The sequence below is a fragment of the Citrobacter sp. LJND-P06 genome, assembly GCF_058188415.1.
In genome coordinates this window covers 4,142,523-4,257,865 of record NZ_CP187317.1, presented here as the reverse complement: position 1 = coordinate 4,257,865, position 115,343 = coordinate 4,142,523, and the positions used below count along the sequence as shown (strand labels likewise).

The following is a 115,343-nucleotide window of genomic DNA, read 5'->3' as shown; positions in this document are numbered from 1 at the left end:
GCCGGAAGGTCATACCTTGAGTGCAAAAGAGTGGCGGCAGCTTTCATCGCAGTGGCGTGAGGAACTGGACAGGCGTATTCACACGCTGGAGGCGTTGCGTGATGAACTGGACGGGTGTATTGGCTGCGGTTGTCTTTCTCGTAGCGACTGCCCATTACGTAACCCTGGCGATCAGTTAGGCGAGCAGGGGACGGGCGCGCGATTGCTGGAAGATGATTAAACGGTTTGCGTTGACCCGCTGGCGCGATGTTGACCAGGGTTGCCATTTACGCGTTTTTGCAGGACGGAAAACGCGCGCTCCAGTCATAACAGGACAAAACTAAAGCGCCACAGGAGGGCGCTTTAGTTTGTTTCCGGTCTTTGTCTTTCACTCTATCCCGCTGGTTCACGGGAGGGTTTCCCCCGACATCAACACCCCTCAGTCGAGCACGTGGTGGAGGTTCCGGTCTGTGTTGATACTGTAATTGTATGCCACGACCGCAGGTTTGCCACTGTTATGGCGATTATTTAGCCGAAATTTTTACGCCATCTTCGACAATTTTCTATAGTTAATTGGAATGAAAAACAGGAGGCAAACATGCTGACAGTACATCACTTGAATCAGTCCCGATCCCAGCGCGTACTGTGGGCATTAGAGGAGTTATCGCTGCCGTACCAGATTATTCGTTATCAGCGTGAAAAGACGATGCTGGCGCCGCCGGCGCTGAAAAAAATCCACCCTCTTGGTAAATCCCCGGTGATTGAAGACAACGGCGCCATCCTCGCCGAGTCTGGGGCAATACTTGAGTATTTGCAGGAAACCTATGACAGCGCAGGGCACTTTAAACCGGCTGATAGCGAACAGAAACGGCAGTACCGGTTCTGGCTTCATTATGCCGAAGGTTCGCTGATGCCTCTGCTCCTGCTGAAACTGGTTTTCGTGAGCCTTGGTAAACCTCCCGTTCCTTTTGGGTTGCGTACGCTGGGCGGCGTGCTGGGACAAGGGGTGCAAAAAGCCTGGCTCAATCCGCAACTGGAAACGCACGCCCGCTATATTGATGCGCATCTGGCGGAACGCCCCTGGTTTGCCGGAGAGCATATCAGCATGGCGGATATTCAAATGAGCTTCCCGCTGTTTGCGCTGCTTGCCAGAAGCGGAATTGATGACCTGACGCACATCAGCGCCTGGAAAAAACGGGTGGAGACGCGACCCGCCTGGCAACGCGCGATTCATCAGGGAGGCGCATTTGAGATCCCCGGCGGATAAAATGTTTTCTGGTTGATTTATGAACAGCTCAGGAGAAAATTGTTATCAGATTGCGCATTGACGATAACGTTTGCGCATCGATTGTCTGTTTCTTCGCCATTCTAAAAAGAAATGCGTAAAAAGGGACAAAGTTCAGTTGAAAACCCCCGTAGAATCGCTGGATAATCGTTTGCTTTTTTTTACTACCCGTTTTGTATGCGCGGAGCTAAACGTTTGCTTTTTTGCGACACCCCTATTGTTGCAAACGTAGCACATGGAGATGACGTTTCGCTGGCAGTGGATTGTCCACCACGCATATCGACGAAAAAATAAACTCTCAGGGGATGTTTTCTATGTCTACGCCTTCAGCGCGTACCGGCGGTTCACTTGACGCCTGGTTTAAAATTTCACACCGTGGAAGTACCGTCCGTCAGGAAGTGGTTGCCGGATTAACGACGTTTCTGGCGATGGTCTACTCTGTGATCGTCGTTCCGGGGATGCTGGGTAAAGCAGGATTCCCGCCAGCCGCTGTATTTGTGGCGACCTGTCTGGTGGCGGGTGTGGGTTCGATTGTAATGGGTCTGTGGGCGAACCTGCCTCTGGCCATTGGTTGTGCGATTTCTCTGACCGCGTTCACCGCGTTTAGTCTGGTATTGGGTCAGCACATCAGCGTACCGGTCGCGCTTGGCGCGGTGTTCCTGATGGGTGTCCTGTTTACGGTCATCTCCGCAACGGGTATCCGTAGTTGGATCCTGCGAAACCTGCCGCAGGGTGTGGCGCACGGTACAGGGATTGGTATCGGCTTGTTCCTGCTGTTGATTGCCGCGAACGGCGTGGGTCTGGTGATTAAGAACCCGCTGGACGGCCTGCCGGTCGCGCTGGGTCATTTTGGCTCCTTCCCGGTGATCATGTCGCTGATTGGTCTGGCGGTGATTGTCGGCCTGGAAAAACTGAAAGTGCCAGGCGGTATCCTGCTCACCATCATCGGTATTTCCGTTGTGGGTCTGATCTTCGACCCGAACGTGCATTTCTCCGGTGTTTTTGCCATGCCTTCTCTGAGCGATGAGAACGGTAACTCGCTGATTGGCAGCCTGGACATTATGGGCGCGCTGAACCCTGTTGTACTGCCGAGCGTACTGGCGTTGGTGATGACGGCGGTGTTTGATGCCACAGGCACAATCCGTGCGGTCGCCGGTCAGGCGAACCTGCTGGATAAAGACGGGCAGATTATCGACGGCGGTAAAGCGCTGACCACGGACTCCCTGAGCAGCGTCTTCTCCGGGCTGGTCGGTGCGGCTCCGGCTGCGGTGTACATCGAATCAGCAGCCGGTACGGCAGCAGGCGGAAAAACTGGCCTGACGGCGATTACCGTTGGCGTGTTGTTCCTGTTTATCCTGTTCCTTTCCCCGCTCTCCTACCTGGTGCCGGTCTATGCAACAGCGCCAGCGCTGATGTATGTCGGTCTGCTGATGCTGAGCAACGTGGGCAAAATCGACTTTACTGATTTTGTTGATGCGATGGCCGGTTTGGTCACGGCGGTATTTATCGTCCTGACCTGCAACATCGTGACCGGCATTATGATCGGTTTTGCGACGCTGGTGATCGGTCGTCTGGTCTCTGGCGAATGGCGTAAGCTGAACATCGGTACGGTGGTGATCTCGGTGGCGCTGGTTGCATTCTATGCGGGCGGCTGGGCTATTTAATCCTGTCGACCCCTCTAAAAACGGGTGGCTTTTGCCGCCCGTTTTTATTTTCGGAGCACATCCCGTTGTCTTTTGCGTTACTCTGAGGAAGATAGAATTGAGGCACGACGCCTCTCAGTACTTATCATAAGAAACATCGCAATCAGGGATCGCATGGAAATTTTCTTCACGATACTCATCATGACCTTCGTGGTCTCGCTGTCCGGGGTAGTGACTCGCGTATTACCCTTTCAACTCCCTCTCCCCCTCATGCAGATCGCCGTTGGCGCGTTGCTGGCGTGGCCGACGTTTGGTTTGCATGTGGAATTTGACCCTGAACTGTTCCTGGTTCTCTTTATACCGCCGCTGCTGTTTGCGGATGGCTGGAAGACGCCGACCCGCGAATTCCTTGAGCATGGGCGAGAGATTTTGGGGCTGGCGCTGGCGTTAGTGATCGTCACGGTGGTTGGGATCGGTTTTATGATTTACTGGCTGGTGCCGGGCATTCCGCTGATACCCGCTTTCGCGCTGGCGGCGGTACTGTCGCCGACCGATGCGGTGGCGCTCTCCGGGATTGTCGGTGAAGGGCGTATACCGAAAAAAATTATGGGCATCCTGCAAGGTGAAGCGTTGATGAATGACGCCTCCGGCCTGGTGTCGTTGAAGTTTGCTGTGGCCGTGGCGATGGGCACGATGGTGTTTACCATCGGCGGCGCAACGGTAGAGTTCTTTAAGGTGGCGACTGGCGGGGTGCTGGCGGGGTTTGTGGTCAGTTGGCTCTATGGTCGCTCTCTGCGCTTCCTGAGCCGCTGGGGTGGCGATGAACCGGCAACCCAAATTGTTCTGCTGTTCCTGCTGCCGTTTGCCTCCTACCTGATTGCGGAACATATTGGCGTGTCCGGCATTCTGGCGGCGGTGGCGGCCGGGATGACCATTACCCGTTCCGGCGTTATGCGCCGTGCGCCACTGGCGATGCGTCTGCGTGCTAACAGCACCTGGGCGATGCTGGAGTTTGTGTTTAACGGCATGGTCTTCCTGCTGTTGGGGCTGCAATTGCCTGGCATCCTGGAATCGTCGCTGGTAGCGGCAGAAGCCGATCCGAACGTGGAAATGTGGATGCTGTTTACCGATATTGTGCTGATTTACGTGGCGCTGATGTTGGTACGATTTGGCTGGTTGTGGACGATGAAAAATTTCAGCCAGCGGTTCCTGAAGAAAAAACCGATGGAGTTTGGCTCCTGGACGACGCGCGAAATTCTGATTGCCTCTTTTGCCGGGGTGCGCGGGGCCATCACGCTGGCGGGTGTGCTTTCCATCCCGCTGCTGCTGCCGGATGGCGGTGTCTTTCCTGCGCGCTACGAACTCGTCTTTTTGGCCGCAGGGGTGATTTTATTCTCGCTGTTTGTTGGTGTGGTGATGCTGCCGATTCTGCTGCAACATCTGGAAGTGGCCGACCACTCTCAGCAGCAGAAAGAGATACGGATTGCACGGGCGGCGACGGCAGAGGTGGCGATTGTCGCCATCCAGAAAATGGAAGAACGTCTGGCGGCGAATAGCGAAGAGAACATCGATAACCAGTTGCTGACGGAGGTCAGTTCCCGCGTGATTGGTAATCTGCGCCGTCGTGCTGATGGGCGTAATGATGTCGAAAGTTCAATGCAGGAAGAAAACCTTGAGCGGCGATTCCGTCTGGCGGCATTACGCTCCGAACGCGCCGAGTTGTATCACCTGCGCGCCACGCGCGAAATCAGCAATGAAACGTTGCAGAAACTGCTGCACGACCTCGATTTGCTGGAAGCGCTGCTGATCGAAAATCAATAAGTCTCGTGGTTGCCTGATGGCGCTTCGCTTATCAGGCCTACAAATCCAGCCTGTGCGCCCGGTGGTGTCTCGCTTACCGGGCAATGCGCATACACATTCGGCAACGATGCGCCGGTGAACGTGCCTGATGGTGCTTCGCTTATCAGGCCTACAATACCTGTAGGGTTCTACGTAGGCCGGATAAGGCGCGAGCGCCGCCATCCGGCAACCCACTTTGCGAGCCGCATTCCTGAATTAATCTGGCTATATTGCTGCTTCCCTCTGATCCTTCTAAGGTGCGAAAAAAGGGGGGAGTATGTCTGACTATCGGCGCAACTATATTAACGGTGGGACATGGTTTTTTACGGTTAACCTGCGCAATCGCAGAAGTCATCTTTTAACAACGCAAATCACTGCGCTTCGCGATGCCATTCGGGTGGTTAAACGAAATAAGCCATTTCACATTAATGCCTGGGTCGTCTTGCCCGAGCATATGCACTGTATCTGGACGCTGCCGGACAACGAATATGACTTTTCCTGCCGCTGGCGGGAGATTAAAAAGCGATTCAGTAAGACACTGCGCTTAAACCAGGTCTGGCAACCGCGATTCTGGGAACACACCCTCCGGGATGAACGTGATTACCATCACCACATTGATTATATTTATCTCAATCCCATTAAGCATGGCTGGGTTAAGCAGGTGAACGAATGGCCTTTTTCCTCGTTTCATCGTGATGTGAGGCTTGGTTTGTATCCAGAAAACTGGGGCGGTGAAATGGCCGATTTATGTGCAGGTGAACGTGCCTGATGGCGGCTTCGCTTATCAGGCCTACAAATCCAGTCTGTGCGTCCGGTGGTGTCTCGCTTACCGGGCAATGCGCCGTTCTTGTGTTAACCAAAACCCTTCGCAACATTTCAACCATGCCTGGGCGCTGTGTGACAGGTAAACGCCTTCGCGCCAAATCATTCCCAACTGCCAGTGTAAGTCGCTCTCCAGCGGGAGCCAGCGCAGCGTGTTCTTATCCAGACGCTGGCAAATCGGTTCCGGCAAAATGGCAATGCCAACGCCCGCCTGCACCATCGCCGCCAGAAAATCCCACTGCCCGCTGCGTACGGCAATGCGCGGCTTCACGCCATGTTGGTGAAAAAGCTGCATTAACTGGCGGCTCAACGCAAAATCTTCGTTGTAGATAAGCAATGGGTGTTCCGCCAACGCTTCTGGGGAAATTGACTCGCACTTCGTCCACTGGCCGGAGCGTGGCACCAGCACGCACAGGGGATGGCTAAAGAGCGGCAACGTTGCCAGCCCGCTTTCCTCTTCGACAGGCAGCGCGGTCATGGCAACATCCAGTTCACCATTGACCACTGCCTGCTGCACCGTCAGGCCGCCAAATTCTGAAATCTTCAGCTCCACGCCGGGGTAGCGCTGGCGAAACAGGCTGATCGGCCCCGCCATTAACATGCCTACCATCGGGGGAATGCCGAGGCGCAACACGCCTTTGTTGAGATGGTTAATATCCCCCAACTCGGCTTCCAGTTGACGGAATTCGGCGAGAATCGCCAGTCCGCGCTCAAAGACCACGCGCCCCGTATCGGTCAGCAAAAGCCGCCGTCCGTCGCGGATAAGCAGCGTACAGTTGAGTTCATCTTCAAGGTTCTTCAGCATTTTGCTGATGGTAGGCTGGGTGACAAATAACTTCTCCGCTGCGCGGGTGAAACTTTGCTGGCGCACCACCTCGACAAAATAACGCAGCGTTCTGATATCCATGATTATTCCTTAAGACTATGCCTGCAATGAGTTTAATTCATTTCAGTCCAGGGCGGAGGCTCTCTATACTGGCGCTTCGTATTATTTTTCAGGACATTTCCTCATGGCTGTGGCGATAAGCCGCGTTACGCCTGCCGTTGTGCAACGACTCCAGGTACCGGTTCAGGTACTGCTGTATGCAGGTTTATTTGTTTTTGCCCAATATCTCGTCGCCTGGCTGCATCTGCCGTTACCCGCCAATCTGGTCGGGATGGTGTTGATGTTGGCGTTGATTGTCTGTCGGGTCGTGCCGCTCAAATGGGTTCGGGCGGGCGCACACTGGTTGCTGGCAGAAATGCTGCTGTTCTTTATTCCGGCGGTGGTCGCTGTCGTCAACTACACGCAACTGCTGCTGGTGGACGGATGGCGAATCTTTGCGGTGATCGCCATCAGCACCCTGATGGTGCTGGGTACCACCGCGTGGGTGGTGGATAAAGTGTATCGCTACGAGTTAAACAGGTTAAACCGTGAGTAATTTCCAGTTAAGCATACTGTGCCTGGCTGTCACGCTGGTTATCTATTTCGCCAACAAACGTCTGTATCGCCGTTTTCGTAAGCTGCCGTTAATGCCGTTGGTTCTCACTCCCGCGCTGCTGGTGTTGATGCTGGTATTTGGGCATATCTCCTGGCAAAACTACATTGGCGAATCGCACTGGCTGTTGTGGCTGCTCGGCCCGGCGACCATTGCGTTTGCCGTACCGGTTTACGATAACATTGCGATTATCAAACGCCACTGGATGTCGCTGACCGCGGGCGTGGTCACCGCGACGGTGGTGGCCGTCACCAGTTCTGTGTGGCTGGCGCGCTTATTTACGTTGCCGGATGAGATCCAGCGTAGTCTGGCGGTGCGCTCTATCACTACGCCTTTTGCGCTGGCGGCGGCAGAGCCGTTGGGTGGACAACCGGATTTAGTCGCGCTGTTTGTGGTGGTCACCGGGGTATTTGGTATGGCGGTTGGCGACGCGCTGTTTTTGCGTCTTTCCATTCGCGAAGGGATGGCAAAAGGGGCAGGGTTTGGCGCCGCGTCCCACGGTGCGGGCACCGCGCGATCCTATGAACTGGGTCAGCAGGAAGGGGTTGTGGCGAGCCTGGTGATGATGCTTTCAGGGGTAGTGACCGTGCTGGCGGCGCCGCTGGTTGCCAGATTTATGTTCTGATTTTGCGGTCGGCAATGTTCATTACACTACGTACTCATTACACTGACGGGTAACTCTACTCGCCAGTGTAAGGATACAAAGTGTGAAGTATTTATGGCTGTCTGCCCTCTTATTTAGCCAGTTTGTTTTGGCCTGGTGTCCTGATGAAAATCAACACATCTCCTTGCAGGGTAAGCTGGTGCAGCACACTTACCCTGGCCCGCCGAATTTCGAAAGCATCGAGGAGGGTGACGAAGCGCTGACTTACGATTTTTTGCAGCTTAACGAGCCACTTGAATGCAATATTACCCGCGCAGACGAACAGGTTCCTGAAGTGCAGCTTATTTTCATCGATAAGACGAAAGTCACTTACGCCGACATCGCGCCCAGCCTGGATAAAGAGGTCATCGTAACCGGTGAAACCCAGTATTTGCAGTCTGGTTGGCACTTCACGTCCGTTTTACTCCTGCTGGATGATGTAAAAGAGGTCACCGGGGCGACCACGCCAGAGCAGAAAAAGAGTATGTTGGCTCAGTTGCAACAGTTCCAGCAGGCGCTGCGAGAAAAGGATGTTGCCGCGCTGAAAGCGTATTTTGTGTTTCCGGTTGAGGGCGATACATGGGGCTTTTTCCCTCATATTGACTCTCAGGAGCTGGAAAAACTCACCGAAGTCGTTTTTGACAAAAATGCGACAAAAGTGATTGATAGCTTGCAGATGCTCAGTGAAATCACGGTGAATCCTGATGCGCAGACCCTCGGCGAGCGCAGGGTAGACGCGTTGTCTGAAGAAGAACAAAAACGCCACTACTTTCCAGCAGAAGATGATGGGGTGTTCTATTACGAGGAAAATGGGCAAAAGCATACCGTTGAAGGGACGTGCGATACCGTTGCTGGCGGCGAGTTCGAAGAGGGGAGTTTGCGTCTTTATCTGGGGACCAGCGCCAATAAACAGCTCCCCGGCCTTTCAGAGTACTGCGATGGCGCATCGACTTACATTTTTAAGCTTATTGACGGAAAACTCAGACTGGTGAGCGGTATTACCGTAGGGTAAAGGAAAGCGCCACGCGGCTTGTCACCGCGTGGCGCTCGCGATTTATTTCAATCGCGAAACCAGTTCAAATTCTTTAAAGTTCACCGGACGCTGTTGCTGCATAGAGATATTTCCGGCGATGCCGGTGAGAATCGACATCGCCCCGGCGCGGTGGTCGGCGGCGCGCTGGAGGGGGTCATGTTTTGGCTCGCCGAACAGGTCTGCCAGCATGGCGTTATCGCCCCCCCCATGTCCGCCTTCTCCCAGTGTGAAATCCGCCTTCCACGGTGCGGCAAACATCGGATAAACGGTGATATCGCAAGCCTCAAGACTGCCCTCATTCTCACGTTCGCCCCCGGCGTTCACGTAAGATTTCTCAACAATCTTCATCTCCAGGCGTCCTTCACTGCCGTTAAAGACCACGTTTAACCCTTCCCATGGCAAATACGTATTCAGTGAGTAGGTAAGCTGCACCTGATTCTGGTATTTCACCAGCACCGACAGGGTGTCTTCAATGGTAATACCGTCGCTGAACACACTTTGATCGCGAAAGTAATTGTCCTCATGTTCCGCATCCAGATAGAGCGCTTTAAGCTGTGGATTTTCTGCCATCTGTAGCGCAAACGGATCATCTTTGGCGTGTGAGTAACCGTGGGCGCGCGGGTAAAATTGCGTCACGCCACGGCGTTCGGCGTTCTCTTTACCGTAAAAACGCAGGCCGCCTTCGGCATAAACGCGCTCCGGGTAGCTCGCCAGCCAGAAGTTCATCAGATCAAAATGGTGGGTGGATTTATGCACCAGCAGGCCGCCGCTGTTGCGTTTTTCGCGGTGCCAGCGACGGAAATAATCGGCCCCATGCTCCGTATTCAGCAGCCATTCAAAATGAACCGAGTAAACCTCGCCAATGGCGCCATTCATCAACAGTTCACGCACTTTGCTGTGGTGTGGGGCGTAGCGATAGTTAAAGGCGACCCGTACCTGCTTGCCGGTTTCTTCAATGGCATCCAGAATGCGCAGCGCGCGCTTTTCATCGATGGTCATCGGCTTTTCTGTGATCACATCGCAGCCCGCGTGCAGCGCCCGGACGATGTAATCGTCATGTGTGCGATCCATCGTTGTGACAATAATGATATCCGGACGGGTTTCGCGGATCATTTCTTCAAACTGCCGGGCTTTCCAGGTGGAGGCGGGGACTGCGCCTTCTTTCTCCAGCAGTTGATTGGCGTAGTTCATACGGGTTTGGTTGGTATCGCAAAAGGCGACCAGTCGGGCGTTCTCTTTCCATTGTCCGCCAATAGCCGAGATATACAGTCCCGCACGCCCACCGGTTCCCACCAGGGCATATTTTTTCATAGCATCCTCTTTTCACTAAATGAATTAATGTATTGATGTAGTAAAAACGGCGTTTCAATTTTCTTTGGGTACTGTAGCGCTATTGCAGGAGAGGGGGAGAACGCAATTCTAAAAATGTGATCCCCGGCCAAAATGGCCGGGGAGGAGGAGAGATTAATGCGCGCGACCCTGCTCTACGCCAAGGCCGGTCTGGGAACGGATAAACTGGGCGCGGAACTGCTCACGCTCGCGATTACCTTCTTCGGAGTTATCGGTTGCTGAGAAGAACCAGATCCCGAGGAACGCGGCGGAGATAGAGAACAACGCCGGGTATTCATACGGGAAGACCGCTTTTTCGTGACCGAGGATTTGCACCCATACGGTTGGGCCAAGCACCATCAGCACCACTGCGGTTAACAGGCCTAACCAACCGCCTAACATCGCACCCCGGGTGGTCAGTTTTGACCAGTACATCGACAGCAGGATGATCGGGAAGTTGCAGCTTGCCGCAATGGCAAACGCCAGGCCCACCATGAAGGCGATGTTCTGGTTTTCAAACAGCACGCCCAACACGATAGCAATCACGCCCAGCACCAGTACTGTTATCTTCGACACCCGCAGCTCTTCACGTTCGGTTGCGCCTTTACGGAATACGTTGGCGTACAGATCGTGAGAGACAGCCGATGCCCCGGCCAGCGTCAGACCCGCTACCACCGCCAGAATGGTGGCGAAGGCGACCGCAGAGATAAAGCCGAGGAACAGGTTGCCGCCCACTGCGTTCGCCAGGTGGACTGCCGCCATGTTATTGCCGCCAATCAACTTGCCCGCAGCGTCTTTGTACTCAGGGTTAGCACCGACCAGCATGATCGCGCCAAAACCGATGATAAAGGTCAGGATGTAGAAGTAACCCATAAAGCCGGTGGCGTAGAACACGCTTTTACGCGCTTCGCGGGCATCGCTGACCGTGAAGAAACGCATCAAAATGTGCGGTAAGCCCGCAGTACCGAACATCAGACCCAGCCCCAGCGAAAGTGCGGAAATCGGATCTTTCACCAGCCCACCAGGACTCATGATGGCAGAACCTTTAGGGTGTACCGCCATGGCTTCGGTGAACAGATTGTTGAAGCTAAAGCCGACGTGCTTCATCACCATAAAGGCCATAAAGCTGGCGCCGAACAGCAACAGCACCGCTTTGATAATCTGTACCCAGGTGGTTGCCAGCATACCGCCGAACAGCACGTACATCATCATCAGTACGCCGACCAGCACCACCGCAATGTGGTAGTTCAGACCGAACAGCAGCTCGATCAATTTACCGGCGCCGACCATCTGAGCGATCAGATACAGCGCCACGACGACCAGTGAGCCGCAGGCAGAAAGAATACGGATCGGCCCTTGTTTCAGGCGGTAAGAGGCCACATCCGCAAAGGTATAACGCCCCAGGTTACGCAGGCGTTCTGCGATCAGGAACAGAATGATCGGCCAGCCGACCAAAAAGCCCAGCGAGTAGATAAGCCCATCGTAGCCGGAGGTAAAGACCAGCGCGGAGATCCCAAGGAAGGAGGCCGCGGACATATAATCGCCCGCAATCGCCAGCCCGTTCTGGAAGCCGGTAATGTTGCCGCCTGCGGTGTAATAGTCGTTACGCGAGCGCACGCGTTTAGAGGCCCAGTAAGTAATACCGAGCGTAAACACGACGAAAATCAGGAACATGATGATCGCTTGCCAGTTGGTTGGCTGGCGTTGAACAGCACCGCTAATCGCATCTGCTGCGTTGGCAGCATAAGGTAGTGTGGCGGCAAGCGCCGTCAGGACTCTCTTCATGATGCTTTTACCTCGTGCAGTACCGCGTTGTTCAGGCGGTCGAATTCGTTGTTCGCTCGCCAGATATAAATACCGGTCAGAATGAAGGAGATAAGAATTACCCCAACCCCAATAGGGATCCCCCGGGTGACGCTGGTACCGGCGTGTAACGGGGTACCCAGCCAGCCAGGTGCGAAAGCAATCAGAAGGATAAAGCTGATATAAACCACCAGCATGATAATTGACAGAATGGTGGCAAACCGTTGCCGTTTTTCAACTAACTCCCTGAAACGCGCGCTGTCTTCTATCCGCTGATAAATAGTGTCATTCATCACAGAGTCTCCAGAGGTATTCCCTTTGTCTTTCGCGCCACAGGTTCGTTGGCCGCACTCGCCCACCCCAGTCACATAGTGATCTATGCTGTCGGGGATGTGCTCGCTTGCCGCCTTCCTGTAACACGAAATCCTTTGGGGGAGGTTTTTATAATTCCCTCCCGGTGAAGGGAGGGTAGGGGCAGATTTGTAGGCCGGATAAGACGCTGATGCGTCGCCATCCGGAATATTTTTCTTATGAAGGCATTGCGATGGCCTGCTTCTCTTCGAGCAGTTTCTCTACCACGCCCGGATCGGCGAGGGTCGAGGTATCGCCCAGATTGCTGGTATCGCCTGCCGCTATCTTGCGCAGAATGCGGCGCATAATCTTGCCTGAACGGGTTTTGGGCAGAGAGTCAGTCCAGTGCAGGACATCTGGCGTCGCCAGCGGGCCAATCTCTTTACGCACCCAGTTGCGCACTTCGGTATACAGCTCCGGTGACGGTTCTTCGCCGTGATTCAGCGTCACGTAGGCATAAATCGCCTGTCCCTTGATGCTGTGCGGGATACCGACCACCGCCGCTTCGGCTATTTTTGGATGTGACACCAGCGCTGACTCGATCTCCGCCGTCCCCAGACGGTGACCGGAAACGTTCAGCACGTCATCGACGCGTCCGGTTATCCAGTAATAGCCGTCTTCGTCACGACGCGCGCCATCACCGCTGAAATACATGTTTTTGAAGGTAGAGAAGTAGGTTTGCTCAAAGCGTTCGTGATCGCCAAACAGCGTACGTGCCTGTCCTGGCCAGGAGTCTGTGATCACCAGATTGCCTTCGGTTGCGCCTTCCTGCGGATTGCCTTCGTTATCCACCAGCGCAGGTTGTACGCCGAAGAAGGGGTGTGTCGCGGAGCCTGCTTTCAGTTCGGTCGCGCCCGGCATTGGCGTTATCATAAAACCACCGGTTTCCGTCTGCCACCAGGTGTCTACCACCGGGCATTTCTCGTTACCGATCTTCTTCCAGTACCATTCCCAGGCTTCCGGGTTGATAGGCTCGCCAACCGAACCGAGGATGCGCAGGGAAGAGCGGTCAGTCCCTTCAATGGCCTTATCGCCTTCTGCCATCAGGGCGCGAATCGCGGTAGGTGCGGTGTAGAGAATATTGACCTGGTGTTTGTCCACCACTTGCGACATCCGCGCAGGGGTTGGCCAGTTCGGTACACCTTCAAACATCAGAGTGGTTGCGCCGCAAGCCAGTGGGCCATACAGCAGGTAGCTGTGTCCGGTGACCCAACCCACATCGGCGGTACACCAGTAGATATCGCCCGGGTGATAGTCAAAGACATATTTGAACGTGGTGGCGGCATACACCAGATAACCCCCGGTGGTATGCAGCACACCTTTAGGTTTACCGGTGGAGCCGGATGTATAAAGGATGAACAGCGGGTCTTCGGCGTTCACTTCGACAGGCTGATGATCGGCGCTGGCCTGCTCAATCAGATCGCCCCACCACAGGTCACGACCTTCCTGCCAGTCAATTTTTCCGCCCGTGCGCTCTAACACCACCACATGCTCAACGCTCTTCACGTTGGGATTTTTCAGCGCGTCATCGACGTTCTTTTTCAGTGGGATGCTACGCCCGGCGCGGACGCCTTCATCGGCGGTAATCACCAGACGTGAGCTGGAGTCAATAATACGCCCGGCAACGGCTTCCGGTGAGAAGCCGCCAAAGATAACGGAATGCACGGCGCCGATACGGGCACAAGCCAGCATCGCGACCGCCGCTTCCGGCACCATTGGCATATAGATGGCCACAACGTCGCCTTTTTTAATGCCCAGCTCAAGCAGAGTGTTGGCGAAACGGCAGACGTCGCGATGCAGTTCGCGATAGGTAATGTGTTTGCTCTGTGAGGCGTCGTCGCCTTCCCAGATGATGGCGGTGCGATCGCCGTTTTCTTGCAGGTGACGGTCAAGGCAGTTTGCCGCCAGATTCAGCGTGCCGTCCTCGTACCATTTAATTGAGACATTACCTGGAGCAAAGGAGGTGTTTTTCACCTTCTGATACGGTTTGATCCAGTCGAGAATTTTGCCCTGTTCGCCCCAAAACGTATTGGGATCGTTAATTGACTGTAGATATTTGGCTTCGTACTGCTCCGGATTGATCAGGCAACGATCCGCAATGTTTGCGGGAATAGCGTGTTTATGGATTTGGCTCATGGCTTTTGTTCTCCTTGTAAGATGTTAATAATATGTCTCATAAACGTTAAATGTAGGGGCTTTGACAGTTTTGTTTGGTATTTGCGCGGCAGATCACGCAATAACGGAATTGTGCAAATTAGCGGCAAACTGATTTTTGAAGGGAACTCGCAAAAATGAGTTAATTCTTTCTATAACATGGCGTTATAAGTTATTTCTTGAAAGTGTGCGTTGTGTCGAAAGTTGATAAAAGAAGTGGGCGACAAAGGAGGTTAATAACTCTAAAGTGGTATTTAACATGCACTTACAATTGATTAAAAACAACATTTTAAGTGTGGTTATTTGTTACACATAGAGGGGAGTAATGTCATAACAGTGTTCGTGCGGTTGCTGTTATGGGAGAACAATAAAAGAACCGCCATTGCAGACAATGGCGCAATCTGGATGAGACCTCTATGGCAAGGATTACACAACGCGCACGCCGTTTCTTCAGCCTGATATTGCCTTTTTTATTTATTTCTACCGTTTACGCTGAGCAAACGTCCGTACCCGCAAAAACCGTTACCGTTGAAGCGAAGAATGAAACGTTCGCGCCTCAACATCCCGATCAATACCTCTCCTGGAAAGCCACCTCAGAGCAGTCAGCCCGTGATGATGCGCTGGCTGAAGACCCGCGACTGGTGATCCTGTGGGCGGGATATCCCTTCTCCCGCGATTACAACAAACCGCGTGGCCACGCGTATGCGGTCACCGATGTTCGCGAAACCCTGCGTACCGGCGCCCCGAAAAACGCCGAGGACGGCCCGTTGCCGATGGCCTGCTGGAGCTGTAAAAGCCCGGACGTGGCGCGTCTGATCCAGAAAGACGGTGAAGACGGTTACTTCCACGGTAAATGGGCGCGTGGCGGGCCGGAAATCGTGAATAATTTAGGCTGCGCCGATTGCCATAACACCGCCTCGCCAGATTTCGCCAAAGGCAAACCGGAGCTCACGCTGTCGCGCCCCTATGCCGAACGTGCGATGGAAACCATTGGGAAACCGTTTGATAAGGCCAGCCGTTTAGACCAGCAATCAATGGTTTGCGGACAATGCCATGTGGAATACTACTTTGACGGTAAAAATAAAGCCGTCAAATTCCCGTGGGATGAAGGCGTGAAAGTTGAAAATATGGAGAAATATTACGACACGATCGCCTTCTCCGACTGGACTAACTCGCTGTCGAAAACGCCAATGCTGAAAGCGCAACACCCGGAGTATGAAACCTGGAGTGTGGGCATTCACGGTAAAAACAACGTGACCTGTATCGACTGTCACATGCCGAAAGTGCAGAACGCCGAAGGCAAACTCTACACCGACCATAAGATTGGCAACCCGTTCGACAACTTCGCCCAGACCTGCGCCAACTGCCATACGCAAGACAAAGCCGCGCTGCAAAAAGTCGTCGCCGAGCGTAAACAGGCGATTCATGACCTGAAAATCAAGGTTGAGGATCAACTGGTTCGTGCCCATTTTGAAGCCAAAGCCGCGTGGGATGCTGGTGCGACAGAGGCGGAAATGAAGCCGATTCTGGAAGATATCCGCCATGCGCAATGGCGCTGGGATCTGGCGATTGCTTCGCACGGTATTCATATGCACGCTCCGGATGAAGGCCTGCGGATGCTGGGTAGCGCGATGGACAAAGCCGCGGATGCGCGAACCAAACTGGTGCGTCTGTTGGCGACCAAAGGCATCACGCATGAAATCCCTCTGCCGGACATCTCCACCAAAGAGAAAGCCCAGCAGGCGATTGGTCTGGACGTGCAGAAAATCAACGCCGAGAAACAGGACTTCATTAAAACGGTGATTCCGCAATGGGAAGATCAGGCGCGTAAAAACGGTCTGTTAAGCCAATAACCTCAATTTGCCGGATGACAGCGCAAGCGCCTTATCCGGCCTACGGAAGTCTTGTAGGCCGGATAAGCGTAGCGCCATCAGGCATTATGCAACGGAGTGAATATGAGCGTATTACGTTCGTTATTAACTGCTGGGGTGCTGGCGTCAGGTCTGTTCTGGAGCCTGAGTGGAATGACCGCCACGCCAACGCCCCAGGAGTCTGAACAACGCTGGACGGTGACTCAGCAGCGCAGCCCAGATGCCGCTTGCCTGGACTGCCACAAGCCGGACACCGAAGGTATGCATGGTAAACATGCCTCTGCCATTAACCCGAACAATAAACTGCCGGTCACCTGCACTAACTGTCATGGTCAGCCGTCACCCCAGCACCGCGAAGGGGTGAAGGATGTGATGCGCTTTAACGAGCCGATGTACAACGTCGAGCAGCAGAACAGCGTCTGTATGTCCTGCCACCTGCCTGAGCAGTTGCAAAAAGCGTTCTGGCCTCACGATGTTCATGTAACGAAAGTGACGTGCGCCAGTTGCCACACGTTGCATCCAAAGCAAGACACGATGCAGACGTTAAATGATAAAGAACGGATCAAAATTTGCGTCGATTGCCACAGCGATCAGCGTAACAATCCGAACTTTAATCCGGCGTCCGTTCCCTTGCTTAAGGAGCATCCATGAGTTGCTCCCGTCGCCAGTTTATCACCCGCGTCGGCGCGCTGGTGGCGGTGAGCGCAACGGCAGGACGCGTGGTAGCGAAAACGTTGAACATCAACGGAATACGTTACGGTATGGTGCATGATGAAACATTATGCATCGGCTGTACCGCCTGTATGGATGCCTGTCGGGAAGTCAATAAAGTGCCGGAAGGGGTATCGCGTCTGACGATTATTCGTAGCGAGCCGCAGGGCACATTCCCGGATGTGAAATATCGCTTCTTCCGTCATTCGTGTCAGCACTGCGACCATGCGCCCTGTGTGGACGTCTGTCCGACGGGGGCCTCATTCCGCGATGCCGCCAGCGGCATTGTGGATGTGAATCCGGATCTCTGCGTCGGCTGTCAGTACTGTATCGCTGCCTGTCCGTACCGCGTGCGCTTTATTCACCCGGTGACGAAGACGGCGGACAAGTGCGATTTCTGCCGGAAGACCAATCTGAAAGCGGGCAAACTGCCAGCCTGCGTCGAGTCCTGCCCGACGAAGGCGCTGACGTTTGGCAATCTCGACGATCCCAACAGCGATATTTCTCGCTTGTTGCAGCAGAAAACGACCTACCGCTACAAGCTGGCGTTGGGAACCAAACCGAAGGTCTACCGCGTTCCCTTTAAATTTGGGGAGGTGAGCCAATGACACACGCTTCTGCTTTCCATTTTGAATCGCTGGTGTGGGACTGGCCCATTGCCATCTACCTGTTTTTGATTGGGATCTCCGCCGGGCTGGTCACACTGGCCATTTTGTTGCGTCGTTTCCATCCCGAGGCGGGCGGGGCGGACAGCACGCTGCTGCGCACCACGCTGGTGGTGGGGCCGGGCGCGATTATTCTCGGCTTGTTAATCCTTGTCTTCCACCTGACGCGTCCGTGGACTTTCTGGAAGCTGATGTTCCACTACAGTTTCACCTCGGTGATGTCGATGGGGGTCATGCTGTTCCAGCTTTATATGGTGGTGCTTGCTCTGTGGCTGGCAAAAATCTTTGAAAAAGAGGTGATTGCCCTGCAACAGCGCTGGTTGCCACGCCTGGGAGGGGTACAGAAGGTTCTCACGCTGCTGACGCCGTTCCATCGCTTGCTTGAAACGGTGATGCTGGTACTGGCGGTGCTGCTCGGCGCGTATACCGGTTTTCTGCTCTCGGCGCTGAAGTCCTATCCGTTCCTGAATAACCCGATTTTGCCCGTCCTGTTCCTGTTCTCGGGGATCTCTTCCGGGGCGGCGGTGGCGCTGATCGCCATGGCGTTGCGCCATCGCGGCAATCCACACAGCACCGAAGCGCACTTTGTACACCGCATGGAAACCCCGGTGGTGTGGCTGGAAATCTTCCTGCTGGCGGCGTTTTTCGTCGGACTGGCGCTGGGGGATGACGGCAAAATGCGCGCCCTTTCGGCGGCCCTGGGCGGCGGATTCTGGAGCTGGTGGTTCTGGCTGGGCGTGGCGGGATTAGGATTGATTGTGCCGATGCTGCTGAAGCCCTGGGCAAATCGCGGTTCGACGTTCCATGGCGTGCTGGCGGTGTGCGGCGCCAGTCTGACCGGTGTGTTGTTACTGCGCTTCTTTATTCTTTATGCAGGGCAACTGACGGTGGCATAGCTTTTTGGATCTCTTCCTTCCTGAAGCCGGGTTTCTGGCGCTGCTATTAAGTCTCGGGGTCAACGTGTTGACCCCGCTTGTTACGTTTTCGGGCGTACGCCTGCGCTGGCAGCGGGTTATGTGTCTGGCGACGGTGGGCGTGCTGGCGCAGTTTGCCCTGCTACTGCTCGCGTTTTCCATTCTGGTCATCTGCTTTCTCACCAGCGACTTCTCGGTCGTTTATGTTGCCCAGCACAGCTACCGTTTGTTGCCGTGGGGATTAAAACTGGCGGCGGTGTGGGGCGGTCACGAAGGATCGCTGCTGCTGTGGGTGCTGCTGCTTTCCGGCTGGGGAGCGCTGTTTGCCTGGCGTTATCGCAGGGCGTCTGATCCTCTGTTTCCTCTGACGCTCAGCATTTTGTCAGTCATCACGGCCTTACTGCTGCTGTTCGTGGTGGTATGGTCTGATCCGTTTGTGCGCCTGTTTCCGCCTGCCATCGAAGGGCGCGATCTCAATCCGATGCTGCAACATCTCGGGTTAATTCTTCATCCTCCGCTGCTCTATCTTGGCTACGGCGGTTTGATTGTGGCGGCGGGCGTGGCGTTAGCGTCACTGTTGCGCGGCGGTTTTAGCGCGGCAACGGCCTGGGTCTGCTGGCGTTGGGCGTTGTCCGGCTGGTGCGCGCTGACGCTCGGTATCATTCTTGGTTCATGGTGGGCGTATTGCGAGCTGGGCTGGGGCGGCTGGTGGTTCTGGGACCCGGTGGAAAACGCCTCCTTATTGCCCTGGCTTTCCGCCAGCGCGCTGCTGCACAGCCTGTATGTCTCACGTCAGCGTGGCATCTTCCGCCACTGGTCGCTGCTGCTGGCTATTCTGACCCTGATCCTCTCGCTGTTGGGCACGCTGATTGTGCGCTCCGGCATTTTGGTTTCCGTACACGCCTTTGCGCTGGATAACGTGCGTGCTGTACCGCTGTTTGGACTTTTCTGCGCCCTGAGTCTGGCCTCACTGGGACTGTACGGCTGGCGGGCGCGGGTCACGCAGCAGGCGGCGCGGTTCACCCTCTGGTCGCGTGAAATGCTGATTCTGGCGGCGCTGCTGTTTTTTAGCGCGGTACTGCTGATTGTGCTCATCGGTACGCTCTACCCCATGCTCTACGGCCTGTTGGGGTGGGGGAGGCTCTCTGTTGGCGCCCCCTATTTTAACCGCGCCACGTTGCCTTTTGGTCTGCTGATGCTGGTGGTGATAGGACTCTCGGCGGGCGGATTCTGGAAACGTTCGCCGTCCATCTCCCTGCGCCGTCGGGTATGGCCCTTTGCGATTGGGCTACTGGCGGTCGCGCTATGCTGGTCGCTCGGTGCGACAGAAGCGTTAGCGTGTGGCCTGGTGGCGGCGGTGATGCTGCGACTCTGGTTTCAACCTGCACAGGCGTTGCGTCGTCAGCTTCCGGCGCTGCTGGCGCACAGCGGGGTACTGATGGTGGCGGCGGGGATTATCTTCTCCAGCGGCAGCCGACAGGAGGTCAGTCTTAATCTGAGTCCGGGACAGCAGGTTGAGCTGGCGGGCTACACCTTCCGTTATGAACGCCTCGACCTGGAAGCAAAGGGGAACTACACCACCGAAAAGGCGCTGATTTCGCTGTGGAAGGATAAGACGCGCATCGGCAGTCTGCTGCCTGAACGGCGCTTCTATGCTGCGCGTCGCCAGCAGATGATGGAGCCGGGTATTCGCTGGAATCTGCTCCACGACTGGTATGCGGTGATCGGTGAAAAAACCGGGCAAGACCGTTACGCCATGCGTTTGTACGTGCAGACCGGCGTGCGCTGGATTTGGGGCGGTGGGTTGTTGATGGTGTTCGGTGCGCTGCTCAGCGGCTGGCGAGGGAGAAGACGCGATGCCTAAGATGACCTCATTTTTGCCGGATGGTGGCGTAAATGCGTTATTCGGGCGCCGTCCAGGCCTGATAAGCACAGCGCCATCAGGCATTATCATCGCGTTTATCTTACTGTTTTTCATCCCCTTTACCAGCCACGCCCAGGTTGTGGACACCTGGGCCTTTGAAAGCCCGCAACAGCAGGAAAAATCCCTGTTCATAGCCAGCCAGTTGCGTTGCCCGCAGTGCCAGAATCAAAACTTGCTGGAATCCAATGCACCGGTTGCGGTGAGTATGCGCCACCAGGTTTTTACCATGGTGGCGCAAGGGAAAAGCGAAGAGGAGATCACCCGCTGGATGACGCAACGTTACGGCGAATTTGTCCTCTATAACCCACCGTTGACGGGCCAAACGATCGTGCTGTGGGCGTTGCCGTGCGTACTGCTATTGCTGGCAGGAGCCCTGTTATGGCGGGCGAGCGTCAGCCAGAGCAAAAAGGAGGGCGAATGAGTTTGCATCAGGTGAGCGTACAACTGCTGCGTCACAGCCAGCGCCAGGCGAGTCAGCAGATGTCGGAGGGGGCCGCAACAGCATTGCAGCGGGAACTACATCACTGCCTGGCCGAACCGGCGGTGATGAGCGTACCCTTACGTCCGTTGCCGGTGAAGACGCTGACCGTTGCGGTGGCGGGCGTGTTGCTGCTCTGCATCGGCGGTTATCTGCTTAGCCCTAAATGGCAGGCGGTGCGCCAGGAGCAGCAGCGGCTGGCAGACCCGCTACACGTTTTTGCCGATGAGCCGACCCCTGAAAAACAGCTATTGGCGTTGCAGGCGAAGATTCGTGCGAATCCGCAGGACAGTGAGCAGTGGGCGATGCTTGGCGAGTATTATCTGTGGCGCAATGCGTATCAGAATGCGCTGCTGGCCTACCGTCAGGCACTGCGCCTGAAGGGCGAAAACGCGGAGATCTATTCGGCGCTGGCAACGGTGCTGTACTACCAGTCCGGGCAGCATATGACGCCCGCGACGCGGGAAATGATTGATAAAGCGCTGGCGCTGGATGCGACGGAAGTGACGGCGTTGATGTTATTGGCCTCTGATGCGTTTATGCAGGCTAACTACGTACAAGCCATTTCATTGTGGCAACAATTACTGGATTCGAACTCGCCGAGAGTTAACCGCGTGCAGCTCATTGACGCTATTAATATGGCGAAAATGTTGCAGAATCAGCAGAAATGATTTCACTTTTTTGTGATTTTTATCTTTTTTGATGTTTATAAAATAATCAAATGAACAAAAAGATTAAAATGATTCCAAAACTGTATTATTCAAATTAATGACTATAAAAATCTTTCCATAACAAATGGTTATTGATGATTATCGCGATAAACTCGCATTATTATGCATTAAATTAGCGAAAAGCCTCGTTCTTAAAGGGTTGCACAAGATGCCGTGTAAATGGTACTGATTATGCCCGTTAAAAAACACTACAAACGTACACAACACAATTCATACCCTTTCAGTATGTAACCATTCTCACGTCAGCGCACGTAGAATGGCGCTTCATTGAGGAAGTTTGTCGTTATGAAAAACATGAAAATCAGCCTGGCCTGGCAAATTTTGCTGGCGATGGTGCTGGGCATTCTGCTGGGCAGTTATCTCCATTACCACAGTGACAGCCGCGAATGGCTGGTGCTAAACCTGCTCTCTCCGGCGGGTGATATCTTTATCCACCTGATCAAAATGATCGTGGTACCGATTGTGATCTCTACCCTTGTGGTCGGTATTGCAGGCGTCGGCGACGCGAAGCAACTGGGGCGTATTGGCGCCAAGACCATAATCTATTTCGAAGTGATCACGACCGTTGCCATTATCCTTGGGATTACCCTGGCGAACGTGTTCCAGCCCGGTTCCGGGATCGATATGTCGCAGCTTGCGACGGCGGATATTTCAAAATATCAGAACACAACGGCAGAGGTGCAGAGCCACGCGCATGGCTTGATGGGCACCATTTTGTCGCTGGTGCCGACCAACATCATCGCCTCGATGGCAAAAGGTGACATGCTGCCGATTATCTTCTTCTCGGTACTGTTTGGTCTTGGCCTGTCATCGCTGCCGTCAACGCACCGCGAACCGCTGGTGGCCGTGTTCCGCTCTATTTCAGAAACCATGTTCAAAGTGACGCATATGGTGATGCGCTATGCGCCAGTCGGTGTGTTTGCGTTGATTGCCGTCACCGTTGCCAACTTTGGTTTTGCCTCGCTGTGGCCGCTGGCGAAACTGGTGCTGCTGGTTCACTTCGCGATTCTGTTCTTTGCCCTGGTGGTGCTGGGAATCGTGGCGCGGATATGTGGGCTGAGCATCTGGATCCTGATTCGTATTCTGAAGGATGAGCTGATTCTGGCGTACTCGACGGCCAGCTCGGAGAGCGTGCTGCCGCGTATCATTGAGAAGATGGAAGCCTACGGCGCACCGGCGTCGATCACCAGTTTCGTGGTGCCCACCGGGTACTCCTTTAACCTCGATGGTTCAACGCTGTACCAGAGTATTGCGGCCATTTTTATCGCGCAGTTGTACGGCATCGACCTGTCGTTGTGGCAGGAAATCGTGCTGGTGCTGACGTTAATGGTGACATCAAAAGGGATTGCTGGCGTGCCGGGCGTATCTTTCGTGGTGCTGTTGGCAACGTTGGGTAGCGTGGGGATCCCGCTGGAAGGTCTGGCGTTTATTGCCGGTGTTGACCGTATCCTCGACATGGCGCGTACGGCGCTGAACGTGGTGGGCAATGCGCTGGCGGTGCTGGTGATTGCCAAGTGGGAACACAAGTTTGACCGCAAAAAAGCGCTGGCGTATGAGCGCGAAGTGCTGGGTAAATTCGATAAAACCGCCGATCAGTAATTGATTGCGGGTTGATTGCCGGATGGCGCTTCGCTTATCCGGCCTACATTTCCTTTGTAGGCCTGATAAGACGCGAGAGCGTCGCCATCAGGCAATCTGATTCACCCATTGGTTAACTTTTCAAACTCTTCGCAGCCGGTATCAAACCCTTCCATACAACTCAGATTCAGCCAGTGCAGCGCCTTCTGTTTGTTCTTCTCAATAAAACCCTGTTCACCGTTGAGGAAAATCATTCCGGCCCAGTATTCGGAATATCCGGTACGGGAAATCGCGGAGCTGCGTTTGAAGTACCAGGTGGCTTTAGCGTCGTCTGCGGGGATCCCCACTCCGTTGGCGTAAATCAACCCGAGCAGCATTTGCGCATCGACGGCAGAGTCATTTTCCAGATTTTCAGAGGCGTTTTGCAGTAGTGAAATCGCTTTTAGATAATCGGGGTGACCCGCCTGAGTATTGACCAAAATGCGCGCCAGCGTAATTTCGCCCGGCAGACTCCCGGCCTGTACGGCTTTTTCGGCGAGCGTCCTGGCTTCGGGGTAATCCAGACTCACCGGATTGGTGATTTTGATTTGCGCCAGTAATGCGCAGGCGTCCGCATCACCGTTATCCGCCGATTTTTGCGCCCAGAATTCGGCCTGACTCAGGTTACCTGAGCTAAACCAACTGTCTGCGAGATAGTATTGCGCACGTCTGTCTCCGGACTCGGCGGCCTTCAAATACTGGCTGCCTGGCTCAGGCTCTTCGGCATGGGCAACGAATATCATCATTAACATCAATGCGAAAAGTCGTTTCATCTTATTTTTATGTTTAGGGTACGGAATAGGCAGTATAGAGCGATCTTTTAGATAAAAAAACAGCCTCCAGAAGGAGGCTGTTGAGGCGGATATCAAACGAAAACCGATCAGCCCATCGCACTTTCGCGCAGGCTGGTTTTCAGCTTGGTGTACTCGTCAATCACATACTGTTCGGCAGTGCGCTGATCGGCGATGCGTTCAACGTTAACGGCACAGTATTTATACTCTGGCGTTTTGGTAATCGGGCTTAAGTTCTCGGTCACCAGTTCATTACATGCGCCAATCCACCACTGGTAGGTCATGTAAATCGCGCCTTTGTTTGGACGATCGCTCACTGCTGCACGGGTGATGACTCGGCCTTTGCGGGAGTTAACCCACACCAGCTCTTCATCTTTAATACCCAGACGCTCAGCGTCGTCGGTATTAATTTGCGCATAGCCAGGTTCATCCGCCAGCGCGGCCAGCGCCGCACAGTTGCCGGTCATCGAACGGCAAGAGTAGTGGCCGACTTCACGCACCGTAGAGAGCACCATCGGATACTCTTCGGTGAGCTTGTCGATAGGCGCTACCCAGTCACAGGTGAAGAACTGCGCCAGGCCGTTCGGGGTGTCAAACTTCTCTTTAAAGAGGTAAGAGGTTCCCTGATCGGCGTCCGACGTATCGCGGCATGGCCACTGGATATAGCCCAGTTCGCCCATCTTCTCGTAGGTGGCACCGTAGAATTCTGGGCACAGATTGCGCAACTCATCCCAGATTTCCTGGGTGTTGTTGTAGTGCATCGGATAGCCCATACGGGTCGCGATTTCACTGATGATTTGCCAGTCTGTTTTCAGATCCCACTTCGGCTCAACCGCTTTGAAGAAGCGCTGGAAGCCACGGTCAGCGGCGGAGAAGACGCCTTCATGCTCACCCCATGACGTAGACGGTAAAATAACGTCTGCGGCAGCGGCGGTTTTGGTCATGAAGATGTCCTGCACGATGACCAGTTCCAGATCCTCAAACCCTTTGCGCACCGCAGAGAGTTCCGCATCGGTCTGAAGCGGATCTTCACCCATAATGTACGCTGCGCGTACTTCGCCATGCGCCGCACGGTGCGGCAGTTCGCTGATGCGATAGCCGGTATGTGCAGGCAGACTTTCCACGCCCCAGGCTTTGGCGAATTTCTCGCGGTTTTCCGGGAACTTCACGTACTGGTAGCCCGGATAGGTATCCGGCAGCGCACCCATGTCGCACGCGCCCTGAACGTTGTTCTGGCCACGCACCGGGTTAACGCCCACGCTTGGCTTACCGAGGTTACCGGTCAGCATGGAAAGGCTGGTCAGTGAACGTACGGTTTCGACGCCCTGATAGAACTGGGTGACACCCATGCCCCACAGGATTGTCGCGTTTTTCGCGGTCGCGTACATACGCGCAGCCTGACGAATTTCCTGTGCGCTAACGCCAGTAATGTCTTCGACGGACTCCGGCGTATAGCCTTCGACAATCTTACGATACTCTTCAAACCCTTCCGTACGGGAGGCGACGAACGCCTGGTCGTACAGGTTTTCTTCAATAATGACGTGACCCATCGCATTGAGCAGCGCGATATTCGAGCCGTTTTTCAATGCAACGTGCATATCGGCAATACGCGCGGTTTCGATTTTGCGCGGATCGCAGACGATAATTTTCGCCCCGTTACGTTTAGCGTTGATCACGTGATTCGCCACGATAGGGTGGGAATCCGCCGGGTTATACCCGAAGATGAACACTAAATCTGTGTTATCAATTTCATTGATAGCATTACTCATTGCGCCGTTACCGACCGATTGGTGCAGACCTGCAACCGATGGGCCGTGTCAGACGCGAGCGCAGCAGTCAACGTTATTGGTACCAATAACGGCGCGCGCGAATTTTTGCATTACATAGTTGGTTTCATTACCGGTACCACGGGAGGAGCCGGTAGTCTGAATGGCATCCGGGCCATACTTGGCTTTGATGGCGCTCAGGCGGTCAGCAACGTAATTCAGCGCTTCATCCCAGGACACGGATTCCAGTTTGCCGCCACGCTGGCGACGGATCATAGGGGTTTTCAGGCGTGGGGTCAGGATCTGGGTATCATTGATAAAATCCCAGCCATAATAGCCCTTCAGACACAAGGTACCCTGATTGGTTTTCCCCTGCGCCGCCTCCGCCCGAACGATTTTGCCGTTATCGACCACCAGGTTGATTTTGCAACCTGATGCGCAATACGGGCAAACCGTGACGACTTTTTTCATCGGTCTCGCTCCAGTTAATCAAATCGCGCATACGCGCTGTCGCCTTCAGTATGCATCTTTTATGCCATCTTTTTATTGTGGGCATTCCCTGATATTACGGGCAAATTTTGGGCAAAATGCTGACGAAAAGCAGGCTGTCGTCAGTTTTGACGTGACGAATGCAAAATATGTGACAGCCAGTCAATGTGACGGTGCTTATGTTTCCAGCATCTCCTCCTGCGCAATTTCTGTTACTCCGGGCAGAATCATTCACACTCATCTGAGTGAGAGGCGAAAGGGGAAGGATGATGAAACCTGCTGTTTTGATCGTGGATGATGACACCGCAATCTGCGCACTGCTGCAGGATGTGTTGAACGAGCATGTTTTTGCGGTTACCGCCTGCCATACCGGACAAGAGGCGATACGCTGCGTCGAAGAGCGCCCCGACATCGCGTTGGTTCTGCTGGATATGATGCTGCCCGACATCAACGGATTGAGGGTGTTGCAGCAGGTTCAGAAAATCAGGCCGACGCTGCCTGTGGTGATGTTGACAGGGATAAGCAGCGAATCTGATGTGGTGGTGGGGCTGGAAATGGGGGCGGATGATTACATCTGCAAACCGTTTAATCCCCGGGTGGTGGTGGCGCGCGTCAAAGCCGTGCTGCGCCGGGGCGGCGTACCGGTAACTGAAGGTGGCGTTACGCAAATCGCCGGCCTTTCATTTAACGGCTGGCATCTGGACACCGGGCGTTGCCAGTTGCGTGACCCGCAGCAGCAAACGATAGATCTGACGCAAGGGGAGTACAGTCTGTTATTGGCGTTGGCGCAAAATGCCCGCCGGGTGTTGAGCCGCGAACAGTTGCTGGCGCTCACGCACAGCGACAGCATCGAGGTGTTTGATCGCACCATCGATGTGTTAATCATGCGTTTGCGCCGCAAAATCGAAACCAATCCGCATCAGCCGACGCTCATAAAAACGATACGCGGTCTGGGGTATGTGTTTGCTGCCGACGTCCAGCATCACGACAAGGCGGCATAATGTTGTTGATCCGACCGCTGAAATCCCTCAAGTATCCGGCATTTCCGCCTTTAACTCTGCCAGCGTTTTGGCGCCGTCAATGGCGTTCGCGCACAGCAGGCTAGCCCGTGCGCAGGCATGCGCCAGCGTAATGCTGTCGGCCAGCGACCATGACTCATGACAGCCGTACAGAAAGCCCGCGCAAAAGGCGTCGCCTGCGCCAACGCTGCCGACGATCTCCTCCTGCGCCAGTTTCTGCGACGGTATCCAGACGCCAGGTTTGTCCGGCGTTTCCCCCCACGCCCCTTCCGGGCAGTGGATCACCACGCGCTGTCGAACGCCCGCGTTGAGCAACTCCCGCGCGATGCTGGTGATGTGCGGAATATGCGGCCCGCCGTCCGGATAACGAACCTCCAGACCGCTGAACTCCCCGGCTTCCAGCTCGTTAATCACCAGATAATCCAGATGAGGCAACGCGGGCAACACCAGCGGCTGATAACGCGGGTCACCCTTGCGTGAAACCAGATCCAGCGACGTTTCAAACCCATTCTCGCGCATTTGCGCCAACAGCCGCGCGCTGCGCGTACCGTACTGACCATCCGGCATATCCAGACTGTCGAGCAGCAGCAGATAGCCGAGATGGAAGATTTTCATCGTGTTGTCGAGGCTATCAAAGGCGGGCAGATCCAGCAGGCGGTTCGCGCCAGGCGAGTGAAAAAAGGTGCGCTGGCCGCTGGGGTCGGTCATGACTTGCGACATTGAGGTCGGCGCGAAGGTGGTGCGCTGCACATGCTGGCGATTGACATGATACTGCTCCAGCATCGCCATAATGTAGTCGCCGTCGCTGTCCTGACCGATAAGCCCCACCGCCTGTAACGGCAAACCGGTGTGCATTTTTGCCAGCGTCAACAACACGTTGAGCGGCGCACCGCCCGTAGAACGCTCGCTGTGACTAATTTCAGCCAGCCAGCCGCGCTCCGGCCACTGCACAATTTGGTGTACATGATCGACCAGCATATTGCCCGCAGCGATGATGCCTTTGCGTTCCATCACGCTTTCCCCGCGCTGCCAAAAATGCGCATCTGCTCAGAGACGGTATCGGAAATCGCGGCCTCAATGCCCAGCAATAGTTCGGCAAATTCATCGTACAGCGGCTGGCGGTTCGCCATACGCGATTCGATGGCAGCCAGCGCCGCCTGCGACATTCCGGTGTAGAAGTTGATCTTGTGAATGCCCAGTTCGATGGCGCGGCGAAAATCCGCGTCGCTGATACCGGAACCACCGTGCAGCACCAGGGGGATCGCGGCCTGCTGGCGGATTTCTTCCAGACGAGGGAAGTCGAGTTTTGGCTCGCCTTTGTATTTACCGTGCGCGTTGCCGATGGCGACCGCGAGGGCGTCAATCCCGGTTCTGTCGACGAAGTCCCGCGCCAGCAGCGGATCGGTAAACAGTGATTCGTCGGCATGACCATACAGCGCGCCGCCTTCGTCACCGCCGACGGCCCCCAGTTCAGCCTCTACGGAAACACCCACAGCGTGGCACATTTTCACCACTTCGCGGGTCTGGCGAATGTTCTCTTCATACTCCAGCGTCGAGCCGTCAAACATCACCGAACTAAAGCCCAGACGTAGCGCCTGAACCACCGATTCAAAATGCAGACCGTGATCAAGATTAAGCACCACCGGAATGTCGTGGCGGGCAGCCTCGAATTTAATTGTCTCGACCAGCGAATCCAGCGAGACATACTTAAAATGCACTTCGGCAATATTGATGATAAACGGCGAGCGTTCCTGCTTCGCCGCGGCAAACAGCGCGCGCAAAAAGTGGGAGTCTAGGACGTTAAACGCGCCTAACGCGTAGCGATGCTCACGGGCGTGGGCGAGCCCATCAGCAAGAGAAATCAGTGGCATAACAGCCTCCTTGTTCAACGGAACAGTCGATACTCGTTACACAGCACCAGTTGCGCCGGTTCATCTTCTTCAATGTCGTTATAACGGGCGAGTGGCTGCAGGAAGTGGTTGTCGTGGTCGTCGTCATTGACGGAAGAGACTTCGCCGACCAGCACATCGCCGAAGCCAGACTCTGCCCAAAAGCTGTGATACAGACCGGGCGTCAGGCAGATGCTCTCTCCGGGCATCAGGCGCAACTGGCTTCCCGCCGCGTGGGTTTGTCGGCAGCCATCAATCACCACCGTGACAGCGCTATTATCTGTTTGATCGTGGGCGTCGGCGTTCCACAACTCCACGACCAGATTACCGCCGCCGCGATTGATGATGTCCTCATGCTTGCGCCAGTGAAAATGCATCGGCGTGATTTGCGCGTCCCGCACATGCATGATTTTTTCGGCGTAGCACTTTTCGTAAGGGAAGGCGTTGGGTGAACCGTTGCGCAGGGTAAAAAGCGTTAACCCTAAGGCGGCAAAGTTATCCCCGCCAAAAGCCGTCACATCCCAGCCGAGTTTGAGATCGAACACTTCACGCCAGACGTCGGCATCCAGCTTTCGCCATTGCGTTGGCGCAAAACTGGCGAAGGGCGGGAGGTGGATGTCATGCATGGAAAAAAACTGCCGTGTATGACCAAGGATTTCGTTTATTTCGGAGCGTTTCATGGACTGGATTCTCCTTGTGTGATGTCGCCTTGCAGGCCTGATGAGGCATTTTTGCCGCCATCCGGCATGGGTTTATTGCCTGATGGCGCTGCGCTTATCAGGCCTGCATAGAGGCCGCTTGCCGCTATTTCACCGTCCAACCCTTATAGCCGCTGACGTTGCTCTTATCGATCATCGTCACCGGGATAAGCACCGGCTCTTTCGGCGCAGGTTTCCCCTGTAGAATGTCATAGCCGATCTCTACCGCTTTTGCCGCCATGACCTGCGGATCTTGCGCAGGCGTGCCGACAAACAGCGAGTTCTCACGCTTCAGCGCCTCTTCAGCATCCGGGCTGCCATCGACGCCAACAATAAAGAACTCGTTACGTTGCGCCTGTTTTGCTGCGAGATCGGCACCGATCGCCGTCGGATCGTTAATCGCAAACACGCCGTCGATCTTCGGATTCGCCGCCAACAGGGCGGTCATCACTTCCAGTCCGCCTTCACGACTGCCTTTGGCGTTTTGGTTATCGGAAAGTACCTTGATATCCGGATGTTTTTTGAATTCGGTCTGGCAGCCTTCCACCCGATTCTGTACGGCAGACACCGGCGGCCCGTTGATGATCACCACATTGCCTTTGCCTTTCAGGCGATCGGTGATGTATTTACACGCCATTTCCCCTGCCTGGGTGTTATTGGAGGTAATGGTGGCGTCTGCGCCTTCTGCCGCGACGTCAACCGCAACGACCACGATCCCCGCGTCTTTTGCCCGCTTCACCGCCGGGCCGATCCCTTTAGAATCCGCCGCGTTAAGGATTATCATGTCGACTTTGGCGGCGATAAAATTGTCTATCTGCGACACTTGCTGGCCCAGATCGTAACCGCTGGAAACCAGCGTCACTTTCACGCCGTCACCCGCCAGCTTGCGCGCTTCCAGCTCCGCGCCTTTGGTTATCTGTACAAAGAATGGGTTGGCAAGATCGCCCACCGTCACACCGATCGATTTGAGATCTTTGGCCTGCGTAAACGGTGCTGCGGTCAGCAGCGCGCCTGCACAGAGCGCGGTTACTAATGGCTTCAAACGCATAGTCTTTTCCTCACGTAGGGTACTTTTTGTTGTCATTGCCTGATGGCGCTACGCTTATCAGGCCTACGGAGTTGTAGGACGGATAAGGCCGGCAGGTGTGTTATGCACTTTGATGATGTCGGGTACGGTATTTATCGATCAGCACCGCAATGATGATCACCGCCCCTTTGATCACCAGTTGCCAGAAGTAGGAGACGCCCATCAGCGTCATGCCGTTATTGAGTGTGGCAATGATCAACGCCCCCACCAGCGTGCCGGTGATCGTGCCGATCCCGCCGACAAAACTGGTGCCGCCGAGGATCACCGCGGCGATGGCGTCCAGCTCGTAGCCCATCCCTAAGTTGCCGTTGGCGCTGTACAGACGTGACGCGCTCATCACCCCGCCAAGCCCGGAGAGCAGGCCGCTCATGCCGTAAACAAACAGCAGCACCAGCCACACTTTGATGCCGGTTAAGCGCGCCGCCTGCATATTGCCGCCCACCGCGTAGATATGAACCCCCAGCGTGGTGCGGCGCAAAATAAACCAGCACACCACAATGACCGCCAGCGCAATCACCACCAGCCACGGAATCGGCCCGAGATAGTTGTTACCGATCCACTCGAAACTGATATTGGAGTTAATCACCGTGGTGCCGTCCGCCAGCAGGTAGGCGGCGCCGCGCAATGCCGTGTAAGTGCCGAGAGTGACAATAAACGGCGGCAGTCCGGCAAAGGCCACCAGTGCCCCGTTAAACAAGCCCAGCAGCATACCGAGCATCAGCGCGACCGGCACAGAGAGCATGGCGAATTCGGGGATCAGTGAAACCACCATCGCCGCCACTGCCGTGGTGCCAAGAATCGACCCGACGGAAAGATCGATACCGCCTGTCAGAATGATGAAGGTCATTCCTGCCGCTAACACGATGTTGATCGACGCCTGGCGGGTAATATTCAGCAGGTTGCTCTCGGTAAAAAAGTTGGGTGCGATAAAGCCAAATACGGCAACAATCAGGATAAGAATGGGCAAGATCCCGACGGTTTGCATCAGATCGCCCATCAGCATTTTTTTGGCGGAGGCGGATTTCGCCACCTGCGGGGGAGTGGGTGAATTATTCATGGTTGCCTCGCCTGAGGGTGGGAGTCGTTCGCGCCGGTGGCCAGCGTCATAATGTTTTCCTGAGAAATACTTTTTCCGTCCAGCTCTCCGGCAATGCTGCCTTCGTGCATGACGTACACCCGATCGCTCATGCCGACGACCTCCGGCAGTTCGCTGGAGATCATCAGGATCGCCACGCCCTGGCGTGCCATGTCATTCATGATGCGATAGATCTCGCTCTTGGCGCCGACATCCACGCCGCGCGTCGGTTCATCAAGGATCAAAATGCGCGGGCCAATCGCCACCCAGCGCGAAATCAACAGCTTTTGCTGGTTGCCGCCGGAAAGCCCGCCCGCCCGCACCTGCGCATGTGGCACACGGATGTTGAGTAACTGAATGGCATCGTCGGAGATCGTCTGCGCTTTTTTACGGTTGAGCATCCCCCAGGTGGCGTCACGTTCCAGCGTCGCCATGGTGATGTTCTCTGCCGCCGCCAGTTCTAAAAACAGCCCCTGTTCTTTGCGGTTCTCGGTGAGATAACCGATGCCATAGTCGATGGCTTCGCGCGGGGAGTGGATCACCACCGGTTCGCCGTCCACTTCCAGCATGCCGCCGGTGGCTTTGCGTACGCCAAAAATCAGTTGCGCCAGTTCAGAGCGCCCGGCGCCGACCAGCCCTGCCAGGCCGACAATTTCCCCGGAACGCACCAGTAAACTGCACGGCTGTACTTTGCCGCCGTCGGTCAGGTGATGCACATTCAGGCGCACATTTCCGAGTGGAATATCGCGCTCTTTGTTAAACAGATCGCTCAGGGGCCGACCCACCATCATGCGTACCAGTTCGGCGGCGTTGAGTTTGTCGCGGGTCAGGCTGCCGACGTACTGTCCATCGCGCAGCACGCTGACGCGATCCGAAAGCTCGTACACTTCCGCCATGCGGTGGCTGATGTAGATAATCGCCATGCCTTCATCACGCAGGCGCATGATCAGTTCAAACAGGCGGTGGGTTTCACGCGAGGAGAGGGCGGCAGTGGGTTCATCCATCACCAGAATTCGGCTGTTGCGGTGCAGGGCGCGGGCGATTTCCACCTGCTGTTGTTCGGCGATGGTCAGCCGCATCACTTTATCGCTGGCTTTAAACTGTGCGCCGAGGCGATCGATAACCTGCTGCGCCTGCAGAACCATCTCTTTGCGTTGCACCAGCCCACCGCGCGACAGTTCGCTGCCAAGGAAAATGTTCTCCGCGACGGTCAGGTTCGGGGCAAGCTGCATCTCCTGATAAATCAGGGTTATGCCCGCGCTCAGGGCATCTTTTGGGCCTTTGATATGGAAAGGCTGACCGTCAATCAGGATCTCACCGCTGGTGGCGCTGTATGCCCCCGCAAGCACCTTCATCAGGGTGCTTTTTCCCGCGCCGTTTTCCCCCATCAGGGCGTGAATTTCGCCGGGATATACCGTCAGATCGACCCCTTTCAGTGCGTAAAATTTGCCAAAGGCTTTGGCAATATTGCGCATCTCCAGAACCGGTGCCCTGCTCATGGCGGATCTCCTGCGGTGTTGTCGATATCAGCAGTCCATCACAGGAAAGTAAATGCAAAATGTCAGAAGCCGTTCATATTTGTCATAGTGATATTTTTCTTCATGGAGCGTGATATGCCGCAGCCTGGGCGTCACTTTTTCGCCAGCGCGCGCGGGCGATTGCTGTTTTTTAACCTGCTGGTGGTAGCGGTCACGCTGATGGTGAGCGGCGTGGCGGTACTCGGGTTTCGGCACGCCAGCCAGATTCAGGAGCAGGTACAACAGCAAACGGTTGATGACATGACCGGCAGCATGAATCTGGCGCGCGACACTGCGAACGTGGCGACGGCGGCGGTGCGGCTGTCACAGGTGGTCGGCGCGCTGGAATATAAAGGTGAGGCGGAACGCTTACAGGAGACGCAGCGAGCGCTGAAACAGTCTCTGGAACAACTGGCCGCCGCCCCGCTGGCGCAGCAGGAGCCGGAGCTGGTCGCCCGCATCATTCAGCGTAGCAACGAACTGCAAACCAGCGTAGCGGGTATGCTTCAGCGCGGGCAGCGACGGCATCTTGAGCGTAACGCGCTACTGAGTTCGCTGTATCAGAATTTGAGCTATCTGCGGCATTTGCAAAAGATGAATCCGGCGCAGGATGCGGTGTTACTCGCTCAGATGGACAGACTGATCGTGGCGGCCATCGAAACGCCCACGCCGCGTTCGGTGGTCAAGCAACTGGATAGCGTGATGCCCCTGTTACCAACGCGTAACGCCCACCCGCTGGTCAACGGCATCCTCAGTGACTTCAATCAGGAATTACGCCAGCTTGAACCGCTCTCGGCGGCGCTGGAACAAAGCGATCTGGCGATCATCTGGCATATGTTCCACATCAAAGCGCTGGTGGCGATCCTCAACAGCGACATCAATCAATATGTGGCGCAGGTGGCGGCCAGCTCAGAGCGGCGGGTGGCGGAAAGCCATCAGGAGTTGCAGTCTATCATTATGTTTATCATGACATTTGCCCTGCTGGCGATTGTCATTACCGGATTTGCGGGCTGGTATATTTACCGCAATCTTGGCTCCAACCTGACGGCAATCTCGCGGGCAATGTCCCGCCTGGCGCACGGCGAGTCGGACGTCAGTGTCCCTGCCTTGCAGCGGCGCGACGAACTGGGAGAACTGGCGCGCGCGTTCAATGTTTTTGCCCGTAATACCGCCTCGCTGGAACACACCTCGCGCCTATTGAAGGAAAAAAGCACGCAACTGGAAATCGACAGAATCGAGCGCAAAGGGCTGGAGGAAGCGCTGCTACACAGCCAGAAAATGAAAGCGGTTGGGCAACTGACGGGTGGGCTGGCGCATGACTTTAACAATCTGCTGGCGGTGATCATTGGCAGTCTGGAGCTGGTTAACCCCGACTCGCCGGATGCGGCGCGAATTTCGCGGGCGCTAAAAGCGGCGGAACGCGGGGCGTTGCTGACCCAGCGGCTACTGGCCTTCTCCCGCAAACAGTCCCTGCACCCCCATGCGGTGGAGTTGAGCACGTTGCTGGAGAATCTTGGCGAACTGATGCGCCACTCGTTGCCCGCGACCCTGACGCTGGACATTGAATCTCAGTCGCCCGCCTGGCCGGCGTGGATTGACGCCAGCCAACTGGAGAATGCCCTCATCAACCTGGTGATGAACGCCCGCGATGCGATGGAGGGGCAGATGGGCACCATCAAAATTCGCACCTGGAATCAGCGCGTCACGCGCAGCAGCGGGCGTAAAGAGGATATGGTTACCCTGGAGATTGCTGACCACGGCTGCGGGATGTCGCAGGAGATCAAAGCGCAGGTTTTTGAGCCGTTCTTCACCACCAAACAGACCGGCAGCGGCAGTGGCCTGGGGCTCTCTATGGTGTACGGATTTGTGCGCCAGTCCGGCGGGCGGGTGGAAATCGAGAGTGCGCCGGGGCAGGGAACGACGGTCAGATTGCAACTGCCCCGCGCGATTGTGCCCGTTGTGACCGCTGCGGAACCGCTGGCAGAGGAGGATGTGGCCCGCACGGATAAACTGGTTCTGGTTCTTGAAGATGAGGCCGATGTACGCCAGACGCTGTGCGAGCAACTGCATTTGTTGGGCTACCTGACGCTGGAAGCCGCCAACGGCGAACAGGCGATGCAGATGCTCGCCGCCTCCTCAGCGATCGACATTTTTATCAGTGACTTAATGCTACCCGGCGGGTTAAGCGGCGCGGATGTGGTGAACCATGCGCTGAAACACTACCCCCAACTGACGCTACTGCTGATCAGCGGTCAGGATTTACGCCCGGCAGATAATCCTGCACTGCCGGATGTGGCGCTGTTGCGTAAACCTTTTACCCGGGTACAGCTTGTGCAGGCGCTGCATCAGGCAGTGATAAAAAGCGACAGCGCGCCAGCGAATGTGGCAACAGAACCGCAGATGAATTGAGAATTCTGAAGGTGCTTACAGTGGGTTTGCGCGCCTGATTCAGAAAACCAAAATTTTCGCTGAGTTTAGGCATTCATCAGGCGAGGAAGCAAAACCGGTGATGTTAATCTGAGCAAATACGGTCTGATTGGGATATAAAAGGAATTATGCCAGTACTGACAAAAGGTGACTCACCGATGATTGTGATGCCTACAACGTACAGCCCAATGACTGTCGCCCGCTCTTTTAACGTCGTGGAAGAATTTGCACTTTCAGGGCGCGTTTTACAGGTCATTTATGACCCTCAAACGCCAAGAGCGGCCATTATCGAAGCGGACGTTGAAATGTTTGAAGGCGTTCCCCGCCACCGTGTCATTGCGGCCCTCGATTTACAGCGAAAAGACGCCTTAGGTAAAGATATCGTTGCCGTTGAACGCTGCTGGGAAGAGGCCAACGTGCTTCAGGTGGAAGGTATCTGTGTTCAACCGCTTGAGCGCGATAAAGGGCTGGCGACGCGTTTGTATGAGGCTCTGATTCTGCGATGCGGCATCACGCTTATCAGTGATTTTGAGTAGTATGATGGCGGGAAAATGCTCTGGCAAAAGATCGCGCGTGAGTCCGATCAGATTTCCGTTTTTGTGTTAGACACGGAACAAGGGGCATTCTGGCCCTATGATGGCAGTAAGGTAATTTATGATGGCGGCTGTATTCCTGAGGAGCGTATCTGGAGTAATTCTCCGGACCAAAAATGCCACGGTGTCGTATTGGTCGCAGAGGACAAACAGCGCGCTAACCAGTTAATGGCAGCGACGACTTCCTGGCGAAATTGAGATTCCTCCGCTACTCCCCGCGTTTACCTTTCATTAACGTAAAGCCAGCCCACCTGCGAGACTGGTCTTATGAAACGTTACTCTATCGCTCTGTTACTGAGTTTGTGCTCTGTATGCAGCCCACTGGCCTATGCCGACATTATCGATGATGCCATCGGCAACATTCAGCAGGCGATCAGCGATGCCTATAAACCCGATAGTGACCGCCGCTATGACGATGACTCCCGGTATGACAACGGGCAACGGCAGATGAGTGACGATCGCCGCAGACAGTACGACGACAGGCGTCGTCAGTTTGAAGACCGGCGTCGTCAGTTAGACGAGCGCCAGCGCCAGCTCGATCAGGATCGTCGTCAGCTAGAAGATGACGAGCGAAGGATGGAAGAGGACTACTATCGGTAGCCGTTACTCCTTCGCGGATTTGACGCATTCTCTTTGGGCACTCGAGATACTACAACGCGCGCGTTTACCCGTTTGTTTCGGGCTGAACCGCGCTGAGGCGATTGCCATGCCCGGCGAGGCGAGGGACTAAAAAGCCCAACACGCCCCCTGCGAACAGGCCAGTACAAAAGACTATCCACACAAACTCATGACTGAATAATGCCCTGGCGCTGAGCGCATGGGGAATGAGTTCGTACAGTAACGAGAGCGCGCCGCCAATCGCCGCACAGGCGAAGCTGCGCCAGTAACGTGAGTCGTAAATTCTGTCCGGCAGGCAGGCGCTGAGAATACCTGTCGCCAGCGCCGGTATCGCGCCGATTAACCACGTTAAGGCCAGAAACTGTGGTAACACTCTGCTGATATCGAACAGCAATTCCCACGGAGAATCTCTAAAATAGAGCGCCGTGATGGCGACGGTGAGGGGAACGCCGGTAAACGGCCCCAACACAGTAAACCAGCAGGCATGATGGATAATACGGCGTGTTTTTATGTTCACAGGATCCCCTTCAGCGTGTTTTCTTCGCAGGGAAAATAGGCTGCGTAAGTGAAGAGACGATGAAGTGACGCTAATCCAGCACAATCTCCATCCCGTCGAAGCCCGCTTCAATGCCTTCCGGCAGCGGGTTCTCCATCAGCCACAGGTCGAACTGATGGCTGATGTGGGTGAGGATCACCCGTGGGCAGCGGATGACGTTATTGAGCGCCACGACGGTATTTAAATCACAGTGGTTACGTGCAGGCTCCGTGCGTGGCGGGTGGCTACAGTCGATGATGATTGCCTGCGGCTGATTGTTCAGCAGAAATTTCAGCGTTTTGTCTGGCAATCCGGCGGTGTCAGAGAGCCACGCCACGCGGCTGTGCGCCGTTTCCAGCAGATAGCCAAACGTCAGCTTTGAATGATTCAACGGCAGCGGCGTGACCTGTAATCCCTGCAAATCAAACACCACAAACGGCTTCACCGTGTGGCTGAAATCCAGAATCCCCGGATGCTTAAACAGATCGTCACAGCCCTGATCGTCAGGCGGGCCATATACCGGGATCGTCGCACCCACGCCCCAGCGGAGCGGAAACAGCCCCTGGACATGATCCATATGGTAGTGAGTGAGCAGAAACTGACGGAAAGATCCGGCAGGCCAGTTGTCCATAAGATCATGCAGACCGGCGTCCAGCAGCGTTACCGCGTTGTTGAATTTGAGTGATCCACTACAGGGGCGGCGGCGATAGTGCGCCTGCAAACGCGCGCGACGACAGGCGGCGCAGTCGCAACCAAAAGCGGGCACCTGCTGTGCGCCGCCGGTGCCGGTTAAGGTGATGGTCAAACTCATTGTGGCTCCCCTTGTCGTATCGTGCCGGATGGCGACGCGAGCCTCTTATCCGGCCTACGTACCTCACAATGCTTTTGTGAAGCGGAAATGGCTCCGTTCATACCCTTCGCGCAGGTAAAAACGGTGCGCGTTGTGACGCGTCACGCTGGTGGAAAGCTCGGTCATTTCTGCCCCTGCCAGGCGTGCTTCTTCCTCCGCCCACGCCAGCAGCCGACTGCCGACTTTGCCTCCGCGTGCGTGCGGCATCACCACCAGTTCCTGAATTTCGCCAATCCAGTTGGCGTGATGCAGATGAAACTGCAAATGCAGACCAATCATGCCAACCACCTGGCCGTCGAGCAGCGCCAGTTGGTAGCGCAAATTGCTATCCTGCAAATTAGCGGCAAACCCGGCGCTAAAGGCCTGGCGGTTAAATTCGGCCTGCTTTAGCTCGCAGATAAGCGCATAAACATCGTCGCTATCTGCTGGGGTGGCATGGCGTAGTTCACAGTTAAACATCTATTTTCTCCTTGCGACCCATCAGCGTGAGTAACGCATCGACGGACTGCAATAAACTTCCGTCGTTATTCAGCTTATGACAGTTTAATGGCGCGTAACGGGCGGCGCGTTCGAGGCGAGCGGCGATCTCCGTTTCATTTTCTCTCCCGCGAGCCTGTAAGCGCTGGCGCAGGATAGCAGAAGACACCTCTAAACAGACAGGAAACAGCGATTCGCCGTAGCGTGCCCGCGCTTGCGCCAGATGCGCGCGCGAACCGTTGACCACCACGTCGAAACCGGCGTGTAGCCAAAGGTCAATCTCTACCCCTATGCCGTAATAAAAGCCGTTGGCGTGCCAGCTTAGCGCCAGCAAATTCTGCCCGGCGCGGGTAAAAAACTCGTGTTCACTGAGGGCGATATGGTTTTCATGCCCGGCGTTGGCCGACCGGGTGATGTAACGATGCGCCACCAGCAGTTGCGCAGGTTCCTGCTGGCGAAGCTCCGCCAGCAGGCTGTCCTTCCCGGAGCCGGACGGCCCCATCAGCCAGATCAGTTTTCCCATCGTCAGAACACCCTTTTTCCCTGCCGCCAGACATGGTCGATATGAATATGATCGCCTTTGCGGTGCGCCAGCACCAGGTCGGCGCGCTTACCTTCGGCGATCACGCCGCGATCGTCGAGGTTCAGCGCCCGTGCCGGGTTACGGGTGACCAGTTGAATGGCCTGTGGCAGCGTAAAGCGGTTGGCTTCGTCGTCGGCGACGCGAAACGCCGCATCGAGCAGGCTGGCGGGGTAGTAATCGGAAGAGAGAATATCCAGCAGTCCCCTTTCCGCCAGCGTATGCGCCGCCACGTTGCCGGAGTGCGAACCGCCGCGCACGATATTGGGCGCGCCCATCAGCACGTTCATCCCACATTGTCGCGAAGCCAGTGCGGCGTCGAACGTGGTGGGAAACTCGGCGATCACGCTGCCAAGTTGATGCGACTCCCGCACATGATCGTGGGTGGCGTCATCATGACTCGCCAGCGCGATATGCCGCTCGCGACACAACTGTGCAATGGCGGTACGGTTCGGCTGCGACCAGCGCGCCGCAAGCTGAAGTTGTTCTTCTTCATAGCGGGCCATCTGCTCATCGGTAAGCGAATATTTGCCCTGATAGTATTCGCGGTATTTTTCACGGCTGGCGAACTGACGTTGTCCCGGCGAGTGATCCATCAGTGATACCAGCGTCACCGGTTCACGACCCACCAGTTTTTCGAACAGCGGCAGGGTGGAGTGATGCGGCAGCTCGCAGCGCAGATGCAGACGGTGCTCGGCGCGGTTGACCCCGCGCTTTTGCGACTCCTCCACCGCATTGATCATCTTTTCCAGGTTTTCCAGACGGTCACCGCCGTCGCGGACATCGCCAATCGCCACCGCGTCCAGCACGGTGGTGATGCCGCTGGCGACCATCAGCGCGTCGTGACTGCTCATGGCCGAATGGGCGGGCCAGTCCACTTTTGGGCGCGGAGTAAAGAATTTATCGAGATTATCGGTATGCAGCTCAATCAGCCCTGGCAGCAGCCAGCCGCCTTCACCGTCCAGCGCCTCGGGAAGACGGCTCTGACTTTGCGCAAAGGCGCGAATCACGCCATCCTGCATTTCCAGCGATCCGTGCACCACTTCATCTTCCAGCACTAGCTTTACATTGTTGATAATCATGCTGTTTTTCCCATCAGGTGCAAACGGTCTGCCACGCGCTCGCGCACGGTGCTATCGTGAAAAATGCCGACAATCGCCGCGCCGCGGGCTTTTGCTTCTTCAATCAGCGCCACTACCGCCGCGCTGTTTTTGGCGTCCAGCGAGGCGGTGGGTTCATCAAGCAGCAAAATCGGGTAATCGACAATAAACCCGCGGGCGATGTTGACGCGCTGCTGTTCGCCGCCGGAAAAGGTGGAAGGGGCGAGATGCCACAGCCGTTCCGGTACGTTCAGGCGGATCAGCAGGTTCGCGGCTTTGGCGGCGCATTCCTCGCGTGATACGCCGAGATCCAACAGCGGCTGCATCACCACATCCAGCGCGCAGACGCGTGGGATCACCCGCAGGAACTGGCTGACCCAGCCAATCGTGGAACGACGGACGTCGAGCACCTTACGGGCGGGTGCCTGTACCAGATCCACCCATTCACCGTCGTGGCGAATGTGGATGTGTCCTTCATCAGGTAAATAGTTGGCGTACAGGGAGCGTAACAGCGTCGATTTGCCGCTGCCGGAGTGGCCGTGAAGCACCACGCATTCGCCCTTTTTGACCTCCAGAGAGGCGTTTTTCAGCACCGGCAGACGCACGCCGTTTTGCTGGTGAAGCACGAAAGTCTTACTCACGTTTTCTACGCGGATCATGTTGGCCTCTTGGTTCTTTTTGCCGGATGTCCGATCGCCGGATGGCGGCGTTGCCTTATCCGGCCTACAAATGCATGTTTTTCGTAGGCCGGATAAGGCGCGTTAGCGTCGCCATCCGGCAAAACAGCGACATCAATTCTGTAAAACCGACGACACCAGCAACTGGGTGTAAGGGTGATGCGGATCGTCGAGCACACGGTCGGTTAACCCACTTTCCACCACCTGACCCTGTTTCATCACCAGCAGGCGGTCAGCCAACAGGCGCGCGACGCCCAAATCATGGGTGACAATCACCACCGCCAGATCCAGTTCCACCACCAGCCCGCGCAGCAGGTCCAGCAGTTTGGCCTGCACGGAAACGTCCAGCCCGCCGGTGGGTTCGTCCATAAACACCAGCTTCGGGTGAGTCACGAGGTTACGGGCGATTTGCAGACGCTGCTGCATGCCGCCGGAAAAGGTGGTCGGCAGATCGTCGATACGTGAGGCGGGGATCTCCACCTCCTCCAGCCAGCGCTTCGCGGTGGCGCGGATCTCGCCGTAGTGACGCGCGCCGGTCGCCATCAGGCGTTCGCCGATATTGCCGCCCGCCGATACCTGACGGCGCAGACCGTCCAGCGGGTGCTGATGCACCACGCCCCATTCGGTGCGCAGCAGGCGGCGCCGGTCGGCTTCGTGCATACCGTACAGCGAGCGGTTCTGGTACTGAATCTCGCCCGACTGCGGCGTCAGGCGCGAAGAGATCGATTTCAGCAAGGTGGTTTTGCCGGAACCGGACTCCCCGACAATGCCCAGCACCTCGCCAGGCCACAGGTCAAAAGAGACATCGCTGAAGCCTTTGCCCGGCGCGTAGAGATGGGTCAGGTTGTTAACCGAAAGCAGCGGTTGCGTCATTGGCTGAGGGCCTCGCTCTGTTGGCGGCAGTAATCGGTGTCGGAGCAAACAAACATCCGTTTGCCGGTGTCATCGAGCACCACTTCGTCGAGATAACTGTGCGTCGAACCGCAGATGGCGCAGGGTTCATCCCAGGTTTGTACGGAAAACGGGTGATCGTCAAAATCGAGGCTTTCTACCCGCGTGTAAGGGGGAACGGCATAAATGCGTTTTTCGCGGCCAGCGCCAAACAGTTGCAGGGCGGGCATCCTGTCCATCTTCGGATTATCGAATTTTGGAATTGGCGACGGATCCATCACGTAGCGACCGTTGACCTTCACCGGGTAGGCGTAAGTGGTGGCGATATGACCGAAGCGAGCGATATCTTCATACAGTTTTACCTGCATGATGCCGTACTCTTCCAGCGCGTGCATGGTGCGGGTTTCCGTTTCGCGCGGTTCGATAAAGCGCAGCGGTTCCGGGATCGGTACCTGAAAGATAATGATCTGATCTTCAGTCAGCGGCGTTTCCGGGATCCGATGACGCGTCTGGATCAATGTCGCATCTTCTGTTCGTTCGGTGGTGTTGACGCCGGTGACGCGTTTGAAGAAGTTGCGGATCGACACCGCGTTGGTGGTGTCATCAGCACCCTGATCAATCACCTTCAGCACGTCCGGCTCGCCAATCACGCTGGCGGTCAACTGAATACCGCCGGTGCCCCAACCGTAAGGCATCGGCATTTCGCGCCCACCGAAAGGCACCTGATAGCCAGGGATCGCCACCGCTTTCAAAATGGCGCGGCGGATCATCCGTTTGGTCTGCTCGTCCAGATAAGCAAAGTTGTAGCCGGAGAGGTTAGTGGTCACGGGCGGCCTCCTGTTGCAGGCGTTTGAGCAGTTCCAGTTCGGCCTGGAAATCGACGTAATGGGGAAGTTTGAGGTGCGAAACAAACCCCGCCGCCTCGACGTTATCCGCATGCGCCAGCACGAACTCCTCGTCCTGCGCCGGGCCGGTGACCGATTCATCGTAGTCGGGTGCCTGTAGGGCGCGGTCTACCAGCGCCATTGCCATCGCTTTGCGTTCGCTCATGCCGAACACCAGTCCGTAGCCGCGGGTGAAATGCGGGGCTTCATTTTCTGGCGCGACAAAGCCGTTAACCATTTCACACTCGGTCATCAGCAGTTCGCCGACGTTCACCGCAAATCCCAGCTCTTCTGGCACGATGTCAATCCCGACAAAACCGCTGCGGATCTCGGCGGCAAACGGGTGGTTGCGCCCGTAACCGCGCTGGGTGGAGTAGGCCAGCGCCAGCAGGTAGCCTTCGTCGCCGCGCATCAATTGTTGCAGGCGCGAGGAACGTGAGCAGGGGTATACCGGCGGCGTGCGGGTGATGTCGTCAGGTTGAGCGCCGTTATCTTCTTCACGCTTCGCTAAACCCTGACTGGCCAGCAGTGAAAAGACGTGCGGAGCCGGTTCCTGCGTACTTTCTGCGGGACGCAGCGGCGGCGTTCCACCATTCGCCAGCAGGGTAAAATCGAGCAGGCGATGGGTGTAGTCGTAGGTTGGCCCCAGTAACTGCCCGCCGGGAATGTCTTTATAAACAGCGGAGATGCGGCGTTCCAGGCGCATTCCGGCGGTATCCAGCGGCTCACTGACCGCCAGTTTCGCCAGAGTGGTACGGTAGGCGCGCAACAAGAAGATGGCTTCGACGTTATCGCCGCTGGCCTGTTTCAGCGCCAGCGCCGCCAGTTCGCGGTCAGCAATACCGCCTTCGGTCATCACCCGGTCGACGGCGAGATTCATCTGCTGTTCGATTTGCGCCACGCTCAGTTCGGCAATCGTGCTGTCGCCGCGACGTCGGTTCTCCTGTAGCGCATGGGCGTTGGCTATCGCCTTTTCGCCCCCTTTAACGGCGACGTACATCAGCACACCTCCACATGGGTGGTGCGTGGAATAGCCAACAGCCGGTCGCCGCAGGTGAGGATCAGATCGACCCCCAGCGGAAAAGGATGCGGGCGCTCAGTAAGCTCGCGGATCAGGCAGTCCGGTAGCTGTGGCGCGATCATGCGCTCTTCTGCAATGCCCGCACCGGTAAGGCGCAGCATGCGTCCGCCGCTCAAACTGGCAACCTGTACGATCAGCGTGGCGCTGGTTTCCGGCGCCACGGCAGAACCGGCGGAGAGGGCGTTAAGCTGCTCGCTGCTGATGCGCTCGTCGGCGACGGCAAAGGTCGCCTGTTGCGGTTGTTCCACCAGGGTTGCGCTGGTGTGAAAGCGCAGATTCTGACTGGCGATGTCGTTGTTCACGGCGGGCGACAGCCAGACCGGTGTGTCGCCGTCAACCAGCGTTAGCAGCACGCTGGTGGTGGCGATATCCAGCGGCTGCCAGCCGTGTTTCAGTTGCTGTAGAGCCACAATAACGCCGGGTTCGCTCATGGCTTTCAGCAGGCGGCGAAAGCTCTGCTGTGCGTCCTGAACCGGGGAGTGAAAGGCGGTCAATAGTGCTGTCGATCGTGTCATGTGTTATCTCCGCGTACCAGCGTGAAGAAGTCGACCCGGCTGGCGTTGACGTCGGCACGGCGAGCGTTTCTTTGTGCGTCGCGTTCCGCTTCCAGCGGGGCAATTAAGGTTTCCATTAGGTTCTGGAAATGCGTCTGTTCCTGGAGCAGCGCGTCGATGACGGCGCACTGTTCGGCGTGGTGTTTGTTGCGCCCCAGCAGATAGCTGTAGCCCAGCGTGCCGCTGGCAAGGCGTACCACCGCACGGGTAAGGGTGGTGTCCCCGGCGAAGAAGCGGTTGCCGGTGCCGCCCATCCGCGCCTGAATCTGCATCAGTCCGGTTTCCGGGGCGCGAATCAGTTCATATTCCGGCGTCAGCGCCAGCGCCTTGATGCGCGCGTTCAGTCCTTCGGCGTGGCTGTAAGCCAGCGCACGCATCCAGCGCTGGCGGGTAGAAGTATCAAAGTGCATTCAGTGCTCCATGATGAATTCGATCATGTCGGCGCGGGTCAGGCTGACGGAGTATTCCGTTGCCTGTGCTTCGCCTTCACGGTGGTTCAGGGTGCGCACGCACAGCAGCGGCGCCATATTGGGGATTTCCAGTACCTTGCTTTCTTTGGCCTGCGCGCGGCGGGCGCTGATGCGTGTTTGCGTGCGTTGCAGCGCCAGTCCCGCGTGCTCGCGCAGATAGTCGTGCAGCGAACCGCTGCTAAAACCCTGCAAGAGCGGCCAGAGAGTGAGGTCGGAAAAATAGTGGTCAATCAGGCACAGGGCGATGCCGTTCACCCGACGCAGGGTGCGCAGGTGGATGACGTTGTCGCCCTCGTTGACGCTCAGTGCGTCGGCAATCGGGCTGGAGGCCGGGCGTAGCACCGCCAACAGCTTTTCGCTGGTGGGATGGCTACCCTGATCCAGCAGATTCTGGCTGAAGCGTGCCTGGGCGTTGAGTGGGTAATCGAATGGGCGCATTAGCACCAGCACGCCGACGCCCTGACGACGCTGTACCCAGCCTTTCTCCACCAGTTGGTCGATAGCGCGGCGCAGCGTGTGGCGGTTCACCTCAAAGCGGGCGGCAAGCTGATGCTCTGCCGGAAGGTAGTCGCCGCAGCGGTAATGTTGACGAAGCTCCTGCTCAAGTCGGGCGGCAATTTCCTGATAACGCGTCGGATAGCTGGTCGGATGTGTAGACAAGTGCATAGCAATCAATGCCTCGCTGATCAGATGAAGTGCTTACGTAAACGCTGGGAGAGGAAATCCAGCAGGCTGACGGTGACGATGATCAACACCATCAGGGCGCAGGTTTGCTGAAACTGAAAGCCGCGAATCGCCTCCCACAGCGTGACGCCGATGCCGCCTGCGCCGACCATTCCGACCACGGTTGCCGAGCGGACGTTGGACTCAAAGCGGTACAGCGAGTAGGAGATGAGCAGCGGCATCACCTGCGGCAGAACGCCGTAGAGGATCTCTTCAATTTTGTTGGCGCCAGTGGCGCGAATGCCTTCTACCGGGCCAGGCTCAATGGCTTCTACCGCTTCGGAAAGCAGCTTGGAGAGCACCCCGGTAGTGTGGATAAACAGCGCCATCACTCCGGCGAACGGGCCAAGACCGACGGCGACGACAAACAGCATGGCGAAGACCATTTCGTTAATGGCGCGACAGGCGTCCATCGCTCTGCGCATCGGCTGGTATATCCACCATGGCACGAGGTTGTCGGCGCACATCAGGCCGAAAGGAATCGAAAGAACAACGGCGAGGGCGGTTCCCCAGACGGCGATTTGCAGGGTGACGGCCATTTCACCGAGATAGTCCTGCCACTGGCTGAAGTCCGGCGGGAAGAAGTCGGCGGCGAAGGTCGCCATATTGCCGGAATCCTCGATCAGCGTGAGCGGGGCCATTTCCGCGCCGTTCCAGGAGACGACGAGCACGGCGAGCAGGATGGCCCAGCTCAGCAGCGAGAACCAGCTACGTTTCGGCGGTGGGACGGTGATGGTTTGCATGACGTTCTCCGTGGTTTGTCATTGCCGGATGGCGCTACGCTTATCCGGCCTACATGTGGAACGTAGGCCCGGTAAGCGCAGCGCCACCGGGCATAACATTACTGCACCGCTTTGTTCACGCTGGTCATCGCACCCAGCGCGGCGGTCAGACGGTCGAGGTCATCCAGTTGCGCTTTCAGCGCCGAGGTTTTACTGGTTTTCTCTTCCTCGTTCAGCCCGTTGTTGTCCTTCACGCCCTGCATCTCTTTAAACAGCGCCAACTGGCGAATCGGCACCAGTTGCAGATCGCTGGAGGCACGGAACGGCGCCCAGCCCAGACGTTCCAGCGTGGTTTTCTCTTCCGGCGTTTTGCCGTAATTCATAAAGAAGTCGTACACCTTGTCCTTGGTGGTTTCGGAGAGATTCTTACGCCAGACGATCGGGTCGCCCGGGATCAGCGGCGACTTCCAGATAACCTTCAGCGCTTTCAGCTTTTCTGGCGCGGAGGTTTTCAGCTTGTCGAGGTTTTCGGTGTTGTTGGTGGCGACATCCACCTGCTTGTTGGCGACGGCCAGCGCGTTGGTTTCGTGTCCGGCGTTGACGGTGCGTTTGAAGTCGCTGGCGGCGATATTGTTTTTGGCGAAGACGTAGTAACCGGGGACGAGGAAACCCGATGTGGAATTGGGATCGCCGTTCCCGAAGGTCAGATCCTTACGTTTGGCGATCAGATCATTCAGGTTGTTGATCGGACTGTCTTTATTGACGATCAACACGCTCCAGTAACCGGGGGATCCATCGGCGGCGACCGTCTGGGCAAAGACCTGACCGTTGGCGCGATCCACCGCTTCCATCGCCGAAAGGTTGCCGTACCAGGCGATGTCGACTTTGTTAAAGCGCATCCCCTGAATGATCCCGGCGTAGTCCGGGGCGAAGAAAGCATTCACTTTTATGCCCAGCGACTTTTCCATGTCTTTCAGGAACGGTTCCCACTGCGGCTTCAGGTTTTGCTGTGATTCGGTCGAAATAATGCCAAAGTTCAGCGCTTTTTCCTGTTCTTCGGCATGAGCCGGGCTTAACAAGGTGCTGATGCTGAACATGCTGGTGAAGGCCAGCGCGGCAACGGCTTTATAGCTCATCTATCATCCTCATTTGGCATTGTTCCAGGCTATTTCACTTACTCGCCTGGTCTTTTCAGTTAAGTTAAGCAGCCTGCGCGTTCTGTTCGACGCGGTTCATGCTGCGGTAGAGATGGTCAAATCTTTCGTTATCAAAATGCTGGCTACTGCCATCAAAAAACACCTGTCCCTGACGCAGGGCGACAATGCGTTCGCAGTAGCGCAGGGCGTAATCCACCTGATGTAGCGTGACGACCACGGTAATACCGTCGGTCTGATTGATATCGCGCAGGGTATCCATCACGATGCGCGCCGATTCCGGGTCCAGCGAGGCGATAGGTTCATCGGCCAGAATGACTTTTGCCTGCTGCATCAGCGCACGGGCGATGGCGACGCGCTGCTGCTGACCGCCGGAGAGCGTTGAAACGCGCTGATACGCAAACTGCGCCATCCCCACGCGAGTCAGCGCCTGCAATGCGCGTTGTTTCTGCGACGGGCTGAACCAGCTAAAACAGGTACGCCAGAACGGCGTGCTGCCGAGTGCGCCAATCAACACGTTCTCGAGTACGGTCAGACGGTTCACCAGATTGAACTGCTGGAAGATGTAGCCGGTGTGGGCGCGGCTTTTGCGGATGTCACGCGCCAGACGGCCTTCGCGCTGGACGGTGCGATCCAGTAGTTCCACATGGCTGCCTGGCGATTTATCGCCAGTAATTAACCCGCTTAAGTGACGTAAAAGGGTGGATTTGCCGGAACCGGACGGGCCAAGCAGAGCCACCATCTCACCGGACGCGATATCCATATCAACGGCGTGTAGCGCCTGCTGCTGATTGAACGTTTTGGAGAGTTTCTCGACACGAATCATCGTTTGCATGGTGCGGCCTCACTAAAAAAGTGGCCCCATCGTGGCGGATTAATGTGACGATTTTGTTAAGAGTTGGTGACTTGATGATGAAGAGTTGAGGAGAGATTGATGACAGAATGGGAGGGCGAGCCTCCCGCCAGGTTACTCGGTCGGCTGCTGTTGTTTCACAACGTTAATCATCCACGGCACACCGTATTGATCGGTGACTTTACCGAATCCGTGTGCCCAGAAGGTTTCCTGCCAGTCCATTTCGATTTGACCTTTGGCGGCAAGGTTGTCAAACCAGCGCTTTCCTTCTTCGACATTTTGCGTATCAAGAACCAGCGTGAAGCCGGAGTAGTGTGCTTTGCCTGGTGCAACGGCATCACTCATCATGATATCGCTACCTGCAATGCGCACGTTGGCGTGGGCGATGGCGTTATCGGGGAATGTCATTCCGGACGGGCAACCGTCCTCGCTGTCCTGCGCCGATTTGGGCATTTCACCGAAGCTGATTTTGTAGAGCAGTTCTGCGCCCAGAGTCTGTTGGTAGTACGCGATGGCGTCGGCGCAATTGCCGGCAAAAGAGATGTAGGGACTTAACGGCATAATGTTTACCTCAGGTAAAAGAAGCCAGTTAAGTGTAGTTATCGTCGACCTGGTAAGCGAAGCGCCACCGGGCAATAAATGCCGGATGGCGGCGTAAACGCCTAATCCGGCTTACAAAAATCAGTTCTTTTTCACGAACTCGGATTTCAGCTTCATGGGGCCAAAACCGTCAATTTTGCAATCGATGTTATGGTCGCCTTCGACCAGACGGATGTTTTTCACTTTGGTGCCGATCTTCAGCATTGAAGAACTGCCTTTCACTTTCAGATCTTTAATCACGGTGATGCTATCGCCGTCCGCCAGCAGATTGCCGTTGGCATCTTTCACGATCAGCTCATCGCTGTCGTGAGCCGGTTCGGCATCGTTCCATTCGTGAGCACATTCCGGGCAGATGAACATGCCGTTATCTTCGTAGGTATATTCGGAGTTGCATTGTGGGCAATGGGGTAATGACATGTGGATTTCCTCAAAAGGTCAGCAAGGGCAAAAGCGCCCAAAAATGGCAGATTGCCGAAAAAGGCCGCAATTATACATAAAATCCTTAACGTTGTCGGGACTATTCCCACCTTAAGAATATGTCACCCCGCGGCTGGAGGTCGCGGTGGGGGCAAAAAAATGTCATGACGATTTTTTTAAGGGAAATTGCTACGTTTTACTATTTAAGATAAGGTGAGGCAAACCTTCTTATAATAATTTGCCAGCGGCACTAACACACCCTCGATTTTTGTTAGTGAGCACAATCTTACCCCCTAATTCAGGTAGGTAAGAATGACGCTATTGAGTCTGAAAATTTATATGTTCATCATAATTTAAGTGATGTGTACTGAACGTCTCCCTTTATCTTTCTTATGGTTAACGGTCAGCAAGAAGCGGTCAGCAAGCGTTGATGCATTCCTTATTACCCTCAGGGTTTTATTTTTTTTAATATTTTCTATACGTAATTAAATATGCCGAAAATTCATAATAAAAATTACGGCTAAATAAAAGTAATATAAATTTGCGTTAAGGAACAATTTTTTCATGCACACACAGACAATCTATGAATTAAGTCAGGAAGCTGAGCGTTTGTTATTGCTCTCGCTCTCGCATCTGAGGCAAATAGCCGCATTTTCGCCGACGATGCAGGAGAGTGAGCGTGAAGGAAACGACATCAGTGGAGAGAGTATTCTTCCGCCACATTTTAGCGCCCGTGGCATTGCTGCCCAACACGCTATGCTGAACAATGAGTTACGTAAAATTACGCGGCTGGAAATGGTTCTGGCTATCGTTGGCACCATGAAAGCGGGAAAGTCGACGACCATTAACGCAATTGTCGGAACGGAAGTGTTGCCCAACCGCAATCGCCCGATGACCGCACTGCCGACGTTGATCCGTCACACCCCGGGTCAGCAGGAACCGGTGCTGCATTTTTCCCATGTTGCCCCGATTGATACGCTGATGCACAGGTTGCAACAACGGCTGCAAGCGTGCGATCGCCAGCATCTGACACTGGCGCTGGAAATCGACAAAGACATGGATGGCCTCATCCAGCGCATTGAAAAAGGTGAGGCGTTCGAGCGTCATTATCTGGGCGCGCAGCCTATTTTCCACTGTCTGAAGAGCCTGAACGACCTGGTGCGCTTGTCGAAAGCGCTGGAGGTGGATTTTCCGTTTTCCGCCTACGCCGCCATTGAACATATCCCGGTCATTGACGTTGAGTTTGTGCATCTGGCGGGGCTGGAAAATGCGCCAGGACAACTGACTTTGCTGGATACGCCAGGGCCAAACGAAGCCGGACAACCGCACCTGCAAACCATGCTCAACGAACTGTTGACCCGCGCTTCTGCGGTGCTGGCGGTGATGGACTACACCCAACTGAAGTCTATCTCCGATGAAGAGGTGCGCCAGGCTATCGCCGCGGTGGGCAAATCCGTCCCGCTGTATGCGCTGGTGAACAAGTTCGATCAAAAAGACCGCAACAGTGACGATGCCGAACAAGTCCGGGCGATGATTTCCGGCACGTTGATGAAGGGCTGTATTACGCCGGGGCACATTTATCCGGTTTCTTCGATGTGGGGATATCTGGCGAATCGGGCGCGTCACGAACTGTCGGTACACGGTCGGTTGCCCGATCCTCAGGAACAACGCTGGGTTCAGGATTTTGCGCAAGCCGCGCTCGGTCGGCGCTGGCGGCTGGCCGATCTTGACGATACTGAACACATTCGCCATGCGGCGGATTTGCTGTGGGAGGATTCGCTGTTTGCACTTCCCATGCAAACGCTGATGCAGGCGGCGTATGCCAATGCCTCGTTGTATGCCCTGCGCTCGGCGTCGCATAAGTTATTAAATTATGCTCAGAGCACACGTGATTATCTCGATTTTCGCTTTAACGGTCTGACGGTTGCGCAGGAAAAGCTGCAGGTGAATATCGCCCAGGTCGAGGCGGATTTACAGCAGTTACGGGCGAGCCAGGCGTCTGTGGGCGATGAAGTGCGCCACGAAGTCGCATTGGCGATGGACGCGGCTAACGCATTGCTGAACCAGCAGGATGCCGTCATTTTACGCGACATCAGCCGTTTATTCAGTGAAGAAAACATCGTGGCGATGTCAAAACGCGACACGCTTTCGCCGATACCCGACGCCGAAATCGTCGGCGAAACGCTGGTGTTATACGACGAAAGTCAAGCGCAGGTTGTCTTAAGCAAAATCCGGGCGTCCTGTGAGGTCGTGTTATTAAGGGCGCAGGAGAATGTCAGCCGCGAACTGGCGTTACGCTTTGAGCAACTCGAATCGACGCTGGCGCGGGTGTTTACGGATGCGATGCGCCCGATTGAAGCGCGGGTTAAAGAGGTGCTGAGTCATACCGGTTTTCGGGCGCGGATCAGTTTTCCGGCATTTCATGCTGCTCTGCTTAATTTCAACACCCAACCCTTGTTCAGAGAGGCGATGAGCCAGGAGAACCTGCAAGACGCGCAGAATCCGCCGTGCGCAAGCGTACGTGAAACCTTCTCTCGCTGGCTGAACCAGCCTCACTGGGGGGGACGAGATTATGTGGAAACAAAAGTGCGTTACCTCATTCATTTTACGACATTGCATTCCAGTCTTGAGGAGTATGTCTGCCACTTTAGCCAGCAAATCCGTAAAGTGTTGGCGGCTCAGGTTGATGCTTCTGTCACGGCAGGCATGACAACGTTCTTTGCTGATTTTTCACAGTGTCTGTCGGGGCTGCAGGAGAGCTTGCGGGAAAGCCTGGCGATGCGACAACAGAATGAATCTGCGGTGACGGCGCAGCGCCTGCAATTGCAGCACAGTCTTTCTACCGTGGTGTGGATGTATGAGGACTCGCGTCTGTTGCTTGACGATATCCAAACCCTTTTTGCGACTGAGCAGACATGACAAATACGTTACGGGAAGGCCCGGGGCGGATGCTGGAATGTATTCACCCGAAGTTTATGGTTTCTCTGGTTCAGGGAGAAGAACTCAAACGGTCTGGCGGTACGCTGCAAGAGCAGTCGTTTCGCGAGCGCCTGTTGCAAGAGATGTTGACCTATGCACAGCTTCGTACATGGGCGATGGCGGGGAGAGGCAGCGAGCACTTGATGATGCGCTTCACGCTGGTGGAAAAACTGGCGGGGATGCTTGATCCCGGTCATCTGGCGCTGTCCCGCATTGCTCAGCACCTGGCGCAATTGCGACGCAGTGAGCTTCCCCGTGTATACGCGACGCCTGATATCCGACAGCAACTCGATGCGTTAACCGACGAGTTTTCCCGGCGCTGCGCGTACAAAGAAAAGGCGCTGACGCAACGGGGGCTGACGGTACAGGCAGGGGATCACAGCGAGCAGGTTTTTACCCGCTGGCGAGCCGGAGTGTACGACGGCTGGTCATTGCCGGGGCGCTGTTTTGTCGCGCTTGAGGAGCTACGGTGGGGCGCTTTCGGTGATGCCTGCCGGTTGGCTAATGCCGACGTTGTATCGATGCTGAAAGACAATTTGCGCGCGATGGCCAGTCACGCGCTGGCGCAAAGCATTCACGCCGCGCCAACAACTCGCCATTACTACCCGCAGTGGCTCAATATGCCCAATACCCAGGGAACAAACGACAATAATGATCTGTTGAACTGGCTTGGAGACTGGTGTGATGCCGACAAACATCCGGTGTGCTGGTCCGTGACGCAGCGCTGGAAAAATGTGGCGTTAGGGATGCCGAGACTCTGTTCGGCGCAGCGGCTGGCGCATGCGATGGTGGAGGAGATTTTTGCACCGTCCCCTCTGGTAAGCCCAGAGGGGACAGGGAGGACTTAGTGATTTAAGGAGTCAGCCGGCTGCTCTGCGCTGCTTTGTGCCTGGACGTTACCGAAGCGTTTGGCGTACAGGGCAGTGATAATCGGCACCAGAATCGCGGTCACAATCACGCTGGCAGCGACCAGGGCGGTGGCCGATGCGGCAACCGGTTCAAATGCCGGGTTAATTTGCGCGATGATTACCGGGTTGGCGACGGCAGCGCCGGCTGCGGAAGAGGCCGCGACGCCTGCTGTACCGTTCCCGCCACCGATCACACGGTCAGCGATAATCAGCGGAATACCGGTGATGATAATGACCGCTACACCCAGCACGATACCCAGCAGACCGGTGTCCATAATGACGCCCAGGTTAATGGTGTTACCGAGTGCGAAGCCGAAGAACGGAATCAGTACTGGCGTGGCTTTGCTGAAGAAATCACGGAAATCTTTATCAAGGTTACCCAGCGCAAAACCGATCAGGAACGGCAGGATAGCGCCCACAAAATGGTGGGGTTCAAATGATGCCAGACCCGCAGAACCCAGGATAAGCATGGTCATCAACGGACCGGATTCCAGAGACATCAGAACGAAGGCGCCAGACTCTTCTTTGGTGCCGTACTGGTTCATCAGGCTGGCGTACAGACCGCCGTTGGTCATGTCCATCGCAGAGACAATCGCCAGAACGGACAGACCGGCGAAGAAACCGGTTTGAATGCCGTTTTCCGGAATAAACATGGCACAGATCATTGCCACGGCCCAGGCCACGGCGATTTTGGTGATCACCAGCGTCCCGGATTTACGTAACACAGTCCCTGTGGCACGCAAGTTAATGGAGGCGCCAATACAGAAGAACCATACCGCCAGAATCGGCACGGTACCGGTAATCATCCCTTTGGTAAAACCACCAAAATAAGCACCGGTGTTAGGTGCCAGAGTATTCAGGATGGCACCGAGTACCAGAGGAACCAGCATCATCCCACCAGGGATACGTTCAATAGCGGCTTTAATTTTCATAAGCGTCCTCAAGACTTGTCGCGTGGAACGCACGGACAAGCCAGTAAATTATATTAATTTCAAAATCTTATGTTGCTAAGGAAGCGCAGGTTCTCCTCCTTCTCATTGCTGGCACAAATCGGATGCGGCTTGCGTCAGTGTGTCGCGATCCCCAGAGATGTTGTGTCTGCTGTCATCTTGCATTCAATGGAACTACGATTCAATCAAAATAAAACGGTGTTTTAGTTACCCGTATCACATATTTTATGGAAACCTTTCCGGAAGCCATGGAATATTAAAAATGCTGTAAATGCTTTGTAAAAAGAGAAGGGTGTTTTTGTCTGATAGCTTAATAATCACGCCAGTGATATTTCATTTTAATGCGCAAGTGATCGGCATGTTTGCGTGTCAATAAACACTATTTTCCGTAAGCAAAAAATAGACTGAGAATGACCTTATTTACAGTTGATGACGAAGAGAACATATATGTGTGAAGTTGATCACACATTTAAACGCTGGTAGGGTAAAGAAGTCATTAACCGCCCAATCAGGCGTCAACAGGTTCGGTTGTACAGGCCTCAAACGGTCAGTGGAAGTAAACCTGCTACGCTTGTTATTTGATCTGCATCTGTGCAGATACCACGCTCTACGGGGACGTTAGCGCATTGCGCCAATGAATTCGATATGTAGCGAGACGGGCTTAGTCTACGAGGACAGCTATGCTGAAAAGGAAAAAAATAAAACCGATCACGCTTCGCGACGTGACCATCATTGATGATGGTAAATTGCGTAAAGCGATTACCGCAGCGTCGCTGGGTAACGCGATGGAGTGGTTTGATTTTGGTGTTTATGGCTTTGTTGCCTATGCGTTAGGTAAAGTATTCTTTCCAGGGGCCGACCCCAGCGTGCAGATGATTGCCGCGCTTGCCACCTTCTCCGTTCCCTTCCTGATTCGACCGCTTGGCGGATTGTTCTTCGGTATGTTGGGCGATAAATACGGTCGCCAGAAGATCCTCGCTATCACCATTGTGATTATGTCGATCAGTACCTTCTGTATCGGGTTGATCCCCTCGTATGCCTCTATTGGCATCTGGGCGCCCATCCTGCTGTTGTTGTGTAAGATGGCGCAGGGGTTCTCGGTGGGCGGTGAATATACCGGGGCGTCGATTTTTGTCGCCGAGTATTCGCCTGACCGTAAACGCGGGTTTATGGGCAGTTGGCTGGATTTTGGCTCCATTGCGGGATTTGTGCTTGGCGCGGGGGTCGTCGTTCTGATTTCGACCGTGGTCGGCGAGGAAAACTTCCTGGATTGGGGCTGGCGTATACCGTTCTTCATTGCACTGCCGTTAGGGATTATTGGTCTCTATTTGCGTCACGCGCTGGAAGAAACCCCGGCGTTTGTGCAGCACGTTGAAAAGCTGGAGCAGGGCGACCGTGAAGGATTGCAGGACGGCCCGAAAGTGTCGTTTAAAGAGATTGCCACTAAGCACTGGCGTAGCCTGCTGACCTGTATTGGTCTGGTGATTGCAACCAATGTCACGTACTACATGTTGCTGACGTACATGCCGAGCTATCTCTCGCATAACCTGCATTATTCTGAAGATCACGGCGTGCTGATTATTATCGCCATTATGGTCGGGATGCTGTTTGTACAGCCGATTATGGGGCTGCTGAGTGACCGTTATGGCCGCCGTCCGTTTATCATTCTGGGGAGCGTTGCGCTGTTTGCCCTGGCAATCCCGGCTTTTATGCTGATCAACAGTAATGTTCTCGGTCTGATTTTTGCCGGTCTGCTGATGCTGGCGGTGATCCTCAATTGCTTTATTGGGGTGATGGCCTCGACGTTACCGGCGATGTTCCCGACGCACATTCGTTACAGTGCGCTGGCGGCGGCGTTTAATATTTCGGTACTGATTGCTGGTCTGACGCCAACGCTGGCGGCCTGGCTGGTGGAGAGTTCGCAGAATCTGATGATGCCGGCCTATTACCTGATGGTGATTGCGGTGATTGGTTTTGCGACCGGGATCACCATGAAAGAGACTGCGAATCTTCCGCTGAAAGGCGCGACGCCAGCGGCGTCGGATATTCAGGAAGCGAAAGAAATTTTGCGCGAGCATCACGATAATATCGAACACAAAATCGAAGATATCGATCAGGAAATTGCTGAGTTGCAGGCGAAACGCTCACGTCTGGTACAGCAGCATCCGCGTATTGATGAGTGATACGTAAACACTTAAGGTTCACTTAATCTCTATTGTGCACACTCTCCTCCAGCGTTGAGGAGGAGAGTGTCATGAAAAAGCGTGTTTACGAAAGTTTAACCACCGTATTCAGCGTCATGATCGTCAGCAGTTTTGTCTACATTTGGGTGACCACTTACTGATCTTTATTCAGTATGACCCAGGCGCGCGTGCCTGACGTGTCTTCACGGTTATGCAGGAAGAACTGCCCGCGATGCAGTTGCGTGATGCGACTGACAATACTGAGCCCCAACCCAATCCCGCCATATCGACTGTCCATGCGAACAAAGGCTTCGCTGAGCTTCCCACATTTACTTTCATCAATCCCCGGGCCTTCGTCTTCAACGGCCATAATCGCGTCGTGACCGGTGTTGAGACTGATGGTGATGGTTGTCCCTTCCGGGCTGTAGCGGTGCGCGTTTTCGACCAGATTGCGCAGCAACATACGCAGCAGCGTGGCGTCGCCGCGCACCGTGACATCCTCTGCGCTGTCTGGCAGTAGCAGCGTTTGCTGGCGTTGATCCAGCATGGTGCTCAGCTCGTCATAAGAGGGCAGGATCACGTCATCCAGCAGCTTCACATGTTGATAATTTCCCAATGAGAATGACTGGCCGACACGGGCGAGTTGCAGCAATTGCGACACGCTATCCATCATTTGGTCGAGACGGGCGACCAATGGCGCGACATCGACATTATGCGCTTTGGAGAGCAATTCCAGATGCAGACGCACCCCGGAAAGCGGGGTACGTAATTCGTGGGCGACATCTGCGGTGAACAGGCGTTCATTCTCAAGCGTCGTGGTTAAGCGGGTGACCAGTTGATTCAGCGCCGTGACCACTGCGTCTATCTCAATCGTACTACTGTGAATGTCGATAGGGGTCAGATTATCCGCGGTACGCGTTTCCAGCTCTTTTTGCAGGTCGGCAAGTGGGCGGGTAATGCGCCGAACCGCCTGATAACAGATGAGCAACGTCAGGCTGACCATAAACACGGCAGGGACGATCAGACTGGCTACCGCTTCACGGATCTCATGCAAGATGTGGCGGTCATTGTTTCGATTCTCGCGTAGCGCCTGCTCGAAAAGCTGAATCTGCTCGATGCTTTCGTGCCAGAGCCAGAAGGTACTGATCAACTGAAATACCAGCAGAATCAGGCCGATGGTGAGCATCAGACGCTGACGAAGGGTCATGGGTCTGTGCAGAAAACGCGTCAGGTTCACTTAGTTTTCCTCAGCGACAACCAGCATGTAACCAAACCCCCGAACGGTGCGGATACGCGATTTCCCCACTTTGTCACGCAGGTTGTGAATATGCACCTCCAGCGTATTGGTCGACGGCTCGTTGTCCCAGTTGTAAATGTCGTTGTACAAGATTTCGCGATGCACCGGGCTGCCTGCTTTGAGCATCAGCCGTGACAACAACGCGTACTCTTTCGGCGTTAAGACCAGCTCTTGCCCCTCCAGCCAGACCTGACGACGCCCTAAATTCAGCGTCAGATTGCCGACAACCAGCTCACTCTCACCCTGATTATTATGGCGACGCAACAACGCCCGAATGCGCGCGTGCAGCTCTTCCAGGGCGAACGGTTTGACCAGATAGTCGTCGGCGCCGACATCCAGCCCGGTGATACGGTCGTTGAGCGTGTCGCGGGCGGTGAGGATCAGCACCGGGAGGGTGCATTTCTTCTGCCGGATGCGGGCCAGAAAATGCAGTCCGTCTTCATCAGGCAACCCCAGATCCAGAACCACCAGACTATAATGACCTGTCTCCAGACAATGCTCTGCGGCGCGCGCAGTAGAGACGCCGTCACAGGCGTATCCTTCGGTTTGTGCGGCAAGAATCAGTCCCTGCAATAACAACGTATCGTCTTCAACAATCAGAATTTTCATTAGGTTAGCCTCCTGCAGGGGTGCAGAATATCATCTGCAGCCTGGTAATACTTCGTCTGCACGCCCGTTAATCCCAGCAGGGTCGAGAAAAGATTGTCCTGCGAGAAATCTTGCGAGCTTGCCTGTTTTTGTAAACACGTCTGGTCAACCTGATAGCGTTTTTGATAATCATCAGAAAGCCAGAGCAGCATCGGCACATGTTTTTGGGTATCCGGGGCAATGGCGTAAGGCAGTCCGTGGAGATAAACACCGTTTTCGCCCAGGGACTCACCGTGGTCGGAAAGATAAACCAGACTGGTGGTGAAATTATCCTGATGTGATTTCAATACATTGATCGCTTTATCAACAATATAGTCAATGTACAGGATGGTATTATCGTAAGTGTTCACTAACTGTTGCTGTGAACAGGTCTGAATTTCGTTGGTGTCGCAGGTAGGGGTAAATTTCCGAAACTGCGGCGGATAACGGTTGTAGTAGGTTGGGCCGTGGCTGCCAATGGTATGCAGGACAATCACACCATCCCCCTGGAGTTTGTCGATGTACTCTTCCAGACCGTGAAAGAGGACTTCGTCATAGCACTCCCCCTCAATACACTGCCCCGGCAAATTCAGCACCGTCATATCCTGATGCGGAACACGATCGCACGCGCCCTTACAGCCGCCGTCGTTGTCGTTCCACAACACGTTAATGCCTGCCCGTTGGATAATATCCAGCAACCCTTCCTGATGATGCGCCAGCTCTTCGTCATAGTGTTTACGCGGCATACCGGAGAACATACAGGGTACGGAAATCGCCGTCGCGGTCCCGCAGGAGGTGGTGTGGGGGAAATAGACTACGTTGTCTTTTTCCAGGCGCGGATTGGTCTGGCGCGAATAACCCGAAAGCGAGAAGTTGTCGGCGCGAGATGTTTCGCCGACGATCAGGATGGTCAGGTTTTTACGCGGTTGTTTGAGCATGAGCGGGTTGCGATGGGCATCCTCGCCAATACGCACCAGCGGCAGGTTGGCAAGACGCTGGTGTGAATACCAGGAGGACGTCGCGACAATGCTGCTCGACGGGCTGAGCGCTTTGATCAGTTGTTTGTTATTGCGAAACAGCGAGGCGTAGTCTTTGTAGAAAAAGAGGGCGACCAGCAGAATCAGCAGCACGGAAATCAACACGCTGATGGCGCGATACACCGCACCGCGCAACGCCGGGGTGGTTGGTTTTATTTTTACCCAGCAGGCTATCACCGCCGCCAGGATGCCGCATACGCCCACCATGAACACCATTTGCGGCGTTATCAGGGCGAATGTTTCTGCCGCCGTGGTATCCATCATGTTGGCAATCATCGAGCGGTCGATAATGATGCCGTAGGTCAGGATGAAGTATTGCGCCGCCGCGCCGACCACAATGAACAGGCAGGCCAACGGGCGATTCAGCCACAGGAAAGAGGCCAGCGTCAGCACAATATTCATTACGCTGAAGGAAACCACCGGCATGGATAAAAACACCAGCACGTTGCGCAGGGAGTCCAGCGGTAAGTCCTGCAATACTTGCTTATAGAAGGCCATGTTCAGGCAGATGGAAATATAGAATGAGAGCAGCAGGAGCCAGGACATTTGTCCGAGAATCGGTCTTCTAAAAAGGCGCTTTAACATTAGGGAAGTTCCATCAACTAAGTGGCGCAGATCCTCGCAAAGTAAAGTTAAGCCAACCTTAAGAATTTAAGGTTGGCGATTGCCTGCCCGATGAGGCATGACTACCTCACCGGGCAACAACGAATGACGAAGGTTAATTACGGCTAACCGGTGCATCCAGCGGATACGGATTTTTGTGGATCCGGTTGTAGTTCAGCGCGTACAGCGCGGTGATGATCATCAACGTCACGAACGACCACATCACCTCTTTCGCGCCGGAGCCGACCACCGCCCAGACGCAGTAGACAAACGCCACAAACGTCACCAGCAGGTAGAACGGACGCGCTTTACCAAAGTGGCCGTGACCCAGCAGCAGTAGGGCGGCACAGGTATACAGGTACGGCACCAGCGTAAAGATGACCGACACCGAAGAGACCAGACCGAACTCTTTTGCCGCGTTGGGGGACATGCTGCTGAACTGGAAAATCGTCATCAGAATACCGACAATAATCAGCCCGGCGACCGGGGTTCCTGCTTTGTTCACGCGGGCGAAAATAGGTGGAAATAGCCCGTCGTCGGCGGCCGCTTTTGCCGTCTGACCCGCAAGCAGCGTCCAGCCGCCCAGAGAACCTAAGCAGCCCGCTGCCGCGCAGAAGGAGACAATGGCGCCAGCAGTATTCCCCAGCGCCATGCGTGCGGCGTCACCGAAAGGCGACGCTGAAACACGCAGGGCAGCGTTGGGGATCATCCCCATGATGGCCGTGGTAGAGAGGACGTAACACACGGCGGCAATCAGCACCCCGCCAATGGTGGCAATGGGGACGTTGCGTTTTGGGTTTTTCACCACGCCGGCCGCCACGGAGGCGCTTTCTACCCCAATAAACGACCACAGTGTGACGCTCAATGTGCTTTGGATCGCGCCAAAGGTGTTCATGCCGCTGACGTTCCAGGCGGCCATATAGGTTTCACCCCGGAACCAGAACCAGCCAAAGACCGCGATGCCCACGATAGGCACCAGCGCCAGGACAGTCGCAACAGCCTGCACGCGGGTGATCATTTTTGGCCCAACAATGTTCAGCAGAACGAAGATCCACAGAACCACGACGCAGGTGAGCGTTAGTACCAGCGGATCTTTGAGGATCGGGAAGAAGTAGCTCAGATAACCGACGCCAATAACCACCATGGCAATGTTACCGATCCAGCAGGCTAGCCAGTACAAAACGTTGGTTTGATAACCCAAAAAAGGGCCGAAGCAGCGGCGTGCGTAAGCGTAGGAGCCACCGGGACTGGAGTCTAAGGACGACATTTTGGCGTAGACCATCGACAGCGCCAGTGCGCCGATAATCGTGACCAACCATCCGTAGATTGCAATCCCGCCGGTTGAAGCAAGGTTTGCGGGAAGCAGGAATACGCCTGAACCCATAATGTTCCCCGACACCATAAGGGTGACGGGGATTAAGCCCACTTTGTGAGCATCAGCATCCGTCGACATGTTTATCTCCTGGAAAGGTGAATCGCTACGTTAAAGTACGACGTATGATACGCCCTCAGAAGACCGCTTATTTATTATGGGGCGGGGTTATCGCCAATGCTGATATTATTGTGGCTCATCGTAAATCAGGGGGTGATTAAATAACCTGGCGCGCCCGGTGCTGGCTGACATAATTCAGTGGCGTCATGCCATAGAACTCTTTAAACACCGATATAAAGTACGATGTACTGCTATATCCGCACAGTTGAGAAACCTGTGAGATATTTTTTCCGTCCATGAGTAATTGATTCAAAGCGTAACGCATACGACAAGTTGTGATAATTTGGCTATAACTTGTGTTTTCATTTTTGAGCTTTTTCTTTAACAAGCTCGGGCTTAAACATAAACAACTGGCGACCATGCTCAGGTTCCAGTCTTTATGGATATCGCTCTGAATGATGTGATAAACACTGTCGCTGATGCGGCTGCGTAGCATATGCATTAATAGCGAAATAAATTTTTTGCTGTCGAGAAAGCGTGATAGCACGGTGAACAGCAGCGAGCGAGTGCGTTCCTTTTCACTCTCATTGTGTGATTCCTCCAGACTGTGTGCGGCTGCGACGCGGAACACATCCGGCGTCAGGCACGCGGCAGTCAGTAACGGCGTAGCGGAGCGTTGCCAGACCGGAACCTGTGAAAGATCTTTATTTAAAAAACGCAGATAGTCTTTAATGATGTCACGACTGATGTGCACCACCAGAGAATTATTGAGCGAAGAAATATCAATGATGTTATTTTCGCAGGCAAGCAACGCCATATGGTTTGCCTTTAAATTCACTGCCTCTTTGCCATTGACTCTCAGCCAGACATCTTTCTCAGTTAATACCACTATGCAAGGTTTGTTGCTGCAAATTCTCATACCCGAACTCCTGGAATATGAACATAAAATACCGGATCTCGCCAAAGGAGAGAGATACCGGGAGTAATTTCAATTGTATGATGAATCAAGTGCTGCAATAAAATAGCGTGCCTGAATAGAATTACAATACCCAGGGTGATTATGAGTGTGTACATAATTTTTTACGCATCGCGCCCGACGATTTTTGCGCAAAAAAAAAGCGCGGGGGGGCCCGCGCAAAAGGTATGACAGTGTTATTGTTTTGCAGCATTACTCAGGAACCACAGAGACACGTCATCCTCAAACTTCAAAACAGACAGTTGTGTTGTGGCATTACGCCTTCACGCACATGACGTGATACACACCATCAATAATTTCCGTTCCTTCGGTTTCATGCTCAAAGCCAGGGAAGTGATGGTCCCAGGACTGCAGTGAGCGTAAGTAGCTCACCTGCGGGCTGTTTTCATCACCAAAGTTTTCCCCTGACAGCAGCATCGGGATACCTGGCGGGTAAGGAATGACGGCGTTCGCCGCAATACGACCCGGCAGGTTTTCAATGGCCACCATTTCAACGTTGTTGTTGACGATGGCGTCCCAGGCATCGCGCGGCGTTATCTCAGCGGTCGGCAGACCGGAGTAAGCGGCGTTGAGGCGCGCGCCGGGATTATTTTCACGCAGCCAGCTAAACATGGTGTCACCGAGATCGTGAATGCCCATGTTCGCGTAAGTGTCAGGATAGTTCTGCGCCAGTTCCGGCATTACCTGCGCCAGCGGCGTGTTGGCGTCATAATGATGTTTGAAAGAGCATAAGGTGTTGATCAGCGTCCCCCATTTGCCACGGGTGACCCCCATAGAGAACAGGAACATAATCTGGAAGTCGGTGGTTCGGGTCGGCACAATCCCATGACGGCCAAGCCAGGCGGTCACCAGCGCGGCAGGCACCCCTGTCTCTTCCAGTTCGCCGTCATCACCCATCCCCGGTGCCAGAATACTGACTTTTATCGGGTCGAGCATGCTCCAGTTATCCGGCAGATCCTTAAAGCCGTGCCAGGATTCGCCAGGATGCATGACCCAGCAATCCTGCTCAGTGGCCAACAGTTGTCTCGGGGCATCAGCAAAGTCGTAGGTTTTTCCGGTTGCCGGGTCAGTGACGACCTCTTTGTTCCACGGTTTAAAGAACCACTGCCCATCTGCGGCGAATTCGTTGTACAACCGCGCCATGGCCTGGCGGAAGTCGATCGCTTCTTCGATAACCTCCTGGGTTAGCGACAGGCCGCTGTTTCCATCCATCATGGAAACCGCCACATCGTTGGAGGCGCAAATCGCATACAGCGGCGAGGTGGTGGCGTGCATCATGTACGCCTGGTTAAAGCGGGAGAAGTTGATCGCGCCTCGACCTTCACGTACGTGGATGTAAGAGGCCTGCGAGAGCGCATTCAGTAATTTGTGGGTGGAGTGGGTGGCGAAAACGGTCGGGCCGCTGTGATCGCCCGGTTGACCGCGCATGGCGTAGTGGTCGGCGTAAATCGGGTTGAAACGGGCATAACCGTACCAGGCTTCGTCGAAGTGCAGGCGGTCAGTGGTTTGCGCCAGCAGCGCCTGCGCCTCTTTGGCGTTGTAGCAGACACCGTCATAGGTGCAGTTGGTGACCACGCTGTAGGAGGGTTTTTGCCCCGCTTTGTCTTTGGTCAGCGGGCTTTCGCTGATTTTTTTCTGCAACGTTTCCGGCTGCATTTCTTGCGGGTAGATAGGCCCGATAATGCCGTAGCGGTTACGGCTCGGCACCATATAGACCGGTTTTGCGCCCGTCAGGATCAGCCCCTGTTCGATGGATTTGTGGCAGTTACGATCCAGCACCACCACGTCGTTGGCGGTCATGCAGGCCTGCATGATAGTGCGGTTAGAACCGGAGGTTCCCACCACCACGGACCAGGAACGGTCGGCGCCAAAGACGCGAGCCGCATTTTTCTCACTCTCGCCAAAGGCGCCAGTATGGTCGAGTAAGGAACCCAGTGTGGTTCGTTCGATCCCCATGTCGCTACGGAACAGATTTTCGCCATAGTAATCATGGTAAAAACGACCGGCTGGCGTTTTGGTAAAACCGACGCCGCCCTGGTGGCCAGGCGCTGCCCAGGAGTATTCGTGGATGTCGCTGTATTTCATCAGCGCGTTGAACAGCGGCGGCAGGAGTTGCTGACGATAACGGGTCATTGCGGCGATGGCGCGCCCGGCAATAAAGTCTGCGGTGTCTTCCAGAATCCAGGCGAATTCATCGACAAGCTCCAGCAGGTCGCGACCCAGCGATGCCGTCGCTTTTTCCCTGTCGCCTAACAGGAAAACCGGGACGTTTTGCTGGCGTTCGTGAAGCTTGCCGATCAATTGCCTGACGTTCTGGTGTTCATCCTGCTGTTCCATTTGGTAGCTGAACATTAGACAGTCAATGGCTTCATTGGCGGACAGGATGGCGTAACCGTCATCGAAAGACGTGGACTTAATGACGGTGACGTTTTGCCGACTTAAGGCGTCTGCCAGACGTTCGACGGCGCTACCGACCCAGGTGTCCTGGTGCAGAAACTCACTTTCAACAATTAATACTTTCATCATCTCTTACCCGTTGTGGAGGTAATGCAATTTGCGGATTGCAGACACACCGTATGAATGTGACGCGGGCAAGTATTATCCTGAGAAAGAGAGCGTGTAAAGTGAGTGAAAAATGCGCGACTTTTAATTTTTTAGTTTAATAAACAACGTATTAAATTGAGATGATAACGTTTTAGTTACGTGGTTTATCGACAGGTGAACTATTTTTTTGGCTGATAATGATATCGCTCCGGGGCTGTGCGAACGTGTTATCCGGCCTCTGTCTACTGGCCGGATAAGCGCGGTGTCATTCCAGGGTCAGAAACCCGGTAGCAGTGAGTAGCGTCGTAGCTGGCGGCAATGGTAACCGGCCAGCAGTATCACCGTGGTTAATGCGCCGAGCAGGGCGCAGAACATATCTGACTGGGTATCCCACGGATCGCCCTGAGTGCCGAGGAAGTCATCTGCCCCCTGACCCATCGCCAGTGCCGCCCACCATTCGATAAGCTCATAGGTCGCGCTGATGGCCAGTGCTACGCAGCACACCAAAAAGGCCAGCATTTTACGGCCACGGACAATGTGGCCGCGCAGCAAAATCTCGCGCGCCGTCAGGGCAGGGACTAACCCCTGGAAGAAATGGCCTAATTTGTCGTATGGATTGCGGCTGAGTCCCAGCCATTCCTGGACGTCGAATCCCATCGGGACTTTGGCGTAGGTGTACATGCCGCCGACCATCAGAATGATGGCGTGTAAGAAAATGAGCGTATAGAGCAGGGGCGTCAGCGGGTAGCGTTTCGCCGTTGCCAGCAGCAGCGGGACGACAATAATCACCGGCGTGACTTCCATCAACCAGGTGAGTTTCTCCCCGGCAGAGAGGCCGGTATAGAGGAGAATCAGCCCTAAAATGAGAGCGCCAGCGTGTAACATCAAGGGATTAAGCGTGCGGGTCATGATGATTTCGTGACTCAAAGGAAAAGGTCACTATTCACCGACGTGGGGAAAAATTCAACGCCTGTATTTCACAGGAAAAAAACGGCCCGATGGGAAACCGGGCCGGGATGGTTATTTCGCGCAGTTAGCGCACTGCTTGCTAACGATCTGCTGGAAGAAATCGTTGCCTTTGTCATCCACGAGGATGAAGGCCGGGAAATCTTCTACTTCGATTTTCCAGATTGCTTCCATACCCAGTTCCGGATATTCGACACATTCCAGATGCTTGATGCTCTGTTGCGCCAGAACGGCCGCCGGGCCACCGATACTGCCCAGATAGAAGCCGCCATGTTTGTGGCAGGCGTCGGTCACCTGCTGGCTACGGTTGCCTTTTGCCAGCATGATCATGCTGCCGCCGTGCGATTGCAGCAGATCGACGTAGGAGTCCATACGACCCGCGGTGGTTGGGCCCAGGGAACCCGACGGGTAGCCAGCCGGTGTTTTGGCCGGGCCTGCGTAGTAGATCGGGTGATCTTTAATGTACTGTGGCAGACCTTCTCCTGAGTCAATACGCTCTTTCAGCTTCGCGTGGGCAATGTCACGCCCGACGATGATGGTGCCCGTCAGTGAAAGGCGAGTGGAGACCGGGTACTGTGATAGTTGGGCGAGGATCTCTTTCATCGGGCGATTGAGGTCAACGTTGACCACTTCACCTTCACCTGCCTGGCGCAGGGATTCCGGAATGTACTGGCCCGGATTCTGTTCCAGTTTTTCGATCCAGATACCGTCGCGGTTGATTTTGGCTTTAATGTTACGGTCTGCGGAACAGGAGACGCCCATCCCCACCGGACAGGATGCGCCATGACGCGGCAGACGGATCACGCGGATATCGTGAGCAAAGTATTTACCGCCAAACTGGGCGCCGAGGCCGAGTTTTTGCGCCTCTTCCAGCAGTTCCTGCTCCAGTTGAATGTCGCGGAACGCCTGCCCGTGCGCGTTGCCTTCGGTCGGCAGTTCGTCGTAGTAGTGCGTGCTGGCGAGTTTCACCGTTTTCAGGGTGCTTTCCGCAGAGGTGCCGCCAATGACAAACGCGATATGGTATGGCGGGCAGGCCGCGGTTCCCAGAGTACGCATTTTGTCGACGAGGTAGTTTTTCAGTTTGCCTGGGGTCAGCAGGGCTTTGGTTTCCTGATACAGATACGTTTTGTTCGCGGAGCCACCGCCTTTGGCGATGCAGAGAAATTTGTATTCATCGCCGTCAACGGCGTAGAGGTCGATTTGCGCGGGCAGGTTGCTGCCGGTATTAACCTCTTTGTACATATCTAACGCGGCGTTTTGCGAATAGCGCAGGTTGTCTTCGATATAGGTGTTATACACGCCTTTTGACAGCGCGGCTTCGTCGCCACCGCCCGTCCAGACACGCTGGCCTTTTTTACCCATGATGATCGCAGTGCCGGTATCCTGGCAGGTCGGCAACACGCCTTTCGCCGCGATTTCTGAGTTTCTTAAGAATTGCAGCGCGACGTATTTATCGTTTTCGCTGGCTTCGGGGTCGTGAAGAATAGAGGCGACTTGCTGCTGGTGTGCTGGGCGGAGCATAAAGGAGGCGTCATGGAAGGCTTGCTGGGCCAGCAGCGTAAGGGCTTGCGGCTCGACCTTCAGAATCGACTCTCCTTCGAAGTCGCTAACGCTAACGTGCTCGGAGGTCAGCAGATAGTACTCTGTTTTGTCTTTCCCCATCGGGAAAGGCGCCTGGTAAGTGAATTCAATTTTTGACATTTGCTTCCAGCCTGTTCGTTTTTATCAGGAATGTAACATTCACTGTCTATTTCGAGGTGCGTGCCGCGCTTAACGGTGCGGCACGCGAGGTGTGGTTACAGGAACCCGTACATGGCAGCGAAGACCCAGCCAAATACGCAGGAGACGCTCACGCCGATCAAACCCGGCATAATGAAGCTGTGGTTGATCACGAAGCGACCAATGCGGGTGGTGCCGGAACGGTCAAATTGAATGGCCGCCAGATCGCTCGGGTAGGTCGGCAGAATATAGTAGCCGTAGCACGCAGGTGCTGAAGCCACGATATACGCCGGATCGACGCCGATTGCCAGTGCCACCGGAACGATAGCCGCCAGCGCTGCTGCCTGAGAGTTTACAAACTTGGAAACCAGCAGCAGAACAATCGCATAGGCCCATGGATACTCTTTCACCATCTCACCCAGCACGCCCTGGATTTCATCCATATGCGCGCCGAACATGGTTTCTGCCATCCAGGCAATACCGTACACCGCCACGATGGCTATCATACCTGAACGGAATACTTCGTTTTTTGAGATAGAAGCAGGATTGGTTTTGGTCAGGATAATAATGAGCGCACCGGTCAGCAGCATAAACATCTGAATGACCAGAACCATGGACAGCGGTTTGCCGCCAAAGGACGGACGCAGATCAGAGAAGGCGCCCAGTACAGCAACGATTGCGATAGAGGCCAGGAAGATCCACATCGCCAGCCAGTTGCTCTTCGGCAGTTTTTTGTCTAACAGCGTTGCGGTATCGCCGTACACGTAATGGTGGTTTTCCGGAACGGAAATAAACTTCTGAAAATCTTCGTCTTTATCCAGATCTTTACCACGGAACCAGCTAAAGATACCGATAGCCAGTATACCCAACAGCGTGGAAGGAATCGTGATAGAGAGCAGGTCAAGGAATTCCAGATGCTTGCCTTCGAAGGTCACATTACCCAGCATCGCTACCAGTGATACCACTGCAACGGAAACCGGGCTGGCGATGATCCCCATCTGCGCACCGATGGAACTCGCGGCCATTGGACGTTCCGGGCGAATATTGTTCTTAATCGCAACGTCGTAGATGATTGGCAGAATGGTGTACACCACGTGGCCCGTACCGCAGAGAATGGTCAGCGTACAGGTTACAAAGGGTGCCATGATGGAGACATATTTCGGGTTGCGGCGCAGTAACTTCTCCGCAATCTGCAACATGACGTCCAGACCGCCGGAAGCCTGCAAGGTCGCCGATGCTGCCACCACCGCGATGATAACCAGCATAACGTCGACCGGTGGTTTACCCGGCTGAAGATGGAAAACAAAAACCAGAATGACAAGGCCGATACCGCCTAACAAACCCAGCGCGATACCGCCCTTTCTGGCGCCATAAAACAGACACACTAATATAATGAGAAGTTGTATACTAAATAACATTTATTTACCCTCGCGAAAAACCCAGTCAATTTTGTTAAATGGCTCACTGACAATTTTTGATTTCCTGTAGACATATCAAAAATTGGCAAATATTCGTTATCTCTGCATTTGCGATTAATGCAATGCCAGATTCTTTAGGAAATTATTAAAAATGTTTAAGTTATTATAGTTCTTTTCAGAGATGAGCACTCTCTGGCGATGGGGCGCAGGGCTTTTAATGACGAGCAGTGGCTGGCGTTGTCGTTTTTGTATGTTATTCCAGTTATTCAATAACATATCATCAGCGCTACCTCTTCTGCTATTACGTAAATCACAGCTAAAAGAGAAAGTTATTTTATTTATGTGATCACAGTCACGCCGGAGTATTGAATTATAATCCGGGAATGTAGAATCAGTCGTCTGCTCACAAAAAGATACGGTATTCATAAGATGTAGCATGTTCTCCATTGCTACTTATTTTAAATTACCTGAAGTATTTAGCTAATTCAGGCAAGTCCTTTTTTAATAAAAATACACACTCTGTAAGTTAGATAATACTTAAATAACTTTTGTTAGCGCTTATGAAATTAAAAACAACGAGGCGTAAATCAATTATAAGATACTGAATTAAATGCCGTATTACGGCCCAGTTTGATCTGGCACAAGCTTTGTATTGGGGTAATTAAATCTAAGACCTGGTAATTTTTCATTATTGTAATAATTTTTACGATTATATAACGAATAACCCCAGGTCTGCATTTTCTTTTTACTGACAATATTGCTTAAGTAACGAGTAATGCTCAGCCTGAATACGATAACGGTAAACCGGTCTGCCGGTGACGCCATAATGAATACTGGTAAACAATATATGGCAGTTCACCAGCCAAATAAGGTACTTTCGGCAGGAAACACGAGATATATTAACCTCGTTTGCCAATTCATCAGTGGAAAATTCCATTTCCTGGTGAGCGTCTATCCACTGGCACAGCGTGCGCAGCGTTTGCGGCGTCAGACCCTTTGGCAGACGTCGGTTATCCTGCTCGCTGGAGGCGCTGCCGTGAATGAGTTGGTCGAGTTCTGACTGTTCATAGTACTGACGTTTTTCCATCGCGACTTTTCGTTGCCGCCAGCCCGTCAGCGCCTCTTCGAAGCGGGACGCCTGAAAAGGTTTAATCAGATAATCGACCACACCGTAATGGAGGGAGTCTTTGATGGTGGTGGCATCGGCTGCTGAAGATATAACAATGACATCGCATTTGTAGCCCGCACTGTGCAGGATCGGCAACAGATCCAGCCCATTTTCCTTTTGCATATAAATATCCAGCAAAATCAGGTCAATAGGATTTTCGCCATTGAAGATGATCTCTTTTGCTTTCTCCAGCGTGGAGGCGGTTCCGCAACAATGAAAGCCAGGGATTTGCGCAACATAGCGACGGTTTAGCTCCGCTACCATTGCGTCGTCATCAACAATTAAGACATTGATCATACACGGGTCCTCTCCCCATCCCAGGGTAACTGTACATAAAATTGTGTAAAGATCCCAGGTTCTGACTCGACGGAAATGTGACCGCCAATACTTTCAACCTGTTGTTTTACTAAAGATAAACCCACACCGCGTTCGGTTCCCTTTGACGAGACGCCTTTCTCAAAAATGTGAGCGATACGCTCGGGTTCGATGCCCGGGCCATCATCATTCACTTCGCAGTGTAGAAAACCATGCCGATAATGTAAGGATACGCTGATTTCGCCGCCGGGCGTTTGATCGAACGCCTCCAACGCGTTATCAATCAAATTACCCAAAACGGTAATCAACACAGTGACTTGATCTTCATTGCTGCACTCCGGCAACTGGCTTTCATTACTGACAACCAGACTGTGCCCTAAATCGGAGGTGCGATTCATCTTACTGAGTAAAAAACCTGCGATGACGGGGGACTTTATTTTCCCCAGCAGTGAGCCGATCTCTTCCTGATAGTTATTCGCGGTCTTCAGAATATAATCTTCCAGCTGCTTATAACTCTTCAGATGCAATAATCCCAGAATCACATGCAATTTGTTCATAAATTCGTGGGATCGTTCACGGAGTGCATCCGCGTAGTTGACCATACCGTCCAGTCGTTGCATGAGCTGGCGAACCTCGGTTTTATCCCTGAAGGTTGAGATTGCGCCGATGATTTTTCCATTGCTGCGTACCGGGACGGTGTTGATTAACAGCAACCGGTCTTTGATGGTTATCTCTTCGTCGCGGCGTGGTTTACCGTCGCGAAGCACTTCGCTGAGATCCACAACCTGCGACCAGGCATGGCTGAGGGTGGAGAGCTGCGCATCGTCCTGGGATTTCCGCCAGGCGAGCAGTTCCTGCGCCGCCTGATTTATCAGCGTCACTTCGCCGCTGCTGTCGACCGCGATCACCCCCTCTTTTATGGATTGCAGCATCGCCTGACGCTGTTCAAAAAGCGTGGAAATCTCGTAGGGTTCCAGGCCAAACAGAATGCGTTTTAGCACCCTGACCAGCACGTAAGCGCCTAACAGACCGACCAGGGCGCCAAATAAAACAGACCAGATAATGCTCCAGCGGCTGTTGTTGATTTGCTCGGTGACCCGACTGAGTTCGAGGCCAATGGCGACGACGCCGATCTGTTGATGGTTTTCGTCATAGATGGGGGTGAATACCCGCAGCGCTTTCGCCAGAAAACCGCGATTGATGGCCACGTTTTCTTTTCCCTGTAGGGCCAAAAGAATGTCGTCGCCTTTAAACGGTTTGCCGATGCGCTGGGCTTCGGGGTGCGAGTAGCGGATGCTCTGCATATTGGTGATCACGACAAACAACAAATCGTTACGCTTACTGACGGCTTCGGCAATCGCCTGAAGACCGCTTTCTTCGGGTTTTTTCTTGAGGCCGCGACGAACTTCCGGGGAATCTGCCAACGTCCGCGCCACCGCCAGTGCTTTATTCGCCAGTGCGTCGCGGGTCATCTGGCTGATTTGTGAGAAGTAAATCAGATGGACAACCAATAGCACGGAGAACAGCACGGCGCTGACCATCAGTATCACCGTTGTACCGAGTTTCATGGGCCGTTTACGCACAGCGAGGCGTTGCAGGGAGTGTCTCATCGCAGTCCTGGATTCACGAATCGTAAGGGTATTATCCCTGATGGGCTGCGTAATTCAAAGGCGCCAGGTTTTTTCTGGCGCCGGAGTAACATAATTAACGACCTGTAAAACCTCGGGATTTGCGGGTCGACCGCCTGAACCCGGTGGACATATTAAGGGGTCAGGAAGACCTGTGGCGTTGCGGCGTCGGGATGCGGGCCAACCTGAACGTCGGCGCCGTACCAGCGGGATAACGTTTCGCGTTGCAGAACGTCGATGGGCGTACCTTCAGAGACGATCCGGCCTTCATGCAGCAATAGAATGCGATCCGCCCACAGTGCCGCCAGATTGAGATCGTGCAACACCACGCAAACGTGAAGTTGTCCCTGCCTGGTGAGCGATTTAAGCAACCGGAGCAAATGCTGCTGATGAAACAGATCCAGCGCAGAGGTGGGTTCATCCAGAAACAGCCAGCCGCGGGGGGAACCTTCGCGCCACAGTTGCGCCAGCGCACGCGCTAACTGCACACGCTGTTGCTCGCCGCCGGACAGCGCAGCATAACGCCTTCCCGCCAGCGACAGGCATTCGGTCAACTGCATCACCTGATGAATCACCGACGCTTCAGGCTGTGGCGTCCAGGGCATTCGCCCCATCCCAATGACGGTTTCGACTGGCCAGTCGAAACCCACCTGCGTTTGCTGGAGCATGACGGCGCGGTAGCGCGCAAGGGTTTGCGCTGACCACTGCGCCAGCGGTTTGTCCGCTAACAAACAGCGACCGCGCGCCGGGGGAATATAGCCTGTGAGCAGTCGTAGCAGCGTTGATTTTCCCGCACCGTTGGGGCCAATAAGCGCCAGTAATTCCCCCTTCGCAAGGCTAACAGACACGTCACGAATCACGGGTCTGTTGGCAACCGTATAGCTTATCTCTTCGGCAATGAGGCGTTCAGCCATGTTGTCCTCCCCGGCGAAAAATAAGCCACAGGAACCAGGGGGCGCCCAACATGCTGGTCAGGAGTCCGACCGGCATTTCTGCCGGGGCAACCAGCGTGCGGGCAAGCGTATCGGCAACGAGTAACAAAAACGCACCGGCCAGCACAGAACCCGGGATAACCGCCCGGTGGTCTGCGCTTAACCCCATGCGAATCACATGCGGAACGACCAGACCGATAAACCCAATGACCCCGCTGATGGCGACCGCCGCGGCGACCAGCAACGCGCTGCAAACCAGTAAAATACGCTGAACAGTGCGGACATCGACGCCCAGATAATGGGCCTCTTCGTCGCCCAGTTGCAGGAGATTAAGCGTGGTTGCCAGACGCCAGATGATCACGACCGTGGGGAGCATCAGAGAGCTCACCGCCAGCAGCGTTGACCACTGCGCCTGACCGAGACTTCCCATTCCCCACAGCGAAAGCTGGCGGAGTTGCGCGTCGTTACTGAGCCACGACAGAACGCCTACCGCCGCGCCGCACAAGGCGTTGATAGCGATACCGACGAGCAGAAGACGCGAAAGCGAGCCATGATGCTGCCGGCTGAGCAAAAAAATCACGATCGTCGCCACCAATGCCCCAACGAACGCCGCCAGCATTGGGGCGTAAAGCATCAGCAGCGGGGACAAGGTGAATGGCAGGACTACCCACAGCGCAACGGCAAGCGCCGCGCCGCTGCTGATCCCAAGCAGGCCGGGGTCGGCAAGCGGATTGCGAAAAAGCCCCTGCATGACGCAGCCTGCCAGCGCCAGCGAACCGCCGATAACCAGCGCGAGCAGCACTCTGGGCAAACGAATGGTCAACCAAATCTGACGTAAGGCATCATCACCTTCCCGCCAGAGCAGGTTCACCGGCAGGCGCAGCGCGCCAAAGCCGCTCGCCAGCACGGTCGCCAGCGCCAGTATCAGCGCCAGCGTATACAGAGAGAACGTGATATGCCGTGGCATCAGGGCAACGACTCCGCTTTGCTGCGTAGCTGCTGGATAGCCTGCGGAGTGCGCACGCTAAAGCCGAGCAGCGCCATTTCATCAACTGCCAGCACCTGCTTATGGCGACCCGCAGGCGTTTGCGCCAGTCCGGGCAGTTTCCACAGGTTTTCTTCACCGCCCAGGGCCGCGAGGCCTTCTTTAGGTATCACCACAAGATCAGGCTGACTGGCGATAACCCCTTCCTGAGAAAGTGGCTGGTAGCGAGAGAATCCCTGCATGGCGTTGTGTAATCCCGCCGCGCGAATGGCGGCGTCAGCTCCCGTTTGCTGTCCGGCCGCCATCGCATTCATCCCGCCGTGATTCAGAATAAATAGCACACGTTTATTGAGCGGTGTCGTTGGCAGGGCAGTGATTTCCTGATGCAACGTTTTTCGCAGAGCCTCGCCTTGTGCTACCCGATGGGTGGCCTTCGCGATGATCTGGACTTTCTCATCAATGACGCTGAGATCGCTGCGACCCGGCAGGGTAATCACCTGAACCTTGCTTTGCTCAAGCTGTTTGAGAACCAGCGAAGGCTGCGCCTGGCTGCTGGCCAGCACAAGCGTAGGGCGCATGGCGAGTAGTCCCTCGGCATTAAGCTGGCGCAGATAACCCACATCAGGCAGGGCAGTGGCCTCCAAAGGCCACTGGCTGGTGCTGTCACGGGCGACAAGCGAGGACTGCGCCCCGAGCGCATAGACTATCTCGGTGACATCCCCCCCGAGGGCGACAATCTTATCTGCCGTGGCAGCAAAAGTGCTCAGCGGCAGTGCGACAATCAGGGCGAGCCATTTTTTCATGCCGCCAGTCCTTTAGGCGCAAGGGCATCGATCTGCTTACGCCATTGTGATTGCTCCGGCTCGCCTTCACTCCGTTGACCGTAGAGTTGGGCAATTTGCGTGCCGTCATGTGCAAAAAGCTCGAGGCTGGTGACGTGGCCGTCAGCGGTCGGTTTTCGCGTTATCCAGCTCTCGGCAATCTTCTCTTCCAGCAGATGCAGCGTAAAGGTTGGATTAAATATGTTCAGCCACCCCTTCATTGGCACCACTTTTTCGACAACGCCAGTAAAGATTTGCACACATCCTTTGTTACCGACGAAGACCATGATTTCGTTACCGTCCTGGCGGGCCGCGTTAAGGATCTCCGCCAGCGCACTGTTCGACACTTTACAGGCCAGATCGTCAGCAACCTGTTCAAACGCCTGCTGACGGGTCAGGTTATGCCGTTTTAGCAGGGTGAAGAACTGGTGAACGTCGGTCATCGCACGCCACTCTTTTTCAATAGTACCTGCCTCTGTCTGTGGCGCGCTGGCGGGGGCGTCGGCCACTTGTAGCGCCAGCGGTGGGTTCTCTTCAGAGATAAAACGGTGCAGGACGTCATTCCATGCCGGGATTTCCGTGTTGTCGGTCGCGTACACTTTCAGTACGGCATCCCCGTGATAGTCAAAGAATTGAATGCTTTGGCGCTCGCCACGGGCGCTTGTTTCCTTGACATGGAACACCCAGGCCCACTGATTCAGAAACAGGCGCAGATCGAGCGCTCGCGGGTTAAGTACCAGTCCGGCGTGGCCGCTCAGATGCTGGTGGGTGAAGGCGCCAACCTGTTCATGCACCGCGTATTCGTTGCGGCAAATGCATTTTGTTTCGCCAACGGCTTCCAGCGCAGCGAGGAGTTCGCGGATGTCACCGTGCAGTCTACGGGCATCATGACCGACGCGGGCAAACGTCAGTTCGGCTTCGCTGATATTCATCAGACCCGCGATATCGCGCGCGTATTTTCCCGGGTTCTGTTCTTTTAGCTCAAGCCAGCGAGTGTAGTGATTCATTGTCTCTTCCTTCCAGATAATAGCCCCGGCGAACCGGGGTGCGATGATTACCATTGATAGCTCACGAAAATTTTGCCGTTACGGCCATCCTGCGGAATACCCTGCGGCGACCAGTACTCTTTATCGAAGGCGTTGCCCAGTACGAGTGTGGTGGTCATGCCTTTCAACGCTTGTTGTCCCTGGTAGCTGACGTAAAAATCGTTTACGGCATAACCCGGCTGTTTACTGTATTCGCTGCTGATGTGCGTTGAGCGATCGGCAAAGGTGCCGACCCAGCCGACGGAGAAACCGCTTTGTGCCACCGGCACGTTGAGCTTGCTGGTGACGGTGTCCGGGTTAATGCTGGAGATATATTCGCCAGTATCCGTATCTTTGCCACGCGTGCGGTTGTACGCGACATCAAGGCTGAACAGGTCAGTCGCGTATTTTGTCATCACGTCCCAGCCCCAGATTTTGGCGTTCGGCACGTTGTAAGACATGGTGGTGGCTGCGGCGAAGTCGACGGATGTGGAGATATAATCCTTCGCGTTGGTATCAAAGTAGCTGGCCTTAAACTCCAGAGCGTCGTTGGACAGCATCAGGTCGTTAAAGCGCAGCCCAAAACCATACTCCTGCGTTTCGTTCGTTTCCGGGCGCAGATTCGGATTCGGTATCCAGTAGTTAGTGTAGAAGCTGCCGATAGAGAAATGTTTGGCGTCGTTATACATTTCGCCCATTGTCGGCGCGCGGAATGCCTGAGCATAAGAACCAAACAGCATCAGCCAGTCGGTGGGGCTGACGGTCATCCCGGCACGCGATGACCATTTGTCTGCATCGACATCATCATAACCGTCGCTGCTGCCACGGTAGTTGTCATAACGCGTGCCGCCGAGTAGCGTAACGGGCAGGTCGCGCAGGGTGATTTCATCCTGTAACCAGCCAGAGCTGAAGTCGATTTTCGCTTCCGGGAATCCGGTCGTGGCGCCGCCGGGATGTTGTTCCTGGCGGTAATATTCGCCGCCGTACGTCAGCAGATGAGAGGCAAAAGAGTCGCTGAAAAGACGGCTGCGGTTTTCAACTTTGCCGCCTTTGGTCGTCTGTTTGCGAAATTCACCGGTGCTGTCGATATTCTGCGTGTTAATGCGGGCTTCAGACCAGTACGCGCTAACATCGGCGTTCAGCCAGTCATTACCTTGCGGGGCAAGTTTATAAGACATCTGCATATCACGCTGGATTGTCGAACGGTCCACCATCGGATTACTGCCGCTTGAGGCTTCAATGGTTTGTGGATTCTTCGGTTCCTGCGCAGCATTATTGTAATAGCGCAGTGAGCCGCTCAGCGACTGGGCCTCGTTAATCTGCCAGGCACCTTTCGCCAGCATATTATTGATGGACTCATCGTTGGGCGCGGTAGAACCATCACCCTGACGCAAATCGCCGCGATCGCGGCCAGACCATGCCACCAGACCGTCCAGATTATCGCTGCGACCAAAAGCGCTGGCACCCATACCCAGACTGTGATCGCCGGTGCCGCCGGTGCCAAAGACGCGGAATCCGCTGTTTTGCCCTTCCTGGAGTAGATCGTTGGCATCGGCCGTCTCATAGGCGATGACGCCACCCAGCGCGCCGCTGCCGTACAGCAGCGCTGAAGGCCCACGCACAACTTCAATACGTTTAATCAAGGCAGGGTCGAGGAACGTGCTGTTGAGATGCCCGGTGTCGGTTCCCTGACGGACACCATCAACCAGAATCAATACACCACGGCGGTCATAGCCGCGCAAGTTGACATCCTGACCATTCGTGCGTCCCGTCCCATTCAGGGTGATGCCAGGGACGCTCCGCAGCAGGTCAGCGGCAGAGCTGGCGGTCTGGTTTTCGGGATCGGACGTCTCAATAACGCTGACCATCATCGGCGCCTCGAAAGCGCTGCGGGCGTTGCCGGTCGCGGTGACGGTCATATCGTCTGTGGTTGCGTAAGCCGCCCCAGGCAAGGCGCTGGCGATGATGATTGCCAGTAGCGATGGGCGCAAAGAGGCAGATTGCAGGCGTAACATAACAACTCTCCATAAGGAAATTGAAAAGTGCTGGCTGCCTGGGGTGACCTGGGTGGCTGGCGAAAAATAGGCTGTTTTATTTAGTCAGGATCAGTTTTCCGGATTGCGTCTGGCGCAGCAGGTAATGTTGACCTTTATGTTCAATCAGCACCCATCCCTCTTCGCCAAGCAGCATCTTGCTGTCTATCTGGCGCTTCGTGCGAGAAGGGGAGAGCGGCGTCGTGTCTTTAATGTGTTGTGCTGCCGTAGTGTTAAGCATACCAGGCACGTCCGTTATGAAAATGATAACAAGAATGATTATCATAAAGATCAAGTTTTGCATCAAGAGTTATTTCGCAAAATTGTGTCTGGATCAATTTTGCCGGAGTAAGAGCGCTGGACTTCCTGAGCAGGGCCGGTGTTGAGGGGCGGGGTTGCGTTGTCAAAAAACCTCTCTTCTGTGGGATACGACGCTGACTTCGCATTTGAGTTGCGCTGGTGTGCTGTTCCTGAACCAGGGAACGGGAATTGAGTGTTGAAGTCTCTGGCTCTATGACAATTTTGGAATAATAGTATTCACTGTTTTGCATCTTTTAATTGTTTATCTTTTTTGTGGTTTTGGTACTCTCTTAAACATTCATCAGGACGACTCCTGAGTTGAATTTGTATTAATTGTTCATGTCAGTATTTAATAACGCGCTAACTATTTTGATTTGCAAAATAGTTTAATTAATCTGTGGTGTTGGAGTTATTCCTTATTATCGATGTTGACTCCGCAATAAATCGCCACGTTACTCAACTATATCTGGATGGATATAGTTTTGTTTTATAACTTCATAGCGCTAATGATTGTTTGTTCAATCATTTAAAATACTTATATTTTATGTTGTTATATGAGAGGCTAATTGAGTGAACATTGAGAATAATGAAATGCTTGAAAAACATGACTTTGAGTATCTTAAAAATATTGACTTTAATTCTGCACTCTACTTTTCTGCGGTGATGAGCTATAAAACGATATTTAATGCCAGCGTGGTGTTGAACTGTTCAGCACCCACAGTGAGTATAATGCTCAAACGCTTTTGCTCTTACTTTCCCGTACCGCTTTTTGAAAGGGAAGGGCGTTGCCTGCGTCCAACTAAATACGCGGTAGAACTGGATAAAATGATCGGGGAAACCTTTTTGAAATTTGCTCTGGCGGTGAATGACGACTCCCGCAAAGCAAAGGCGTTTGCATGAGTATTACTTGCACTCTTCACTTATAACAGCAGAGCTGCGTCAAATGGCATAGTGACCTGCTGTTGTTACGGTTTATTTTCCTGTGCCATTAGCTCAATAATATAATCTAACGATGATTGTACGCGGAATGGCAGGTTCTTCCGGCTTCTATAAATGACATAGCAATCAATATAAATGCCCCATTCTGGAGGCAAGACGGCCTGTATTCCGCTGGTATCTTTCAGAAGTAAATCGGACGTGACCATGTATCCCATCCCATTCCGGCAGCAATTGATGGCGGTGTAAACATTGTCAAACTTTAGTTTTCCCGTAACGGCGACCGATTTTACTTCTGCAGTCTCTGCATTCGCAAACTCAAAAATATTTTCATAGCTGTTATTCGCCATTGAACTTAACAAAATGAAAGGATGCCGGGATAACTCATCTGGCGTAGTGAAAGGATGGCGTTCGCGAAACTCTGGGGTTGCAAAGACATCCATCCGTATGCGTTTTACTTTTCTGGCGATCAAATTCTGATTATGCGGTGGCGAATAGGAGATCAGCATATCGCAGGAATTATTAAAACTTACGCCTTTAAAGTAGTCGGCTTTATAGTGATTCGATGTTGTTATTGTTACGTTCAAATCGGGGAATCGTTGAAACAAGGGCGGCAGAATATTTTCTGCAAGATAAGCCTGCATACCTGAAGGGGAAAAGATGTTTACTTCGCCCGAAGGGGCTTTCTTGTAATGCTCAACCAGTTCAAAGAGCTCATCATTTTCAAAAATGTGCTTTCTAATGCGAGGCAGCAGCGTTTCGCCGAAGGCGGTTAGCCTGACAGGTCGACTCTCCCTATCAATTATTTTAATGCCTAACGTTTCTTCCACTGCCGCAATGCTTTTACTGATGCTGGCCTGGGTCAGACCAGCATTTTTCGCAGACAGACTGAAACTCTTCGTTTCAACAAGATCCAGCAGTATTTTTAAATCTCTGATTTTTAATTGTTTCATTATGTCTGTTCTGTAAACATTGTGCCTTGTTTCCAGTGTAGATGATCTACGACCTGAAATAATTACCCGACATCAACAAGGCACAATGAACTGCTTAATGGTCCAGATAGAGGTAATGCATCCAACTGGTCATACGCAGTAATACTTTACGCATAATGGCCACATGAGAAAAATGATCTGAATAGACGGCCACTTGCGCGTATATGCCATCCGGTAAAGCATCAATACTCTCATCCGGATTCAGATCAATAAGGGCGAGAACACCTTCAGTACCCGGCGTAGCCGTCAATGATTGTAATGCCCCTTGAGCCTGATACGAACCGCCTGGAATTGCCGGAAGTACGCTTGCCAGTTTTCCTGTGAATACCTGGCCGGGTAAAGAGTTGAACACGATCTCGGCTTCATCGCCGGCTTTTAAACGCAACAATGAGTTCTGGCGGAATTGCGCCACGATCTGCCGTTTTTGTTTGGGGATAAACACCATTACCGGACGCAGCGGTAACGCCGCTGCAAATGTACCCGGGCGGATCAACACCTGAGTGGCGTAGCCATCGCTCGGTGCGCGGACAACCGTCTGCTCTAAATCAAACTTTGCTTCAGCAAGTTGGGCGCGCAGGCTGGCAACCTGCGATTGTTCGCCATTGAGGAGGCTATCAAGCTGGCTTTTGATTTGTGCCTGCTCTGCAACGGATGACTTTACTGCCGCATCCTGAGCGAGGTAGCTTTGCCGTGCATGATCGATATCGCTTTCTGAAAACGGATTCACCTTTGCCTTACTGCCCTGTAAATAGCGTTGGTAATCTTTGTACAAGCGATCGCGCTGTGCCGTTGCCGTCGCCGTATTGGCGATGGTTTCATCCAACTGCGCCTGTAGCGAATCAGTATTATGGATTGCAGTGACAATATCGGCTTCCAGTTTTGCAACGCGGGCCTGGAAGCGAGTCGGATCCAGTTCAAAAAGGACTTCGCCTTTTTTGATCAGTTCGTTTGGCTTATCCGTGACCTTACGCACAATCCCCGTCACCTGTGGCGTAATCGGAACGGATATCACCGCTTTTTGCGCCTTAAAGGTATAAGGGTGGTTATAGTTCATTAATAGAATCAGGGCACCAACCAGAAAGATTCCACCCAGAGCTGCTGTTGGGATACTCCATTTATTGACAGGAATCTTGAATATTTTAAAGACCAGCCAGGCCAGAGCCACGTAAGTCAGAATAATTAATAAATCCACAATTAATTGCCTTGAGTGTTATCAGAGTCAGCGTGTTTTTGTTGCTGTTTCACCAGCCGTTCAAGTTCAGCAATACGCAATTGCAGATTTTCATACTGCGGTTGCTGTGCAGACTGCATTCCCCATCCGCGGTCGGGGCGGTACAAGGTGGCCCAAATCCACAGGAACGGCCACAGTACATGCAAAGTGAACAGGCTTACCCATCCGGCAACATGTATGGCATCGGCATGTGGGTGGTTACGCTTTTTTGCGATTTCGTAAGGAATGTCATGAATGATAATGACACCGTAAAAAATTATCAGAAACACCAGGATTAAAACGCCAAGTGCAAAATAATTAAGGAACATACTATTCCTCCTCCCTCCGTCGGGTTGGTAAAACGAAGCTCGACCCATCTTCTTTCGCTGACGTATCACCCCTGAGTTATGGTTTAGGGGGAATAGTACTAAGGGGGGTAGCGCGGTTATGTCATCACGGGATGATAAATCCCGGTATATTGTTTTGAGTCAGTACGGTTTTAGTGAATATTCTGTTAATTTTACTTATTTCGATAATGTCGTGCTTAATGGTAATGAAAGCAGGATACCTTATTCAATATGTCTCGCTAGAGTTAATCGTTTAGAATTATGAAACGATTTAACTATATGGAATATAATAATTACAATTAAATTGCGTGGTGAGTTTTTAAACGCTATTTTGTAAATGTTTCATAAGGCGCTTCAAGTAAGAGAAAGGATTCTTTTTTCTGAGTTGATGATGTTTATGAAATGTGAGTAAATGTGCCTGAAAGAGAAATAAACAATTACTATTCTTAACACATCATTTGACCGCCACCCGTGCGGTCTTTTTTTTATGCATTATTTTTGAAAATGTTTCTCTGCGCAAAGAGAGTGAGTCGTCATGAATTATTGCGGCGAGTATTGGTACGGATAGGGCCAGAGAGTAAGCATATTATACTGGGAAAGTAGTCAATGATGCTGTTTAGTTTTCAGTTATAAAATCTTCTGCTTTAACTCCTGACTTTCTGAGTTCGCCTGGGGTTATTTTATATTTTTTGCGAAATGCCCGACAGAATGACTGTTGTGAACTGTATCCTGCATTTAAGGCAATATTTAGAATAGTATTCTGCGAATTCATTAATTCAAGCGCGGAATGATTAAGGTAGATATCTTTTATAAAGCGCCCAAGCGATATTCCCGTATGCACTTTAAAAAAAGATTGCAGGTAAAACTTTGAAAATCCAGAGATAGTAACAAGATCATCAATCTGTAACTTGTCTTCTGGTCTTTCATTAATCAATGCGATCAGTTGGTTAGACACTTCCTTTGTAAATAAATTGTTTTTTGAACATGCCATCTATTCTCTGTTCCTACTGACTGTACACTGCCGATGTATTCAATAATCATATAATGCGATATCAATAACAACGTTTATTTTACGAAAATCTAGATTGGCGCAGTCTTTTTTTTGTGATGGATTTCTCATATTTACACCATTCTTATTTTGATGAAATGTTAAGTGTTTAAATATCTTAAATTATTAAATATTTTTGTGTGAATGCGTTATTCTTAATATTTTTTTAAGCAAAGTGTGCAGGGTGATATAAGGCGAAGTGCGCAATGAAAGAGATTATGTGTCATGTACTGACGCTTTTTTTCTTTTTATCAGAATTTTTTCTTCTCAATGATTCAGCATTTTATATTATCGATAATTAATGTAGTTGTCATTTATTCTGTCTTTATCCCCAGGTGTTACATAGTCGTTATATCAATTTCAGATGTGGCGATTTTATTATTGTTGACAGCATTACGTTAACTGTTCATATAGTTATGATGTCTGGTGTGTTGTGAGTGATGCAGGTCTTTTGGGGTTACAGGCAATGCAAATGACTTTTCCACTTATAACAGAGAGCAGACACACATATTTTGAGTGACCATCTGATTCTTCAAAATAAACACAAGTGTTTAAGTGTGATAACCAGTGATGACGAGGGATATATGAAAAAGATAATTGCTGGAGCGCTAGTCGCTGCTTTTTCTTTCAGTACGCAGGCTGCGGAAATGATGCTGCAAAAAGACTTCGAGAAAGTCGCCGATCAGTATGTCAACGTCGGTGAGGTCGCTACGTCAGGTACGACCAGTACCGCTGAGGCGAAAGCTGAGCTTTCTAAAAAAGCAGATGAAAAAGGGGGAGACATTTTCGTAATGACCTCGGGTAACACCAATAACAAGATCCACGGAACGGCCAACGTTTATCGGAAAAGGTGAGTCTGAACTGCCCCATGCCAGAGGAAAAACCGTATCCGGCGATGTCCGGCTGCGACAGGAACTGAATCAATGGGGGGAGAGGTCTGAAGCCGACCTGAACCTATACCTATAAATGCAAAGAACCCGCCCTTTAGGCGGGTTCTTTGCATTTATAGCGCACCAGGCTCTTCTATATATAGATGTGCTGGTTTTCACTGTGATCAAGAGACACACCCTGGGGCGACAAGTGCAAATCGATATCTGTCTCTCACCACATCTTTCTCACCCTTCGCCACTGACTGCGTCCTGTTGCCGCGTCGGCAAAATCAGGAGACGGTTGGTGATGGGAAAAGATCATTGGCCATTTGCACCAAAAGCAAAGACCGGCCTTATTAAAGGGGCTCAATAGTGCCGTCGTGTTGGAGATGCGCTAACGCTGCTGGCGTTGAACTGCTGAAAGGGCTGCGCTGATGAACATCTATATAGATGTAGGAATGCAGGGAGGGCAGAATGTGTGTCAGGTATAGATAAATGACATGTCTCCCCGGCATAGATACACGACTCTGTAAGTCGTTGCGGCGGGAAATATCGACATCATTGTGGATAACTCTGTGCGTAAATGGGTATAAGGCGGGGTTTTGCTGTGGAATGCAGCAGTCAGTCATTTTTCTGTCATTTAAGGGTTGCGGGCGCCAGAGAACTCCCTATAATGCGCCTCCATCGACACGGCGGATGTGAATCACTTCACACAAACAGCCGGTTCGGTTGAAGAGAAAAATTCTGAAAATCAGGGTTGACTCTGAAAGAGGAAAGCGTAATATACGCCACCTCGCGACAGAGCGCTAAAGCGCGTCGCAACTGCTCTTTAACAATTTATCAGACAATCTGTGTGGGCACTCGAAGATACGGATTCTTAACGTCGCAAGACGAAAAATGAATACCAAGTCTCAAGAGTGAACATACGTAATTCATTACGAAGTTTAATTCACGAGCATCAAACTTAAATTGAAGAGTTTGATCATGGCTCAGATTGAACGCTGGCGGCAGGCCTAACACATGCAAGTCGAACGGTAGCACAGAGGAGCTTGCTCCTTGGGTGACGAGTGGCGGACGGGTGAGTAATGTCTGGGAAACTGCCCGATGGAGGGGGATAACTACTGGAAACGGTAGCTAATACCGCATAACGTCGCAAGACCAAAGAGGGGGACCTTCGGGCCTCTTGCCATCGGATGTGCCCAGATGGGATTAGCTAGTAGGTGGGGTAACGGCTCACCTAGGCGACGATCCCTAGCTGGTCTGAGAGGATGACCAGCCACACTGGAACTGAGACACGGTCCAGACTCCTACGGGAGGCAGCAGTGGGGAATATTGCACAATGGGCGCAAGCCTGATGCAGCCATGCCGCGTGTATGAAGAAGGCCTTCGGGTTGTAAAGTACTTTCAGCGAGGAGGAAGGCAATACGGTTAATAACCGTGTTGATTGACGTTACTCGCAGAAGAAGCACCGGCTAACTCCGTGCCAGCAGCCGCGGTAATACGGAGGGTGCAAGCGTTAATCGGAATTACTGGGCGTAAAGCGCACGCAGGCGGTCTGTCAAGTCGGATGTGAAATCCCCGGGCTCAACCTGGGAACTGCATCCGAAACTGGCAGGCTAGAGTCTTGTAGAGGGGGGTAGAATTCCAGGTGTAGCGGTGAAATGCGTAGAGATCTGGAGGAATACCGGTGGCGAAGGCGGCCCCCTGGACAAAGACTGACGCTCAGGTGCGAAAGCGTGGGGAGCAAACAGGATTAGATACCCTGGTAGTCCACGCCGTAAACGATGTCGACTTGGAGGTTGTTCCCTTGAGGAGTGGCTTCCGGAGCTAACGCGTTAAGTCGACCGCCTGGGGAGTACGGCCGCAAGGTTAAAACTCAAATGAATTGACGGGGGCCCGCACAAGCGGTGGAGCATGTGGTTTAATTCGATGCAACGCGAAGAACCTTACCTACTCTTGACATCCACGGAATTTAGCAGAGATGCTTTAGTGCCTTCGGGAACCGTGAGACAGGTGCTGCATGGCTGTCGTCAGCTCGTGTTGTGAAATGTTGGGTTAAGTCCCGCAACGAGCGCAACCCTTATCCTTTGTTGCCAGCGGTTCGGCCGGGAACTCAAAGGAGACTGCCAGTGATAAACTGGAGGAAGGTGGGGATGACGTCAAGTCATCATGGCCCTTACGAGTAGGGCTACACACGTGCTACAATGGCATATACAAAGAGAAGCGACCTCGCGAGAGCAAGCGGACCTCATAAAGTATGTCGTAGTCCGGATCGGAGTCTGCAACTCGACTCCGTGAAGTCGGAATCGCTAGTAATCGTGGATCAGAATGCCACGGTGAATACGTTCCCGGGCCTTGTACACACCGCCCGTCACACCATGGGAGTGGGTTGCAAAAGAAGTAGGTAGCTTAACCTTCGGGAGGGCGCTTACCACTTTGTGATTCATGACTGGGGTGAAGTCGTAACAAGGTAACCGTAGGGGAACCTGCGGTTGGATCACCTCCTTACCTTAAAGAACCTGCCTTTGTAGTGCTCACACAGATTGTCTGATGAATGATGAACTTCTGAATGTACTTTCGAGTGCATTAAGAAGTTTTGCTCTTTAAAAATCTGGATCAAGCTGAAAATTGAAACGACACACTGTGTCTGTTCTCCGTAATAAGAACAGGCAAGCGGTGTGTTCGAGTCTCTCAAATTTTCACAACACGATGTGTTTTACGAAACACCTTCGGGTTGTGAGGTTAAGCGACTAAGCGTACACGGTGGATGCCCTGGCAGTCAGAGGCGATGAAGGACGTGCTAATCTGCGATAAGCGTCGGTAAGGTGATATGAACCGTTATAACCGGCGATTTCCGAATGGGGAAACCCAGTGTGATCCGTCACACTATCATTACGTGAATACATAGCGTAATGAAGCGAACCGGGGGAACTGAAACATCTAAGTACCCCGAGGAAAAGAAATCAACCGAGATTCCCCCAGTAGCGGCGAGCGAACGGGGAGCAGCCCAGAGTCTGAATCAGCATGTGTGGTAGTGGAACGGTCTGGAAAGTCCGGCGATACAGGGTGATAGCCCCGTACACAAAATCGCATGTGTTGTGAACTCGAAGAGTAGGGCGGGACACGTGGTATCCTGTCTGAATATGGGGGGACCATCCTCCAAGGCTAAATACTCCTGACTGACCGATAGTGAACCAGTACCGTGAGGGAAAGGCGAAAAGAACCCCGGCGAGGGGAGTGAAAAAGAACCTGAAACCGTGTACGTACAAGCAGTGGGAGCCTCTTTATGGGGTGACTGCGTACCTTTTGTATAATGGGTCAGCGACTTATATTCTGTAGCAAGGTTAACCGAATAGGGGAGCCGAAGGGAAACCGAGTCTTAACTGGGCGTTAAGTTGCAGGGTATAGACCCGAAACCCGGTGATCTAGCCATGGGCAGGTTGAAGGTTGGGTAACACTAACTGGAGGACCGAACCGACTAATGTTGAAAAATTAGCGGATGACTTGTGGCTGGGGGTGAAAGGCCAATCAAACCGGGAGATAGCTGGTTCTCCCCGAAAGCTATTTAGGTAGCGCCTCGTGAACTCATCTTCGGGGGTAGAGCACTGTTTCGGCTAGGGGGTCATCCCGACTTACCAACCCGATGCAAACTGCGAATACCGAAGAATGTTATCACGGGAGACACACGGCGGGTGCTAACGTCCGTCGTGAAGAGGGAAACAACCCAGACCGCCAGCTAAGGTCCCAAAGTCACAGTTAAGTGGGAAACGATGTGGGAAGGCACAGACAGCCAGGATGTTGGCTTAGAAGCAGCCATCATTTAAAGAAAGCGTAATAGCTCACTGGTCGAGTCGGCCTGCGCGGAAGATGTAACGGGGCTAAACTGTGCACCGAAGCTGCGGCAGCGACACTATGTGTTGTTGGGTAGGGGAGCGTTCTGTAAGCCGTTGAAGGTGGCCTGTGAGGGTTGCTGGAGGTATCAGAAGTGCGAATGCTGACATAAGTAACGATAATGCGGGTGAAAAGCCCGCACGCCGGAAGACCAAGGGTTCCTGTCCAACGTTAATCGGGGCAGGGTGAGTCGACCCCTAAGGCGAGGCCGAAAGGCGTAGTCGATGGGAAACAGGTTAATATTCCTGTACTTGGTGTTACTGCGAAGGGGGGACGGAGAAGGCTATGTTGGCCGGGCGACGGTTGTCCCGGTTTAAGCATGTAGGCGGAGCGTTTAGGTAAATCCGGACGCTTATCAACGCTGAGGTGTGATGACGAGGCACTACGGTGCTGAAGTAACAAATGCCCTGCTTCCAGGAAAAGCCTCTAAGCATCAGGTAACACAAAATCGTACCCCAAACCGACACAGGTGGTCAGGTAGAGAATACCAAGGCGCTTGAGAGAACTCGGGTGAAGGAACTAGGCAAAATGGTGCCGTAACTTCGGGAGAAGGCACGCTGATATGTAGGTGAAGCGACTTGCTCGTGGAGCTGAAATCAGTCGAAGATACCAGCTGGCTGCAACTGTTTATTAAAAACACAGCACTGTGCAAACACGAAAGTGGACGTATACGGTGTGACGCCTGCCCGGTGCCGGAAGGTTAATTGATGGGGTTATCCTTAGGGAGAAGCTCTTGATCGAAGCCCCGGTAAACGGCGGCCGTAACTATAACGGTCCTAAGGTAGCGAAATTCCTTGTCGGGTAAGTTCCGACCTGCACGAATGGCGTAATGATGGCCAGGCTGTCTCCACCCGAGACTCAGTGAAATTGAACTCGCTGTGAAGATGCAGTGTACCCGCGGCAAGACGGAAAGACCCCGTGAACCTTTACTATAGCTTGACACTGAACACTGGTCCTTGATGTGTAGGATAGGTGGGAGGCTTTGAAGTGTGGACGCCAGTCTGCATGGAGCCAACCTTGAAATACCACCCTTTAATGGCTGGTGTTCTAACGTAGACCCGTGATCCGGGTTGCGGACAGTGTCTGGTGGGTAGTTTGACTGGGGCGGTCTCCTCCTAAAGAGTAACGGAGGAGCACGAAGGTTAGCTAATCCTGGTCGGACATCAGGAGGTTAGTGCAAAGGCATAAGCTAGCTTGACTGCGAGAGTGACGGCTCGAGCAGGTGCGAAAGCAGGTCTTAGTGATCCGGTGGTTCTGAATGGAAGGGCCATCGCTCAACGGATAAAAGGTACTCCGGGGATAACAGGCTGATACCGCCCAAGAGTTCATATCGACGGCGGTGTTTGGCACCTCGATGTCGGCTCATCACATCCTGGGGCTGAAGTAGGTCCCAAGGGTATGGCTGTTCGCCATTTAAAGTGGTACGCGAGCTGGGTTTAGAACGTCGTGAGACAGTTCGGTCCCTATCTGCCGTGGGCGCTGGAGAATTGAGGGGGGCTGCTCCTAGTACGAGAGGACCGGAGTGGACGCATCACTGGTGTTCGGGTTGTCATGCCAATGGCATTGCCCGGTAGCTAAATGCGGAAGAGATAAGTGCTGAAAGCATCTAAGCACGAAACTTGCCCCGAGATGAGTTCTCCCTGAGACTATAAGTCTCCTGAAGGAACGTTGAAGACTACGACGTTGATAGGTCGGGTGTGTAAGTGTAGCGATACATTGAGCTAACCGATACTAATGAACCGTGAGGCTTAACCTTACAACGCCAAAGGTGTTTTGGTGAAAGAAAGACATCAATATCAGCTTGATACAGATTGAATTAACGCGCAGAGAGGCGGGTTAATAAACAGAATTTGCCTGGCGGCTGTAGCGCGGTGGTCCCACCTGACCCCATGCCGAACTCAGAAGTGAAACGCCGTAGCGCCGATGGTAGTGTGGGGTCTCCCCATGCGAGAGTAGGGAACTGCCAGGCATCAAATAAAAGCGAAAGGCTCAGTCGAAAGACTGGGCCTTTTGTTTTATCTGCTGTTTACCGGATATGGTTATCCGGCAATACAAAGCGTACAAATAAACGAAGAAGCCCATCCTGACGGATGGGCTTTTTTGCGTCTGCGGTTTGCGGAAAATGCCTGATGGCTACCTGTAGGCCTGATAAGCGCAGCGCCATCAGGCACGATACAAACGCATTCTTCCCTAACACAAGCTCACTATGGTTGAAAACCGTCTGTCCAGACGCTCTCATTTCTGTGAGGTATGGATTTATAACGGTATCCAGGCACCACCGGCACGGTGACTGTCTAACACCGCATCAATAAAACGCATACCGTTCACTCCCTCTCCCACACAGGGAAGATCGTCTGTCTCAGGCGGGGGAGGAATTCCAGCCTGCATGGCGTGAATGCGCAGTGCGGCATCGGTATACAACTGAGCGAAAGCTTCCAGATAACCCTCCGGATGACCTGCGGGCACTCGGGTGGCATGCGTTGCCGCCGGACTCCCGCTGCGTCCCCGTGTCAGTCGCTGTGCCTGACCCGCAAGTGGGGTAAACCAAAGCTGGTTCGGCTCCTCCTGACTGAAGACTAAACTGGCACGAGAGCCGTAGAGACGCAGTACCAGTCGGTTTTCCTCGCCACTGGCGACCTGACTTGCAACCAGAGAACCCCGGGCGCCGTTGGGATAACGCATCCAGACCTGAACATGATCATCAACCCGCCTGCCGGGGACAAAGGTGTGAAGCTCGGCGCTGAGCGTCTCCGGCAACTGACCGCTGACAAAGGCGGCGAGCTGCCAGGCATGAGTGCCAATATCTCCCAGACAACCAGCCTGACCGGCCCGCGCGGGATCGGTGCGCCAGGCCGCCTGCCGATGACCGCTGGCTTCCAGCGGTTCTGCCAGCCAGTCCTGAAGATATTCCACCTGCACATAACGTAGCTCGCCAAGTTCACCGGCGGCCACCAGGGCACGGGCATGGCGCACCATCGGGTATCCGCTGTAAGTGTGCGTCACGGCAAACAGTCGCTGCTGCCGTTTTGCCAGTGCGGCCAGTGCTTGTCCTTCCCCGAGCGTCATCGCCAGCGGTTTATCGCAAATCACATGGATACCCGCGTCAAGAAAAGCGGTTGCCACAGGGGCATGCAGATGATTCGGTGTCACGATAGCGACGACTTCTATGCCGTCCGGACGGGCAGCTTCCAGCCGTGCCATCTCGCGAAAATCGCTGTAACTGCGCGGCAGTTTCAGTTCCGCCGCACTGGCCGCCGCGCGGTCGGGATCGCCTGAGAGGGCCGCCGCTACCAGTTCGTAATGATCATCCAGCCGGGCGGCCATTCGGTGTACGGCACCGATAAAGGCGCCTTGCCCTCCACCCACCATACCAAGGCGCAGACGGCGATTCATGTTTTCGCTCCCAGTCCCAGCAAGGTGAACAACTGAGCAGGATCGAGATGGCTGTCGGCAAAGTCGTCGAAGGCATGTTCCGCCACCCGAATGATGTGCTGGCGGATAAACTGCGCCCCTTCAGCAGCACCGCTCTCTGGGTGTTTGAGGGCACACTCCCACTCCAGCACGGCCCAGCCTGAATAATCATACTGGGTCAGCTTCGAGAAAATAGCCGTAAAGTCTATCTGACCGTCGCCGAGCGAGCGAAAACGCCCTGCACGGTCCAGCCAATCCTGATACCCCCCATACACACCCTGACGCCCGGAAGGGCGAAACTCGGCATCTTTCACGTGAAACGCCTTGATTCGCGGATGATAAATGTCGATAAATGCCAGATAATCAAGCTGTTGTAGTAAGAAATGACTGGGGTCATAGAGGATGTTGGCGCGCGGATGCGCATCCAGTGCCGCCAGAAAACGTTCGAATGTCACTCCGTCGTGCAAATCTTCACCGGGGTGTAGCTCATAACAAACGTCAACACCCTGCTCATCAAACGCATCCAGGACAGGACGCCAACGGCGTGCCAGTTCGGCAAAGGCTTCATCGATAAGCCCTGCTGGTCGCTGGGGCCAGGGATAAAGGTAAGGCCAGGCGAGGGCGCCGCTAAAGGTCGCATGCGCCGTTAACCCCAGTCGCTGAGAGGCCTTCGCCGCCGCCATCAGTTGATTCACCGCCCACTCGGTACGTGCGGTCGGTTTCCCCCGCACCTCTGGCGCAGCGAATTGATCGAACAGGGAATCATAGGCTGGATGTACCGCCACCAGTTGTCCCTGCAAGTGAGTAGAAAGTTCTGTGATGACGATCCCATGTTCTGCCAACTGTCCGGCGACCTCGTCACAATAGGTTTGACTGTGTGCCGCGAGGTTCAAATCGAACAGATGGGGATGATTGGTGGGGAGTTGCACCCCGTTGAACCCCAGACCTGAGGCCCAGCCAGCCAGCCCCTGCAACGTGTCGAAGGGAGGGTGGTCACCGATAAATTGTGCAAGAAAGACTGCCGGCCCTTTGAGGGTTTTCATGCGCAACTCCTTCATCATGCGGTGAAAGTGGGTGTTGCGGGGGAACCGCCCCCCGCATGTACACAAACTCAGAATGGTGAATCAGGGAAGTAGAAATCTTTGGCGTTCTCTTTGGTGATCAACACTGAAGGAATAATGGTTTTGGCAGGCAGTTCCTTGCCCTGCAGACGCGCCTCTGCGGTCAGTTTGATCGCATCATAGATAAACTTGGGTGAATAGGAGACGTTCGCCTGGATGCGCGGATCGCTTCCCTCCATTAACGTTTTGACCGCCCCTTTGGCACCCGCGCCACCAAACACGATTTTGATGTCATCACGTTTGGCCTGGTCAATGGCCTTGAGCACGCCTACCGCCATATCATCATCGGCAGCCCAGACGGCATCAATATGCTTATAGCGCGTAAGGAAGTCTTGCATCACTTTGAAAGCGTCATCCCGGTTCCAGTTGCCGTATTTGGCATCAAGAATTTTCATTTCAGGGTGCTGTTTGATAACGGCAGTGAAGGCGTCAAAACGCTCGTTATCCAGCGTGGTCGGAATGCCGCGCAAGGCGACCAGTTCACCTTTTCCGTCCATCACCTTCGCCAGATATTCGGCAGGCAGTTTGCCAAATGCGGTATTGTCACCGGCAACGTAAGCATCCTGGGCTTTGGTGTCGGTCAACCCTCTGTCAACGACCGTAACGTACACGCCTTTATCCTTCACCTGCGCCACTGGCTTGGTCAGCGTTGCGGATTCAAAGGGGAAAATCACCAGGGTGTTCATTTTGTTAACCGTTAACAGATCCTGCAATTGATTAGCCTGTTCGGGGGCGTTGGCGGCCGTTTTCACGATGACCTTGAGATCGGGATGTTCTTTCTCTAAATCTGCTTTGGCCTTGTTGGCCCACCAGACGATGCCGGAGGTAAAACTGTGGGTGGCCGTGGGAATAGAGACACCCAGTGTTACACTCTCTGCCGCCCAACTGGTGTTGAGCGAGCAGGCAAGGACACTGGCACCAATAATGCGAAGCGCTTTATTCATCGAGTTATCTCCAGTAAATCAAACGGTTTGCCCGCGTGCCCGCGGATTTCCTCTGTTACCACTCCCTCAGCGCCCGCGTTGCAGAAAAGCGACGATGATAATGACCACCCCCTGAACGGCGGCGTTGAGATAAACGCTGATGATGCTGGTGAGATTAAGAATGTTACTGATAACGGAAAGCAGGATGGCGCCGATCACCGTACCGACAATGCGTCCTTCCCCTCCTTTGAGGGTCGTTCCGCCCACCACCACGGCAGCGATGGCTTCCAGCTCCCACAACAAGCCGGTACTCGGGGTGGCGGAACCCAGCCGTGGAACATACAGCAGAGTCGCGATCCCCACACAAAAACCGAGTAGCGCATAGGTCAGGATCTTGATTCGATCGACGCGGATCGCGGCATAACGCGCGACCTGCTCGTTAGATCCGATGGCCTGTGCATAGCGGCCAAAAGCGGTACGGTTGAGTAACAGCCCGCCCGCCAGTGCCACGATGGCAAACACCCACACCGGGATAGGCACGCCGAGCAAACTGCCATAATAGACAGGGCTGTAGATATCTGCCTGAGTGTCAGCGAGCGTGAGCGCGCCCCCATCCGCCAGCCAGGTGAGGCAAGCCCGAAAGATACCCAGGGTGCCCAGGGTGACGACAAAAGCTTCGATCTGCCCTTTGGTAATCAGCAAGCCGTGCAAAGAACCAAACAGTGCGCCCAGCACCAGAGCAAACAACGCCCCCAGCACCACGCCGGCCAGGGGATTATCGGTGAAGTGATTCATAAACAGGATCACACAGCCAGCGATCAGGGCAGCCATGGAGCCCACCGAAAGATCGATACCGCCGGACATAATGACAAAAGTCATGCCCACCGCGATGATGCCGATAAACGCCGTGCGGGTCAGTACATTCATCAGGTTGTCGAGGGTGGCAAAATCCGGGTTAAGCAGGGTGCCGATGATACACAACAGAATCAACCCAATCAGTGGGCCAAATCCTGAAAGATGCGACCAGGTACGACGGAAGACAACGAAAAGATCAGCGTGTGCCGGTTGCATAGGTGATTAGCTCCTCTTCGTTCAGATTCTCAGCGCTAAGCTCTGCCTGCAACCGCCCCGCACGTAACACCAGTACGCGATGGCACAAACCGATCAGTTCTATCAACTCGCTGGAGATGACGACAACGGCGCGTCCTTCTGTGGCAAGCCGTTGGATCAAAAAATAAATATCTCTTTTGGCTCCCACATCGACGCCGCGGGTAGGCTCATCAAGCACGATAACGCGTGGGTTCGGGTGCAGGTATTTGGCCAGCACCAGTTTTTGTTGATTTCCCCCGGAGAGCATGCGCGCCCTGGCGCTAAGATCACCCACTTTCAGCCCAAAGACGGTTACCGCCTGCTCAAGTGCTTCCCGCTCAGCGTGCTGATTGAGTAACGGTGTGGCGTAGCGTTCCAGCGTCATCAGCGTCAGGTTTTCGCTCAATCCCAGATTGATATGCAAGCCCTTACCTTTGCGATCTTCCGGCATATAGGTGAGGCCATGACGCATGGCGTCGCGTGGGTTATCGGGGCGAACTTTTTTTCCCCCCAGCGTCAGCGTACCGGCACTGCGCGGTCGCAGCCCCACGATGGCTTCAAAAGCCTCAGTGCGTCCGGCACCGACCAGACCGGCGAAGCCGAGGATTTCACCCTCGCGTACGTTAAAGCTGAGCTCGTCGATCCAGCCGGGAACGGACAACCCCTCGACGGCCAGGGCAACGGGCGCTTCTCTGGCAGGTGAACGCTTCGGCGGAAACATGTCGGACATATCACGTCCAACCATCAGGTTTGCCATCTGCTGGCGCGTGAGATCGGCGGTGGCTGCGCGGGTAACGAAGCGGCCATCGCGCATCACGACGACCTCATCGGTGAGGTATTTGACCTCATCCAGTTTGTGAGAAATATAGATGATGGTGACCCCATCTTCTTTAAGCTTGCCGATCAGCGCGAATAATCGCTCTGTTTCCGCGGGCGTCAGCGTGGCGGTGGGTTCGTCCATGATTAACAAACGTGCCTGGCGTGATAACGCTTTGGCTATCTCGACCAGTTGCTTCTCTGCGACGATCAGCCGCCGTACCAGCGTATTTGGGGAGATCCTGAGACCGACGTCGGCAAGACAGCGCGCGCTCGCCTGTTCCATGGCGCGCTCATCCAGCAGCCAGCCTCGTTTATATTCATGGCCGAGGAAAATATTTTGGGCAATCGTGAGGTGCTCGGCAAGATTGAATTCCTGATGGATCAGCACCACACCGGCTTGTTCGGCCTCACGGGAAGAACGAAAATGACGGGCGGTGCCGTCAATACGCACTTCACCTTCGCTGGCCTGCTCGTAACCGGCGAGAATTTTCATCAGGGTTGATTTACCGGCTCCGTTTTCCCCCAGCAGGCCATATATTTTTCCCGGCGCCAGCGTAAAACTCACCCCATGCAACACGCGCACCGGGCCAAATGCTTTGCAGATACCGACAAATTCAATGGCGAGGCTCACAAGGACATTCCTTGTGTATTCAGGAGAGTGCCATGACAGCGGGTACGGTTTATGACTCCCGGAACCCGATACGTTCCCTCCCACGCTGCGTCGCTGATCCCCATCATTCTCACCCGGCGTTGTCGATTGTCTCCTGAATTTGAGTGCAGTGCACAAGGTATAAAAATGCAAGTCAGGACAATGATTTCTGCCGGGCGGCGCAAGATTTGGGTTTTTAAACCCGTCCTCACTGACGTAGCGCCGTTTCTGAATACTGTTGAAGTGCACCAGATATACACCAGAGAGTTCCTGCGTTGGCTAAAATGAAAGGATGCGCCATGCGGAGTCTCTCGCCATGAATGCCCTCTCGTTTCACCGATTTTTCATTGCCCTTATTGCCGCACTGCTGCTTGTTGCCCCCGTGTATGCTGCTTCTGCTGAGCAAAATCAGCCCCCTGCTGTCACTGCTGAGCAAGGCCAGTCTCACGCTGATTCTGCTGAACGTGATCAGCCTCAGCAGGAGGAGCGAGAGGTGCTCGAAGTCAATATGGATGAGCTGCTGCAACCCTGGGTGGGGGATCTGCCAGGGATGCTCGATCGCCGGGTGATCCGGGTACTGACGACCTACAGCAAGACATTTTTCTTCATCAACAAGGGAACCCAGCGCGGCGTTACCCATGATGTGTTTATGGCGTTTGAACGCGAACTCAACGCCAGGTTACTGGAGGAGGACAAGCTAAAACAACGCCACCTCAAAGTACGTATTATCTTCGTACCGGTGGCGCGCGATCAGTTGTTTATGGCCCTTAACGAGGGGCGGGGAGATATCGCCGCTGCGAATCTGACGATTACCCCGGATCGTCAGAAACTCGTGGATTTCACCATCCCCTTGTATATCAATGTCAAAGAACTGCTGCTCTCGGGGCCCAACTCCCCTAAGGTAGAGACACTGGAACAACTCTCGGGCAAGACGGTGTTTGTGCGTCCCTCATCCAGTTATTACGAGAGCCTGAAGGCGCTTAATGCACGCTTTGCTAAAGCCTCACGTCCCCCCGTTATTCTTGAGGAAGCCCCTGAATCACTTGAGGATGAAGATCTTATCGAGATGCTGAATGCCGGGCTCATTCCGCTGATCGTCGTCGATCGGCATAAAGCTGAGTTTTGGAAACAGGTGTTTCCAAAAATTCAGATACACGAAGATATCGTGTTGCGCGGCGATGCTAATATCGCGTGGGCTGTACGCAAAAATAGCCCGGAACTTCTCGCGTTGCTGAATGATTTCGTTAAGGAAAATGGCGAGGGCAGCAAACTGGGTAACATCCTGTTGTTCCGTTACCTGAAGAGCGCAAAGTATGTCAAAAGCGCTGCAGCCCAGAAAGAGCGTCGTAAGCTGCTGAAGATGGTGGATTTATTCAGAAAGTACGGCGAACGCTATGACGTGGACTGGCTGCTAATGGCCGCGCAGGGTTATCAGGAATCGCGGCTCAATCAGTCCGCCCGTAGCCACGTGGGGGCCATCGGCGTGATGCAGGTGATGCCGCGTACGGGCAAGGAAATGAAAGTGGGCGACATCCGTAAGCTGGATCCCAACATTCATGCTGGGGTGAAATACATGCGCTGGATGATAGACAATTACTACGGTGATGAGCCGATGACCCAGCTTGATAAGGCGCTCTTCTCGTTCGCCTCCTACAACGCGGGGGCGGCTCGCATTGCCCGGCTACGCGCCGAAACAAAGACGCGGGGCTTTGACCCTGATGTCTGGTTTGGCAACGTGGAATATATGGCCGCTGAGCAGATCGGTGCAGAAACCGTCACCTATGTGAGTAACATCTACAAGTACTACATCGCCTACCGACTCATCATGGACGAAGTTGCGCGTAAAGAGAAAGACGCAGAGGACTCACTCAGTGACGTCACCCCGAAACAGACCGACAAGGCCACAGAGAAGGCAAAAAAAGAAACCGCAGACAAGCCGTGATACTCCCTGCCTGAAAGTCAGCAGAGCGGGGCACAGTGACCGGAGGAGAGGGGTGTTGCTAAGAGAAAGTGCTCGGGTGCGGTTCAGGGGGAAGCAGGAGAATTTGTGTTCAGAACGATCCGTAATCTACCGGAACGCTAAAAAGCAAAAACCCAGCCATAGGCTGGGTTCTTTAAATAGTGGTGCCCGGACTCGGAATCGAACCAAGGACACGGGGATTTTCAATCCCCTGCTCTACCGACTGAGCTATCCGGGCAACGGGGCGCATTAAACCGTAATCTGTACCCCCCGTCAACCAGATTTCTCTTTTTGTTGTCTGATTGCTTATCTTTGCGGCGATTTTGTCGCGGATAGGATTATTTTGCTTAAAATTACCGCGCGTTGTCATGCTCACTGGATTTTTGCGTTGCTTCAACCCGGCTAACAAAGGTGGGTAGCATCCAGGTGCCGCCGAGGACGATTTCCCGGCAATCGCCAGTGGTGTATTTCAGGCTACGCACAAATGTTTTGCCGTCCCACACCCACTCTTCTCCGCTAACGCAGTCGGCGATACCGCGACCTTTATTGAAGAACGTAATCACGCCATCGGCATAGTTGGTGGCATCGGTCGTGATGAGCTGCGGGTCGCGGGTCAGTGCGCTGTCCACCACCCACATGGCATAGCCTTCGTTATACGCGGCGCGCCAGCAGAGCCCCTGGATCAGGGTATGCGATTGATCAATGGCGGTGAGCGTTAACTGGCGGTCTTTGGCAGGGATATTCTCGTTATCCCAGTCATCGCAGTCATTGGTGAGTTTTTTCTCTAATACCGTGCGTTGATTTGCAGTGAGTGGCGTTGCTGGTGCTGAGGGCGTTACGGGCGCGGCAATAATGACAGGCGCCGGGACTGCCGCCAGTACGTTTTCATCACTGGCCTTGCCTTTACGCAGCAGAGCACTCTGAGTTCCTATACGCTTCTGGAATTCATCCATTTTAAGCAACACGGCATTGGCGCCTGCGCTGGAGAGCGTTTTGCGCTGCCCATTTAGCGCAATCTCAATTTTTTTGTCCTGAATCAGCGCCTGAAGCAGGGCGGTGATTTGCGCGTTGTTGAAACGAAAATGCTCTTTGTCTTTGGCCGTGAGTGTTCCCTGCGATTGTCCATCAATGAACATACTCACGCTGGCATCGGCAGGGATATCATTTTGGGTTTGTGCGAAGGTCGCCAGTCCGGTGGCCTGCTGCCCAGGGCCTGCCTGACGGGTCAGCAAGACACTGATTTCTCCGGTATTGACGCCGTAACCTGCGGCACGGCAGGTGCCGGTATTGTCGCAGGAGAGTTCCCAGTCTTTGTGGTCAAACGAAAAGCCGGTTAACGGTGCGGCAAACAGTGGGATTGAAAACAATCCCGCTGCCGCAATGAGGGGGAGACGGCGCATATAATTCCCTTTATGTATCAGTATTGCTGAAATTATATGCGCATCAGTAGGGGAGCGATAGGTGGATCAGGTCAGTGCGCCCGCCTTACGGCACTGAGCAAACCGCAGGATATCTTCTGCCAGGCGATGCGCAGTATCGACATCGGCCTGGCTACGGTTCACCAGCATACGGCTGAGACACCCCTCCAGCACCAACTCCATCTGCCGGGCGACCATGGCCGGATCGTCAATTTCCAGCGTGGTCAGCAACTCATGGGTAAAATCGTGCGCAGCCCGTTTTTGTTGATCCGCCAGTTGGTGAATGGGGTGGGTGGGATCAGGATAAAACGTGCAGGCGGCGATAAACAGGCAGCCCGGATAGCGGTGATTAATCATACATTCTGACAAGGCACTGTAGCGCGCCAGGAGCTTTTGCTCTGCACTCAGTGTTTCATCCAGTATAAGCTGACGGCGCCAGGTCTCTATCTGATGACTCAGATGACGTAACGCATCATAGAGAATCGCCTCTTTATCCGGCCAAAAACGTTGTAATTCGTCGAGCGGATAATCAACGCTTTCGGCGACCATCTCCAGTGTGGTCGTTGCTATCCCTTGAGTCTCAAGTAATTTTAGGGCTTCTCCCAGGACATCTTCACGTTGCACGGTATTTTCCTCTGTTTTTCCTTTTGCAAGTGTCGCTCACGGTTGCCGATCGCGCAAATGTGCGCTAAAGGTCGCCGCATCCATAAAGCCCGTCACCCGTGCTTCTGGGTGTTCATGCCCCTGTGCATCAAAGAACAAAATGGTGGGCAATCCCAGCACATGGAGGTGCTTCAGTAAGGCCACATCCTGTGCGTTGTTGGCGGTGACATTGGCCTGTAACAGCACCGTATCGCCCAATGCCTGCTGTACCTGCGGATTGCTGAAGGTATATTTCTCAAATTCTTTACAGGCGACGCACCAGTCGGCATACAGATCAAGCATCACGGGTTTGCCTTTGGCGCGCGCCAGCGCCTGCGTTAAGTCATCGACCGAGGTGACTGGCGTAAAGTTCAGATGCGCCTGCGTTTGTGCCGTTGCGTTACCGAACGCCCAGTCCTGCAACGGACGCACGCTGACTAACGCTGCGGCCAGCAGGACAATCTGTACCATGCGCATCCAGCGCCGTTTTGCCTGCAGGCTAGTGATAAATGCCCAGCCAAAGAAGGCAACGCCCAGTAATGCCCACAAACGCAGGCCCCATGCGTCACCGATGATACGTTCGAGCAAAAAGACGGGTAGCGCGAGGATAACAAACCCAAAGGCCGTTTTGACATGTTCCATCCACGGGCCGCTTTTGGGCAGCAGGCGGTTGCCGAAGACGGTGACCAGAATCAGCGGTAACCCCATCCCCAGCGCGTAGAGATACAGCGTCCCGCCACCGAACCACATGTCTCCGCTCTGGGCGATATACAGCAAAATAGCGCTTAGCGGCGCGGTGGTACACGGCGAGCAGATCAGCCCGGCAATCGCCCCCATCGCAAACACGCCGCCAGGCGATCCACCCTGCTGACGATTACTCATCAGCGTGAGGCGCGTTTGCAGCGAAGAGGGGAGCTGTAGCGTGAACAGGCCAAACATCGACAGCGCCAGCAGGGTAAACACCACCGCCAGGCCAATCAATACATACGGATGCTGCAACGCCGCCTGAAACTGTAATCCGGCAGCCGCGACGACCAGGCCAAGCGCGGTGTAGGTCAGCGCCATCCCCTGAACGTAGATAAAGGTCAGCAGCAGGGCGCGTCCGGTTGAGAGGCGCTGTTTGCCGCCCAACACGATACCGGAAATGAGCGGGTACATCGGCAGAACGCATGGCGTGAAGGCAATGCCAATCCCGATCAGCAACGCCCACAATGCAGAAAAGGGCAGTTGGCTGTCGGGTTGCGGTGCGTTTTCTGCTTGCGTTGCTGAAGGGGGGCGCGCCGGTTGCACATCTGCACTGGCAATCACCGGGCTTAGCGGCACGGTTTTCGTCTCTGGCGGGTAGCAGAAACCGGCGTCAGCGCATCCCTGATAGACGACGGTTAATGTCGCCCCAGACGCGGCCTGGTTGACCGTCACCGGGATAGTCAATCGCTGGCGATAGATTTCGCTTTTGCCATAAAATTCATCTTCGTGCCAGACGCCCGCCGGGAGCTGTACCGCGGCAATCTCTGCCTGAGACGGCGTGATAGTGATTTGCTTGCGATAAAGGTAATAGCCTTCTTTCACTTGCCATGAAAGATTAAGGTCATGCTGATTCTGCTGAAAATCAAAGCTAAAAGCCTGGTCGGCAGGCACAAATTGCGAGCGACCAGGCGCGTCAAATAATCCGGCGAAGACGGATGTGCTGCACAGCAGCAGGATCAGCGTAAGGATGCGTTGAGCCATGAGAGGTAATCACTATCTCCATGAGTAACGGGTAAAACCAGAAGTTCGGGTGTTTGATAGGGGTGGTGAGACTTCAGGCAATCAAGAAGCGCTTGCTGGTGCAAAACCGAGGATTTGAAGATCATCTGCACTTCGTATTCCTGCTCCAGTTTCCCTTCCCAGTAATACAGGGAAGTGGCGCCCGGGATGAGCGTAGCGCATGCCGCCAGTTTTTCTGCCAGCACTTTGGCTGCCAGGTCCTGGGCTGTTGCTTCATCCGGTGCAGTACAAAGCACCACAACGGCATCGGGGATGGACATATCCTGACTGTTAACATCAAGCATAAACACCTCGAAAGGACAGAATGACCAGCAAGAGAGTGGTCACTATACATCGGACGAGGGAAGGATGTTAGTCAAAGCGGGGAAAGGGGTGCGGGGCGTATAAACGCCCCGCGGGTAACACTTACAGCATGAAGCTGCCCAGCAGGAAGCCGAAGCAAACAGCAAGGACAACGCCCAGCGTACCTGGGATGAAGAACGGATGGTTAAAGACTAACTTACCGATACGGGTTGTACCGGTGTCATCCATCTGAACCGCCGCAACCAGTGTCGGGTAGGTTGGCAGAATGAACAGACCGGAAACGGCTGCGAAAGAAGCCACAGCAGTCAGCGGAGAAACGTTCAGCGCCAGCGCCATCGGCATCAGTGCCTTAGCCGTTGCAGCCTGAGAGTACAGCAGTGCAGAAGCAAAGAAGAAGATTACCGCCAGCAGCCACGGATGACCCTGAATTACGCTACCTGCAGTCTCTTTGATCCAATCGATGTTGGCAGAAACGAAGGTGTCGCCCAGCCATGCCACGCCCAGGATACAAATACAGGCGCTCATCCCTGCTTTGAAGGTGCTGGAGTTCAGGATGGAGTCAGTTTCAACACGGCAAAGGATGGTGGTCAGCGTCGCGACGCTCAGCATGATGATCAGAATTGCGTTGGTGGTGTTCATCAGCGGTTTAGCGACCAGGCCGAGGCTCGGGCTGTTGATGATGGCATAAGCCACAACACAGACTACGCCCAACAGGAACAACCAAACAGATTTTTGCGCACCTGCTTTGATTTCAACTTGCTTCTCGCCGCGCAGTTCAACCAAACCTTCTTCCAGACGCTTACGGTATACCGGATCGTCAGAAAGTTTAGAGTTAAACAGCATGGTGACCAGGAAGGACATCACCAGCACCGCCAGCAGGGTGGACGGAATGACCACGGACAGCAGGTGAATGTAGCTGATGCCATGACCTTCCATAACGGAAGACATGTATACCACCGCCGCAGAGATTGGCGACGCGGTAATGGCTATCTGTGCAGAAACCACCGCCGTGGAGAGCGGACGGCAAGGTTTGATCCCTTGTTCCTTCGCCACTTCAGCGATAACTGGCAGAGTTGCCAGAGAGATGTTGCCTGTACCTGCAAAAATAGTCAGGAAATACGTCACGATCGGAGCGAGGATCGTGATGTATTTCGGGTTTTTACGCAGCAGTTTTTCTGTCTGGTGAACCAGATAGTCCAGACCGCCTGCGACCTGCATGGCAGAGATGGCAGCGATAACCGCCATGATGATGGAAATAACATCGAACGGGATATTACCGGGCTTAACGCCTATGGCTGCAAGAACCAAAACGCCAAGCCCACCTGCAAATCCTATACCAATGCCCCCAAGTCTGGCGCCCAAAAAGATTGCCAGCAAAACGATGATAAGTTCTACAACTATCATATTAGCCTTCCTTGTTGTTTAACAAGTTGATATTAAATTGTTGTTTTTAAGTAACTTCTAATAAGAAAAAAGGCACGTCATCTGACGTGCCTCTTATGGTACTACCCTGTACGATTACTGTTCACTTTCATCAGTATAACGTTTTGCTTTATAAGCAGGGTGCATCAGGTTCTGTGCAGAGAAAATATCGTCCAGCTCAGCTTCAGTCAACAGACCGCGCTCCAGTACGACTTCACGTACACTCTTACCGGTTTCAGCACAGATTTTCCCAACGATGTCGCCGTTGTGGTGGCCGATGAACGGGTTGAGGTAAGTGACAATACCGATTGAGTTGTAAACGAACGCTTCACAGACTTCTTTATTAGCAGTGATACCGTCAATGCATTTTTCCAGCAGGTTGTAGCAGGCGTTGCTCAGGATATGGATAGATTCAAACATTGCCTGACCAATAACCGGCTCCATTACGTTCAGCTGCAGCTGACCCGCTTCGGACGCCATAGTAACGGTGATGTCGTTACCAATGACTTTAAAGCATACCTGGTTAACCACTTCTGGAATAACCGGGTTCACTTTAGCTGGCATGATGGAAGAGCCCGCCTGCAGTTCCGGCAGGTTGATCTCGTTCAGACCGGCACGTGGGCCAGAAGAGAGCAAACGCAGGTCGTTACAGATTTTGGACATCTTCACAGCCAGACGTTTCAGTGCGCTGTGGACCATAACATAAGCGCCGCAGTCAGAGGTCGCTTCAATCAGGTCTTCTGCTGGTACACAGGCGAAGCCAGTAACTTCTGCCAGTTTCTGTACCGCTAAAGGAGAGTACTCTTTAGGGGTATTCAGACCTGTACCGATTGCTGTTGCGCCGAGGTTAACTTCCAGCAACAGTTCTGCGGTATGGCCAATGTTTTTCACTTCTTCTTTCAGCAGTACGCTGAAAGCACGGAATTCCTGACCCAGGGTCATCGGCACAGCATCTTGCAGCTGGGTACGACCCATTTTCAGGATACCCTGGAATTCTTCCGCTTTACGCTCAAAGCCTTCGCGCAACTGGTTGATAGCATCAATCAGTTTAACGAGGGATGCGTACACCGCGATACGGAAACCGGTCGGGTAAGCGTCGTTGGTGGACTGACATTTGTTCACGTGGTCGTTCGGGTTCAGGTACTGATACTCACCTTTCTGGTGGCCCATCAGTTCCAGCCCAATGTTGGCCAGCACTTCGTTGGTATTCATGTTTACGGAGGTGCCTGCACCGCCCTGGTAAACGTCTACCGGGAACTGGTCCATGCATTTGCCGTTGTTCAGAACTTCATCACAGGCGGCAATGATGGCATTTGCCACACTCTTAGGAATAGTTTGCAGCTCTTTGTTGGCCAGGGCCGCTGCCTTTTTCACCATTACCATACCGCGAACAAATTCAGGAATATCACTGATTTTGTTATTGCTAATGTAGAAGTTTTCAATCGCTCTCAGAGTGTGAACACCGTAGTAGGCTTCCGCTGGAACTTCCCTGGTACCCAACAAATCTTCTTCGATACGAATGTTGTTTAACATGTGAACCTTCTTTTTCAAGCTGCCAAAAAATTACATTAAACACACAGGATATATGTGGTTTCGAATGTTTCCTGACCGACGATTATCCCCTACATCGGTCTGATGTCCGAGATGATATGCTGCTTCAGGATTTCTACCGTAATCTGGATCACTTTAAGTGTGGCTAATTACTCCTTATTTATTATTTTGTGAGATAGATCACCCCTTTTGGATTACTCCCATAAATATATCCAAAAATGGCTTGAAATTTTGCTAAGCACCTCAATATAAGTTGGATGCAAATTGCACAATCATTCAAAAGACGTGCTGAAACGGCGGTTACCTACAGGAGAACCCTTTGCGCTGGATACCACTTGTTGCCATCTTTCTCTATGTTTACATTGAGATTTCTATTTTTATCCAGGTCTCCCAGGTACTGGGCGTACTGATGACGTTGATTCTGGTGATCTTCTCTTCGATCGTTGGTATGTCGCTGGTGCGCAATCAAGGATTTAAAAACTTTTTGCTGATGCAGCAGAAAATGGCGGCAGGAGAAAGCCCGGCTGCGGAGATGATCAAGAGCGTATCGCTGATCATTGCGGGTTTGTTGCTGGTTCTGCCAGGTTTCTTCACCGATTTCCTCGGCCTTCTTCTTTTATTACCGCCGGTACAGAAACATCTGACGATGAAACTGCTGCCGCACCTGCGTTTCTCCCGGATGCCGGGCGGCGGTTTTAGCGCCGGAACTGGCGGTGGAGATACGTTTGACGGCGAGTTTCAGCGCAAGGACGAAGAGCGCGACCGTCTCGATCATAAAGACGATCGCCGCGATTAAAGAGTATAGTAGGCCCGGTAAGTTTAGCGTCATTCGGCATCCAGGTCGGATGGCGCAGTGCTTATCCGGCCTATAAAGGGTTTTCAAGCCCTTTTCGCCTGGGTAAAAATAGCCATAGCACCGCCAGCATAATAATGGCGTACAGGCTTTTCCAGCCGACCATCGCCAGTAAAAGCAGGCACAACACCCCGCCAATGACCGCCAATGCGCGATAGCGTCCTTTCAGTAAACGGCACCCTGCCAGCATGCACAGCAGATAGATCATAATAAAAATGCCATTAGCGTAGACAATCAGCGCATTGAGGTTGATGTCGAGCGCGTAAATACACAAGGTGCTGATAACGCAACATACCAGCACGGCATTCAGCGCATTGTGCGGGATCTGGCGGGAGGAGAGGCGTGCCAGATAATGGTCTGGTTTGTATCGTGCTTGCGACCAGACCAGGCGGGCAAAACTTTGAATATAAATATTCAGACTGGCAAAACAGGCCAGATAGCCAATAACGCAGGCAACCCACAACGCCTGGACGCCAAACAACCGCACGACAATTTCAGGCAGCGAAGCCGCCGCCGCCATCTGCTCGCCGTAAGCGCCAAAATGCAGCACCACCACCGTACACGCCCAGTAAACGGAACCCGCCAGCAGCAGGCCAATCATCAGGGCGCGCGGAAAGTCTCGCTCAGGTTTTTTGAATTCGGATGCCAGATGCGCAAAGGCTTCAAGACCGACGAAGCACCAGAACATCACCGACAGCGCAGAGAACAGCCCCGACATGTCGATATCGCCTGGCGCCGGGAAGGGGATTTCAGCGGGTTGCAGTTCGCCAGCCCACCAGATGGCGACAATCAGCGCCACAATCAGACCCGCGATGATGGTTTGCAGGTTCGCGCTTGAGCTGGCGCCGCGAGAGCCGATGTACCACACCAGGACAAGCGTCCCCAGTTCCGCCAACAGTAATTGTCCACCGTGCCAGCCAAACATCGCCTGGCCGAAACCTGCGGCAATATGCAGCGCGGCGGGTAAACCGACGGGAATGACCGACAAAAACAACCAGCCGGTCACCCGCTCCATATGATCCCCAAACGCCATGCCAACAAAATGCGCCACGCCTCCGGCGCTGGGGTAATGACGGCCAAGTATCGCGAACACGATGGCCACCGGAAAAACTAACACGATGAGTATCGGCCACGCCCACAGGCTGTTATTCCCCGCGACAAGGGCGGCCAGTGCAGGAACGGCAAAGACACCCGTGCCTAACAACGATGTCGATAACAGGCCAATCCCCTGAGCCAGTCCCAGCTCTTGTTTTAGTCCGCTCATGTAATGGTTATCCGGTTACGCCTAAAATTCAGGCAACTGCACAGATTTTTGATGGTATCACAATCAGATTTGCTGATGACCGCGGCCCTGAAATTGGTGCGAAATGTGAGGTGGGTTGGTGTTTTGAGCGGATTTTCTCCTGATAAGAATTTTTTTTTAGTTTCCCCCTTGAAGGGGTATAACCCCATCCCCATCTCTCTGGTCACTAGCCGGGAAATCCGTTTACGGGCCGGCGTCACCCATAACTGATAAAGACTTTCTCAAAGGAGAGCTATCAATGAGTATTCGTCCGTTACATGATCGTGTGATCGTCAAACGTAAAGAAGTTGAATCCAAATCAGCTGGCGGCATCGTTCTGACCGGTTCTGCAGCAGGTAAATCAACTCGTGGCGAAATCATCGCTGTCGGTAAGGGCCGCATCCTGGAAAACGGTAGTGTGCAGCCGCTGGACGTGAAAGTCGGCGACATCGTTATTTTCAACGATGGCTACGGCGTGAAGTCCGAGAAGATCGACAACCAGGAAGTGCTGATCATGTCCGAAAGCGACATTCTGGCAATTGTTGAAGCGTAATCCGCGAACGACACTGAACATACGAATTTAAGGAAAAGAGATAATGGCAGCTAAAGACGTAAAATTCGGTAACGACGCTCGTGTGAAAATGCTGCGCGGCGTAAACGTACTGGCAGATGCAGTGAAAGTTACCCTCGGTCCGAAAGGCCGTAACGTGGTTCTGGATAAATCTTTCGGTGCACCGACCATCACTAAAGATGGTGTTTCCGTAGCACGTGAAATCGAACTGGAAGACAAGTTCGAAAACATGGGCGCGCAGATGGTGAAAGAAGTTGCCTCTAAAGCGAACGACGCTGCAGGTGACGGTACCACCACCGCGACCGTACTGGCTCAGTCCATCATCACTGAAGGCCTGAAAGCTGTTGCTGCGGGCATGAACCCGATGGATCTGAAACGTGGTATCGACAAAGCTGTCGCTGCTGCGGTTGAAGAGCTGAAAGCACTGTCTGTACCGTGCTCTGACTCTAAAGCTATCGCTCAGGTTGGTACTATCTCCGCTAACTCCGACGAAACCGTAGGTAAACTGATCGCTGAAGCGATGGACAAAGTCGGTAAAGAAGGCGTGATCACCGTTGAAGACGGTACCGGTCTGCAGGACGAACTGGACGTGGTTGAAGGTATGCAGTTTGACCGTGGCTACCTGTCTCCTTACTTCATCAACAAGCCGGAAACTGGCGCAGTAGAACTGGAAAGCCCGTTCATCCTGCTGGCTGACAAGAAAATCTCCAACATCCGCGAAATGCTGCCGGTTCTGGAAGCCGTTGCTAAAGCAGGCAAACCGCTGCTGATCATCGCTGAAGATGTTGAAGGCGAAGCACTGGCAACGCTGGTGGTTAACACCATGCGCGGCATCGTGAAAGTGGCTGCTGTTAAAGCACCGGGCTTCGGCGACCGTCGTAAAGCAATGCTGCAGGACATCGCGACTCTGACCGGCGGTACCGTAATCTCTGAAGAGATCGGTATGGAACTGGAAAAAGCGACCCTGGAAGATCTGGGTCAGGCAAAACGCGTTGTGATCAACAAAGACACCACCACCATCATTGATGGCGTGGGTGACGAAGACGCAATTCAGGGTCGAGTGACTCAGATTCGCCAGCAGATCGAAGAAGCAACGTCTGACTACGATCGTGAAAAACTGCAGGAGCGCGTAGCGAAACTGGCAGGCGGCGTTGCCGTTATCAAAGTCGGTGCTGCGACCGAAGTTGAAATGAAAGAGAAGAAAGCACGCGTTGAAGATGCCCTGCACGCGACCCGTGCTGCGGTAGAAGAAGGCGTGGTTGCTGGTGGTGGTGTTGCGCTGATTCGCGTAGCTTCCAAACTGGGCGATCTGCGTGGTCAGAACGAAGACCAGAACGTGGGTATCAAAGTTGCGCTGCGCGCAATGGAATCCCCGCTGCGTCAGATCGTGCTGAACTGCGGTGAAGAACCGTCTGTTGTGGCTAACACCGTGAAAGCGGGCGACGGTAACTACGGTTACAACGCTGCAACTGAAGAGTACGGCAACATGATCGACATGGGTATCCTGGATCCAACCAAAGTGACCCGTTCTGCTCTGCAGTACGCCGCTTCTGTTGCTGGCCTGATGATCACCACCGAGTGCATGGTTACCGATCTGCCGAAAGGCGATGGTGCTGACTTAGGCGCTGCTGGTGGTATGGGTGGCATGGGCGGTATGGGCGGCATGATGTAATCGTGCGCTATACCCCATAGCATCAAGAAACCCCTGGGCAGAAATGCCCGGGGGTTTTTCTTTTCGTCATGTTTTTAGTATAAGATTCTCACACGGACGATCTACGTCCAGCTCATTGATTACGGGGAATAACATGCACGTGAAATATTTAGCAGGGATCGTCGGTGCCACGCTACTGATGGCGGGTTGTAGCTCCAGCAACGAACTGAGCGCCGCCGGTCAAAGCGTACGCTTCGTAGAAGACAAGCCAGGTGCTGAGTGCCAGTTGGTTGGCACGGCGACCGGTAAGCAAAGTAACTGGCTGTCTGGTCAGCATGGCGAAGAGGGCGGCTCAATGCGAGGCGCCGCAAACGACCTGCGTAATCAGGCGGCAGCAATGGGTGGCAACGTGATTTATGGCGTGAGCAGCCCATCTCAGGGCATGTTATCCAGCTTTGTTCCGACCGCCAGTGAAATGAACGGTCAGGTTTATAAGTGCCCGAACTGATTTATTCAGTGTTGAAAGCGCCCTCCGGAAACCTGAGGGCGTTTTGTTATTCTGCCGTTGTGGCCAATGTTGTCTGATAAAGCTGATGCAGTGCTTTCAGGCAACGCTCTCGTGGAAAGTGACCCGCACCGGATGCGATGGTCGCCACGGTAATACGACAAGGTTTTCCTTCCAGCTTTTTCAGCCGTGGGCTGAACGCCAGTAAGCGCCGGGCCATTGCCGCGGTCTCTTTCATTTCCCCCCGAATTCGGGATTTCACGATGGTGCCGCAGGCGCAATCTTGTCCATTGCTGTCGGTATAGTGGTAAACCAGCGCCAGATAATGCGTAAACAGCGTTATTTTCCACGCCGGATGGGGATAGTTGTCATACACCATCTCACCGTTGTTTTTAATATCGGCATCGTACATGGGCAGAAAATCCAGTAGTGAGGAGATCCTTAGCGATAGCTTATGCATGCCGGCGTTATTAATGGCGTGAGAAATGGCGCGGATGATGAGCGCAAGCTGCGCGTCTTCAAGCTGGAGGATCAGTGAATGGCCGCCCTGCAGTGAAAACGCCAACTGAAATCCTCCGGCGTGACCGGCGCGGGGCTCCAGTTTCTCGACCCGCAGGCGGATATCGGCTTCCAGTAGCTGTTTTTGGGTCAGTGGCGGAATATGGTTGAGCATTGCCTGCGTGGCGGCATCCTGGCTTTTTTTGAACGCCGCTTTCTCTTTGGCATTGCGCTGGTTTTGCAAAGACAGACGATGCTCAAAGCAGAGATACAGATCGCGCAGTTGTAGCGCTGGAATAAAAATCAGCGAGGTGTCGTTCTGCTCATGCTTGAGGTTAAGCGCCAGCGCCTGGAACTGATTGCCGTTTCGAATGACGCCAGTGTTAATGCCGGTGAGTGTTAAGGCCATGATGGTTCTCTCTGGATAGGTTTGTTCTGTCCGAAATAATCGGGGGCTAAAATAACACCCGGCTTTGTTTCGTGAGAGTCGGTATCCGGACTTGAAACCTGCGCGAAGCGCTTCGCGCAGGGTCAAAAGAGAGGGACTATCGCTGCCTTAACTGCAAATCTAACGGCGTTTTACTCGGTTCACCGCCAATTTCTCGTGCCAGTTTCGGCACCATATAGCCGGAAACCAGCGTCAGCAATTCACGCATAATGGCGCGGGCTTCGTCGTCGCTGACCAGAAAATGGGCCGCGCCCTGAACCTTATCCAGAACGTGCAGATAGTAGGGCATCACACCTGCATCAAACAAAGCGTTGCTGAGATTCGCCAGCGTTTGCGCGTTATCGTTGATATCGCGCAGCAGCACGCTCTGATTCAGCAGCGTGACGCCTGCCATTTTTAGCTTACGCATCGCCTGGCGGAAATCGTCGCCAATCTCCTGCGCATGGTTTATATGGTTGACCAGCAAAATTTGCAGGGTGGATTGTGCAAAACGGGCGACGAGGTCTTCTGTGATCCGCGCAGGGATCACAATAGGCAAACGGCTATGAATACGCAGACGTTTAATGTGCGGTATCGCTTCCAGTTGCGTGAGCAGCCAGTCCAGTTCGTGGTCTTTGGCCATCAGCGGATCGCCGCCGGAGAAGATGATTTCATCCAGCTCCGAATGCGCAGCGATGTAATCCAGAGCCACCTGCCAGTTTCGTTTATTGCCCTGGTTTTCCGCATACGGGAAGTGGCGGCGAAAACAGTAGCGACAGTTTACCGCACAGCCGCCTTTTACCAGCAATAGCGCCCGGTTGCGGTATTTGTGCAGCAATCCGGGCACAACGCTGTGCTGTTCTTCCAGCGGATCGGTTGAGAAACCCGGCGCTGCGACAAATTCGTCACGCGAGGTGAGTACCTGGCGTAAAAGCGGATCATCAGGATTGCCTTTTTCCATCCGCGCCACAAAAGCACGGGGAACCCGCAAGGCAAAAAGACGTTTTGCCTCGCGACCTGCAAGCAAGTTTTCATCAGCGTCTACATTTAAAAGACGCAACAGTTCATCCGGATCGGTTATAACATCTGCAAGTTGCACTAACCAATCTTCTCTGGATGGGGTGTTTAGGGTTACAATATGCGCCATTTTGTGGCTAAGCTACCAATTAACAAATTCAGAGGGCCTTATGGCGACTTACTATAGCAACGATTTTCGTGCCGGTCTTAAAATCATGATGGACGGCGAACCTTATGCAGTTGAAGCCAGTGAATTCGTAAAACCGGGCAAAGGCCAGGCTTTTGCGCGCGTTAAGCTGCGTCGTCTGCTGACCGGTACTCGCGTAGAGAAAACCTTCAAATCCACCGACTCTGCAGAAGGCGCAGACGTTGTAGATATGAACCTGACTTACCTGTACAACGACGGTGAGTTCTACCATTTCATGAATAACTCCACTTTCGAACAGCTGGCTGCTGACGAGAAAGCGGTAGGTGACAGCGCTAAGTGGCTGCTGGATCAGGCTGAGTGCATCGTGACTCTGTGGAACGGCCAGCCTATCTCCGTGACCCCGCCGAACTTTGTTGAACTGGAAATCATTGAAACTGACCCAGGCCTGAAAGGCGATACCGCAGGTACTGGCGGCAAACCGGCAACGCTGTCTACTGGCGCAGTGGTTAAAGTTCCGCTGTTCGTTCAGATCGGCGAAGTGATCAAAGTGGATACCCGTTCTGGTGAATACGTATCCCGCGTGAAGTAATACGCCTTACTTGATCTCATGGTGCAGCGTTTGCTGCGCCATACATTTTCCAGGGCAGGAATGATGAAACGTCTTCTCAGTCTTGTAACACTCGTCTTACTGACCGCAACCCTGTTGACGGGGTGTAATACCGCACGTGGCTTTGGCGAAGATATCAAACATCTCGGCAATTCCATCTCCCACGCTGCCAGCTAGTCTTTTCGCATCGTCTTAAAAACTGTCTGTTTCCCGCCAAGTTACGGGATGTTGTCTATGATTAAGTAGCAATACGTACAACATTGGCTAAAAAGGAAGACGCTATGGTTAAGAAGACAATTGCAGCAATCTTTTCTGTTCTGGTACTTTCCTCTGTATTAACCGCCTGTAATACGACGCGCGGCGTTGGTCAGGATATTTCCGAGGGTGGCCAGGCTATCTCGGGCGCTGCGGCAAAAGCTCAGGATTAATCATGAACGGTACGACCGCTGTGCGTGTCGTGCCGTTAATCTTACCGTTCTGGCAATGATAAAAACGGCGAATAGCGATTATCCATGTGCAGTTTCATGCGAATATTGCGTTTGTAGGTATAAACCGTTTTGCCATGAATCCCGAGCGCACTGGCAATCGCGTTATTTCCCGCGCCTTCCATCCACATCGTCAGCACTTTCTCTTCCTGTGGCGTCAGCAGTGATGTCGCCGTTTTGGGCGTGTCTAAAAGCGGTCTCACGCGTAACGCCGCGTGAATCGTTTTTGAGAGCGCATACAGCGTGGCTGTTTTTGATAACACAGTATGGACAGAATATCGTGAGCTGAACGCCGAAGCACGGTATTCGCCGCCTGATTGCAGCAAGATCAGCGGAGCCATCCCACAGGCCATAAAGAAGGGCGCAATGGGCTGAAATGGCTGAGAATCGTTAAGAAAACTATATAAATCAGCGATGATCAAATGAGGTTTCCACTGCAGAATATGTTCTTTTGCCAGCAAAAGATTATTTAACCCGGACACCAGGAACGAACCATTAAACACACCAGAATGATTAAGCCAGGCCTCTATTCCCGTACGGGTAAAGTGGCATCGGTCAATCACTAATATTTTCAACATAACATTATCGCATTCAGAAGTAAGGCCAATGGCTTCCTGACTTCAGAAAGCGTTTCATCATAGAGACGTCCGATGAGTACTAAATGGCGGAACTGCGTTGCTTATTGCACCCAATTCAGGCTTTTAAGTTATCTGAAATAAAAAGATTGAAATTCACTTTTTGTCGGGCAAAAATACCCTTTCATTCATCGGCTTGTGGGACGACCTGCAAACGTATCTTTCACCGGGGACGGCCCCATCTCTCTGGAGCCTAAAATGTCCTGGATCGTTTTATTCATTGCTGGCCTGCTCGAAGTTGTCTGGGCGATTGGCCTTAAATATACCCACGGATTTACCCGCCTGACGCCGAGTGTGATTACCATCGTTGCTATGGTTGTCAGTATTGCGATGCTCTCCTGGGCAATGAAAACCCTGCCAGTGGGGACGGCGTATGCTGTCTGGACCGGTATCGGCGCCGTTGGTGCGGCTATCACCGGGATTATCTTACTGGGCGAGTCTGCCAGCCCGATGCGTCTGGCAAGCCTGACGCTGATCGTTGCGGGTATTATCGGGCTGAAGCTCAGCGCTCATTAATGGGGTTGTTTCACCCAGATTAACTTACTGACATCAAACCCTTCCCGGATCGCGATGGCGAGTATTTGCTGCTTCATGTCGTCAGAAATGGTCGGCGTGCGCGAGAGTATCCACAAATAGTCGCGATCCGGGCCGCACACCAGCGCGTGGTGATATTCTCTGTCTAGCGCGATGACGTTGTAGCCACCATAGAACGGGCCAAAGAACGAGACTTTCAGCGCGGCCCGACTGGGATCGCCAGTAAACCAGGCCTTTCCTTGCGTTTTTTGCCACATATCTCGATCCGGATTGTAGCCCTTGTTGGTCACATTAAGACCGCCGTCATCGCGCAGGCTGTACGTGGCGGTGACGTTTTCCAGCCCTCTTTCGAAGCGATGATCAAAGCGAGCAATTTCATACCAGGTGCCGAGGTAGCGTTTCACATCAAAGTTATTGACGACGGTAACGCCCTTCGGCGGCGTGGGTGAGCTGCAAGCAACCACTAAAAACGCGGCTGTCACCGCGGTGATAACAGGCAGAATGCGCATGGGGGTTTCCTTGCTGGTTTTCTGTTAAGTGTAGATGACAGCAAGGAAAAGGTAGGCGGCAACAGGTTACTGCAGTGATTCCAGAATCTGGTAGGCGGCCGCAACACGTGCAGGATTTGGATAGCTTTTATTCGCCAGTATCACGATACCGAGGTTTTTCTCTGGAATAAAAGCAACGTAACTGCCAAACCCGCCGGTAGATCCCGTCTTGTGTACCCAGGAGGCTTTGACCGCAGGCGCGGGCGGGTTAATTTCCACGGCTGTCATCGCCGCCAGCGCGATCTTATTATCGCTACCCTTGATCACCGTTTCGCCCTGTACCGGCCAGTTCAGCATTTCCCAGCCTAACCCCTGATACATCTCGCCAATACGCCAATAGCGCGACTGGGCTAACGCCACGCCTTGCTGCAGCGTTTTGTCCTGAATGTGGGAGGCGTCCATGTTGGCCAGCACCCAGCTTGCCATATCTTCAATGCTGGATTTCACACCATACGCTTCTGCATCCAGCGGGCCGGGTGAAACATGGACAGGCTTACCCTCGCGATAACCCCAGGCATACTCTTTCTGTGCTGACGTGGGGACGGTAATCCAGGTGTGTTC

General features: G+C 53.8%; 100 protein-coding genes, 1 tRNA gene, 3 rRNA genes and 3 pseudogenes (2 of these 107 cut by a window edge). 37 read left to right on the top strand and 70 right to left on the bottom strand.

Going from position 1 to position 115,343, the window contains the following annotated elements:
- The 5 genes from soxR to ACO7SM_RS20090 all read left to right on the top strand — a co-directional run.
- Positions 1-220: the 3' portion of a redox-sensitive transcriptional activator SoxR gene (soxR, locus tag ACO7SM_RS20110; RefSeq protein WP_490468967.1), read on the top strand. 239 nt of this gene lie to the left of the window's left edge; only the last 220 of its 459 coding nucleotides appear in the window; the start codon falls outside the window, past its left edge; the stop codon is at positions 218-220.
- A gap of 357 nt (positions 221-577) precedes the next feature.
- Entirely contained in the window at positions 578-1,246 is a 669-nt protein-coding gene (locus ACO7SM_RS20105) for a glutathione S-transferase family protein (protein WP_490468966.1), read from the top strand.
- A gap of 332 nt (positions 1,247-1,578) precedes the next feature.
- Complete coding sequence (gene ghxP, locus ACO7SM_RS20100) at positions 1,579-2,928, top strand: guanine/hypoxanthine transporter GhxP (protein WP_490468965.1); 1,350 nt, start codon at positions 1,579-1,581, stop codon at positions 2,926-2,928.
- Positions 2,929-3,081: 153 nt separating this feature from the next.
- Positions 3,082-4,728 (top strand): Na+/H+ antiporter, encoded by a 1,647-nt coding sequence (locus ACO7SM_RS20095; protein ID WP_490468964.1) that lies wholly within the window; start codon positions 3,082-3,084, stop codon positions 4,726-4,728.
- Positions 4,729-5,023: 295 nt separating this feature from the next.
- Positions 5,024-5,515, top strand: a complete 492-nt coding sequence (locus ACO7SM_RS20090; protein WP_490468963.1) for an REP-associated tyrosine transposase — start codon at positions 5,024-5,026, stop codon at positions 5,513-5,515.
- 57 nt (positions 5,516-5,572) lie between these two features.
- On the opposite strand, the gene ACO7SM_RS20085 is transcribed toward ACO7SM_RS20090, so the two are convergent.
- Positions 5,573-6,475 (bottom strand): LysR family transcriptional regulator, encoded by a 903-nt coding sequence (locus tag ACO7SM_RS20085; protein WP_490468962.1) that lies wholly within the window; start codon positions 6,473-6,475, stop codon positions 5,573-5,575.
- Positions 6,476-6,578: 103 nt separating this feature from the next.
- Between ACO7SM_RS20085 and ACO7SM_RS20080 the strand changes: the two genes are divergently transcribed.
- The 3 genes from ACO7SM_RS20080 to ACO7SM_RS20070 all read left to right on the top strand — a co-directional run bounded on the left by ACO7SM_RS20080 (position 6,579) and on the right by ACO7SM_RS20070 (position 8,701).
- Complete coding sequence (locus ACO7SM_RS20080; protein ID WP_490468961.1) at positions 6,579-6,989, top strand: CidA/LrgA family protein; 411 nt, start codon at positions 6,579-6,581, stop codon at positions 6,987-6,989.
- Positions 6,982-7,671 carry an LrgB family protein gene (locus ACO7SM_RS20075; RefSeq protein ID WP_490468960.1) on the top strand — a complete coding sequence of 230 codons (690 nt, stop codon included), beginning with the start codon at positions 6,982-6,984 and terminating at the stop codon, positions 7,669-7,671. Before ACO7SM_RS20080 ends, ACO7SM_RS20075 begins: the two co-directional genes overlap by 8 nt.
- Before the next feature lie 82 nt (positions 7,672-7,753).
- On the top strand, positions 7,754-8,701 hold the full coding sequence (locus ACO7SM_RS20070; RefSeq protein WP_490468959.1) for a hypothetical protein: 948 nt from the start codon (positions 7,754-7,756) through the stop codon (positions 8,699-8,701).
- Between the two features lie 42 nt (positions 8,702-8,743).
- On the opposite strand, the gene ACO7SM_RS20065 is transcribed toward ACO7SM_RS20070, so the two are convergent.
- From ACO7SM_RS20065 to acs, 4 genes are all read right to left on the bottom strand, one after another.
- Positions 8,744-10,033 (bottom strand): Gfo/Idh/MocA family protein, encoded by a 1,290-nt coding sequence (locus ACO7SM_RS20065; RefSeq protein ID WP_490468958.1) that lies wholly within the window; start codon positions 10,031-10,033, stop codon positions 8,744-8,746.
- 153 nt (positions 10,034-10,186) lie between these two features.
- Positions 10,187-11,836 carry a cation/acetate symporter ActP gene (gene actP, locus ACO7SM_RS20060; RefSeq protein ID WP_490468957.1) on the bottom strand — a complete coding sequence of 550 codons (1,650 nt, stop codon included), beginning with the start codon at positions 11,834-11,836 and terminating at the stop codon, positions 10,187-10,189.
- Positions 11,833-12,147, bottom strand: a complete 315-nt coding sequence (locus ACO7SM_RS20055) for a DUF485 domain-containing protein (protein ID WP_192613749.1) — start codon at positions 12,145-12,147, stop codon at positions 11,833-11,835. The genes actP and ACO7SM_RS20055 overlap by 4 nt, the downstream gene beginning before the upstream one ends.
- Positions 12,148-12,382: 235 nt before the next feature.
- Positions 12,383-14,341 (bottom strand): acetate--CoA ligase, encoded by a 1,959-nt coding sequence (acs, locus tag ACO7SM_RS20050; protein ID WP_490468956.1) that lies wholly within the window; start codon positions 14,339-14,341, stop codon positions 12,383-12,385.
- Positions 14,342-14,775: 434 nt separating this feature from the next.
- Between acs and nrfA the strand changes: the two genes are divergently transcribed.
- The 7 genes and pseudogenes from nrfA (at position 14,776) to gltP (ending at position 23,252) form a co-directional block, all read left to right on the top strand.
- Positions 14,776-16,212: an ammonia-forming nitrite reductase cytochrome c552 subunit gene (gene nrfA / locus ACO7SM_RS20045; RefSeq protein ID WP_490468955.1), complete on the top strand. Its 1,437-nt coding sequence runs from the start codon at positions 14,776-14,778 to the stop codon at positions 16,210-16,212.
- A 102-nt stretch (positions 16,213-16,314) separates the two neighbouring features.
- A complete protein-coding gene (gene nrfB, locus ACO7SM_RS20040) occupies positions 16,315-16,881 on the top strand; it encodes a cytochrome c nitrite reductase pentaheme subunit (protein ID WP_192613746.1) in 567 nt (188 codons plus the stop codon).
- Positions 16,878-17,549 (top strand): cytochrome c nitrite reductase Fe-S protein, encoded by a 672-nt coding sequence (gene nrfC, locus ACO7SM_RS20035; RefSeq protein WP_490468954.1) that lies wholly within the window; start codon positions 16,878-16,880, stop codon positions 17,547-17,549. The genes nrfB and nrfC overlap by 4 nt, the downstream gene beginning before the upstream one ends.
- Complete coding sequence (gene nrfD / locus ACO7SM_RS20030; protein WP_490468953.1) at positions 17,546-18,502, top strand: cytochrome c nitrite reductase subunit NrfD; 957 nt, start codon at positions 17,546-17,548, stop codon at positions 18,500-18,502. The genes nrfC and nrfD overlap by 4 nt, the downstream gene beginning before the upstream one ends.
- A 4-nt stretch (positions 18,503-18,506) precedes the next feature.
- Positions 18,507-20,865: pseudogene (nrfF, locus tag ACO7SM_RS20025) on the top strand (heme lyase NrfEFG subunit NrfF).
- 125 nt (positions 20,866-20,990) lie between these two features.
- Positions 20,991-21,593, top strand: a complete 603-nt coding sequence (gene nrfG / locus ACO7SM_RS20020; RefSeq protein WP_490470990.1) for a heme lyase NrfEFG subunit NrfG — start codon at positions 20,991-20,993, stop codon at positions 21,591-21,593.
- Positions 21,594-21,938: 345 nt separating this feature from the next.
- Positions 21,939-23,252, top strand: a complete 1,314-nt coding sequence (gltP, locus tag ACO7SM_RS20015; RefSeq protein ID WP_490468952.1) for a glutamate/aspartate:proton symporter GltP — start codon at positions 21,939-21,941, stop codon at positions 23,250-23,252.
- A 101-nt stretch (positions 23,253-23,353) separates the two neighbouring features.
- On the opposite strand, the gene yjcO is transcribed toward gltP, so the two are convergent.
- On the bottom strand, positions 23,354-24,043 hold the full coding sequence (gene yjcO, locus ACO7SM_RS20010; protein ID WP_490468951.1) for a Sel1 family TPR-like repeat protein YjcO: 690 nt from the start codon (positions 24,041-24,043) through the stop codon (positions 23,354-23,356).
- Between the two features lie 107 nt (positions 24,044-24,150).
- Positions 24,151-26,298 (bottom strand): formate dehydrogenase subunit alpha, encoded by a 2,148-nt coding sequence (gene fdhF / locus ACO7SM_RS20005; protein ID WP_490468950.1) that lies wholly within the window; start codon positions 26,296-26,298, stop codon positions 24,151-24,153.
- Positions 26,299-26,585: 287 nt separating this feature from the next.
- On the opposite strand from fdhF, the gene ACO7SM_RS20000 reads away from it, so the two are divergent.
- Positions 26,586-27,317: a response regulator transcription factor gene (locus ACO7SM_RS20000; RefSeq protein WP_490470989.1), complete on the top strand. Its 732-nt coding sequence runs from the start codon at positions 26,586-26,588 to the stop codon at positions 27,315-27,317.
- A 27-nt stretch (positions 27,318-27,344) separates the two neighbouring features.
- Here ACO7SM_RS20000 and ACO7SM_RS19995 read toward each other — a convergent pair whose 3' ends face one another.
- The 6 genes from ACO7SM_RS19995 to ACO7SM_RS19970 form a co-directional block, all read right to left on the bottom strand.
- The gene (locus ACO7SM_RS19995) at positions 27,345-28,349 is read right to left on the bottom strand and encodes a carbohydrate kinase family protein (protein WP_490468949.1); all 1,005 of its coding nucleotides are present in this window, start codon (positions 28,347-28,349) and stop codon (positions 27,345-27,347) included.
- Positions 28,346-29,206, bottom strand: a complete 861-nt coding sequence (locus ACO7SM_RS19990; RefSeq protein WP_490468948.1) for a ketose 1,6-bisphosphate aldolase — start codon at positions 29,204-29,206, stop codon at positions 28,346-28,348. The genes ACO7SM_RS19995 and ACO7SM_RS19990 overlap by 4 nt, the downstream gene beginning before the upstream one ends.
- Positions 29,207-29,220: 14 nt before the next feature.
- Entirely contained in the window at positions 29,221-29,904 is a 684-nt protein-coding gene (locus tag ACO7SM_RS19985; RefSeq protein WP_490468947.1) for a D-lyxose/D-mannose isomerase, read from the bottom strand.
- Positions 29,905-30,028: 124 nt separating this feature from the next.
- Positions 30,029-30,970: an ABC transporter substrate-binding protein gene (locus ACO7SM_RS19980; RefSeq protein ID WP_192613735.1), complete on the bottom strand. Its 942-nt coding sequence runs from the start codon at positions 30,968-30,970 to the stop codon at positions 30,029-30,031.
- Positions 30,971-31,070: 100 nt separating this feature from the next.
- Entirely contained in the window at positions 31,071-32,066 is a 996-nt protein-coding gene (locus ACO7SM_RS19975; RefSeq protein ID WP_490468946.1) for an ABC transporter permease subunit, read from the bottom strand.
- Positions 32,063-33,583, bottom strand: a complete 1,521-nt coding sequence (locus tag ACO7SM_RS19970) for a sugar ABC transporter ATP-binding protein (RefSeq protein WP_490468945.1) — start codon at positions 33,581-33,583, stop codon at positions 32,063-32,065. Before ACO7SM_RS19970 ends, ACO7SM_RS19975 begins: the two co-directional genes overlap by 4 nt.
- 114 nt (positions 33,584-33,697) lie before the next feature.
- Here ACO7SM_RS19970 and ACO7SM_RS19965 point away from each other — a divergent pair, with 114 nt between their 5' ends.
- The 3 genes and pseudogenes from ACO7SM_RS19965 (at position 33,698) to yjdP (ending at position 37,221) form a co-directional block, all read left to right on the top strand.
- Entirely contained in the window at positions 33,698-36,010 is a 2,313-nt protein-coding gene (locus ACO7SM_RS19965) for an ATP-binding protein (RefSeq protein ID WP_490468944.1), read from the top strand.
- Positions 36,011-36,186: 176 nt separating this feature from the next.
- Positions 36,187-36,819 (top strand): annotated as a pseudogene (locus ACO7SM_RS19960) (GNAT family N-acetyltransferase).
- Positions 36,820-36,888: 69 nt separating this feature from the next.
- Entirely contained in the window at positions 36,889-37,221 is a 333-nt protein-coding gene (gene yjdP, locus ACO7SM_RS19955; RefSeq protein ID WP_490468943.1) for a DDRRRQL repeat protein YjdP, read from the top strand.
- A gap of 64 nt (positions 37,222-37,285) precedes the next feature.
- On the opposite strand, the gene cbrB is transcribed toward yjdP, so the two are convergent.
- The 17 genes from cbrB to ACO7SM_RS19870 form a co-directional block, all read right to left on the bottom strand.
- Positions 37,286-37,756: an inner membrane protein CbrB gene (gene cbrB / locus ACO7SM_RS19950; RefSeq protein WP_490468942.1), complete on the bottom strand. Its 471-nt coding sequence runs from the start codon at positions 37,754-37,756 to the stop codon at positions 37,286-37,288.
- A gap of 70 nt (positions 37,757-37,826) precedes the next feature.
- Positions 37,827-38,585: a phosphonate metabolism protein PhnP gene (gene phnP / locus ACO7SM_RS19945; protein WP_490468941.1), complete on the bottom strand. Its 759-nt coding sequence runs from the start codon at positions 38,583-38,585 to the stop codon at positions 37,827-37,829.
- 63 nt (positions 38,586-38,648) lie between these two features.
- Positions 38,649-39,083 carry an aminoalkylphosphonate N-acetyltransferase gene (gene phnO, locus ACO7SM_RS19940; RefSeq protein ID WP_490468940.1) on the bottom strand — a complete coding sequence of 145 codons (435 nt, stop codon included), beginning with the start codon at positions 39,081-39,083 and terminating at the stop codon, positions 38,649-38,651.
- On the bottom strand, positions 39,076-39,624 hold the full coding sequence (phnN, locus tag ACO7SM_RS19935; protein ID WP_490468939.1) for a ribose 1,5-bisphosphokinase: 549 nt from the start codon (positions 39,622-39,624) through the stop codon (positions 39,076-39,078). Before phnN ends, phnO begins: the two co-directional genes overlap by 8 nt.
- Before the next feature lie 2 nt (positions 39,625-39,626).
- Positions 39,627-40,763: an alpha-D-ribose 1-methylphosphonate 5-triphosphate diphosphatase gene (gene phnM / locus ACO7SM_RS19930; protein WP_490468938.1), complete on the bottom strand. Its 1,137-nt coding sequence runs from the start codon at positions 40,761-40,763 to the stop codon at positions 39,627-39,629.
- Positions 40,760-41,440: a phosphonate C-P lyase system protein PhnL gene (gene phnL / locus ACO7SM_RS19925; protein WP_490468937.1), complete on the bottom strand. Its 681-nt coding sequence runs from the start codon at positions 41,438-41,440 to the stop codon at positions 40,760-40,762. The genes phnM and phnL overlap by 4 nt, the downstream gene beginning before the upstream one ends.
- Positions 41,441-41,572: 132 nt before the next feature.
- On the bottom strand, positions 41,573-42,331 hold the full coding sequence (phnK, locus tag ACO7SM_RS19920) for a phosphonate C-P lyase system protein PhnK (RefSeq protein WP_203359247.1): 759 nt from the start codon (positions 42,329-42,331) through the stop codon (positions 41,573-41,575).
- Positions 42,328-43,119 carry an alpha-D-ribose 1-methylphosphonate 5-phosphate C-P-lyase PhnJ gene (gene phnJ / locus ACO7SM_RS19915; RefSeq protein ID WP_490470988.1) on the bottom strand — a complete coding sequence of 264 codons (792 nt, stop codon included), beginning with the start codon at positions 43,117-43,119 and terminating at the stop codon, positions 42,328-42,330. Before phnJ ends, phnK begins: the two co-directional genes overlap by 4 nt.
- 46 nt (positions 43,120-43,165) lie before the next feature.
- Positions 43,166-44,233, bottom strand: a complete 1,068-nt coding sequence (locus tag ACO7SM_RS19910) for a carbon-phosphorus lyase complex subunit (protein ID WP_490468936.1) — start codon at positions 44,231-44,233, stop codon at positions 43,166-43,168.
- Positions 44,233-44,829, bottom strand: a complete 597-nt coding sequence (gene phnH, locus ACO7SM_RS19905) for a phosphonate C-P lyase system protein PhnH (protein ID WP_490468935.1) — start codon at positions 44,827-44,829, stop codon at positions 44,233-44,235. Before phnH ends, ACO7SM_RS19910 begins: the two co-directional genes overlap by 1 nt.
- Positions 44,826-45,278 carry a phosphonate C-P lyase system protein PhnG gene (gene phnG, locus ACO7SM_RS19900; RefSeq protein WP_490468934.1) on the bottom strand — a complete coding sequence of 151 codons (453 nt, stop codon included), beginning with the start codon at positions 45,276-45,278 and terminating at the stop codon, positions 44,826-44,828. Before phnG ends, phnH begins: the two co-directional genes overlap by 4 nt.
- Positions 45,279-46,004, bottom strand: coding sequence for a phosphonate metabolism transcriptional regulator PhnF (gene phnF, locus ACO7SM_RS19895; RefSeq protein ID WP_490468933.1), 726 nt, complete (start codon positions 46,002-46,004; stop codon positions 45,279-45,281).
- A 20-nt stretch (positions 46,005-46,024) separates the two neighbouring features.
- Entirely contained in the window at positions 46,025-46,804 is a 780-nt protein-coding gene (phnE, locus tag ACO7SM_RS19890; RefSeq protein ID WP_490468932.1) for a phosphonate ABC transporter, permease protein PhnE, read from the bottom strand.
- 98 nt (positions 46,805-46,902) lie between these two features.
- Positions 46,903-47,919: a phosphonate ABC transporter substrate-binding protein gene (phnD, locus tag ACO7SM_RS19885; protein ID WP_490468931.1), complete on the bottom strand. Its 1,017-nt coding sequence runs from the start codon at positions 47,917-47,919 to the stop codon at positions 46,903-46,905.
- Positions 47,920-47,983: 64 nt separating this feature from the next.
- Positions 47,984-48,772 carry a phosphonate ABC transporter ATP-binding protein gene (gene phnC, locus ACO7SM_RS19880; RefSeq protein ID WP_490468930.1) on the bottom strand — a complete coding sequence of 263 codons (789 nt, stop codon included), beginning with the start codon at positions 48,770-48,772 and terminating at the stop codon, positions 47,984-47,986.
- A gap of 132 nt (positions 48,773-48,904) precedes the next feature.
- Entirely contained in the window at positions 48,905-49,351 is a 447-nt protein-coding gene (yjdN, locus tag ACO7SM_RS19875; RefSeq protein ID WP_490468929.1) for a VOC family metalloprotein YjdN, read from the bottom strand.
- A 120-nt stretch (positions 49,352-49,471) separates the two neighbouring features.
- Complete coding sequence (locus ACO7SM_RS19870) at positions 49,472-49,807, bottom strand: zinc ribbon domain-containing protein YjdM (protein WP_490468928.1); 336 nt, start codon at positions 49,805-49,807, stop codon at positions 49,472-49,474.
- Positions 49,808-50,371: 564 nt separating this feature from the next.
- Between ACO7SM_RS19870 and crfC the strand changes: the two genes are divergently transcribed.
- Positions 50,372-52,726 (top strand): clamp-binding protein CrfC, encoded by a 2,355-nt coding sequence (gene crfC / locus ACO7SM_RS19865; RefSeq protein WP_490468927.1) that lies wholly within the window; start codon positions 50,372-50,374, stop codon positions 52,724-52,726.
- On the top strand, positions 52,723-53,634 hold the full coding sequence (locus ACO7SM_RS19860; protein ID WP_490468926.1) for a diguanylate cyclase regulator RdcB family protein: 912 nt from the start codon (positions 52,723-52,725) through the stop codon (positions 53,632-53,634). Before crfC ends, ACO7SM_RS19860 begins: the two co-directional genes overlap by 4 nt.
- Here ACO7SM_RS19860 and kdgT read toward each other — a convergent pair.
- Positions 53,631-54,626 (bottom strand): 2-keto-3-deoxygluconate transporter, encoded by a 996-nt coding sequence (gene kdgT, locus ACO7SM_RS19855; protein ID WP_490468925.1) that lies wholly within the window; start codon positions 54,624-54,626, stop codon positions 53,631-53,633. The two genes, ACO7SM_RS19860 and kdgT, sit on opposite strands and share 4 nt — an antisense overlap.
- A gap of 698 nt (positions 54,627-55,324) precedes the next feature.
- Between kdgT and proP the strand changes: the two genes are divergently transcribed.
- Entirely contained in the window at positions 55,325-56,827 is a 1,503-nt protein-coding gene (gene proP / locus ACO7SM_RS19850) for a glycine betaine/L-proline transporter ProP (protein ID WP_490468924.1), read from the top strand.
- A gap of 71 nt (positions 56,828-56,898) precedes the next feature.
- Positions 56,899-56,988: an LpxT activity modulator PmrR gene (pmrR, locus tag ACO7SM_RS19845; RefSeq protein ID WP_203359234.1), complete on the top strand. Its 90-nt coding sequence runs from the start codon at positions 56,899-56,901 to the stop codon at positions 56,986-56,988.
- Here pmrR and pmrB read toward each other — a convergent pair.
- The 17 genes from pmrB to hemP form a co-directional block, all read right to left on the bottom strand.
- The gene (pmrB, locus tag ACO7SM_RS19840; RefSeq protein ID WP_490468923.1) at positions 56,982-58,064 is read right to left on the bottom strand and encodes a two-component system sensor histidine kinase PmrB; all 1,083 of its coding nucleotides are present in this window, start codon (positions 58,062-58,064) and stop codon (positions 56,982-56,984) included. The genes pmrR and pmrB overlap by 7 nt on opposite strands.
- Positions 58,065-58,733, bottom strand: a complete 669-nt coding sequence (pmrA, locus tag ACO7SM_RS19835; protein ID WP_490468922.1) for a two-component system response regulator PmrA — start codon at positions 58,731-58,733, stop codon at positions 58,065-58,067. It lies immediately after the preceding gene.
- On the bottom strand, positions 58,733-60,373 hold the full coding sequence (gene eptA / locus ACO7SM_RS19830; RefSeq protein WP_490468921.1) for a phosphoethanolamine transferase EptA: 1,641 nt from the start codon (positions 60,371-60,373) through the stop codon (positions 58,733-58,735). The genes pmrA and eptA overlap by 1 nt, the downstream gene beginning before the upstream one ends.
- Positions 60,374-60,506: 133 nt before the next feature.
- Complete coding sequence (adiC, locus tag ACO7SM_RS19825) at positions 60,507-61,844, bottom strand: arginine/agmatine antiporter (RefSeq protein ID WP_490468920.1); 1,338 nt, start codon at positions 61,842-61,844, stop codon at positions 60,507-60,509.
- Positions 61,845-61,980: 136 nt separating this feature from the next.
- Positions 61,981-62,742: an AraC family transcriptional regulator gene (locus tag ACO7SM_RS19820; RefSeq protein ID WP_490468919.1), complete on the bottom strand. Its 762-nt coding sequence runs from the start codon at positions 62,740-62,742 to the stop codon at positions 61,981-61,983.
- Positions 62,743-63,054: 312 nt separating this feature from the next.
- Complete coding sequence (gene adiA / locus ACO7SM_RS19815; RefSeq protein WP_490470987.1) at positions 63,055-65,322, bottom strand: arginine decarboxylase; 2,268 nt, start codon at positions 65,320-65,322, stop codon at positions 63,055-63,057.
- A 297-nt stretch (positions 65,323-65,619) separates the two neighbouring features.
- Positions 65,620-66,252, bottom strand: coding sequence for a DUF2238 domain-containing protein (locus tag ACO7SM_RS19810; protein ID WP_490468918.1), 633 nt, complete (start codon positions 66,250-66,252; stop codon positions 65,620-65,622).
- A gap of 111 nt (positions 66,253-66,363) precedes the next feature.
- Positions 66,364-68,010 carry a class I fumarate hydratase FumA gene (gene fumA, locus ACO7SM_RS19805; protein WP_203359229.1) on the bottom strand — a complete coding sequence of 549 codons (1,647 nt, stop codon included), beginning with the start codon at positions 68,008-68,010 and terminating at the stop codon, positions 66,364-66,366.
- A 95-nt stretch (positions 68,011-68,105) separates the two neighbouring features.
- Positions 68,106-69,446 (bottom strand): anaerobic C4-dicarboxylate transporter DcuB, encoded by a 1,341-nt coding sequence (dcuB, locus tag ACO7SM_RS19800; protein ID WP_490468917.1) that lies wholly within the window; start codon positions 69,444-69,446, stop codon positions 68,106-68,108.
- Positions 69,447-70,191: 745 nt separating this feature from the next.
- Positions 70,192-70,911, bottom strand: coding sequence for a two-component system response regulator DcuR (gene dcuR / locus ACO7SM_RS19795; RefSeq protein ID WP_490468916.1), 720 nt, complete (start codon positions 70,909-70,911; stop codon positions 70,192-70,194).
- Positions 70,908-72,539, bottom strand: a complete 1,632-nt coding sequence (locus ACO7SM_RS19790) for a sensor histidine kinase (protein WP_490468915.1) — start codon at positions 72,537-72,539, stop codon at positions 70,908-70,910. Before ACO7SM_RS19790 ends, dcuR begins: the two co-directional genes overlap by 4 nt.
- A 152-nt stretch (positions 72,540-72,691) precedes the next feature.
- The gene (locus ACO7SM_RS19785; protein ID WP_490468914.1) at positions 72,692-73,471 is read right to left on the bottom strand and encodes a heme ABC transporter ATP-binding protein; all 780 of its coding nucleotides are present in this window, start codon (positions 73,469-73,471) and stop codon (positions 72,692-72,694) included.
- Positions 73,464-74,456 (bottom strand): FecCD family ABC transporter permease, encoded by a 993-nt coding sequence (locus tag ACO7SM_RS19780; RefSeq protein ID WP_490468913.1) that lies wholly within the window; start codon positions 74,454-74,456, stop codon positions 73,464-73,466. The genes ACO7SM_RS19785 and ACO7SM_RS19780 overlap by 8 nt, the downstream gene beginning before the upstream one ends.
- Complete coding sequence (locus ACO7SM_RS19775; RefSeq protein ID WP_490468912.1) at positions 74,456-75,277, bottom strand: heme/hemin ABC transporter substrate-binding protein; 822 nt, start codon at positions 75,275-75,277, stop codon at positions 74,456-74,458. Before ACO7SM_RS19775 ends, ACO7SM_RS19780 begins: the two co-directional genes overlap by 1 nt.
- A complete protein-coding gene (chuS, locus tag ACO7SM_RS19770; RefSeq protein ID WP_490468911.1) occupies positions 75,274-76,302 on the bottom strand; it encodes a hematinate-forming heme oxygenase ChuS in 1,029 nt (342 codons plus the stop codon). Before chuS ends, ACO7SM_RS19775 begins: the two co-directional genes overlap by 4 nt.
- Before the next feature lie 47 nt (positions 76,303-76,349).
- Complete coding sequence (locus tag ACO7SM_RS19765) at positions 76,350-78,335, bottom strand: TonB-dependent hemoglobin/transferrin/lactoferrin family receptor (RefSeq protein WP_490468910.1); 1,986 nt, start codon at positions 78,333-78,335, stop codon at positions 76,350-76,352.
- A gap of 76 nt (positions 78,336-78,411) precedes the next feature.
- Positions 78,412-78,639, bottom strand: a complete 228-nt coding sequence (gene hemP / locus ACO7SM_RS19760; RefSeq protein WP_490468909.1) for a hemin uptake protein HemP — start codon at positions 78,637-78,639, stop codon at positions 78,412-78,414.
- 584 nt (positions 78,640-79,223) lie between these two features.
- Here hemP and ACO7SM_RS19755 point away from each other — a divergent pair.
- A complete protein-coding gene (locus ACO7SM_RS19755; protein WP_490468908.1) occupies positions 79,224-79,553 on the top strand; it encodes a LysR family transcriptional regulator in 330 nt (109 codons plus the stop codon).
- A 65-nt stretch (positions 79,554-79,618) separates the two neighbouring features.
- On the opposite strand, the gene ACO7SM_RS19750 is transcribed toward ACO7SM_RS19755, so the two are convergent.
- The 4 genes from ACO7SM_RS19750 to ACO7SM_RS19735 form a co-directional block, all read right to left on the bottom strand.
- On the bottom strand, positions 79,619-80,542 hold the full coding sequence (locus ACO7SM_RS19750; protein ID WP_490468907.1) for a LysR family transcriptional regulator: 924 nt from the start codon (positions 80,540-80,542) through the stop codon (positions 79,619-79,621).
- Between the two features lie 94 nt (positions 80,543-80,636).
- Positions 80,637-81,773 (bottom strand): HlyD family secretion protein, encoded by a 1,137-nt coding sequence (locus ACO7SM_RS19745; protein ID WP_490468906.1) that lies wholly within the window; start codon positions 81,771-81,773, stop codon positions 80,637-80,639.
- 2 nt (positions 81,774-81,775) lie between these two features.
- Positions 81,776-82,120 (bottom strand): DUF3302 domain-containing protein, encoded by a 345-nt coding sequence (locus ACO7SM_RS19740; RefSeq protein WP_490468905.1) that lies wholly within the window; start codon positions 82,118-82,120, stop codon positions 81,776-81,778.
- 634 nt (positions 82,121-82,754) lie between these two features.
- The gene (locus ACO7SM_RS19735; protein WP_490468904.1) at positions 82,755-83,093 is read right to left on the bottom strand and encodes a helix-turn-helix transcriptional regulator; all 339 of its coding nucleotides are present in this window, start codon (positions 83,091-83,093) and stop codon (positions 82,755-82,757) included.
- 677 nt (positions 83,094-83,770) lie between these two features.
- Between ACO7SM_RS19735 and yahO the strand changes: the two genes are divergently transcribed.
- The 4 genes from yahO to rrf all read left to right on the top strand — a co-directional run bounded on the left by yahO (position 83,771) and on the right by rrf (position 89,915).
- Positions 83,771-84,040: a DUF1471 family periplasmic protein YahO gene (gene yahO, locus ACO7SM_RS19730; protein WP_490468903.1), complete on the top strand. Its 270-nt coding sequence runs from the start codon at positions 83,771-83,773 to the stop codon at positions 84,038-84,040.
- A 981-nt stretch (positions 84,041-85,021) separates the two neighbouring features.
- Positions 85,022-86,563: ribosomal RNA gene (locus ACO7SM_RS19725) — 16S ribosomal RNA — on the top strand.
- Positions 86,564-86,795: 232 nt separating this feature from the next.
- Positions 86,796-89,702 (top strand): 23S ribosomal RNA (locus tag ACO7SM_RS19720).
- 97 nt (positions 89,703-89,799) lie between these two features.
- Positions 89,800-89,915, top strand: a 5S ribosomal RNA gene (gene rrf, locus ACO7SM_RS19715).
- Together the 16S, 23S and 5S rRNA genes form the textbook arrangement of a ribosomal RNA operon.
- Before the next feature lie 287 nt (positions 89,916-90,202).
- On the opposite strand, the gene ACO7SM_RS19710 is transcribed toward rrf, so the two are convergent.
- The 5 genes from ACO7SM_RS19710 to ACO7SM_RS19690 form a co-directional block, all read right to left on the bottom strand.
- Entirely contained in the window at positions 90,203-91,339 is a 1,137-nt protein-coding gene (locus ACO7SM_RS19710; RefSeq protein WP_490468902.1) for a Gfo/Idh/MocA family protein, read from the bottom strand.
- Complete coding sequence (locus ACO7SM_RS19705; protein ID WP_490468901.1) at positions 91,336-92,400, bottom strand: sugar phosphate isomerase/epimerase family protein; 1,065 nt, start codon at positions 92,398-92,400, stop codon at positions 91,336-91,338. The genes ACO7SM_RS19710 and ACO7SM_RS19705 overlap by 4 nt, the downstream gene beginning before the upstream one ends.
- 68 nt (positions 92,401-92,468) lie before the next feature.
- Positions 92,469-93,422 carry a substrate-binding domain-containing protein gene (locus tag ACO7SM_RS19700; RefSeq protein WP_490468900.1) on the bottom strand — a complete coding sequence of 318 codons (954 nt, stop codon included), beginning with the start codon at positions 93,420-93,422 and terminating at the stop codon, positions 92,469-92,471.
- Between the two features lie 66 nt (positions 93,423-93,488).
- Positions 93,489-94,472, bottom strand: a complete 984-nt coding sequence (locus ACO7SM_RS19695) for an ABC transporter permease (RefSeq protein WP_490468899.1) — start codon at positions 94,470-94,472, stop codon at positions 93,489-93,491.
- On the bottom strand, positions 94,453-95,940 hold the full coding sequence (locus ACO7SM_RS19690) for a sugar ABC transporter ATP-binding protein (protein ID WP_490468898.1): 1,488 nt from the start codon (positions 95,938-95,940) through the stop codon (positions 94,453-94,455). Before ACO7SM_RS19690 ends, ACO7SM_RS19695 begins: the two co-directional genes overlap by 20 nt.
- A 334-nt stretch (positions 95,941-96,274) precedes the next feature.
- Between ACO7SM_RS19690 and ACO7SM_RS19685 the strand changes: the two genes are divergently transcribed.
- Positions 96,275-97,900 (top strand): MltF family protein, encoded by a 1,626-nt coding sequence (locus tag ACO7SM_RS19685; protein WP_490468897.1) that lies wholly within the window; start codon positions 96,275-96,277, stop codon positions 97,898-97,900.
- Between the two features lie 180 nt (positions 97,901-98,080).
- Here the strand turns inward: ACO7SM_RS19685 and ACO7SM_RS19680 are convergent.
- From ACO7SM_RS19680 to aspA, 7 genes and pseudogenes are all read right to left on the bottom strand, one after another.
- Positions 98,081-98,156 (bottom strand) — tRNA-Phe (locus ACO7SM_RS19680).
- A gap of 157 nt (positions 98,157-98,313) precedes the next feature.
- A pseudogene (locus ACO7SM_RS19675) lies at positions 98,314-99,318 on the bottom strand (DUF1176 domain-containing protein); the annotation flags it as partial.
- Positions 99,319-99,384: 66 nt separating this feature from the next.
- A complete protein-coding gene (locus ACO7SM_RS19670; RefSeq protein ID WP_490468896.1) occupies positions 99,385-99,960 on the bottom strand; it encodes a transcriptional regulator in 576 nt (191 codons plus the stop codon).
- A 36-nt stretch (positions 99,961-99,996) separates the two neighbouring features.
- On the bottom strand, positions 99,997-101,706 hold the full coding sequence (locus ACO7SM_RS19665) for a protein-disulfide reductase DsbD (RefSeq protein ID WP_490468895.1): 1,710 nt from the start codon (positions 101,704-101,706) through the stop codon (positions 99,997-99,999).
- The gene (cutA, locus tag ACO7SM_RS19660; RefSeq protein WP_276293067.1) at positions 101,682-102,029 is read right to left on the bottom strand and encodes a divalent cation tolerance protein CutA; all 348 of its coding nucleotides are present in this window, start codon (positions 102,027-102,029) and stop codon (positions 101,682-101,684) included. The genes ACO7SM_RS19665 and cutA overlap by 25 nt, the downstream gene beginning before the upstream one ends.
- Positions 102,030-102,150: 121 nt before the next feature.
- The gene (gene dcuA, locus ACO7SM_RS19655; protein WP_192610793.1) at positions 102,151-103,452 is read right to left on the bottom strand and encodes an anaerobic C4-dicarboxylate transporter DcuA; all 1,302 of its coding nucleotides are present in this window, start codon (positions 103,450-103,452) and stop codon (positions 102,151-102,153) included.
- Between the two features lie 114 nt (positions 103,453-103,566).
- Positions 103,567-105,003 carry an aspartate ammonia-lyase gene (gene aspA / locus ACO7SM_RS19650; protein ID WP_203359201.1) on the bottom strand — a complete coding sequence of 479 codons (1,437 nt, stop codon included), beginning with the start codon at positions 105,001-105,003 and terminating at the stop codon, positions 103,567-103,569.
- Positions 105,004-105,340: 337 nt separating this feature from the next.
- Here aspA and ACO7SM_RS19645 point away from each other — a divergent pair, with 337 nt between their 5' ends.
- Entirely contained in the window at positions 105,341-105,817 is a 477-nt protein-coding gene (locus ACO7SM_RS19645; RefSeq protein WP_490468894.1) for an FxsA family protein, read from the top strand.
- A gap of 70 nt (positions 105,818-105,887) precedes the next feature.
- Here ACO7SM_RS19645 and yjeH read toward each other — a convergent pair whose 3' ends face one another.
- Positions 105,888-107,138, bottom strand: a complete 1,251-nt coding sequence (gene yjeH / locus ACO7SM_RS19640) for an L-methionine/branched-chain amino acid transporter (RefSeq protein WP_490468893.1) — start codon at positions 107,136-107,138, stop codon at positions 105,888-105,890.
- 277 nt (positions 107,139-107,415) lie between these two features.
- Here yjeH and ACO7SM_RS19635 point away from each other — a divergent pair, with 277 nt between their 5' ends.
- The 3 genes from ACO7SM_RS19635 (at position 107,416) to ACO7SM_RS19625 (ending at position 109,886) form a co-directional block, all read left to right on the top strand.
- On the top strand, positions 107,416-107,709 hold the full coding sequence (locus tag ACO7SM_RS19635) for a co-chaperone GroES (protein ID WP_203359198.1): 294 nt from the start codon (positions 107,416-107,418) through the stop codon (positions 107,707-107,709).
- 43 nt (positions 107,710-107,752) lie between these two features.
- Complete coding sequence (groL, locus tag ACO7SM_RS19630; protein ID WP_203359197.1) at positions 107,753-109,399, top strand: chaperonin GroEL; 1,647 nt, start codon at positions 107,753-107,755, stop codon at positions 109,397-109,399.
- Between the two features lie 133 nt (positions 109,400-109,532).
- Positions 109,533-109,886, top strand: coding sequence for a DUF4156 domain-containing protein (locus ACO7SM_RS19625; RefSeq protein ID WP_490468892.1), 354 nt, complete (start codon positions 109,533-109,535; stop codon positions 109,884-109,886).
- 46 nt (positions 109,887-109,932) lie between these two features.
- Here the strand turns inward: ACO7SM_RS19625 and yjeJ are convergent, their stop codons facing one another.
- Together yjeJ and epmB are read right to left on the bottom strand one after the other, a co-directional pair.
- The gene (gene yjeJ / locus ACO7SM_RS19620; RefSeq protein WP_490468891.1) at positions 109,933-110,790 is read right to left on the bottom strand and encodes a YjeJ family protein; all 858 of its coding nucleotides are present in this window, start codon (positions 110,788-110,790) and stop codon (positions 109,933-109,935) included.
- 136 nt (positions 110,791-110,926) lie between these two features.
- Complete coding sequence (gene epmB, locus ACO7SM_RS19615; protein ID WP_490468890.1) at positions 110,927-111,955, bottom strand: EF-P beta-lysylation protein EpmB; 1,029 nt, start codon at positions 111,953-111,955, stop codon at positions 110,927-110,929.
- Positions 111,956-111,995: 40 nt separating this feature from the next.
- Here epmB and efp point away from each other — a divergent pair, with 40 nt between their 5' ends.
- From efp to ecnB, 3 genes are all read left to right on the top strand, one after another.
- Positions 111,996-112,562: an elongation factor P gene (efp, locus tag ACO7SM_RS19610; RefSeq protein WP_203359193.1), complete on the top strand. Its 567-nt coding sequence runs from the start codon at positions 111,996-111,998 to the stop codon at positions 112,560-112,562.
- Positions 112,563-112,622: 60 nt separating this feature from the next.
- The gene (gene ecnA, locus ACO7SM_RS19605; RefSeq protein ID WP_192610801.1) at positions 112,623-112,757 is read left to right on the top strand and encodes a lipoprotein antitoxin entericidin A; all 135 of its coding nucleotides are present in this window, start codon (positions 112,623-112,625) and stop codon (positions 112,755-112,757) included.
- A 104-nt stretch (positions 112,758-112,861) separates the two neighbouring features.
- Positions 112,862-113,008 (top strand): lipoprotein toxin entericidin B, encoded by a 147-nt coding sequence (gene ecnB, locus ACO7SM_RS19600; RefSeq protein WP_192610802.1) that lies wholly within the window; start codon positions 112,862-112,864, stop codon positions 113,006-113,008.
- Between the two features lie 41 nt (positions 113,009-113,049).
- Here ecnB and ACO7SM_RS19595 read toward each other — a convergent pair whose 3' ends face one another.
- A complete protein-coding gene (locus tag ACO7SM_RS19595) occupies positions 113,050-113,643 on the bottom strand; it encodes a LuxR C-terminal-related transcriptional regulator (protein WP_490468889.1) in 594 nt (197 codons plus the stop codon).
- Positions 113,644-113,898: 255 nt separating this feature from the next.
- Here ACO7SM_RS19595 and sugE point away from each other — a divergent pair, with 255 nt between their 5' ends.
- Complete coding sequence (gene sugE / locus ACO7SM_RS19590) at positions 113,899-114,216, top strand: quaternary ammonium compound efflux SMR transporter SugE (RefSeq protein WP_490468888.1); 318 nt, start codon at positions 113,899-113,901, stop codon at positions 114,214-114,216.
- Here sugE and ACO7SM_RS19585 read toward each other — a convergent pair.
- The gene (locus ACO7SM_RS19585) at positions 114,213-114,743 is read right to left on the bottom strand and encodes a lipocalin family protein (protein WP_490468887.1); all 531 of its coding nucleotides are present in this window, start codon (positions 114,741-114,743) and stop codon (positions 114,213-114,215) included. The two genes, sugE and ACO7SM_RS19585, sit on opposite strands and share 4 nt — an antisense overlap.
- Before the next feature lie 66 nt (positions 114,744-114,809).
- A protein-coding gene (ampC, locus tag ACO7SM_RS19580) for a CMY2/MIR/ACT/EC family class C beta-lactamase (RefSeq protein ID WP_490468886.1) crosses the window boundary here: on the bottom strand, positions 114,810-115,343 show its final stretch. It continues 612 nt past the right edge of the window; only the last 534 of its 1,146 coding nucleotides appear in the window; the start codon falls outside the window, past its right edge; it ends in the stop codon at positions 114,810-114,812.

Coding starts and splice junctions, on each gene's coding strand:
- ACO7SM_RS19625 (WP_490468892.1), top strand. CDS start 109,533: ATGCACGTGAAATATTTAGCAGGGATCGTCGGTGCCACGCTACTGATG.
- nrfA (WP_490468955.1), top strand. CDS start 14,776: ATGGCAAGGATTACACAACGCGCACGCCGTTTCTTCAGCCTGATATTG.
- phnF (WP_490468933.1), bottom strand. CDS start 46,004: ATGCACTTGTCTACACATCCGACCAGCTATCCGACGCGTTATCAGGAA.
- yahO (WP_490468903.1), top strand. CDS start 83,771: ATGAAAAAGATAATTGCTGGAGCGCTAGTCGCTGCTTTTTCTTTCAGT.
- adiC (WP_490468920.1), bottom strand. CDS start 61,844: ATGTCGACGGATGCTGATGCTCACAAAGTGGGCTTAATCCCCGTCACC.
- phnP (WP_490468941.1), bottom strand. CDS start 38,585: ATGAGTTTGACCATCACCTTAACCGGCACCGGCGGCGCACAGCAGGTG.
- ACO7SM_RS19785 (WP_490468914.1), bottom strand. CDS start 73,471: ATGGCTGAACGCCTCATTGCCGAAGAGATAAGCTATACGGTTGCCAAC.
- nrfB (WP_192613746.1), top strand. CDS start 16,315: ATGAGCGTATTACGTTCGTTATTAACTGCTGGGGTGCTGGCGTCAGGT.
- gltP (WP_490468952.1), top strand. CDS start 21,939: ATGAAAAACATGAAAATCAGCCTGGCCTGGCAAATTTTGCTGGCGATG.
- actP (WP_490468957.1), bottom strand. CDS start 11,836: ATGAAGAGAGTCCTGACGGCGCTTGCCGCCACACTACCTTATGCTGCC.
- ACO7SM_RS20080 (WP_490468961.1), top strand. CDS start 6,579: ATGGCTGTGGCGATAAGCCGCGTTACGCCTGCCGTTGTGCAACGACTC.
- sugE (WP_490468888.1), top strand. CDS start 113,899: ATGTCCTGGATCGTTTTATTCATTGCTGGCCTGCTCGAAGTTGTCTGG.
- ACO7SM_RS20095 (WP_490468964.1), top strand. CDS start 3,082: ATGGAAATTTTCTTCACGATACTCATCATGACCTTCGTGGTCTCGCTG.
- ACO7SM_RS20085 (WP_490468962.1), bottom strand. CDS start 6,475: ATGGATATCAGAACGCTGCGTTATTTTGTCGAGGTGGTGCGCCAGCAA.
- dcuB (WP_490468917.1), bottom strand. CDS start 69,446: ATGTTATTTAGTATACAACTTCTCATTATATTAGTGTGTCTGTTTTAT.
- ACO7SM_RS20090 (WP_490468963.1), top strand. CDS start 5,024: ATGTCTGACTATCGGCGCAACTATATTAACGGTGGGACATGGTTTTTT.
- ACO7SM_RS19685 (WP_490468897.1), top strand. CDS start 96,275: ATGAATGCCCTCTCGTTTCACCGATTTTTCATTGCCCTTATTGCCGCA.
- phnE (WP_490468932.1), bottom strand. CDS start 46,804: ATGCAAACCATCACCGTCCCACCGCCGAAACGTAGCTGGTTCTCGCTG.
- ACO7SM_RS20055 (WP_192613749.1), bottom strand. CDS start 12,147: ATGAATGACACTATTTATCAGCGGATAGAAGACAGCGCGCGTTTCAGG.
- epmB (WP_490468890.1), bottom strand. CDS start 111,955: ATGGCGCATATTGTAACCCTAAACACCCCATCCAGAGAAGATTGGTTA.
- ACO7SM_RS19700 (WP_490468900.1), bottom strand. CDS start 93,422: ATGAATAAAGCGCTTCGCATTATTGGTGCCAGTGTCCTTGCCTGCTCG.
- pmrA (WP_490468922.1), bottom strand. CDS start 58,733: ATGAAAATTCTGATTGTTGAAGACGATACGTTGTTATTGCAGGGACTG.
- efp (WP_203359193.1), top strand. CDS start 111,996: ATGGCGACTTACTATAGCAACGATTTTCGTGCCGGTCTTAAAATCATG.
- ACO7SM_RS19860 (WP_490468926.1), top strand. CDS start 52,723: ATGACAAATACGTTACGGGAAGGCCCGGGGCGGATGCTGGAATGTATT.
- kdgT (WP_490468925.1), bottom strand. CDS start 54,626: ATGAAAATTAAAGCCGCTATTGAACGTATCCCTGGTGGGATGATGCTG.
- eptA (WP_490468921.1), bottom strand. CDS start 60,373: ATGTTAAAGCGCCTTTTTAGAAGACCGATTCTCGGACAAATGTCCTGG.
- pmrR (WP_203359234.1), top strand. CDS start 56,899: ATGAAAAAGCGTGTTTACGAAAGTTTAACCACCGTATTCAGCGTCATG.
- ACO7SM_RS19965 (WP_490468944.1), top strand. CDS start 33,698: ATGCCGCAGCCTGGGCGTCACTTTTTCGCCAGCGCGCGCGGGCGATTG.
- adiA (WP_490470987.1), bottom strand. CDS start 65,322: ATGAAAGTATTAATTGTTGAAAGTGAGTTTCTGCACCAGGACACCTGG.
- ecnA (WP_192610801.1), top strand. CDS start 112,623: ATGATGAAACGTCTTCTCAGTCTTGTAACACTCGTCTTACTGACCGCA.
- ACO7SM_RS19820 (WP_490468919.1), bottom strand. CDS start 62,742: ATGAGAATTTGCAGCAACAAACCTTGCATAGTGGTATTAACTGAGAAA.
- ACO7SM_RS19990 (WP_490468948.1), bottom strand. CDS start 29,206: ATGCCACTGATTTCTCTTGCTGATGGGCTCGCCCACGCCCGTGAGCAT.
- phnK (WP_203359247.1), bottom strand. CDS start 42,331: ATGACGCAACCGCTGCTTTCGGTTAACAACCTGACCCATCTCTACGCG.
- nrfG (WP_490470990.1), top strand. CDS start 20,991: ATGAGCGTACCCTTACGTCCGTTGCCGGTGAAGACGCTGACCGTTGCG.
- ACO7SM_RS19595 (WP_490468889.1), bottom strand. CDS start 113,643: ATGTTGAAAATATTAGTGATTGACCGATGCCACTTTACCCGTACGGGA.
- dcuR (WP_490468916.1), bottom strand. CDS start 70,911: ATGATCAATGTCTTAATTGTTGATGACGACGCAATGGTAGCGGAGCTA.
- ACO7SM_RS19780 (WP_490468913.1), bottom strand. CDS start 74,456: ATGCCACGGCATATCACGTTCTCTCTGTATACGCTGGCGCTGATACTG.
- yjdP (WP_490468943.1), top strand. CDS start 36,889: ATGAAACGTTACTCTATCGCTCTGTTACTGAGTTTGTGCTCTGTATGC.
- proP (WP_490468924.1), top strand. CDS start 55,325: ATGCTGAAAAGGAAAAAAATAAAACCGATCACGCTTCGCGACGTGACC.
- ACO7SM_RS19985 (WP_490468947.1), bottom strand. CDS start 29,904: ATGAAACGCTCCGAAATAAACGAAATCCTTGGTCATACACGGCAGTTT.
- ACO7SM_RS19665 (WP_490468895.1), bottom strand. CDS start 101,706: ATGGCTCAACGCATCCTTACGCTGATCCTGCTGCTGTGCAGCACATCC.
- ghxP (WP_490468965.1), top strand. CDS start 1,579: ATGTCTACGCCTTCAGCGCGTACCGGCGGTTCACTTGACGCCTGGTTT.
- ACO7SM_RS19810 (WP_490468918.1), bottom strand. CDS start 66,252: ATGACCCGCACGCTTAATCCCTTGATGTTACACGCTGGCGCTCTCATT.
- phnJ (WP_490470988.1), bottom strand. CDS start 43,119: ATGATCCGCCGCGCCATTTTGAAAGCGGTGGCGATCCCTGGCTATCAG.
- ACO7SM_RS19790 (WP_490468915.1), bottom strand. CDS start 72,539: ATGAGACACTCCCTGCAACGCCTCGCTGTGCGTAAACGGCCCATGAAA.
- ACO7SM_RS19705 (WP_490468901.1), bottom strand. CDS start 92,400: ATGAAAACCCTCAAAGGGCCGGCAGTCTTTCTTGCACAATTTATCGGT.
- dcuA (WP_192610793.1), bottom strand. CDS start 103,452: ATGATAGTTGTAGAACTTATCATCGTTTTGCTGGCAATCTTTTTGGGC.
- phnM (WP_490468938.1), bottom strand. CDS start 40,763: ATGATTATCAACAATGTAAAGCTAGTGCTGGAAGATGAAGTGGTGCAC.
- acs (WP_490468956.1), bottom strand. CDS start 14,341: ATGAGCCAAATCCATAAACACGCTATTCCCGCAAACATTGCGGATCGT.
- nrfC (WP_490468954.1), top strand. CDS start 16,878: ATGAGTTGCTCCCGTCGCCAGTTTATCACCCGCGTCGGCGCGCTGGTG.
- phnC (WP_490468930.1), bottom strand. CDS start 48,772: ATGCAAACGATGATTCGTGTCGAGAAACTCTCCAAAACGTTCAATCAG.
- ACO7SM_RS19635 (WP_203359198.1), top strand. CDS start 107,416: ATGAGTATTCGTCCGTTACATGATCGTGTGATCGTCAAACGTAAAGAA.
- ACO7SM_RS19695 (WP_490468899.1), bottom strand. CDS start 94,472: ATGCAACCGGCACACGCTGATCTTTTCGTTGTCTTCCGTCGTACCTGG.
- phnD (WP_490468931.1), bottom strand. CDS start 47,919: ATGAGCTATAAAGCCGTTGCCGCGCTGGCCTTCACCAGCATGTTCAGC.
- ACO7SM_RS19870 (WP_490468928.1), bottom strand. CDS start 49,807: ATGTCATTACCCCATTGCCCACAATGCAACTCCGAATATACCTACGAA.
- ACO7SM_RS19710 (WP_490468902.1), bottom strand. CDS start 91,339: ATGAATCGCCGTCTGCGCCTTGGTATGGTGGGTGGAGGGCAAGGCGCC.
- phnH (WP_490468935.1), bottom strand. CDS start 44,829: ATGACACGATCGACAGCACTATTGACCGCCTTTCACTCCCCGGTTCAG.
- hemP (WP_490468909.1), bottom strand. CDS start 78,639: ATGATAATCATTCTTGTTATCATTTTCATAACGGACGTGCCTGGTATG.
- ACO7SM_RS20065 (WP_490468958.1), bottom strand. CDS start 10,033: ATGAAAAAATATGCCCTGGTGGGAACCGGTGGGCGTGCGGGACTGTAT.
- phnN (WP_490468939.1), bottom strand. CDS start 39,624: ATGGGAAAACTGATCTGGCTGATGGGGCCGTCCGGCTCCGGGAAGGAC.
- chuS (WP_490468911.1), bottom strand. CDS start 76,302: ATGAATCACTACACTCGCTGGCTTGAGCTAAAAGAACAGAACCCGGGA.
- ecnB (WP_192610802.1), top strand. CDS start 112,862: ATGGTTAAGAAGACAATTGCAGCAATCTTTTCTGTTCTGGTACTTTCC.
- ACO7SM_RS19975 (WP_490468946.1), bottom strand. CDS start 32,066: ATGAATAATTCACCCACTCCCCCGCAGGTGGCGAAATCCGCCTCCGCC.
- ACO7SM_RS20000 (WP_490470989.1), top strand. CDS start 26,586: ATGAAACCTGCTGTTTTGATCGTGGATGATGACACCGCAATCTGCGCA.
- ACO7SM_RS19740 (WP_490468905.1), bottom strand. CDS start 82,120: ATGTTCCTTAATTATTTTGCACTTGGCGTTTTAATCCTGGTGTTTCTG.
- phnG (WP_490468934.1), bottom strand. CDS start 45,278: ATGCACTTTGATACTTCTACCCGCCAGCGCTGGATGCGTGCGCTGGCT.
- ACO7SM_RS19585 (WP_490468887.1), bottom strand. CDS start 114,743: ATGCGCATTCTGCCTGTTATCACCGCGGTGACAGCCGCGTTTTTAGTG.
- ACO7SM_RS19775 (WP_490468912.1), bottom strand. CDS start 75,277: ATGAAAAAATGGCTCGCCCTGATTGTCGCACTGCCGCTGAGCACTTTT.
- cutA (WP_276293067.1), bottom strand. CDS start 102,029: ATGCTTGATGTTAACAGTCAGGATATGTCCATCCCCGATGCCGTTGTG.
- crfC (WP_490468927.1), top strand. CDS start 50,372: ATGCACACACAGACAATCTATGAATTAAGTCAGGAAGCTGAGCGTTTG.
- ACO7SM_RS19750 (WP_490468907.1), bottom strand. CDS start 80,542: ATGAAACAATTAAAAATCAGAGATTTAAAAATACTGCTGGATCTTGTT.
- ACO7SM_RS20105 (WP_490468966.1), top strand. CDS start 578: ATGCTGACAGTACATCACTTGAATCAGTCCCGATCCCAGCGCGTACTG.
- yjeJ (WP_490468891.1), bottom strand. CDS start 110,790: ATGGCCTTAACACTCACCGGCATTAACACTGGCGTCATTCGAAACGGC.
- yjcO (WP_490468951.1), bottom strand. CDS start 24,043: ATGAAACGACTTTTCGCATTGATGTTAATGATGATATTCGTTGCCCAT.
- ACO7SM_RS19980 (WP_192613735.1), bottom strand. CDS start 30,970: ATGCGTTTGAAGCCATTAGTAACCGCGCTCTGTGCAGGCGCGCTGCTG.
- ACO7SM_RS19970 (WP_490468945.1), bottom strand. CDS start 33,583: ATGAGCAGGGCACCGGTTCTGGAGATGCGCAATATTGCCAAAGCCTTT.
- fumA (WP_203359229.1), bottom strand. CDS start 68,010: ATGTCAAAAATTGAATTCACTTACCAGGCGCCTTTCCCGATGGGGAAA.
- ACO7SM_RS19765 (WP_490468910.1), bottom strand. CDS start 78,335: ATGTTACGCCTGCAATCTGCCTCTTTGCGCCCATCGCTACTGGCAATC.
- phnO (WP_490468940.1), bottom strand. CDS start 39,083: ATGTTTAACTGTGAACTACGCCATGCCACCCCAGCAGATAGCGACGAT.
- phnL (WP_490468937.1), bottom strand. CDS start 41,440: ATGATCCGCGTAGAAAACGTGAGTAAGACTTTCGTGCTTCACCAGCAA.
- yjdN (WP_490468929.1), bottom strand. CDS start 49,351: ATGCCGTTAAGTCCCTACATCTCTTTTGCCGGCAATTGCGCCGACGCC.
- yjeH (WP_490468893.1), bottom strand. CDS start 107,138: ATGAGCGGACTAAAACAAGAGCTGGGACTGGCTCAGGGGATTGGCCTG.
- groL (WP_203359197.1), top strand. CDS start 107,753: ATGGCAGCTAAAGACGTAAAATTCGGTAACGACGCTCGTGTGAAAATG.
- aspA (WP_203359201.1), bottom strand. CDS start 105,003: ATGTTAAACAACATTCGTATCGAAGAAGATTTGTTGGGTACCAGGGAA.
- nrfD (WP_490468953.1), top strand. CDS start 17,546: ATGACACACGCTTCTGCTTTCCATTTTGAATCGCTGGTGTGGGACTGG.
- ACO7SM_RS19910 (WP_490468936.1), bottom strand. CDS start 44,233: ATGTACGTCGCCGTTAAAGGGGGCGAAAAGGCGATAGCCAACGCCCAT.